General features: G+C 53.3%; 84 protein-coding genes, 1 tRNA gene, 1 pseudogene and 1 CRISPR repeat array. Of the genes and pseudogenes, 45 read left to right on the top strand and 41 right to left on the bottom strand.

What is annotated here, in order from left to right; translation table 11 throughout:
• Positions 1 to 3,706, bottom strand: a 3,706-nt coding sequence (locus AC16KF_RS10165; protein WP_484037200.1) for a beta strand repeat-containing protein, incomplete at its 3' end; no start/stop codon positions are given.
• Positions 3,707 to 4,094: 388 nt separating this feature from the next.
• Here AC16KF_RS10165 and AC16KF_RS10160 point away from each other — a divergent pair.
• Positions 4,095 to 5,324, top strand: coding sequence for an FAD-dependent oxidoreductase (locus AC16KF_RS10160; RefSeq protein ID WP_484037199.1), 1,230 nt, complete (start codon positions 4,095 to 4,097; stop codon positions 5,322 to 5,324).
• A gap of 106 nt (positions 5,325 to 5,430) precedes the next feature.
• On the opposite strand, the gene pabB is transcribed toward AC16KF_RS10160, so the two are convergent.
• On the bottom strand, positions 5,431 to 7,344 hold the full coding sequence (gene pabB / locus AC16KF_RS10155) for an aminodeoxychorismate synthase component I (protein WP_484037198.1): 1,914 nt from the start codon (positions 7,342 to 7,344) through the stop codon (positions 5,431 to 5,433).
• Between the two features lie 51 nt (positions 7,345 to 7,395).
• Between pabB and AC16KF_RS10150 the strand changes: the two genes are divergently transcribed.
• Positions 7,396 to 7,851, top strand: coding sequence for a hypothetical protein (locus AC16KF_RS10150; protein ID WP_484037197.1), 456 nt, complete (start codon positions 7,396 to 7,398; stop codon positions 7,849 to 7,851).
• Positions 7,852 to 7,921: 70 nt separating this feature from the next.
• Positions 7,922 to 8,305 (top strand): VanZ family protein, encoded by a 384-nt coding sequence (locus tag AC16KF_RS10145; RefSeq protein WP_484037196.1) that lies wholly within the window; start codon positions 7,922 to 7,924, stop codon positions 8,303 to 8,305.
• A 123-nt stretch (positions 8,306 to 8,428) separates the two neighbouring features.
• Here AC16KF_RS10145 and AC16KF_RS10140 read toward each other — a convergent pair whose 3' ends face one another.
• Entirely contained in the window at positions 8,429 to 9,199 is a 771-nt protein-coding gene (locus AC16KF_RS10140; protein ID WP_484037195.1) for a segregation and condensation protein A, read from the bottom strand.
• A 56-nt stretch (positions 9,200 to 9,255) separates the two neighbouring features.
• Between AC16KF_RS10140 and moaC the strand changes: the two genes are divergently transcribed.
• From moaC to AC16KF_RS10100, 8 genes are all read left to right on the top strand, one after another.
• Positions 9,256 to 9,732, top strand: a complete 477-nt coding sequence (gene moaC, locus AC16KF_RS10135; protein ID WP_484037194.1) for a cyclic pyranopterin monophosphate synthase MoaC — start codon at positions 9,256 to 9,258, stop codon at positions 9,730 to 9,732.
• A 39-nt stretch (positions 9,733 to 9,771) separates the two neighbouring features.
• Complete coding sequence (locus AC16KF_RS10130) at positions 9,772 to 10,137, top strand: cupin domain-containing protein (RefSeq protein WP_484037193.1); 366 nt, start codon at positions 9,772 to 9,774, stop codon at positions 10,135 to 10,137.
• An 84-nt stretch (positions 10,138 to 10,221) separates the two neighbouring features.
• Positions 10,222 to 10,470 (top strand): MoaD/ThiS family protein, encoded by a 249-nt coding sequence (locus AC16KF_RS10125; protein WP_484037192.1) that lies wholly within the window; start codon positions 10,222 to 10,224, stop codon positions 10,468 to 10,470.
• An 8-nt stretch (positions 10,471 to 10,478) separates the two neighbouring features.
• Positions 10,479 to 10,946, top strand: a complete 468-nt coding sequence (locus tag AC16KF_RS10120) for a molybdenum cofactor biosynthesis protein MoaE (protein ID WP_484037191.1) — start codon at positions 10,479 to 10,481, stop codon at positions 10,944 to 10,946.
• Positions 10,943 to 11,188, top strand: a complete 246-nt coding sequence (locus tag AC16KF_RS10115; protein WP_484037190.1) for a GNAT family N-acetyltransferase — start codon at positions 10,943 to 10,945, stop codon at positions 11,186 to 11,188. The genes AC16KF_RS10120 and AC16KF_RS10115 overlap by 4 nt, the downstream gene beginning before the upstream one ends.
• A gap of 135 nt (positions 11,189 to 11,323) precedes the next feature.
• The gene (gene fabF, locus AC16KF_RS10110; RefSeq protein ID WP_484037189.1) at positions 11,324 to 12,559 is read left to right on the top strand and encodes a beta-ketoacyl-ACP synthase II; all 1,236 of its coding nucleotides are present in this window, start codon (positions 11,324 to 11,326) and stop codon (positions 12,557 to 12,559) included.
• 172 nt (positions 12,560 to 12,731) lie between these two features.
• Positions 12,732 to 13,082: a 50S ribosomal protein L19 gene (rplS, locus tag AC16KF_RS10105; protein ID WP_484037188.1), complete on the top strand. Its 351-nt coding sequence runs from the start codon at positions 12,732 to 12,734 to the stop codon at positions 13,080 to 13,082.
• 55 nt (positions 13,083 to 13,137) lie between these two features.
• Positions 13,138 to 13,848: a gamma-glutamyl-gamma-aminobutyrate hydrolase family protein gene (locus AC16KF_RS10100; protein ID WP_484037187.1), complete on the top strand. Its 711-nt coding sequence runs from the start codon at positions 13,138 to 13,140 to the stop codon at positions 13,846 to 13,848.
• 18 nt (positions 13,849 to 13,866) lie between these two features.
• On the opposite strand, the gene AC16KF_RS10095 is transcribed toward AC16KF_RS10100, so the two are convergent.
• From AC16KF_RS10095 to AC16KF_RS10080, 4 genes are all read right to left on the bottom strand, one after another.
• Positions 13,867 to 14,751 (bottom strand): alpha/beta fold hydrolase, encoded by an 885-nt coding sequence (locus tag AC16KF_RS10095; protein WP_484037186.1) that lies wholly within the window; start codon positions 14,749 to 14,751, stop codon positions 13,867 to 13,869.
• Between the two features lie 38 nt (positions 14,752 to 14,789).
• Positions 14,790 to 15,524: a response regulator transcription factor gene (locus tag AC16KF_RS10090; RefSeq protein ID WP_484037185.1), complete on the bottom strand. Its 735-nt coding sequence runs from the start codon at positions 15,522 to 15,524 to the stop codon at positions 14,790 to 14,792.
• Positions 15,525 to 15,705: 181 nt separating this feature from the next.
• A complete protein-coding gene (locus AC16KF_RS10085; RefSeq protein ID WP_484037184.1) occupies positions 15,706 to 17,289 on the bottom strand; it encodes a GAF domain-containing sensor histidine kinase in 1,584 nt (527 codons plus the stop codon).
• Positions 17,290 to 17,320: 31 nt separating this feature from the next.
• Positions 17,321 to 19,954: a GAF domain-containing protein gene (locus tag AC16KF_RS10080; RefSeq protein ID WP_484037183.1), complete on the bottom strand. Its 2,634-nt coding sequence runs from the start codon at positions 19,952 to 19,954 to the stop codon at positions 17,321 to 17,323.
• A 494-nt stretch (positions 19,955 to 20,448) separates the two neighbouring features.
• Between AC16KF_RS10080 and trmFO the strand changes: the two genes are divergently transcribed.
• Genes trmFO through AC16KF_RS10055 form a run of 5 tightly spaced genes read left to right on the top strand, consistent with a single transcriptional unit; the run spans position 20,449 to position 25,543 of the window.
• The gene (gene trmFO / locus AC16KF_RS10075) at positions 20,449 to 21,795 is read left to right on the top strand and encodes a methylenetetrahydrofolate--tRNA-(uracil(54)-C(5))-methyltransferase (FADH(2)-oxidizing) TrmFO (RefSeq protein ID WP_484037182.1); all 1,347 of its coding nucleotides are present in this window, start codon (positions 20,449 to 20,451) and stop codon (positions 21,793 to 21,795) included.
• Positions 21,792 to 22,700: a M28 family peptidase gene (locus AC16KF_RS10070; protein WP_484037181.1), complete on the top strand. Its 909-nt coding sequence runs from the start codon at positions 21,792 to 21,794 to the stop codon at positions 22,698 to 22,700. Before trmFO ends, AC16KF_RS10070 begins: the two co-directional genes overlap by 4 nt.
• 29 nt (positions 22,701 to 22,729) lie before the next feature.
• Positions 22,730 to 24,019: a sensor histidine kinase gene (locus tag AC16KF_RS10065; protein WP_484037180.1), complete on the top strand. Its 1,290-nt coding sequence runs from the start codon at positions 22,730 to 22,732 to the stop codon at positions 24,017 to 24,019.
• Complete coding sequence (gene hflX / locus AC16KF_RS10060) at positions 23,979 to 25,337, top strand: GTPase HflX (RefSeq protein ID WP_484037179.1); 1,359 nt, start codon at positions 23,979 to 23,981, stop codon at positions 25,335 to 25,337. Before AC16KF_RS10065 ends, hflX begins: the two co-directional genes overlap by 41 nt.
• Entirely contained in the window at positions 25,334 to 25,543 is a 210-nt protein-coding gene (locus AC16KF_RS10055) for a hypothetical protein (protein ID WP_484037178.1), read from the top strand. The genes hflX and AC16KF_RS10055 overlap by 4 nt, the downstream gene beginning before the upstream one ends.
• Positions 25,544 to 25,553: 10 nt before the next feature.
• Here the strand turns inward: AC16KF_RS10055 and murI are convergent, their stop codons facing one another.
• From murI to AC16KF_RS09940, 23 genes are all read right to left on the bottom strand, one after another.
• Positions 25,554 to 26,378 carry a glutamate racemase gene (gene murI, locus AC16KF_RS10050; protein ID WP_484037177.1) on the bottom strand — a complete coding sequence of 275 codons (825 nt, stop codon included), beginning with the start codon at positions 26,376 to 26,378 and terminating at the stop codon, positions 25,554 to 25,556.
• Between the two features lie 329 nt (positions 26,379 to 26,707).
• The gene (locus AC16KF_RS10045) at positions 26,708 to 27,649 is read right to left on the bottom strand and encodes a DMT family transporter (protein ID WP_484037176.1); all 942 of its coding nucleotides are present in this window, start codon (positions 27,647 to 27,649) and stop codon (positions 26,708 to 26,710) included.
• A 57-nt stretch (positions 27,650 to 27,706) separates the two neighbouring features.
• Complete coding sequence (locus AC16KF_RS10040) at positions 27,707 to 29,368, bottom strand: pyridoxal-phosphate dependent enzyme (RefSeq protein ID WP_484037175.1); 1,662 nt, start codon at positions 29,366 to 29,368, stop codon at positions 27,707 to 27,709.
• A 141-nt stretch (positions 29,369 to 29,509) separates the two neighbouring features.
• Positions 29,510 to 33,283, bottom strand: coding sequence for a GAF domain-containing protein (locus AC16KF_RS10035; protein ID WP_484037174.1), 3,774 nt, complete (start codon positions 33,281 to 33,283; stop codon positions 29,510 to 29,512).
• Positions 33,249 to 34,034 (bottom strand): ParA family protein, encoded by a 786-nt coding sequence (locus tag AC16KF_RS10030; protein ID WP_484037173.1) that lies wholly within the window; start codon positions 34,032 to 34,034, stop codon positions 33,249 to 33,251. The genes AC16KF_RS10035 and AC16KF_RS10030 overlap by 35 nt, the downstream gene beginning before the upstream one ends.
• Positions 34,035 to 34,051: 17 nt before the next feature.
• The gene (locus AC16KF_RS10025) at positions 34,052 to 36,274 is read right to left on the bottom strand and encodes a GAF domain-containing protein (protein ID WP_484037172.1); all 2,223 of its coding nucleotides are present in this window, start codon (positions 36,272 to 36,274) and stop codon (positions 34,052 to 34,054) included.
• Positions 36,264 to 38,603 carry a GAF domain-containing protein gene (locus tag AC16KF_RS10020; RefSeq protein WP_484037171.1) on the bottom strand — a complete coding sequence of 780 codons (2,340 nt, stop codon included), beginning with the start codon at positions 38,601 to 38,603 and terminating at the stop codon, positions 36,264 to 36,266. The genes AC16KF_RS10025 and AC16KF_RS10020 overlap by 11 nt, the downstream gene beginning before the upstream one ends.
• Before the next feature lie 30 nt (positions 38,604 to 38,633).
• Positions 38,634 to 41,165, bottom strand: a complete 2,532-nt coding sequence (locus tag AC16KF_RS10015; protein ID WP_484037170.1) for a GAF domain-containing protein — start codon at positions 41,163 to 41,165, stop codon at positions 38,634 to 38,636.
• A complete protein-coding gene (locus tag AC16KF_RS10010) occupies positions 41,162 to 42,880 on the bottom strand; it encodes a GAF domain-containing protein (protein WP_484037169.1) in 1,719 nt (572 codons plus the stop codon). Before AC16KF_RS10010 ends, AC16KF_RS10015 begins: the two co-directional genes overlap by 4 nt.
• Before the next feature lie 15 nt (positions 42,881 to 42,895).
• Positions 42,896 to 44,617: a GAF domain-containing protein gene (locus AC16KF_RS10005; RefSeq protein ID WP_484037168.1), complete on the bottom strand. Its 1,722-nt coding sequence runs from the start codon at positions 44,615 to 44,617 to the stop codon at positions 42,896 to 42,898.
• An 11-nt stretch (positions 44,618 to 44,628) separates the two neighbouring features.
• The gene (locus tag AC16KF_RS10000) at positions 44,629 to 45,999 is read right to left on the bottom strand and encodes a GAF domain-containing protein (protein ID WP_484037167.1); all 1,371 of its coding nucleotides are present in this window, start codon (positions 45,997 to 45,999) and stop codon (positions 44,629 to 44,631) included.
• Positions 46,000 to 46,026: 27 nt separating this feature from the next.
• Positions 46,027 to 48,204: a cache domain-containing protein gene (locus AC16KF_RS09995; RefSeq protein ID WP_484037166.1), complete on the bottom strand. Its 2,178-nt coding sequence runs from the start codon at positions 48,202 to 48,204 to the stop codon at positions 46,027 to 46,029.
• On the bottom strand, positions 48,201 to 50,075 hold the full coding sequence (locus AC16KF_RS09990; protein WP_484037165.1) for a GAF domain-containing protein: 1,875 nt from the start codon (positions 50,073 to 50,075) through the stop codon (positions 48,201 to 48,203). The genes AC16KF_RS09995 and AC16KF_RS09990 overlap by 4 nt, the downstream gene beginning before the upstream one ends.
• Positions 50,076 to 50,078: 3 nt before the next feature.
• Complete coding sequence (locus AC16KF_RS09985; protein ID WP_484037164.1) at positions 50,079 to 52,013, bottom strand: GAF domain-containing protein; 1,935 nt, start codon at positions 52,011 to 52,013, stop codon at positions 50,079 to 50,081.
• Positions 52,010 to 54,142 carry a GAF domain-containing protein gene (locus AC16KF_RS09980; protein WP_484037163.1) on the bottom strand — a complete coding sequence of 711 codons (2,133 nt, stop codon included), beginning with the start codon at positions 54,140 to 54,142 and terminating at the stop codon, positions 52,010 to 52,012. The genes AC16KF_RS09985 and AC16KF_RS09980 overlap by 4 nt, the downstream gene beginning before the upstream one ends.
• 14 nt (positions 54,143 to 54,156) lie before the next feature.
• Positions 54,157 to 54,600 carry a response regulator gene (locus AC16KF_RS09975; RefSeq protein ID WP_484037162.1) on the bottom strand — a complete coding sequence of 148 codons (444 nt, stop codon included), beginning with the start codon at positions 54,598 to 54,600 and terminating at the stop codon, positions 54,157 to 54,159.
• Positions 54,593 to 54,985 carry a response regulator gene (locus tag AC16KF_RS09970; protein ID WP_484037161.1) on the bottom strand — a complete coding sequence of 131 codons (393 nt, stop codon included), beginning with the start codon at positions 54,983 to 54,985 and terminating at the stop codon, positions 54,593 to 54,595. Before AC16KF_RS09970 ends, AC16KF_RS09975 begins: the two co-directional genes overlap by 8 nt.
• 109 nt (positions 54,986 to 55,094) lie before the next feature.
• Positions 55,095 to 55,166, bottom strand: a tRNA-Gly gene (locus AC16KF_RS09965).
• Positions 55,167 to 55,240: 74 nt separating this feature from the next.
• A complete protein-coding gene (locus AC16KF_RS09960; protein WP_484037160.1) occupies positions 55,241 to 56,242 on the bottom strand; it encodes a polyprenyl synthetase family protein in 1,002 nt (333 codons plus the stop codon).
• 3 nt (positions 56,243 to 56,245) lie between these two features.
• Positions 56,246 to 56,854, bottom strand: coding sequence for an HAD family hydrolase (locus AC16KF_RS09955; RefSeq protein ID WP_484037159.1), 609 nt, complete (start codon positions 56,852 to 56,854; stop codon positions 56,246 to 56,248).
• Positions 56,855 to 56,934: 80 nt separating this feature from the next.
• Entirely contained in the window at positions 56,935 to 59,373 is a 2,439-nt protein-coding gene (locus tag AC16KF_RS09950) for a GcvT family protein (protein WP_484037158.1), read from the bottom strand.
• A gap of 126 nt (positions 59,374 to 59,499) precedes the next feature.
• The gene (locus AC16KF_RS09945) at positions 59,500 to 59,886 is read right to left on the bottom strand and encodes a four helix bundle protein (protein ID WP_484037157.1); all 387 of its coding nucleotides are present in this window, start codon (positions 59,884 to 59,886) and stop codon (positions 59,500 to 59,502) included.
• An 84-nt stretch (positions 59,887 to 59,970) separates the two neighbouring features.
• Positions 59,971 to 60,867, bottom strand: a complete 897-nt coding sequence (locus tag AC16KF_RS09940) for a phosphotransferase (protein WP_484037156.1) — start codon at positions 60,865 to 60,867, stop codon at positions 59,971 to 59,973.
• Between the two features lie 347 nt (positions 60,868 to 61,214).
• Between AC16KF_RS09940 and AC16KF_RS09935 the strand changes: the two genes are divergently transcribed.
• The 4 genes from AC16KF_RS09935 to AC16KF_RS09920 all read left to right on the top strand — a co-directional run bounded on the left by AC16KF_RS09935 (position 61,215) and on the right by AC16KF_RS09920 (position 65,550).
• Positions 61,215 to 62,342: an amino acid ABC transporter substrate-binding protein gene (locus AC16KF_RS09935; protein ID WP_484037155.1), complete on the top strand. Its 1,128-nt coding sequence runs from the start codon at positions 61,215 to 61,217 to the stop codon at positions 62,340 to 62,342.
• 67 nt (positions 62,343 to 62,409) lie between these two features.
• A complete protein-coding gene (locus tag AC16KF_RS09930; protein WP_484037154.1) occupies positions 62,410 to 63,591 on the top strand; it encodes an amino acid ABC transporter permease in 1,182 nt (393 codons plus the stop codon).
• 1 nt (position 63,592) lies between these two features.
• The gene (locus tag AC16KF_RS09925; protein WP_484037153.1) at positions 63,593 to 64,792 is read left to right on the top strand and encodes an amino acid ABC transporter permease; all 1,200 of its coding nucleotides are present in this window, start codon (positions 63,593 to 63,595) and stop codon (positions 64,790 to 64,792) included.
• Positions 64,793 to 64,806: 14 nt separating this feature from the next.
• The gene (locus AC16KF_RS09920) at positions 64,807 to 65,550 is read left to right on the top strand and encodes an amino acid ABC transporter ATP-binding protein (protein ID WP_484037152.1); all 744 of its coding nucleotides are present in this window, start codon (positions 64,807 to 64,809) and stop codon (positions 65,548 to 65,550) included.
• 18 nt (positions 65,551 to 65,568) lie between these two features.
• Here the strand turns inward: AC16KF_RS09920 and AC16KF_RS09915 are convergent, their stop codons facing one another.
• From AC16KF_RS09915 to fni, 7 genes are all read right to left on the bottom strand, one after another.
• The gene (locus tag AC16KF_RS09915) at positions 65,569 to 65,958 is read right to left on the bottom strand and encodes a type II toxin-antitoxin system death-on-curing family toxin (protein ID WP_484037151.1); all 390 of its coding nucleotides are present in this window, start codon (positions 65,956 to 65,958) and stop codon (positions 65,569 to 65,571) included.
• On the bottom strand, positions 65,958 to 66,155 hold the full coding sequence (locus AC16KF_RS09910) for a DNA-binding protein (RefSeq protein ID WP_484037150.1): 198 nt from the start codon (positions 66,153 to 66,155) through the stop codon (positions 65,958 to 65,960). The genes AC16KF_RS09915 and AC16KF_RS09910 overlap by 1 nt, the downstream gene beginning before the upstream one ends.
• A 73-nt stretch (positions 66,156 to 66,228) precedes the next feature.
• Positions 66,229 to 66,612: a toxin-antitoxin system TumE family protein gene (locus AC16KF_RS09905; RefSeq protein WP_484037149.1), complete on the bottom strand. Its 384-nt coding sequence runs from the start codon at positions 66,610 to 66,612 to the stop codon at positions 66,229 to 66,231.
• Positions 66,609 to 66,941, bottom strand: coding sequence for a hypothetical protein (locus tag AC16KF_RS09900; RefSeq protein WP_484037148.1), 333 nt, complete (start codon positions 66,939 to 66,941; stop codon positions 66,609 to 66,611). The genes AC16KF_RS09905 and AC16KF_RS09900 overlap by 4 nt, the downstream gene beginning before the upstream one ends.
• Before the next feature lie 110 nt (positions 66,942 to 67,051).
• Positions 67,052 to 67,438, bottom strand: a complete 387-nt coding sequence (locus tag AC16KF_RS09895) for a toxin-antitoxin system TumE family protein (protein ID WP_484037147.1) — start codon at positions 67,436 to 67,438, stop codon at positions 67,052 to 67,054.
• Positions 67,435 to 67,770, bottom strand: coding sequence for a hypothetical protein (locus AC16KF_RS09890; RefSeq protein WP_484037146.1), 336 nt, complete (start codon positions 67,768 to 67,770; stop codon positions 67,435 to 67,437). Before AC16KF_RS09890 ends, AC16KF_RS09895 begins: the two co-directional genes overlap by 4 nt.
• Before the next feature lie 18 nt (positions 67,771 to 67,788).
• A complete protein-coding gene (gene fni, locus AC16KF_RS09885) occupies positions 67,789 to 68,817 on the bottom strand; it encodes a type 2 isopentenyl-diphosphate Delta-isomerase (protein WP_484037145.1) in 1,029 nt (342 codons plus the stop codon).
• A 63-nt stretch (positions 68,818 to 68,880) separates the two neighbouring features.
• On the opposite strand from fni, the gene acpP reads away from it, so the two are divergent.
• On the top strand, positions 68,881 to 69,114 hold the full coding sequence (acpP, locus tag AC16KF_RS09880; RefSeq protein WP_484037144.1) for an acyl carrier protein: 234 nt from the start codon (positions 68,881 to 68,883) through the stop codon (positions 69,112 to 69,114).
• A gap of 143 nt (positions 69,115 to 69,257) precedes the next feature.
• Here acpP and sucD read toward each other — a convergent pair whose 3' ends face one another.
• Complete coding sequence (gene sucD / locus AC16KF_RS09875; RefSeq protein ID WP_484037143.1) at positions 69,258 to 70,121, bottom strand: succinate--CoA ligase subunit alpha; 864 nt, start codon at positions 70,119 to 70,121, stop codon at positions 69,258 to 69,260.
• Complete coding sequence (gene sucC / locus AC16KF_RS09870) at positions 70,118 to 71,248, bottom strand: ADP-forming succinate--CoA ligase subunit beta (RefSeq protein WP_484037142.1); 1,131 nt, start codon at positions 71,246 to 71,248, stop codon at positions 70,118 to 70,120. Before sucC ends, sucD begins: the two co-directional genes overlap by 4 nt.
• Positions 71,249 to 71,444: 196 nt before the next feature.
• Between sucC and AC16KF_RS09865 the strand changes: the two genes are divergently transcribed.
• The 17 genes and pseudogenes from AC16KF_RS09865 (at position 71,445) to AC16KF_RS09785 (ending at position 86,680) form a co-directional block, all read left to right on the top strand.
• Positions 71,445 to 73,265, top strand: a complete 1,821-nt coding sequence (locus tag AC16KF_RS09865; RefSeq protein ID WP_484037141.1) for an ABC transporter ATP-binding protein — start codon at positions 71,445 to 71,447, stop codon at positions 73,263 to 73,265.
• 155 nt (positions 73,266 to 73,420) lie between these two features.
• Positions 73,421 to 73,741 carry a GIY-YIG nuclease family protein gene (locus tag AC16KF_RS09860; RefSeq protein ID WP_484037140.1) on the top strand — a complete coding sequence of 107 codons (321 nt, stop codon included), beginning with the start codon at positions 73,421 to 73,423 and terminating at the stop codon, positions 73,739 to 73,741.
• A 115-nt stretch (positions 73,742 to 73,856) separates the two neighbouring features.
• The gene (locus tag AC16KF_RS09855) at positions 73,857 to 75,653 is read left to right on the top strand and encodes an ABC transporter ATP-binding protein (RefSeq protein WP_484037139.1); all 1,797 of its coding nucleotides are present in this window, start codon (positions 73,857 to 73,859) and stop codon (positions 75,651 to 75,653) included.
• 135 nt (positions 75,654 to 75,788) lie between these two features.
• The gene (locus AC16KF_RS09850) at positions 75,789 to 76,025 is read left to right on the top strand and encodes a DUF2281 domain-containing protein (protein ID WP_484037138.1); all 237 of its coding nucleotides are present in this window, start codon (positions 75,789 to 75,791) and stop codon (positions 76,023 to 76,025) included.
• A complete protein-coding gene (locus AC16KF_RS09845) occupies positions 76,022 to 76,414 on the top strand; it encodes a PIN domain-containing protein (RefSeq protein ID WP_484037137.1) in 393 nt (130 codons plus the stop codon). The genes AC16KF_RS09850 and AC16KF_RS09845 overlap by 4 nt, the downstream gene beginning before the upstream one ends.
• 2 nt (positions 76,415 to 76,416) lie before the next feature.
• A complete protein-coding gene (locus tag AC16KF_RS09840; protein WP_484037136.1) occupies positions 76,417 to 76,647 on the top strand; it encodes a YgiT-type zinc finger protein in 231 nt (76 codons plus the stop codon).
• Positions 76,648 to 76,667: 20 nt separating this feature from the next.
• The gene (locus AC16KF_RS09835) at positions 76,668 to 76,925 is read left to right on the top strand and encodes a hypothetical protein (protein WP_484037135.1); all 258 of its coding nucleotides are present in this window, start codon (positions 76,668 to 76,670) and stop codon (positions 76,923 to 76,925) included.
• A pseudogene (locus AC16KF_RS09830) lies at positions 76,897 to 77,004 on the top strand (hypothetical protein); the annotation flags it as partial. The gene AC16KF_RS09835 and the pseudogene AC16KF_RS09830, both read left to right, overlap by 29 nt.
• 6 nt (positions 77,005 to 77,010) lie before the next feature.
• Positions 77,011 to 77,196: a hypothetical protein gene (locus AC16KF_RS09825; protein WP_484037201.1), complete on the top strand. Its 186-nt coding sequence runs from the start codon at positions 77,011 to 77,013 to the stop codon at positions 77,194 to 77,196.
• 143 nt (positions 77,197 to 77,339) lie between these two features.
• Positions 77,340 to 78,407 (top strand): P-loop NTPase family protein, encoded by a 1,068-nt coding sequence (locus tag AC16KF_RS09820; RefSeq protein ID WP_484037134.1) that lies wholly within the window; start codon positions 77,340 to 77,342, stop codon positions 78,405 to 78,407.
• 73 nt (positions 78,408 to 78,480) lie between these two features.
• Entirely contained in the window at positions 78,481 to 79,482 is a 1,002-nt protein-coding gene (locus AC16KF_RS09815; protein ID WP_484037133.1) for a hypothetical protein, read from the top strand.
• Between the two features lie 6 nt (positions 79,483 to 79,488).
• Complete coding sequence (locus AC16KF_RS09810; protein ID WP_484037132.1) at positions 79,489 to 80,136, top strand: hypothetical protein; 648 nt, start codon at positions 79,489 to 79,491, stop codon at positions 80,134 to 80,136.
• 116 nt (positions 80,137 to 80,252) lie between these two features.
• Positions 80,253 to 81,398 carry an alpha/beta hydrolase family protein gene (locus tag AC16KF_RS09805; protein WP_484037131.1) on the top strand — a complete coding sequence of 382 codons (1,146 nt, stop codon included), beginning with the start codon at positions 80,253 to 80,255 and terminating at the stop codon, positions 81,396 to 81,398.
• Positions 81,399 to 81,607: 209 nt separating this feature from the next.
• Complete coding sequence (locus AC16KF_RS09800; protein WP_484037130.1) at positions 81,608 to 83,041, top strand: trimethylamine methyltransferase family protein; 1,434 nt, start codon at positions 81,608 to 81,610, stop codon at positions 83,039 to 83,041.
• Between the two features lie 252 nt (positions 83,042 to 83,293).
• Positions 83,294 to 83,536, top strand: a complete 243-nt coding sequence (locus AC16KF_RS09795) for a hypothetical protein (RefSeq protein ID WP_484037129.1) — start codon at positions 83,294 to 83,296, stop codon at positions 83,534 to 83,536.
• Between the two features lie 418 nt (positions 83,537 to 83,954).
• Positions 83,955 to 85,133 carry an NAD(P)/FAD-dependent oxidoreductase gene (locus tag AC16KF_RS09790; protein ID WP_484037128.1) on the top strand — a complete coding sequence of 393 codons (1,179 nt, stop codon included), beginning with the start codon at positions 83,955 to 83,957 and terminating at the stop codon, positions 85,131 to 85,133.
• Between the two features lie 512 nt (positions 85,134 to 85,645).
• Complete coding sequence (locus tag AC16KF_RS09785; RefSeq protein WP_484037127.1) at positions 85,646 to 86,680, top strand: RIO1 family regulatory kinase/ATPase domain-containing protein; 1,035 nt, start codon at positions 85,646 to 85,648, stop codon at positions 86,678 to 86,680.
• Positions 86,681 to 86,968: 288 nt separating this feature from the next.
• Here the strand turns inward: AC16KF_RS09785 and AC16KF_RS09780 are convergent, their stop codons facing one another.
• Positions 86,969 to 88,135, bottom strand: coding sequence for a creatininase family protein (locus AC16KF_RS09780; protein ID WP_484037126.1), 1,167 nt, complete (start codon positions 88,133 to 88,135; stop codon positions 86,969 to 86,971).
• A gap of 643 nt (positions 88,136 to 88,778) precedes the next feature.
• On the opposite strand from AC16KF_RS09780, the gene AC16KF_RS09775 reads away from it, so the two are divergent.
• The 6 genes from AC16KF_RS09775 to AC16KF_RS09750 all read left to right on the top strand — a co-directional run bounded on the left by AC16KF_RS09775 (position 88,779) and on the right by AC16KF_RS09750 (position 95,338).
• Positions 88,779 to 90,446, top strand: coding sequence for an ABC transporter substrate-binding protein (locus AC16KF_RS09775; protein WP_484037125.1), 1,668 nt, complete (start codon positions 88,779 to 88,781; stop codon positions 90,444 to 90,446).
• 196 nt (positions 90,447 to 90,642) lie between these two features.
• The gene (locus tag AC16KF_RS09770) at positions 90,643 to 91,620 is read left to right on the top strand and encodes an ABC transporter permease (protein ID WP_484037124.1); all 978 of its coding nucleotides are present in this window, start codon (positions 90,643 to 90,645) and stop codon (positions 91,618 to 91,620) included.
• Position 91,621: 1 nt separating this feature from the next.
• Entirely contained in the window at positions 91,622 to 92,581 is a 960-nt protein-coding gene (locus AC16KF_RS09765) for an ABC transporter permease (protein WP_484037123.1), read from the top strand.
• Positions 92,578 to 93,564, top strand: a complete 987-nt coding sequence (locus tag AC16KF_RS09760; protein WP_484037122.1) for an ABC transporter ATP-binding protein — start codon at positions 92,578 to 92,580, stop codon at positions 93,562 to 93,564. Before AC16KF_RS09765 ends, AC16KF_RS09760 begins: the two co-directional genes overlap by 4 nt.
• Positions 93,561 to 94,568, top strand: a complete 1,008-nt coding sequence (locus AC16KF_RS09755; RefSeq protein ID WP_484037121.1) for an ABC transporter ATP-binding protein — start codon at positions 93,561 to 93,563, stop codon at positions 94,566 to 94,568. The genes AC16KF_RS09760 and AC16KF_RS09755 overlap by 4 nt, the downstream gene beginning before the upstream one ends.
• The gene (locus tag AC16KF_RS09750) at positions 94,565 to 95,338 is read left to right on the top strand and encodes a TrmH family RNA methyltransferase (protein ID WP_484037120.1); all 774 of its coding nucleotides are present in this window, start codon (positions 94,565 to 94,567) and stop codon (positions 95,336 to 95,338) included. Before AC16KF_RS09755 ends, AC16KF_RS09750 begins: the two co-directional genes overlap by 4 nt.
• 87 nt (positions 95,339 to 95,425) lie before the next feature.
• On the opposite strand, the gene AC16KF_RS09745 is transcribed toward AC16KF_RS09750, so the two are convergent.
• Positions 95,426 to 95,650 (bottom strand): hypothetical protein, encoded by a 225-nt coding sequence (locus tag AC16KF_RS09745; RefSeq protein ID WP_484037119.1) that lies wholly within the window; start codon positions 95,648 to 95,650, stop codon positions 95,426 to 95,428.
• A 167-nt stretch (positions 95,651 to 95,817) separates the two neighbouring features.
• Here AC16KF_RS09745 and AC16KF_RS09740 point away from each other — a divergent pair, with 167 nt between their 5' ends.
• Entirely contained in the window at positions 95,818 to 96,813 is a 996-nt protein-coding gene (locus tag AC16KF_RS09740) for an SH3 domain-containing protein (RefSeq protein ID WP_484037118.1), read from the top strand.
• 92 nt (positions 96,814 to 96,905) lie between these two features.
• Positions 96,906 to 97,544: direct repeats of the CRISPR family, unit length 37 nt; unit sequence GTTTCAGTCCCTCAGTGAGGGATTTTTTATTTCTTAC.
• Positions 97,545 to 97,590: the final 46 nt, after the last annotated feature.

Below are 97,590 nucleotides of genomic sequence, written 5' to 3'. Positions count from 1 at the left end.
TGTCGATGTTGTTGTCGGGATCGGGGGCGGCGGTTTCGGTCGCGCTTCCGGTTCCGTTGAGGGTGGTGCCGCTGCTCCAGTAGCCGGTCAAGACGCCGCCGTTGAGTTGGCTGGAGGGGATGACGACCACGTAGTCGCCCGCGCCCAGGTTGTCGAAGCGGTAGTAGCCGCCATTGGCGGTGACCGCCGTCCCGAGGGAGGCGCCGGTCGGATTCCCGCCCGCGTCTGCCGCGTAGAGTTCGACGGTCACGCCGTCGACGCCGACTTCCGTCCCGTTGATCGCGCTGGAGTTGTCGGTGTCGAACCAGACGCGGTTGCCGAGGCTGAAGCGGGGAAGCACTGTTAACGTGTCGGTGGCGGGGTCGTTGTTGGTGATGCCTCCATTGGCAGTCAGCGCGCCGGCGGGGATGGTGTTCACGTAGGTGCCGGGGCGAGTGCTGATCACGTCAACGGTGATTATGCAACTATCACCGGGAGAGCCAAGCGCCGCCAAGCCGCCGCCGCTTAATTGAATGGTTTGCGCGCCGGGAACAGCGGTAAGCGTTCCTCCGCAATTGTTGGTTGCGTTGGCGGGGTTGGCAACTTCCAAGCCATCGGGCAGGGTGCCGGGCAAGTTGTCTGCCAGTCCCATGTTTACGACCGGTACGTTGCTTGTGTTGCGGATGGTAATCGTCAGGGTGGACGGCTGGCTGGTCAACACTTGCGCCGGATTAAAGCTCTTGGTAACGCTTACGCCCGGCAAGTTGGTGAGGGATGCTTGTGTGGGGTCGGCGTTGCTAACTCCGTTGAAGGTGGTGACGGACCCGGCGGGAATTCGATTCGTGAGATTCCCGTTGACGTTCATTACAACGCGCAGAGTGAGCGTGCAGGATGAACTCGGCGGCAAAACTCCTCCGCTGAAGGAGAAGGATGAGTCGCCGGGGTTGCCGGTCAGAACGCCGCCACAAGTTCCGGTGTTGAACGTGACCGGGTTGGCGAGTTGCATACCGGCGCCAAGCAGGGTCATGTCATCGGTGAAGGCGATGCCCGTCAAGGTTGCGGTGGTGTTGGGATTAATCAACTGAACGCTCATGGTGGAGTAGGCGCCGCCGTACACCAACACGGGGTTAAATCCTTTGACGATGCCCATGGTCAGGTTTTGGATGGCAAGGAATGCCGATGCGGCTAGCCTCGGCTGGATCACAGTTCCGGTGCTTTGAACAGTGCCGGAAACATTCGCAACGGGAATGGTGTTGGTCTGTGTGCTTGGCGAGCCAGGACTGCTATCTAACCCAACCACATCCACTGTAATGGTGCATAAGCCCGGCACGCCTCCCACTTGGGCGGGAACTGTGCCACCGGTCATAAGAACCTGATTGGAGCCGGGATTCGCCGTGATCGCTCCGCCGGTGCACGTTGTGCTGGCGTTAGGCACTGCGGCAACGCGGATACCGTCGGTGGGGGTGCCGGGCAAGTTGTCGGTCAACGTGACGTTAATCAGAGGCGAATTGGTTGTGTTTTCCAAGGTGATCGTCATTGTGGACGATCCGCCGGACTGCACAGTTGTCGGGTAGAAGGCCTTGGTAACGTTTAGGCTCGTAACGCGGATGGTTGCAGATGTAGGAGTAAGGTTGGAACGCCCTTCGATTGTGGTGATTGCGTTTGCGGGAATCGTGTTCGTGTAAGTCCCCGGCGCTGTGGAGGTAACCCAAACATCAAAAAAACAACTGAGTCCCGCGGCAAGCACATCAGCCCCTGTATTCGTAAAGGTGATGGTATTGGTTCCATTGACAGCGGTCAGTGTTCCACCCGGGCAGTTTTCGGTCGGCACAGGGGGATTGGCGACAACCAAACCCGGCGGCAGATTGTCGGTGAGGTTGATGCCCGATATGGAAATATCGGCTGGCGCCGCGATGGTAATACGCAGACGGCTTGTCTGTCCGGGCGAGATGGGGTTGGTTTGGAATGCCTTGAGAATCCCTACCGGGAGATTGGCGGAATTAACAACGACCAGGTCTGGATTCGTGCTGAACCCGGCATTGCCTACCCCTTGGTTATTTGCTATCGAGTTGGCGGCAATCGCGTTATCATATGAACCGGCCGTGTTGCTTGTGATCGTGAAGACAATGGTACAACTTCCGTTGGCAGGTATGGTGCCGCCGGTCAGAGTGACCGAATTGACTGTATTGGTCACCGCTCCGCCGCACTGCGGGCTTGCGGGCGCGACTGAGACTGTAAGCCCTGCGGGTAGCCCGTCGGTAAAGGTGACGCCTGTTAGCGGAGTACTGCTTCGGTTGGTTAAAGTGATGGTTACTGTGCTCGTGCCGCCGACAACGATCGTCGCGGGCGAGTAGGCTTTCGCGCCAACCAAGGCGGCATTGATCGTCAAGGAGGCGGTGGCGGGCAGGAGGTTCGTGATAGGCTGGTCGGCAGTTAATGTATTAGGGGGGATTGTGTTGGTACGGGTACCGGATATCGTCAATGCGGCTTGCACAGGGATGGAGATGACACAGGTTCCAACGGGCGTGGGTGGCGTTGCGCTGGCGGGGATGGTTCCGCCTGAGACGTTGATCAATGTGGCGCCGACTACATGATTAATAGTAAAGCCGCAGGTGTTTGCGCTTGGAGCGCCAGCAATTGTGATGCCTGCCCCCATGGTCGTCAGGTTATCGGTGATTGCCACGCCGGTGTAAGGCGCGCCGGTTGGGTTTTGCAGGGTAATCGTGAGGGTGCTGGTATCGCCGGCGTCGATTGTCGCCGGTGAAAAAGCTTTCGTAATCCCCACCGGCTGAACGTTTAAGTTTGCCGAGGCGGGAGTATTGTTAGTAACGCCCTGGTTGGTCTGAAGAGAGCCGGGTCCGCCGGGTCCGGCGGGGATTGTGTTGGTATATTGCCCGGACGCGCCGGTAACGTTGACTGCCACAAGACAATCCTGGGCGGGCGTGACTGTGGCATTGTTAAGGGTGATCGTCGTTCCTCCCGACGGCGCGGATGCTGTGCCGGGTCCGCAGTTGGAAAGGGTTAATCCGTTGGGTGTGGCAACGATCAAGCCGGCGGGCAGGGTGTCGGTGTAGGTCGCGCCGGTCAGATTCGTGTCCGCGTCGTTGTTGTTGAGGCGAATCGTTAATACGCTGTTCTGTCCGACAAAAATAGTATTAGGCGCAAAACCCTTGCTGAGAGAGGGAGGCGATACGGCAATGACTGTGATCGTAGCGCTGGCGGGTGTGGTGTTGGTGATGTTCACGATCGTGCCGCCGTCATTCCCTTGTGAATTTAGGTTCCCAGAGGGGATGGTGTTAATCAAGTTGCCGGGCGTCACAGAGGAAACGTTGACCTCCACATAGCACTGACCCGGCGTAGCCCCCACCTGAGGCGGAACAGTTCCGTTGGCGAGGGAGAGAGTCGTTGTGCCCGGAACGGCAGTCACATCGCCGATCGCGCCGCAGGTATTCACCACGTTGGCTGGGTTGGCGATAAATAAGCCTGGTTGTACCCCGATGAGGTTGTCTGTCCAGCTGGCGTTTGTCAATGGGAAGATGTTCGGGTTGAAGATGGTCACCCGCATGACAGACACGCCGCCCGCGTCGATTTGAAGCGGCGTAAACTGTTTGTTGATCTCTGCAGGCAATGAAGCCGCGTAAACATTCTGGGGACGCAGGAAGGTCGCCGCCAGTAACAAGGCGATCAGGCATCGGCGCAGGATCAAAGTAAATTTGAACGTGGTCATTATTTTTCTCCACTTTTGATTTTCCGGGTGATGGAGAGAATGATTGCGTGTCGGCATTGCTACTCATTTGACCGTGGCTTTGTTTGATTAATATAATGAAATGATGAAAATTGAATGACGATCAATTCAAAGGTCCAAGGTTCCCGCACCCGTATGTAGTTATTAATCTTATCCATGACCATTGTACGGTGTACAAAATGATTTCACAATACCCAGAATATTCACTTTTGTTAGGGGTTTTTCAGAATTGTCTAGATCAATGCCCGCGCCCGCGACCAAGAGGAATTTGTTCATGAGCATGTAATATTTCAGCCTGAGTAATCAAGGAAAGATGCTGGGATTTCTTGCCATCAATGGGTATGAGATTATCAGCAACCGAGAGGAATTTATGGAATCAAAAGTAACCGTCTACGGCGCGTATTGGTGTCCCGACTGCCGCCGCGCGAAGAAATTTCTGGGCGAGAATTTTGTCCCTTACAAGTGGATCGACATCGAGCAGGATAAATCCGCTGAAGAATATGTGTTGAAACGCAACAACGGCAAGCGCATCATCCCCACGATCGTTTTTGAAGATGATACATTCCTCGTCGAGCCCTCCAATGCGGAGTTGGCGAAGAAACTGGGACTCAAAACCGAAGCATCGAAGACATACTACGACCTGATCATCATCGGCGGTGGACCTGCTGGACTCACTGCGGCGATCTACGCCTCCCGCGAAGGCGCGGATGTGCTCCTCGTCGAACGTTCGGGACTCGGCGGGCAGGCTGGCATCACGGTGGGACTCGACAACTTCCCCGGCTTCCCCGAAGGCATCAGCGGACAGGAATTCTCCGACCGTGTGGCGCAACAGGCGCGGCGTTTCGGCGTGGAGATTTTGCAGGCAGTGGATGTCGAGCGCATGGAAAGGGAGGAGGGCTATCACGAAGTCTACATGTCGGATGGCAAGCATTATCACTCGCTGGCAGTGTTGATCGCAACAGGCGCGTCGTATCGCAGGCTCGAAGTCCCCGGCGAGGACGATTACATCGGCGCGGGGATTCATTTCTGCGCGACGTGTGACGGTCCGTTTTACAAAGGCTCGAAGGAAATTGTTGTGGTCGGCGGCGGCAACTCGGCGGTGGAGGAGGGTTTGCATCTCACCAACTTTACCGACAAAGTGACCTTGCTCGTGCGCGGCGATAGACTCACGGCGAGCCAGATCGCGGTGGATAAGGTCAATGAACCGAACTCAGGCGTGGACGTGAAGTACAACGTGATCGTGGATGCCTTTGAAGGCAAAGACTCGAAATTGAAGACGATCAAATATCATTTCAAAGACAGCGATAAAATCGAAGAGGTTCATCCTGCCGCGGCGTTTGTCTTCATCGGTCAAACTCCGAACACAGGATTCTTGAAAGATTACGTCGAGTTGGACAAATGGGGATTTGTGCTGACGGGACACGAACTCACGCATGACGAGCACGCCGAACACGCGCCGCTTCCGTTCGAAACGAATGTGTCGGGAATTTTCGTCGCTGGCGACGCGCGGCATGGAAGCACCAAGCAGGTCGCTTCGGCGGTCGGCGAAGGCGCGGCGGCTTCGATTTCGATAAGAGAGTTTTTGCGGAGGAGTGAATAAATTTTATGGGGCGGATCAATCAGCCACAGAGTACACAGAGACCCTTGAGAAAAAGATCTTAAGACTCATTTCTCCCTGCCAGTGACTGTCACCTGCAAGGTGACAGTCACTTTGTTATTTCGACTCTTTGCCACTTCCTCACCGAATTCACCAAAAATATTTTCTTGCAATTTTCAATTTCATCCACTCGAATAACTCTCTCTCCAACCTGACCCATTTCCAGCAAATGCGCGCGGAATGTGCCTGCAAGCAAGCCGCAGGAGATAGGCGGCGTGTAGATTTTGCCGTCCATTTCGACGACGAGGTTGCCGATGGTGAATTCAGTCAATTCGCCGTGTTCGTTGAAGAGGAGAACATCGTCGCAGTCGAGGAAATCTTTTCGAGCGGAGTCGTACATGTCGCGGTAGGTGGTTTTGTGGAAGAGGAATACATTGTTTGAATTCACGGGTTGCTTAGCGAGCGATGCTTTTAAAACAGAATCTTCTTTTGCTGGCTGAAACGGTTTTGCTTCGTGACTCAGGTCGCCGTTTTTGTTGAGCAATAATCGTACGCGTTGCGGGGATATGAATTGGGATGAAATTTCGTTCAAGTATGATTCGATGATTTCATTTGGAAGTGGTGGTCTCGATACGTCCCGCGGTGCTTCGACTTCGCTATCGCTCCGCTCAGCACGCGCGGGACTACTCGACCACCTAAGTTGGGATGTGACTGGGAAATCAAAATACTCTGCTGAATCCAATAAACGTGCGATGTGTTTATCGTGCAGGAAGAATTCATCTTCGGGAGTCCACAGCAGGGTTTCGAGTAACGAGAATTGCGGAGGCGACTCGGTCAGCACGCGGGCTTTGAGCAATGCCTCGGCGTATTCGTCGCCGCTTTCCGAGTCCCAGACGATGCCGCCGCCGACGCCGTATTCAGCGGTTTGAGTCTCGCGGTCAATTAGCATCGTCCGTATGGCGACATTAAATGTCGCCTTACGCTGAGGCGCGATGTAGCCGATGCTCCCTGTGTAGACTTTGCGTGGCGTGGTTTCGAGTTCAGAGATGATCCGCATTGTGCTGACCTTCGGCGCGCCCGTGATGGACGCGCATGGAAATAACGCGGTGAAAATTTTGGTCAGCGACGCATCTGTCTCTGCTCGCACAGTGGATGTCATTTGCCAGAGCGTGGGATATTTTTCTGTGGCGAACAATTCGGGGACGCGAACACTTCCCGTCTTTGCGATGCGACCGAGATCGTTGCGGATCATGTCTACGATCATCACATTCTCGGCGCGATTCTTCTCCGATTCTTTCAACCATTCAGCCTGCTTCACATCTTCGAGCGTGGTGCGCCCTCGATGAGTTGTCCCTTTCATGGGGCGGCAGGTGACGGTCTCGCCGTCTAGTTGAAAAAATAATTCAGGTGAAGCGGACGCGATAACGAAGCGTCCCGCGTCTATGTACGCGGCGTGGTTGTTTTGATTTTGTGTGAGATGGAGGAAGAAATTCCATGTGTCGGCGTTGAAATCTGTTTTCAATCGCATTGTGTAATTGACTTGATACGTGCGCCCGTCTGCGATCTGATTCTTGATTCTTTCGATGGCGGAGTTGTACGTGTCGTGCGAAACGGTCGGGGACCAGGTCAAGGCTGGTTTGGGCGAGGCAGGCTGAGGTAGCGATATGAGGCGAGGCTGAGGGTAGAGTCCAAACCATAAGTAAGGGAAATCCCGCGCTGAGCGGAGCGACGAATGATCTTGGAGGAGCGAAGTCGAAGCGTGTGGTGCGAGCGTGTCCTTCGACTGCGCTCCGCTCCGCTCAGGACGGAAAGTTTCGGTAGTCAGATGCGCGGCGTCAAATGCGGGCGCGGATTCGTAACTGAGGAATCCTGCCGCATAGAATCCGTCGTTGACTGCGTCTTCGATCTCGCGCAGGGCGGGTAGCACGTCGTGTAATTGATCGGCGGAAATTATGCGCTGAGGATTCGTGAAGTGAAGCCACGAGTCGCCGTCGCGTAAAACGATCTCATCCGTTTGTATCATCGCGTGAATTGTACTCGTTGCGGATGATAGAATTGATGAAAAGGAGATGACATGAAATTCAAACAAATTTTTCTTGCGTTGACCGTGCTGGCTTTGGCTTCGTTGGCATGCAGCTTGTTGAGCGGGGGCGGCGGTGGCGGCGACGCGCCCGTTCCGCCCAGTGGAGGCGATTCGCCCGCGACAGCCGCGCCGCAAGATAACTCGGGTGGGAACGCGGATACATCCGCTTCGGGATTTCCGATCACGGCGGATGCGTACAATGTTGTTGATTTGGGCGACGGTAGTCTGTTGTATTACACCAAATTGCCGCAAGCAGAGGTGTTGAAGTTTTATCGCGATGAATATGTTTCGCGCGGCTACGTCGAACGCGCATTGCTCACGACGATTTCAGACGGCGTGTTCAGCATTGTCTACGACGGTGACCCAAGCGGCAAGGCGGTTGTGATTCAAAGTGTTGACCTGGGCGATGGAAGTTGTACCGTCGCGATCAGTTTGACGGATGTTTGATCGAGCGTGAATCGTCCCGCAGGTTTTATTGACTACCATCGTCATTCAGTTAACCTGCGGGACGTTTTTTATGAGAACCCAACTTTTCAAATGGCTTCCCGCCTTGCTGACGATGGCGGTCATCTTTTGGTTTTCCTCCCAGCCTTCGAACGAATTACCGAATTTCGGTTTAGTTGATCGGATCATCAAAAAATCGGGGCACGTCTTCGAATATGCCGTGCTGGCGTTTTGGGTTTGGTACGCGCTGGACTTTCGGAAAGACCTTCGCTGGCTTGTGTGGCTGATCGCAATCCTCTACGCCGCGACGGATGAATATCATCAATCGTTCGTGCGCGGACGATTCCCGTCTGTGTGGGATGTGATGGTTTTCGATCATGCGGGAGCGTTGATCAGTTTGTGGGTTGGGCAACGTTACAGATACATCTTGGATAAAACGTCCCGAAGGATGCCTTGAAAAACTTTGTTGAGTATCCAAGACCTTTGGGACGGCTTTTGTTGACCAATCTCCAGTCTCTAATCTCCAGTCTCTGGTTCCCCAATTCTCCAATTCTCCAATTCTCCAATTCTCTCTTTCCCTTTACTCAAATTCCAATTCCAACTCCTCATCATCTTTCCAATCGTCGGTGCGGTTGATCTCGATGTCGCTGAACAAACCTTCCTGATGCGCGTCGATGCGATAGCGTTTGATGAGTTCGAGCATCGCCAAAAACGTGACGACGATCTCCAGCCGCGACGCGCCGTCAGTGACCATTGCTCTGAACGTCGAGCGTTGCACATCTTTCATGATCTTTGCGATCATGTCTATCTTTTCGCGGATGGTCACACGCGGCGGCGCGATGACCGTTCCGAGCGGTTCTTTCGCCCTGCCTTTTGCAAACGCCGATTCTGCCGCCATCACTAATTTTTCAAGCGTGAGGTTCGACAGGTCGAGTTTCGGTTCCACTTTTGGAGGCGGAGCAATTCGCAAGTACGTCCGCAAGTTTTCGTCTTGGCGCCCATGCAACCAACCGCCGATCTCTTTGAAGCGTTTGTATAACTTCAACTGGTCAACGAGCGACTGCCCCGCATCTTCCTCGCCTGCTTCGCGCGCAGGCGGTCTTGGTAACAACGCTTCCGATTTTATTTGCAACAACTTCGCCGCGATCACCAAGAACGCGGAGATCTCGTCCGCGTTCAACTCTTCCATGCCGTTGATGTACGCGAGATATTGGTCCGTCACCAGCGCCAGCGAAACGGCGGTGATGTCCAACTCGGCGCGCTCGATCAAGTCGAGCAACAGGTCGAGGGGACCCTCGTACACGGGCGTTTGGACGGTGTAATTCAATTGTCGTCCGAGCAGGTTCTCCATAGGTTGAAATTATATCGTAGTAACGACTTAAGTCGTTACTACGATATAATCCTTTTATGTCAAAACTATCCCATCTCGACGAACACGGCAACGCGAAGATGGTGGATGTGAGTCACAAGCCCGACACCGAACGGATCGCCATCGCGCGCGGCGAAGTTCGCATGAAAATAGAGACGTTGGATTTGATCCGCGCGGGGCAGATGAAAAAAGGGGATGTGCTGACCGTCGCGCAGATTGCAGGCATCACCGCTTCAAAACGGACCTCCGACTTGATTCCGCTTTGTCATCCTCTCCCACTCTCGAAAGTGGATGTAGAGCTGACGCTCGACGAGTCGCTCCCAGGCGTGATCGTCACCGCCACTGTGAAAACAATCGGCAAAACAGGCGTGGAGATGGAAGCGTTAACCGCCGTCTCAGTCGCCGCGCTGACGGTTTACGACATGGCAAAAGCGGCAGAGAAGACGATGACGATTCAGAATATCCGCTTGATTGAGAAGCATGGCGGGCAGAGTGGCGATGTAGTGAATCAGTAATCAGTAATCAGTGAACAGTTAGCAGTGAGCAGGTAGAAAATGAAACTAGATGCGATAAACCTTCAAAATAAATTATCCAAGTTCTCCGAGCATTGGTCGCCGAAGATCGTCGCGCAGATGAACGATTATCAATTCAAAGTGGTGAAAGTGTTGGGAGAGTTTGACTGGCACGATCACCCCGAAACAGACGAAACCTTTCTGGTGTTGAAAGGCACGCTCGATATCCACTTCCGCGCGGGGCATGTCGCTTTGAACGAAGGTGAAATGTATGTCGTCCCCAAAGGCGTGGAGCATAAACCAGTTGCCAATGAAGAATGTCATATTTTGTTAATTGAACCTGCGGGTACAGTTAACACAGGCGACGTTGTCAGTGAGAAAACAGCCCCGAACGATGTTTGGATCTAAACCCGTAACGCGACCCTTCGATAGACTCAGGACAAGCATTCATGTCGCAATTTGCGCGGAACAATGTCTAATATGAGTTTATAAATGAACCACGTAAAATTACTTTTCTTCGCCACCATCCGCGAACGGATGGGAGTTCGATCGGTCGACTTGGATGTGCCGACTGACCTGACAATTCAAGGATTGAAAGACAGGCTTTCGTTGGAATATCCGAAGGTGAAAGATTCCATGAAAAGCGTGTTGGTCACTATCAATCGTGAGTACGCGTTCGATGAGGCGGTCATACCAGCGAACGCAGAAATTGGTCTTTTCCCTCCCGTCTCAGGAGGATGACCTTCAACATGCAACCTTCCAACCTTCCAACCGTTTTCTCCATCACCGAAGACGAGATTGACTTGAATGATCTCCTCGCGCAAATCACGCTCACGTCTACGGGCGCGGCGGCGATATTCACGGGCATGGTGCGCGGCGAAACGAAGCGCGGCGACGAACACCAAACAGAATATCTTGAGTACGAAGCGTACATCCCGATGGCGGAAGAGAAGATGAAACAAGTTGCGGACGAGATCCGCGCGAGGTGGGATGCGATTGAGGGAATCGCCATCGTTCAGCGCATTGGCAAACTCTACCCGAAGACCCCGACTGTGTTAATCGCTTGCACTGCCGCGCATCGCGATACGGGAGTGTTCGAAGCCGCTCGGTATGGGATTGACCGACTCAAAGAGATCGTGCCAATTTGGAAAAAGGAAGTGAGTCCCAGTGGCGAGTTTTGGGTGGAAGGGGAGTACATCCCGAAGGCGGGGGAATGAATTACCCTCGCCATCACCCTCACCCTTTCCCAAAGGGAGAGGGGATACGCGACGCGTTCCTTGCGATCAAAGATGAACAGATCGTCGGCTTTGCGAATTACGGAAAAGAACACAGCGGCGATAGCAAATTTCTCGGCGAATTGTTTGCCATTTACGTGTTGAAACAATTTCAAGGACAAGGCGTCGGCAGGGAGTTGGTCAGGCGTGGGGAATTTCGGCTGGAGGGAGGGGTGAAAGGCTGAGGGGAGGAAAAGATTTACGCGGCAGAGTCAGGCGTCGGCTGGGAATGAGGCGCGTCAAAGGGCTGGGTTTAATGCGTGACGAGTTCGCTTGTCCAGTGTTCTTGTGTGTATCACATTATTATCGTAGAGGACTGAATGGAAAAAGTTGTTATTACAGGAATGGGGACGGTCAATCCGTTGGGGTTGAGTGTGGGCGAAACGTGGCGGAATTTAATCAACGGCGTTTCGGGGGTGGCTCCGATCACGCTGTTTGATTCGACCGCGCATAACGTTCACTTTGCCGCAGAGGTCAAGAATTTCAAGCCGGAAAATTATATGGATGCCAAAGAAGCCCGTCGGCGGGATCGGTTCGAACAACTTGCCGCCGCCGCGGTGAAAGAGGCGTTACAGGATTCTGGGTTGACGATCAACGAGGAAAATGCGGGTCGCATCGGGGTTGTTTTGTCTTCGGCGATCGGGGGCATTTTGTCGCTTGAAGAGGCGGTCGTCATCAATATGAAAGAAGGACCCCGCCGAATCAGCCCCTTTCTGATCCCAATGTTGATGGCGAATGGCGCGGCGGGTCATGCCGCGATCGATTATCACATCAAGGGTCCTTCGATGTCGGTGGCTTCGGCTTGCGCTTCGGGTTCCGATGGTATCGGAATGGCGTTTCTGATGTTGCGGGCGGGCATGGTCGATGCCGTGCTGGCAGGCGCTTCGGAGGCGACGATTTGTTCAGTAGGCGTCGGCGCGTTCGACCGGGTTGGTGCAATGTCGCGCCGGGGCGGGGATTATTCGATGACGCCACAGCCGTTCGATAAAAACCGCGATGGGTTGGTGATGGGCGAGGGCGCGGCGGCGCTCGTGCTGGAAACTGAATCGCATGCGAAAGCGCGCGGCGCAACGATCTATGCGGAACTTGCGGGATATGGGGCAACGGCGGACGCCTATCACATTACCGCGCCGCATGAACAAGGGGTGGGCGGAGCCGCCGCGGTGCGTATGGCTCTCCATTCGGCGGGGGCGAATGTGGAGGAGGTAGGTTACATCAACGCGCATGGGACTGGGACTCCGCTCAACGATAAATCTGAAACGAGGGTGGTCAAATCTGCGTTTGGCGATCTAGCTTATAAAATTCCTATTTCGTCTACTAAATCGATGACCGGGCACATGCTTGGCTCGACCGGCGCGGTGGAGGCGATCTTCTGCGTGCAAGCCATCCGCGAGGGTATTCTGCCGCCGACCATCCATTACGAAACGCCCGATCCCGATTGTGATTTGGATTATATTCCCAATCAGGCGCGGGAGAAGAAGATTTCGTTCGCCATCAGCAATGCATTTGGGTTTGGGGGGCATAACGCGGTGCTGGCAATTCGGAAGTATTCTTAGCAGAAAGCCATTAACCGCGAAGACCGCTAAGAGCGCAAAGATTTAAAGGTTTTCTTAGCGTTCTTTGCGTCCTTAGCGGTTCAAAAAGGTTCAATAAAACTGGCTTGTCCATCCCGAAAAGCCATGCTATAATCCGCCGTCGCTCAAAAAACCATTGTAAGGAATAAAGAGAATGTCGCAGATACTCAAGGCTCTCGAAGCCAAAAAAAATGAAAAAGTGCCCGCCATGCAACCCGGCGACACAGTAAACGTTCACGTGAAGATCAAGGAAGGTGAGCGCGAACGCATTCAGGAATTCAAAGGGACGGTCATCCGCTTCCGCAAGGGCGGCACGGAAGAATCCATCACCGTGCGCCGTGTGGCATCGAACGGTGTTGGCGTCGAACGCACATTCCTGCTCCGCTCGCCCCGCGTAGATAAAGTGGTGGTCGAACGCCATAATAAAGTCCGCCGCGCTCAGTTGTACTTCATGCGAGGGCGCACCGGCAAATCTGCCCGCCTCAAGCAGAAGTTCGATAACTAGCGAAAGCAGACCTCGCAGGTTTTCAAAACCTGCGAGGTCTTTTACAATAGGGGGCATGAAACCGCTCATCGGAATTACCACCCATCTCTCAAATAACGAATACGGGCAAACGCGCATCGTGCTACAACAAGCGTATGCGGATGCCATCCACCAGGCGGGAGGCGTCCCAGTTTTGATTCCATCGCTTATTGCAGACGATGGCTGGGACGCGCTTTACGCCAAACTGGATGGGATTCTCCTCTCCGGTGGAGGCGACATCGCCCTCGACCATTTCGCGGGAGAAGCGCATCCGCGCATCTCCGATGTGGAGCCTGAACGCGACACCATCGAGTTGACTCTCGCCCGAACCGCCGCAGAGGACGGCAAACCGTTCCTCGGCATCTGCCGCGGGTGCCAGGTGGTGAATGTGGCGCTCGGCGGGACGTTGTACACGCACCTGCCAGATCAATTCCCCAACGCGCTCGATCATTCGTATCCCGGCAATATGCGGCATGAGTTGGTCCATCAAGTGAAGATCGAAGAGGGGACTCGCTTTGCCGATGTGCTTGGCAACCCCATCGTGCGCGTCAACAGCCATCACCATCAAGGACTCAAAGATATCGCTCCCGCGCTCCGCGTGGCAGGGTATGCGCCCGATGGACTCGTTGAAGCGGTGGAATTACCCGACCATCCCTTTGGTCTCGCCGTGCAATGGCATCCCGAATGGTTGACAGACCAAGAGCCGACGAGGGATTTGTTTAGGAAGTTCGTCGAAGCGGCGCGATGAATTTTCCGCAGGAGGTAATCAATATCCCTGCCTAAAAAAGTCTTCAAGTATCTTGTTTACGAATTCGGGCTGCTCGTACATTGGCATATGACCAGCATTCTCAATAAGCCAAAATTGATTGGGGGCAAGCCACTTCGCAATCACTTGAGCCCAGCGGGTCGCTAGAGTGCGGTTCTGCGCTCCCCAGCCCAGCAATACAGGCGAAAAGGGGATAGGTTTTTGCTGAGGCTGGCTGAAGATGTTAAAGCTATCCAATCCCATCATCAGCCAGTACAGTGACGCCCTTAACGAAGCGTCAAGGCGTTGTTGTTCGGCGAATTGGCGCAGTAAAGGATGGAGATTCGGTTCGTTGTCCGCGTAAATCAAACGTGAGTGCAGGCGTTGTAAGCCGGGGTGACTCATGAAATTCACGATGGAGCGGTGAATTGCTTTTCCTAAAACAGCGCCGGGGCGTAACGTCGCCCAGAATTGCAGGTATGGGTTGAGCATTGGCGCGCCGCCACAGACATTGAACAGCGCAAGCGCGGTCGCTTTTTCAGGCTTTTGTAAGGCGAACTTAAGCGCAATTGACGAACCAATGCAATTTCCCACCAGGATAGGCTTGGGGCAATCTAAGATATCAAGCAGTTCCGACAGACCTTCCACATATGCATCCAGGGTAAGCGGTTCAGAAGGCCGGTGTGATCGTCCAAACCCGGGCAAGTCGGGAGCGATCACACGGAAGCTGGGAGAAAAATATTCAAGTTGATGCGCCCAATTCCAAAGGTTTCCACCGCCGTTGTGCATGAAAACGATTGGCATACCCGACCCGCGATCAAATACATTCCAAATCTTGCCATGTACGACAAGTGGAACTTGATATTTTTCCAGCGGTTCATTTGATGGAGGTGATGGAACAGCCACGCCGTTCGTATGCATCCGGCTAGATCGTTATATCCCTCTTACTTATCGCCCTCGTACAAATATCCCGTCCCTCGAACGCTCACGATGCGGTCGGAAAGTGATGGGAACGGCTCGATCTTGTGGCGCAGGCGGCTGACGAGCGGGCGAAGAATTTCAGGCGCCTCGCGTTGGGAAGTGTCGTATCCTTGCACGAGCAGGACCAACTCGCGGTGCGAATAGACGCGCCCCGGGTTTTCGATCAACACTCGTAACAAGCGCCCTTCGGCGGGGGTCAGGTGAATCACATGATCCTTTTTGCGGATTAGGCGGCGCGATAGATCGATATACGTCCCGTCTTTTAAATTGAACTCGGCATTGCCCTCGTCCACATCGGTGGAGGCGTTTCCGCCTCGCGCCTTCAAACGCGCGTCGCGGCGGGCGAGCCCTTTCTTCACGCTGGCGATCACTTGCGTGGGGGAGGCGGGCTTCAGTAGATAATCGTGGATGCGCAAACGCAAAGCCTGGATCGCCGACTCGGTCGTGGCGAATGCCGTGAGAAGCACGATCTCTGTCTCAGGGGAAATCTGATTCACCACCTGCACAACTTCCAGCCCGTCCATGCCGGGCATGCGCAGATCGACGATCATCAACTCGACCGGGTGTGTGCGGACAAATTCGATTGCCGCCTGCCCATTCGGCACAGAGTTGACAGCCAGCCCTTCGAGGCGCAGAATATCGGTCATGGATTGCCGGGCAACCGGCTCGTCGTCGACCACTAAGATGTTCGATTTCATGGTTTGCTCCCTTGAAGTGAGGAATTCTTATGCTTCCTTAAATGCGATTGGTATTGGTCGCTGATGTTACGCAGTTGAAGCCAGCCTGATCTTCGTAACGCGCCATTTAGGTTGCTGTTGCTCAAGAACAACCTGAATGGCGAGATAACTCTTGCATGGCTGCTTTACCGCGCAACGTCGGTTAGTTATTTCCCGATGGCAGGAACAGCCGAAAGCAGGCGCCAGGCTCCTTGCGATCAACGAGATCGAGCGTGCCGCCGTGAGCGGTGACGATATTGTAACTCACAGTGAGCCCCAGTCCGGTGCCTCCGTCCTTGGTGCTGAAGAACGGCTCGAAGATGTTATTGCGTTGGGTCTCCGGGATGCCGGGACCGTTATCGGCAAATAACAACTCGACGCCGCGGTTCTTGGGGCGCGCGCTGATTTTCAACTCGCCTCCCATTGGCATGGCGTCTAAAGCGTTGAGGACGAGGTTGAAAAATATCTGTTGGATCTGACCGCTCACCACGTAGATCATCGGCAGTGATTCGGGCAAGTCTGTGATCACCTGGATGTTGCGCTGGCTGAATTGTTGCGAGGTGAGGTTGATCACGTGTTTTAATTCTTCGAGTATGTCCACTTCCTCAACGCGCGACGCTCCGGGGCGATAAAAGTCCAACATGCGTTGCATCGTTTTCATGAGGCGGTCGAGTTCGGCGCGAGCAAGGTCGAAATACTCCTTCCGCTTTTCAGCCGCTAGATCTTCGCGCCCGGCGAGGTGCAAACAATTTTGCACCGACTGCAGTGGGTTGTTGACTTCGTGCGCGATGGACGCGGTGAGCCTTCCCGCCGCCGCCATTTTTTCGGCGCGCAGGAGCGCCTGTTGTGATTCTTCCACACGGCGAACATATTCGCGCAGGTCTGCATACAAGCGGGCGTTTTCCATGGCGACGATCGCCTGCCGCGCCAGGACGAAGAACAATTCGAGATCGGCGCCGCGAAATGGACTCACCGACGCGTCGCGCCCGGCGACCAGCACGGTGTGAATGTTCGAGCGGGCGATTGGGATGAGGATGGCGGAACCAAGCCCAATGTCGGAAAGAAGCGTTTGCGTTTCCTGTTCCCCGGGTCCTGTGGCGTGGACGATGAAGGGGTTACCGTCATCGTTTACTTGGACAATCAGATTTGTGGCGGTGGCATTGTCCTCCACAGGAATGGGGTCGCCGATCTGCGCGACGGTGGCAACTTGCCCTTCTTTTACCTGAAAGATCGCGGCGCGCGCGCAATGCAAGTGTTCCCGAATTGCGGCGAGGATCAGGTCGAGCAATTTATTCAAGTCGGTTTCGGCAAACAGGGATTCGGTAACGTTGAATAGCGGACGCAGCGCCTGGACGCGGGCTGTATCGCGCTTTCGTTGGTTATCGATGAGCGCCTGACGAACCGACTCTAGCAGTTCGCCGCTGTTTTCAAATGGCTTGAGAAGTAGTCCATCCACGCCCTGCCGCAAGGCGCGAATGGCGGTCTCGACTGTCCCAAACCCCGTCATAACAAGGACGGCGATCTCAGGTTGCGCGATCTTCGCGCGAGAGATTACGTCGAATCCATCCACCTCCGGCATGCGGATGTCCACGAGGAGCAGGTCGTAGCGATTTTGTTGGAGGTATTCGATGGCGATCGATGGATCGGTCAGCGCGGTGACTTTGTAACTCGAACGATCGAGGATGCGTTTGCAAAGCGATGCGATGCCGGGTTCATCGTCGACGACAAGGATCGAAATAGGCTTCATGTTGGAGTATCCGTTTTCATCTCAAGCGGTTTCAATTTCCCACCGGTAGCCAGACCGTGAATTTCGCTCCCTTGCCGGGTTCGCTTTCCACATCGATATATCCGCCATGGTCGGTGACGATCCCATAGGTGACGGACAATCCCAACCCTGTGCCGCCTCGGTCGCCGCGGGTGGTGAAGAATGGCTCGAAGATGCGGGTCAGTTCATCGGGCGAAATGCCCACGCCGGTATCGGTCACAAATAAGGTGACGCCTTTGTGATGATGTCGCTTGGATATCTTTGTTTCGATCTCCAGTTTGCCGCCGTCGGGCATGGCTTGCAGAGCGTTGTGGACGAGGTTGAGCGCCACTTGCTTGATCTGGTTGGCGTCTACCATGATCCACGGCAGACTGGGGTCAAGTTGAAGCGAAAGTCGAACCCCGCTGGTGTGGAGGAGATGCCGACTCAACGCAACCACATCCTCGACGATCTCGTTGAGCGATGTCTTGGCGCGCGCGCTTTCGCTTTGGCGCGAAAAATCCAACAGGCGGCGCACCACATCGCGCGCGCGATGCGCTTCTCGCACTACGAGATCGAGGTCTTTGCGCGCCTGGCTGTCTGAAGGCGTCTCCTCAAGAGCAAGTTCGGCAAAGCCGGTCACTGAGGTGAGCGGGTTATTAAGTTCGTGCGCGATGCCTGCCGCCATTTCGCCGACCGCCGCAAGTTTAGCGGCTTGCACGAGGCGGCTTTCCGTTTTGCGTTGCGCCTCCATGCGTTCGCGCAGTTCGCCCTGCGTCGAGCGCAGTTCGCCGATCGTCGCTTGGAAGCGCTGGTATTGATCTGCGCTGGTGATGACGCTGGCAAGGATGCCCGCGAGCGATTCAAGCGCCATAAAATCATTATGCGTGAACGCGTTGCTCGAACTGCTTTCCACATCGATGATGCCCAATACTCTTTCGCCGTCTCGGATTGCCACGCACATTTCAGATCCCGCTTCCCAGCCATGGAGCGAGCGGTACCGGCTGTCCTGCGCCACATCGTTGGAGACTAAACTCTCTCCGGTTTCGAAGACGTGCCCGGTGATGCCTCCGCTAATGGGGTATTCGAAGGATTTCATCGCGCGTCGCACCACATTTTGGCTGGTTCCGCCAAACCCGCCGATGGTCAACGCTCCCTGCGCGTCGGCGATGAAGACCGCCGCAAGTTCGTAGGCGAAGTATCGGGCGAGCAATTCCGCCGAGATCTCCGCCACTTGCCGGGCGTCTGTCAAGCCGATCACCTGTTGCACCACCTCGTGGATCAACCCAAGATTTCGGGCGCGTCCCTCCGCTTCTTCGCGCAGCCGCGAGTAGTCAACGAGGCTGGCGAGATGACTGGCAATGACCGCCATGAGGCTCTCGTCGTAAAAATCGAACGCTTCGTTTTTCGCCGCTTCCACGCACAACATGCCGATCGTTTGCCCGCGAAACCGCAGAGGAAAGTACAAGCCGGACGCCGCTCCTTTGTGCACCGGCGTCACCTCTTTGAGTTGAGGATCGCCCAGCCTTGCCTTTTGTTGTTGACCCAGCAGTGTGGCGTACTTTTCCTCTTGCGCATTGCGGATGGATGAGTTCATGTTGCCGTCTTGCGATCGATATTCATGGATCAACCGATTATCGGAGGAAAGCAGGAAGAGCGCGATCAGTTCCGTTCCGAATCCTCTGGCAAGCAGGGCAAACATGCGGCGCGCGATCTGGTCGAGGTTGCGCCCCGATGATACGGTGAGGGCGAAATCGTTCAGCATGGCGAGACGGCGCAAGTGGCTCGCCATTTCCGCAAAAGTAATGATGGTCTCGATCACAGGCGCAGACTGGGTGACGAGATCGATCAGCCGGTTCCACTCGTCGTGTTTGAAGATGCTTGTCCGCCAGACTGCGAGACTGCCGATCACCCGTTGGCCGATCACGATGGGAATACATGCCCAAAGCTTTGTATTACTCTTTAGCCCCTTGTGTGGGATTTCAGCCCAGAGCGCGTCGTCGCGATTAACCACCATTGGGGTGAGGTTGCGATTCATGCGGCGAAGGAGCGGATTGGCGTCGATTAAAAGATCTGTGTCGGCGAGGTGGGGCGCGTTCCATTGCGCGCGGATTTCGAGCGAGTCGCCGCGACGGACAGCGAGCCAGGCTCCCTGAACAGCAACGAGGCGTATAAACGAGGTGAGCGCCCGGTCCAGGGCGCGAGGCATATCAAACGGGTTTTCAGAATCCAAGTCGGGAACCAGAAGCGACGCGGCTACGGATGCGGTGGCAGAGGTGTCGGCAGTTGATTTGTTTCCGTTCATGCCAAACGCGATCAGCCGCCATAGTCGTTGTGAGGCGCTAGAGAGTTGGTTTGCGCCCACAAGAATCACGCGGGTTGCCTCAACCAGCGGGAAGGCGTTTAACCGTCCTGTTTCGAGCCCGCTGGATTCGGGAAGCGAGACTGAACGGCTTTGCCTGCCGCTCACCGCGCCGCATAGCCACGAGTCCACCTCTGCTTTGGAGAGAAATTCGAGCAACGACGCTTGATTCTTTTTCGGAAGATGGTGGCTTTCAAGGATGTGCCACGACCCCGCCTCGCGCTCGACCAACGCGCTCCAGGCTGTTTCCTCGGCGAGTTGGCCGGCTTCTTTGAGTTGAAATTCGATATTGCTTTGGGAAGGCATCTTGAATGAATTATACAGCAGGATAGCGGATGGAATCTCATCGGGTCTCTGGGAATGACTGCGCTGGCGAACTGTTTGGAGGCTGATAAACGCAGGTGATCGCGGGAATTTCAAAAAGCAAGCGAAAAAAGTTTTGGTTCTACCGCTTTTAACGGGAAACCATTTTTCAAACACAAAGGACACGACGGTCACAAAGGAAAAACACAAGGAATCTAGTACTCTGTCAAGCGTATTTTGATGGGTGAAGGATGCCATTTCGTGAGCAAATTTCAAAACTCGACCCGTCAATTCATGGTTGACACGCTACTAGGCTCTTTTCCCCCCCTTTTGTGTACTTTGTGTCCTTCGTGGTGAGGCTCTTTCCCGTTGATTACGGGACCCCCAAAGTTTTTTGTCGGTGTTTTCAGCGTCAATCTGCGTCGAACGATCAGGCAGGTATCGAGCAACTCCCTTAGAGGCAATCTCAACGCGCGTGGGATGGTAGAATCGTTGTCATGACAGATCTAATTGTAGTAGGCGGCGGGCTGGCAGGGAGCGAAGCCGCCTGGCGCGCCGCGCAACGCGGCTTGAACGTAAGGCTGTATGAGATGCGTCCAACTTTGCAAACAGGCGCCCATCAAACACAAGATTTGGCGGAACTGGTGTGTTCGAACTCGCTGGGTTCCAACTTGCCCGACCGCGCTTCAGGATTGCTGAAAAACGAAACACGCCTATTGGGGTCGATGTTGCTGGAGTGTGCGGAGCAAGCGTCACTGCCGGCGGGCGGCGCCCTGGCGGTAGACCGCGAACTGTTCGCGCAGCTGGTCACCGAACGGATGGAGGCTCATCCCAACATCCAGATCGAGCGCGAGGAAATGCGCGAGATCCCGCCCACGCCTACGATCCTCGCCAGCGGACCGTTGACCTCGCCGTCGTTGTCCGCCTCCATCGCAAAACTGAGCGGCGAGGAGCATCTTTTCTTCTTTGATGCAATTGCGCCGGTGATCCACGCCGACTCGATCAACATGCAGGTCGCTTTTCGCGCCTCGCGCTACGACGCCGGCAATCCGGACGAGGGCGATTACATCAACTGCCCATTCACCAAAGACGAATATTACGCGTTTGTCGAAGCGCTCCTTCATGCCGAACGGATCGAACTCCGCGCATTTGAAGACGCCATCAAAACCGGCGTCAAAGCGGGTCACTTCTTCGAGGGTTGCCTTCCGGTCGAGATCATCGCCGAACGCGGACTTGATTCGCTTGCATTTGGCCCGATGCGCCCGGTGGGGTTGCGCGACCCTCGCACAGGGAAGCGCCCGTATGCGGTTGTGCAATTGCGGCAGGACAACCTTGCGGGAAGTTTGTACAACCTCGTAGGCTTTCAAACCAACCTGAAATTCCCGGAGCAGAAGCGCGTTCTTCGCATGATCCCCGGGCTTGAACGCGCCGAATTCATGCGGTACGGGCAGATGCACCGCAACACATTCATCGCTTCGCCAAAATTACTACGCCCCACGTTGCAACACATCCACCGCGACGATCTTTTCTTTGCCGGGCAGATCACAGGCGTGGAAGGCTACATGGGCAATATCGCCACCGGCCTGCTGGCGGGCGAAAACGCGGCTCGCCAATTGTGCGGCGAACGTCTTCTTCAACTTCCACAAACGACCATGCTCGGCGCGCTCTGTCATTACATCACTCATGCTGATCTCAAAGATTTCCAGCCGATGAAGGCAAATTTCGGCATTCTCGCCCCAATGGATTTCCCTCCAAAAACCGGCAAGCGCGAGCGCGGCGGATTGTACGCCGAACGCGCCCTGGCAGAGTTGCAATCACTGGCACACGGAGAAGCGCAAGCGTGAATCAACGCTCGGTGCGCGTTTACTTGATAGCCATAGGATTGCTCCTCGCCGCGACGCTTGCCTGGTACGCCTACTCGTATCTTACCCAGCCTGAGCCTGCTCCAACCGACTTCGATAGCCTGCGCGCTTACGAGGATGTCAAAACGCAAGTTGCATTTGGTCCGCGCGCGCCCGGGTCGGAGGGACATGCCAAAATCCGCGCATGGATTCGCGCGGAGTTGGAATCCGCCGGGTGGGAAGTGGAAGTTCAAGTTTCGGAACGCTTGGGGAACCCAATCTACAATCTGGTGGCGACGCGCGGCGACTCGAACCCGCCGATCATTTTGGGAGCGCATTACGACACGCGCCTCTATGCCGATAGCGACCCGGATGTTGCCAATCATACAATCCCGGCGCTCGGCGCAAACGACGGAGCCTCAGGCGTGGCTGTGTTGCTGGAACTTGCGCGCTCGCTCCCCAATGATGTGACGAATGTTGCGTTGGTGTTCTTTGACGCGGAAGATAACGGGCGCATCGAAGGCTGGGATTGGATTCTCGGCTCGCGTGAATTTGTCGAGAAGATCGCGTATCAGCCTGAGGCAGTGGTGATCGTGGATATGATCGGCGACACCGACTTAAACCTATTCAAGGAACGGAATTCAGACCCCGCGCTGACGGATGAGATTTGGGCAATCGCAGATGGCTTGGGGTACGGCGGTCAATTCATACCCGAATACAAACATTCGATGCTGGACGATCACACCCCCTTCCTTGAGGCTGGCATCCCTGCGGTGGATATCATCGACTTCGATTATCCTTACTGGCACACAGTGGAAGATACGCCAGATAAAGTGTCGGCAGAAAGTCTTGCGGCGGTCGGTCAAACCTTGTGGGTTTGGGTGGTGGGTCAAAACCCGCAAAACTGATACAATGCCAGCGATAAGGTGAATTGAGGATGCCGAAGAAAAAATCGCCCGGTATGCCCGTTCAGAAAATATTGAGAAAAATCCGCCCGGAGTGGATCAAGCACGTAGGGCGCGACCTTGCGCGCGGCATGGATGTGCGCGCCGGGTTCGAACAACAACTGGACCGTTTTTTCGACCTGCTCGAACAATCGGTGACGACAGGCGACCCAGCCTGGATGGATTCGATCCTGCTCGATTGGGCAAAATCTTCCACCGAAACGAATCTCGAAGAAGGACTGTATCACGTATCGTTCATCATCAACCGAATGATCGCGCTGACCATTCAGGTGGCGAACGAAACCCTGACCAAACAACAATCGATCGATCTGCTCGCTGCGATCATCCCCGTGTATACCTATGGCTTGGGCGTGGTGGCGCGTTACGAAATGGAAACGCGCGTGGCGCACATTTCCGATGAAATGCAACGAGTGCAAAAGCAACTCGAACGCATCGACCGCAGTAAATCCGCGTTTATCTCGGTGGCGGCGCATGAATTGAAAACTCCGCTGACGCTGATCGAAGGCTACGCTTCGATGATGGACGACCTGGCGCGTGACGCCAGAGACAGCGGCATGGGGAAGTTGCTTGCCGGCGTAAATATCGGCATCGGGCGTCTACGCGCCATTATCGACGATATGATCGATGTTTCGATGATCGACAACAACCTCCTGCGGCTCAATTTCCAACCAGCCCAGGTTGGGCAGATCGTAGATGTATTGCGGAAGGAGGCTGAGCCGGTCATGCAGTCGCGCCGACTTCAGATCGACGCAACCGAATTCGAAGGAAGCCGCCAGTGGATTTATGTCGATACCCAACGCATCACACAGGCGCTCCGCAACGTGATCAACAACGCGGTGAAATACACGCCGGATAACGGTAAAATAACCATAAGCGGACGCATGTTGCCCGGGTTCATTGAAATCGTTGTCGAGGATACAGGCATCGGCATTTCACAGGAGCACCAATCCATTATCTTCGAGAAGTTTGGGCAGGTCGGAAGCGTCGGGTTGCACTCCAGCGGCAAAACCAAGTTCAAAGGCGGAGGACCCGGCTTGGGGCTTTCCATCACCCGCGGAATCCTGGAAGCGCACGGCGGAGCCATCTGGGTCGAATCGCCTGGGTATGATGAAAAGGCGTATCCGGGTTCCACATTCCATATCCTGATCCCTGCGCGCACAGAATCTGCCGACCCCGAAATGAGCCGCCTGTTCGATACACTTGAAAAGAAGTTTAAACCGAATGTCGAAACGAATACCTCAACCCACAACACCGCCTCGTGAAAAAGCCTTTCTCGTGGGGGTCGATATTTACCAGCAAAAACATCACTTGCCCCTCGAAGATTCGTTGAGCGAATTAGAGTTATTGGCTGATACCGCCGGGCTCGATGTGGCTGGCTCATTGACTCAAAAACTCGATAAGCCGCACGTCAAAACATATATCGGACCAGGCAAAGTGGATGAATTGAAAATGCTTGTCGAGGAGACGGGCTCGCAGGTCATCCTCTTCGACGACGAACTATCCCCGCGCCACCAACGCGAATTGCAAGAGGCAATCGGAAGAAATGTCCGCGTATTGGATCGCACGGCATTGATCCTCGATATTTTTGCCCTGCACGCCCACACCAAAGAAGGCATGTTACAGGTGAAACTGGCGCAATACGAATATTACCTGCCGCGCCTCACCGGGCAGTGGACGCACCTCGAACGACAGGCAGGCGGAGGCGGCGGGCGCGCCGGTTCCACCGGGGGCGTCGGCTTGCGCGGACCCGGTGAAACGCAACTCGAAGTAGATAAACGCGCCATCCGCCGCGAGATCGCGCACCTCAAAAAAGAGCTCGAAAAAGTCAGCGCGCACCGTCAACGTTACCGCGCCCAACGAAAACGATCGCGCATCCCCACGGTAGCCCTCGTGGGTTACACCAACGCCGGCAAATCCACCTTGTTGAACAAGATCGCCAAAGCGGATGTGTACGTGGCGGACCAATTATTCGCCACCCTCGACCCCACCACCCGCCGCGTGGAATTACCCGGCGGCTATCAGTCATTGATGACAGACACGGTCGGTTTCATTCAAAAGCTCCCCACAGCGCTGGTCGAGGCGTTCCATGCAACCCTGGAAGAAATTTCGGAAGCCGATTTGTTGTTGCACGTGGTGGATATTTCGCACCAGAATGCGCTCAATCAATTTAACTCTGTTCAACAAACTCTCGAGGAACTCGGAGCGCGGCATATCCCCGTGATCACCGCCTTGAACAAAGTGGATAAACTTCGCAATCCGGAGTCGGCGCGCGAGGTGACGAGTCGCTTCCCCAAAGCCGTGGCAATTTCAGGTCTGACCGGAAGCGGCGTGAAGGATCTGTTGAGCCTCATCCAGGAAGAACTGTACGAAACATACGCGCCCATCCGCGTGCGCTTGCCGTATCAACAGGGCGGCTTGATCTCGCTATTCCACGAAGCGGGTCAGGTGGAACTGGTTGAACATGGTCGCGGCGGCGTGTTGATGCAGGGGCGTATTCCCGGGCGGCTGGTGGCGCAATTCAGCGGCTGGGAAGCAGGCGAAAATCATCATGAAAACGAAATGGAAGAAGAGGATGTATGAACTGGCTTTCGAAACTGGTCGATAGCGCTTCGAATTATTTTGCCCATCGCAAAGGTCTATTGCCGATGGTTGGAATCCTGCTCGTGATCGTCAACTTCATCCTCCCGTTTATCTTCGGGTTGAACCTGATCACCGGCAGTAACTTGTTTTTGCATCTTGGCGTGATCGTCGCAATTTTTGGTTTTTTGCTTGCGTGGGCGTTGTGAAGCCGCGCGCCTATCGGATGCGTTCTTCATCGACCCATTCGGCGTGATGGACAACCGCCTCCGCGCCCAACAATACAGGCAACAAGGACTGTAGCGTTTTGACATTGCCAGACGTGAACAACTCGACGCTTCCGCCTGCGGAGGCTGGATTCACAAGCCCGCCCGCCTCGAGCAGACGTTTCGTCTGTTTCGCCACAGCGGGCGCCGGGTCGATCACCCGGACCTTTTCCCCCACAATTTGCTCGATCAGCGGAATGACAAAGGGGTAATGCGTGCAACCCAGCACCACCGTGTCGATGTTTTTCTCAAGCATCGGAAGCAGGGCGTCCTCCAGGATCTGTCGCGTTTCTTTTCCGTCGAGATTCCCCTGCTCGATCTGTTGAACCAGCCCCGGGCACGTGTGCTGAAACAAATCCACGCCATTGCCGAACCTCTCCACCACCGATGTATACAACGCGCCCTGAAACGTTGCCGGTGTGGCAAGCACCCCAACTCTGCCGGTCTGCGTGCGCTCTGCGGCAGGTTTGACCGCGGGTTCCATGCCTACGAATTGAATCTCGGGAAATTTTACGCGCAAGTCCTTCAGCGCCGCGGCAGACGCGGTATTGCATGCTACAACAATGATTTTTGCCTGTTGTTGGATCAGAAAATTTGTAATCGCTTCTGAAAATCGTCCGATTTGTTCCATCGGGCGCGGACCGTAGGGGATATGAATCTGGTCGCCAAAATATACGACTGGCTCGCCGGGCATAAATCCGCGAATGGCTCGCAGGATCGACAGCCCTCCAATGCCGGAATCAAATATCCCGATCGGTAAGTTGGGTTTGAAATTCATATGTCAAAGTCTGATTACCTTGCACAATGGTTTTGGGGACGCAGACCGCGCAGCGCGCTGATTTTCGCTGATGTACTGGTGTTACGCGCCGTCCCGAGTAAGGTGATCAATGTCAAAGTATAAACGGTAACCTTGCGCCATCCGGTCGTCGGAACAGGGCAAACGCATTAGAAATTCACGATGCTTAAAACTTGGCGTTTTGTTCGCGATTCCGCTAATCTCAGTCAAACTGCGTGAATTTTTCCGAGAATGATTAGCGCGAATTCGCGAGGAATAGCGGGCAAAAAAACCCACAGGCCGATTACCCTAATCGTCGGACACAACTGAGGTCAGTGTTTGTAGTAATCCGATGGAAAATCGGGAGGCTGTAACCACCCTAACAGCCCGTGTGGATGGGGCGGACGCGGACTCGGCTTCTCGAACCACACCAACAGGAGGCTGACGCCCAACCCGCATACGCCCAGCCATTGCGTGTTGGTGAGGCTTTCGCCCAACAACAAGTGGCTGAACGAAACTGCTACGATCAATTCGGCTAACCCAAGCAAAGCTGTTTGCATTCCGCCAATGTGCTTCACTCCCAGAAAAAGGAACAGGCGGGACGCAAAGGTCACCCCGGTCAATAGCAGTACGGGAATCCAAGGCGCGGTATCTTGCGGCAGGGTGTGGTCGAAAATGACGTAGGCGGGAACTACCACAGCGCTCATTGCGATGAGCGTATACACGGTCACTGTCGGCGCGGGAACATCGTAGAGCACCCGTTGGTTGATGGGGAGATGGAGGGCATACATCGCCGCCGCGACCAGCATGAATATAACGCCGATAATGTCGATACGACCGGCAATTCCCTGGGTGAGGAAATAGGTGGAGATGCCGGCTACTCCAATGCGCATGAATGTCAGTTTGGACGGGGCTTGACGATCCAACTGAAGCCAGAACGCCACAAAAAAGGGATATAACGAATATAGCATTTGGGCAACGCTGGCTGGCAGTCTGCTCAACCCAATGTAATAAAAAATCGAACCAATCCCATTGATTACCCCGGCGAGCGTTGTGATATACAACGCGGCAGGATAGATGTAAAGAAATTTTCGCCTGATGATGGCAAGGATGATAATTAATAACAACGCCGCCAAACTGGTGCGCAACGCCACCACGCCGAGCGGCGAAAATTTATCTGCCCCCATGGCGGCTTTGCCGAACACCGGCGCGAGCCCCAAAAAAAATGCGGAAAACAGCGCCGAGTTAATGCCTGTAATTCGTCCTTTGTGCATGAGGTTCTCGCCCGTGCTGAATGCCTTCCATCCCGCACCGCAGAGTGGAAAGGCGTTCTAGCCGATCAATGCCCGAACTTCCTGCAGGAATTCGTCGTTCAAGAAATCGCCCTTTTGCATGAGGGATTGAATTTGCCCTTGCAGTCTGCTTTTTTCGTTAACGGTCAACTCCTTGGCTGTGGCAACAATAACAGGGATATTCGCGGTTTTTGGATTGCCGCGTAACACATCCAATACCGCGAATCCGTCCATTTCTGGCATCATCAAGTCCAGAATAACAATGTCCGGATGTTCTTTGTTGATTAGATTGATGGCATCGCGCCCATCCACTGCCTCAAAGATTTCAAAATCGCCTTGCGATTGTAAGATGCGGCGTATTAAACGGCGCGCCTCGCCGCTATCGTCTACCACTGCCACACGCGGGAAGCGGCTGGGCGTCACATTATTCAAAGCGGCGAGCAAGCCTTCCTGCGGAGTTTCCGCCTGCGCGAATTGCTCAGACAGGTTGACGTCGCGCGTCCAGTTATCGCCAAATAGAAATTGCTCCGCCGGGAGCGTATGCCCGGTGCAATTGACAACGACAGAATCGGATGGCTTAATCACGCCAGACCGCACAAGTTTGAACAACCCGGCAAATGCCACTCCTGCGGCGGGTTCGGCAGAAATGCCTTCGAGCTTTGCAAGCACATGCATGGCGCGGAACGCATCTTCGTCAGAAACGCTTTCGAAGATGCCGCGGGTTTCGATAACGCGCTCGCGCAACATGGTGTAGGTTCTGCCGGGGTCTCCCGTGGCAAGGGTTTCAATGCGCGTACTGGGCGAGAGCACCGGCTCAGCCTTTGCGAGTCCTTTTCGCCAGCCATCTACCATGGGCGCGCAACCATCGGCTTGGATGGGTACGATGGCTGGAATCCGATCGATCAGCCCAAGTTTTTTGAGTTCGAGAAAACCTTTATAGACTCCCAGCGGACCCATGCCGCCGCTCACTGCCTGAATGTACCAATCGGGCGTTTTCCATTTTGCGTCTTTTGATCCGCCGTTCAGTTGCGTGAATTGTTCAGCGATCTCGAACGCGATGGTTTTCATGGCTTCGACGGCAGTGATCGTGCGGGCGCCCATATCCTGATATAGCCCGCGTTGCAGGGCAAATTCTGCCGCAATTTTTTTCGCCTGGTCATAGGAGCCGGTGATTTTTACCACCTGGCTTCCATATAAGGCGATCTCTCGCATCTTGACTCCGGGAACGAGGCTGGTGACAAACGCCCATAGCTTGATCCCAGCCCGCGCGGCATACGCGGAGTATGCGATAGCCACATTGCCCGTGGATGCGGCGACCATTTCTGTGATGCCGGCTTCCTTCAGTGTGGCGATGGTGACCGCCGCTTGCCTATCCTTGAAAGAGGAGGTTGGTCCTTGCCGTTCATCTTTGATATACAGGTTGGGTAGACCAAGCATATTGCCCAGGTTTGCGGCTTGGATGAGAGGCGTGCCGCCCTCGCCGAGGCGCAGGGTTGGATTGGGATGATGGATGGGTAGAAGTTCGCGGTAGCGCCACAAGTCGAAGGCGCGATTCGCCAATTCGGAAGGGAAGGTTTTATTGACCTCGTTCAGGTTGTATTCCGCTTCGCGCCACTGGCTGTTGCAGTTTGGGCATTGCATGGAGTTAGGTGTAAAGGGCGCGGCGTGACCGCAATCCAGGCACCGGATGACAAATGACATGGAAATTGATTATCCTATTGACGGTTGATGTAGGTGTGACTCAGGGATATTCTTCCGCGCCAGAGGCGTTTTGCGGAAGGCTTGAACGCCATCGAGCATTTTCCCTTAATAGTGGCAGGCTATTGTACTCGGAAATCTCGCTTATGAAACCGCTCGACTCAACGCCTGTTCGATGGTGGTGATCAATTCGCCTTCTTTGAAGGAAGCCTTGGTGAGCAGGCGCTTTCCGAAATCCTTTAATTGGTTGAGTTGTTCGTTGGTCAAGCCGCCCCCGCTAACCACGAGCACGGGGATATTACGGAGCGATGGATTTTCTGTCAGCTTCTCTAGAATTGTGAACCCGTCGATTTCCGGCATAAAGATATCGAGGATGATGGCTTCTGGGGCTTTTGTCACGATCGCTTCCCAACCTTTCCGCCCGCCTTCAGCCAGGGTCACCTTGTAATGACCCTGCTCGGTAAGGATTTTTTCCATCAGGCGCAAGTCGTTCGGGTCATCGTCGATCACGAGGATTTCCTTGATCGTGCCATCCTTGTCCAAACGGGTGAGCGCGTGAACAAGGTCTTCCTCAAGGATCGGCTTGATCAGGTAATCGGCGGCGCCGAGGCTGAATCCCTTGTTTGCCTGTTCGAGGATCGAGCAGACGATGATGGGAAAATCGCGGGTGGCAGGATCAGACTTCAAGTCGGTCAGAATCGCCCAGCCGTCCATTTCGGGCATCATGATATCGAGCGTCACGGCAAATGGTTTGATGTCGAGTATGCGTTGTTTGGCGAGCGCGGGGTCGGTCAATGCGACCACGTGATAACCCTGCGGAGTTAGATAGCGTTCGTATAAGCCGATCACCTGCGGGTCATCATCGATGGCAAGGATGATTTTCCGGTCGAACGGTATTGTGTTGAGCGGCTGGTGGAATAACGGAACGGTGAACCAAAATGCCGAGCCTGCGTTCGCGTCGCTTTGAACGCCGATGCGCCCGCCGTGCAGTTGCACAAGATTGGCGCAAATCGACAGCCCCAGCCCGGAGCCGCCTGTTTTCCGCGTTGCCGATCCGTCTACTTGTGAAAACGCTTTGAAGAGTTTCTCCTGATCCTCGATTGAAATACCGGGGCCGGTGTCGATGACTTTGATGAGCGCTTCCATATTTCCAGCCGGGCTTCGTTGAGTAACGGCTTCCACAGTGATCGAGCCTTCGTCGGTAAATTTGGAGGCATTCGACAGCAAGTTGATGAGCACCTGGCGGATGCGCATCGCGTCGCCGCGCACGGTGGGCATGCCAGACGCAACTTTCTGCACAAGTTGAATCGGTTTTTCTTTGACGAGACCCTTTGCCGTGGAAAGCACGCTTGTGACCATGTCTGCCAGGTTCACTTCTTCGAAGTTCAATTCCATCTTGCCTGCTTCGATGCGGGCAAGGTCGAGCACGTCGTTGATCAGACCTAGCAGGTGTTGTCCCGAGTTGTAGATGGCAGAGAGGTCTTGTTGTTGCATATCTGTGATGGGACCGTCGATCCCTTTTAGGATCACGCGCGAGAATCCGATGATGGAGTTTAGCGGCGTGCGCAACTCGTGGCTCATATTGGCGAGGAATTGACTCTTCAATTTGTCCACTTCGCGCAGGTCTTTAATGAGTTGCTGAGAGAGTTCGTAAGAGCGGGCATTATCGATCGCCACGGCAACTTGATCGCCTAACGATTGAAGCACGGAGATATCGTCTTCGGTAAACGCGTGGGTCTGCTTCGATTGAATATCGATGACGCCAACTGTGCGCTGACCGATCCGAAGTGGGATCGCCAGTTCGGAGCGGGTCTCCGGCAAGTGAGGGCTGGCTTGAAAGAGCGACTCTGCCGCCACATCTTCCACCAATTTGTATTTGCCGGTCTCTGCCACGGCGCCGATAATGGATTGGGGTCCAATCACAATAGAATGATGAGCCGCCAATAATTTCTCGCCCGCGCTCCCTGTGGCGCCTTTCAGGGTGGCGTTGAACCCGGTTTCTTCCACGCTGTAAATGCCGGTGAAATAAAAATCGAAACCTTCGCTAATACGTTCCACAGACTTCCTAAAGATCGTGTCCAGGTCAAGCGTGGATGTGACAATTCTTCCGATCTCGGAAGACATTGCAAGATAGGTGGTCCTGCGTTGCAGGGCTTCCTCGGATTTTTTGCGCTCGGTAATATCGCGCGCCACCCAGAACACTTCATTCTCGTTCAGTTTGGAAATGTTCGCGAGGAACCAATAGTTTTGACCCTCGGCGGGCAATTGATATTCGATCTGAACGACGCTATTTGTGTCCAGCGCCTGGTGGATCGCCTGCCTGAAGGGTTTGTGAGTTTCCTCGGGAAGGATTTCGTCCATGCGCTGGCCCAGTAACTGTTCGGGGGGGCGAAACAGGCGCGAAGGGTTGGTAGGCGCGATACGAGTATAGCGGGTATCCCTGTCGATCACGAGCACCACATCCTGCATGGCTGAGAAAAGAACGCGCAACTCTTCCGCGTTTCTTTGTGTGTTTCCGAAAAGTGTCGAGTTTTGTACGGTGGTCTGGACTTGGGTAAGGATGGCTTCGATCAGGTTGTAATCGTGATCGGAAATACGGTGTTGAGGATCGGAGAAATCGATGCCTAATGTGCCGATCAAGTCTTTTCCGACGATTACGGGCCAGACGAACAGGCTTTGCGTGCCGCGCTCAGCCATCACATCGCGGATGTGAGCCGTAAGAGGGTTGTTCAACGTATCGTTGATGAACAATGGTTTTCGGGTTGAAATCACCTGTTCCGCGGTTGGGTTTCCCTGAATGGGTAATCGTATCCCGATCCCGCCTTTGCCATCCTCTGCTGGCGCGTCTGCCATGACGACAAGTTGGTTCGCCTCCTTGTCGATCAGCGCAATGCCTACATGCAGGGCGGAAGTGATATCCGCGATCTCGTTTGCGATGGTTTGAAGGTTTTTGTTCAAATCCAGCGATTCTGATAGCTCGGTAACCAGCCGGTTGAGGCGGGCGGTATCTTCCACGCGACGGCGGGTCTCCTCGAAGAGTTTTGCGTTTTGAATAGCGATCGCTGTCTGGCTGGCAAACGACGTTAATAAGCGGAGGTCGTGTTCGTTGTATTTGTTGGGGGTGTGATAATCCTGAATGGCGATGGCGCCTAACACATGGTCGCCGGTGAGGAGCGGCACGCCCAGATACGACATGGCTGGCTCTCCCATCAGCGTCTCCCCATGTTCTTGTAACCAGGCGTCGGTTCCGTTGCCGACTAAAATGCTTTCCTTTGTGCGAATCATGTGTCCCGTGAAGCCGCGACTTAATGGTATGCGCGTGATCGAACGATCCACCACCGATTCGCTCACGTTGTGAGGAAAGACGATCTCGTTAGTTTCTTGCTCGTAAAAAGCAATGTAGAAGTTCCTTGTGTCGAACAGGCGCGAAATGCCGCCGTAGGTGACTTCTGTGATCTGTTCGATGCTCAACGCGCCGGTGAGAGCCTTCCCTACTTCGTTGAGAACCGTTAATTCCTCGGCGCGCGTCTGTGTTTCCTGAAATAGTTGCGCGTTTTGCAATGCCAACGAAAGCTGGTCCGCCACCTGGCGGACGAGGAGCTCCTCTTCCGGATCCCAGGCCGGTTTTTCGGCTTCGTTATATACCTGCAGGGTCGCCCATGTGCTGTGACCCGTGTCGAACGCGAGGGAAATATCTTGCTCGCTGGTTTGCGCGCGGATTGGCGCGGCTGTTGACCGTACAGGCGCGGCTAAGGCCGGGGTGGGCGACTCAGGCGTAAGGGAGGGAGGCGGCGGCGAGTCCTTCTTTGAGGCAGAGGACCTGCGCGATACTTCCTGCGAATTAGAAGTCGTCTTCTCCGGTTCCAGCCCGGTGAATAGCTTCTTAAGCCGTTTGTCGACTGGCTTCTTCTTTGACATACTCGATTAACTCCTGTGCAAGGATCCGATATTGTTGCGAGCCTCGACTGGTGGGGCGGTATTGGGTGATGGGCATCCCTGCTATGGGGCTTTCCCTGAGTTTGGTGTCGATCTCGATCACGCTGGTGAAGACGCCCTGCCCGAAGGTGGTTTGCAGTTGCTCGAAGATGTTGCGATGCGTGCGGTTGCGGCGGTCTAGCAGGGTGACGAGGATGCGGTATGCAAGATTTGGGTTGGTCTCCTGCCTGATGCGGCGGATGGAACCCATCATGTTGCGGAGGGCGTACGCGGAAAAATATTCAGCCTGGGTGGGTATGATAAGCAGGTTGGAGGCGGAAAGGGCGTTGAGGGTGATCGCCCCTAGGGCGGGTGGGCAATCGAGCAGGATGTAATCGTATGAAGGTTCAACGAGTTGAACGGCAGAGCGCAGGGTGGTGAGGTAATTGCTCCTCATGGGCAGGTATTGCTCCGCGCTTTCGATGCGCGAATTGGATGACACCAGGTCTAGATGAGGGATGTCTGTTTTTCTGATGGCGACGCTCAACGGCGCATTTTCGATCAACACGTTTGCCGATGTGGTCTCCGCTTCGCCAGTCTCCAGCCCAAGCGCCAGGCTTAGGTTTGCCTGCGGGTCCAAGTCGATCAATAGAACCCGGTGATTTAATTCAGCGAGCGCCGCGCCGAGAGAGAGCGTGGTTGTGGTTTTGGCGACGCCGCCTTTTTCATTTGAAATTGCCATGATATGTGCCATGTGATTACCTCGGGGTCTTATTGTTCATTTTCATTCGACGATTCGGAGATCACCTGTACGCGGTTTGCTCCAAGGATACTGCGCAGTTCGTCCGCCGCCATTTGGATCATGGTTTGCGGGTCGTTCACACTGCGAATTTTGCCGGTGATTTCAGAGACTAACCGTTCCCGCTCTGCGCGTCGGGTTGTTTCCTCGAACAGGCGGGCATTTTCGAGCGCCACTGCCAAACGGTCGGTGACCGCCTGGATGAGGTTGATCTCGTCTTGAGACCAGGCGCGATCTTTGGCGGGAGATTTGATGCTCATTGCGCCGATGACTTGCCCGCGTAAGTTGATCGGCGCGAGGACGGACGATTCTTCCTCCGGGCTATTTGCCTGCCGGACGTGGAGCCTGCCGGCCCCTTCTGGCGTTTGGAGTTCGGGGAAGTCCAGCGGGGTCTTGAGGGGCGCGCCGCCGGTGGGTGATTGTCGGTACCCAACATCTCCGGCGCGCGTGCGCAAATTCTTCCACTCCTTTTGGAGGTATTGGTTATAAAGGCTTTGGACTTCAGACAGGGCTTGTTCTGTTTTTGCAAACAGCCTGGCATTTTCAATGGCAACCGAGACCTGGCTGGCGAGAATGCCGAGGATATTGAGGTCGTCCTCTGTGAATTCACCCCGCCGCTGGCTTTGCACATCCAACACGCCGATCACCTGTTCGCGGATCTTCATTGGCAGAGCCATCTCGGAACGGGTGGATGGGAGGTCGGGGTTGTTGAAGAAAACCGATTCATCTCCCACGTCGAGGGCGATGCGGGGTTTCCCTTCCAGGGCAACGGTTCCTACAATGCCCTGCCCAATCGCCAATGCGTGTCCGCGCAGTAGCATGCGCTGACCGCCTTCGCTGTTTGTGGCTTGGAGGATGGCTGATCGCTTTGTATCGTCGAGCAGGAAGATGCCGACGTGATAAAAGTTGAATTTTTCGCTGACCAGGCGGGTGATCAGGGGGAGGAGAATGTCGGGATTTTTCTCGACGTTGATGATGCGGGATACTTCGCTGATCGCAAGCAGGTCTTTTGCCCGTTGTTCACTTTCAAGGCGCGATGCTTCAAGCGCGGTGGTGCGGTCTGTCACGCGTTGCTCGAGGTTTGCGATCGAGTCGCGCAGTTGGGCGGTCATGTCGTTGAAGGATGCGGCAAGATGGTCGAGTTCTATGGCGCCGGTGCTTTTGGCTTGCGCATGGAGATTGCCGCCTGCGATTTCGGTAGCCACATGAGATAGATCGACGAGCGGGGCAGAGGCGCGTCGCGCGCTGTAATACCCGAACAAGCCAGCCAGGACGGCGATGACCAGAAATAAGGCTAGAGTGCGTATTCCGAGGGCAAAAACATTCTGATATGCCTCGCGCCAGGGTAGCTCGATCACAACAGCCCATTGAAGCGGCTGGAGTGGGACAAATGTGCCAACAACAGTTTGACCACTCAGCCCAACGTATTGTTGAACGCCAACGGTTTGGCTTGAAGTTGCTGAGGGGTCTTTTACGAACTCGCCCAAGTTCCCAACATTGCTGACGTTGAGACCTTGCAAGACCGTGCTGGTGTCTCTGTAGGCGATCAAATCTCCGTGGCTATCCACAACATAGGCGTAGCCTGTGTCGCCTACTCGTAATGAGCCGACAAGATCCCAGATGAATTTCAAGTTGACCTCGGCGACCAGAAATCCCGCATTGCTTCCGGATGTGGTTCTAATCGGCATTGCCAGCGCGATCAGCGGCTCAATGGTATCTTCGTCCACATAGACTTCGCTTAAGTATCGGTCTGAGCCTTGAGAGAGAGTTGCCAACCCTTGTGTGATTTGTTCTTCAAACGCAGGGGAGAGTGTGATGGACACGCGCGATGTGGATTCGAGTTGCTGTCCTTGCTGGTCGATCAGGGCAAGTTGCCTGAAGGCCGGCTCCAGGTTGAGGAGTCTGTCCAGGAAGGAGGCTTGTTCTGATGGAGATGCCTCCAGGGGTTCTGAAAGGCTGATGGCGGCTGTCATCGCGCTGAACTTTTTCTCGATAAAATCGCTCACGCTCGAACCCGCATTCTCTGCGAGGAGCAACTGCCTTTCCTCCAATTCTCTTTGCTGGGTCTGTACGGTGAGCGCGAGTTGTGTGGCGGTGGATAGGAATAGGACCAGGGCGCTTAAGCCCAAGAAGCTAAGCGCCAGGATCGTGGTCAAACTGCGCGCGGACCGTGGTGTTGCGGCTCTATTGTTCATGGCTTCTCCGGTCCTCCGCGTTGGGCGAACGAGCGCCGCCGTGGTCGCCGCGTTCAGAAGTTGTTCCCGCGGCTGACGGTTGGATCTGCACAAGCACATCCGATCCGCCGAGCGCCTGGCTGAGTTCCTCTGCGGCGGTGCGCAAGATTGATTCAAAGCGTGTGGACGCGCCGATCTTGGTTGAAATGTCTGAAGTCATGCGTTCGTATTCTGCGCGTCGTTGCGCCGCTTCAAGCAAGGTTGTGGATTCAAGCGCCAGGGAGAGGCGGTCGCCTACCGCGCGAGCGATATCGATCTCATCCTGGTCTGGGGTGTGGTTTTCAGGTAAGCGGATGTTCAAAACCCCAACCACATTGTTGGATAGTTGAATAGGAACGGCGAGTTGGAAATTGTTGCCTTCCAGCACCACCGGCTTTCGATCTGCTTTGATTTTTTCCAGAACCTCGGGAGCCACTTGCGCATCCTTGCGGGAAATGCCGGGCGATGACGCGCGGTAGGACAACAATTGGCTTTGTGATTTGATCGCTTGCCAGGATTCTTTCATGACAAGCCCGGAGGTCTGTTGCGCGTGTTCGATCAGCCGTTGAGCGGTTTCGAAATTCCGCGAGTTTTGGATCGCAATGGCTACCTGGTCGGCAAGTGTGGCAAGGGTGGAGATATCGTCATCGTTGAACGCGTTAGGTTCGGTACTTTGCACATCCAGCGCGCCGATTGTGACCTCCGAGACCCGAAGCGGAACAGCCATTTCTGAGCGCGTCTGGGGCAGGTCGGGGTTGTTGAAGAAAACCGAATCAGATCCAACGTCTAGGGCGATGCGTGGCAGGCTTGTGGCGGCAACGTATCCAACGATTCCCGATCCCACTTGTAAGCGGTGGGCGCGGCTCAGCATCTTTTTCCCGCCTTCGCTGTTTGTCGCTTCCAGGACGACGTTTTCATTGCGGTCGTCGAGCAGGAAGATGCCGACGTGATAAAACTTGAATTTTTCACTCACCAGATTTGTGATCAACGGCAGAAGGGTATCGAGTTTGTGCTCGCTTGTGATTACTTTTGAAATTTCGCCAATCGATTGCAAATCCTGCGCCCTTTGAGTGCTTGTCTGGTTTGCGGCTTCCAATTCGCGCGAACGGGAAATAATGGCGGCTTTCTCCGCTTCCAACTCGTCCGCCATTTGATTGAACGCGCTTGCAACTTTGCCGACCTCATCGGATGATTCCACGGGCACGCGAGCAGTTAGGTCTCCCACGGCGATCTTCTGGGAAGTTTCCGCCAGTTGGAAGAGCGGTTTACTAATGGAGTTCATGATATTTTGCCCGAGTAGGAACGCGCTCGCAACGCTGACAAGCGCCACGAGGGCAATGACATAAAATTGGAGGACGAGCGAGTTGATACGGGCCGCGACTCCCTTTTGTAAACCTTCTGAACTGGCATTGTAGAAGGATAGGCTTGCGCTTCGAGCCGTATCGAATATTTCGTTGGACTCCCTAACGGCATTGTCTGAGAGTTGGGGGTTGGAACTAAGCCTGTTGAGGGTGTCGATCACGGCGGCATTGGCTGTGCGATACTCGACGAACGCGGAGCCGAGGGAGGTGATTGCTGGCGTTGTCGTATTCTGAACGGCAACGGTTATATTCCTGTCCATGCTTGAGAGCCTGGTCGCCAGTGTTTCGGCAAGGATTCGCAGGCGAATCTCATCGTCGCTCGTGAGCGTTCCTTCGCCGCTATACGAGTTGATGATTGCGCGCGACTCGGTCAGCAAAGCCTGATTTTGCGGCAGATTCAACAGCACCGCGTCCATGGTGTAGTAGGTATCCAGGTCTGGGTCGAGGATGAGGTATGAATAATCGCCTACGCGCGATACCAGCAGGCTGATCTCATCGAGGATTTTGCTGTGCGCATTAAGGGCTTCCTCTGGGGCGCTGTCCCGAATGGAACCTTTCAATGCCGTCCAAAGTGATGCGATCGATTCCTCTTCAGCGCGGAATTCGGCAGAGAGAATTTCCTGGCTTTGGACGAATTTATAGTTTTCGAATTCGGCGTCAACCAACCCCTGCGCCGCCCGGACTTCGGAGAAATCTGCATCGCCGTTCAGGTAACTCAAACTGACAGCCTGATGATGCTGTATGGCATCTGTGAGATTCCACAGCGAGCGGAGGTAGAGCGTTCCGAATAATTCGTGGGTCCCGTAGCGATCGATACGTTCCGTTTGGTTCCGGATCAGGGGAATGAACGCAATGATCGGAAGCAGAAAGATCACGGTGATCACGTTGAATTTACGCGGATACGTGAGGCTCAAAAACCAGCGGGTGATTGCGGCGGCGATTCTTTTCATTCTGTCATGAATCCATGGTCGGCTTCGGAATTAATCCGATTTACCATCCTCGTCGATCTGGATGGACACTTCCGCTCCCGGAATGGCTTGGCGCAATTCCACGGCGGCTGTTCTAAATAATTCTTCCACGTTGTTTTGCGCGCTGATCTTGGCGGCAATTTCGCCGATGGCGCGTTCTTTGGCGGCGCGTTTCTGGCTGTCCTCAAAAAAGCGCGCGTTTTCCAATGCCAGCGCGGTGCGTTCAATGATCGCGGAGACGATGTCCAATTCGTCCTTGTCCCAGCGCTGGTTGCTTGGGGCGCGCACCTCTACGGTGCCGATCGGTTCGCCGCGCATGGTGATCGGCAAGGAGATCAAACCGGTCCGTTTCTTGGGTTGCGCCTCAGATTCGCTCGACTCGCGCGCGGACTCTTCCTTCCCTTTGTGGTCGTATAAAAGTGTTGCGCGCGCGCCCGAATGGCGGATGCCAACAATCTTTCGGCGCTGGGTGAATTCCTGCCATTGCGAGCCGGCGAGTTGACGCGAGAGCGCCTCAGATTCGGCGAGCGCTTTCCGCGTTTCCTCATGCTGGCGCGCGTTCTGAATCGCGACACTGACCTGGTCCGCAAGGATCGACAAGGCGTCCACATCTTCGTCGCTGAACGCGTTTTTATCCTTGCTTTGCACATCCAACGCGCCGATAACTTCGCTACCCGCCAGCAGGGGGAGGGCGATTTCACTGTGGGTGTCCGGTAGAAATGGGTTATTAAAATACACAGCGTCTTGCCCTGTATCGAGAGCAACACGAGGCTTTCCTGTGCTGGCGACATTGCCAACAATACCGGTCTCGCCCACCTTGAGTCTGTGCTGGTTGGCGAGCATTTTTTTGCCGCCTGCGCTATTGGAGGCGCTAAGAATGGCGTAGTTTTTCTGAGAGTCAAGCAGGAAGATACCGACATGATAAAACCCAAATTGGCGGCTGATTGTTTCTGCGATTTTTGGCAGCATTCCTTCCAATTCTTGCGTGGAGCCGATGGTGCGCGCGACGCGGGCAATCGATTCGAATTGCCTCGCGCGGACCTCATTCCGTTTATTCGCATCGGTCAATTCCGACGTGCGGTCTGCCACGCGGTGTTCGAGATCTGCGAGCGTTTCGCGGAGGCGGCTCGTCATTGAGTTAAAGGCTTTACTTAATGTCCCGATCTCATCATTTGCGGATGCGTCGGCTTGGGCGTTCAAATCGCCGTCGATGATTTGGTTTGCCGTGTTGGTGAGCGTGTGGATTGGCGCGGTAATGACCCTGCCGATCGCCAGGCTGATCACCAAGGCTGTGGCAATAATAATGACGAGCGTAATGTAGGTTTCCAGCGCGGCGGCGCGAGTTTGGCGGGCTGTTTCGTTCCTCGCTGTAACGATTGCCCCTTCGAATTCTTCCGCAGGGACGATGATCCCGATACTGTACCCGTTAATCTCAATGGGCGCATATGCCAGATACATATCGATATCGTTGACGGGGATTTTCGATAACCCGCTCCCGCCCGATACCATGCGGTTTGTAAACTCCCTGATTTCTAACGGTCCTCGACCCAGGACCGAAAATTTGAAATATTCCTCTGGCGCGATTTCATCGGGCTTGATCCCGAATAGATCATAGCCGCTCTGTGGCATGGAGATAATACGGCCCGCGTCGTCCAACATGAAAGCAAACCCGGTTTGCCCAATGCGCGCGGCTCCAATTTGCTCCGTGATCGTGGCAAGTTTCACGTCTGCGGCGACAACCCCGCTGAAGGTTTCGTCGAAATACACAGGCGCGGAAACCGTAACTACCAGCCCGCCTCCTGTCGCGTCTACATACGGGATGGACCATCGCGCCTTTCGTTCCGGGTTGAAAAGCGGCGATGAGATTTCATAATAAGGACGCCTGGTCGCGTCAAAATCCGGAGGTAGAAGAGTTGCCAGTTCGATATTGGGGTAGTAGCGCGTAATGCCGCGTTCGTCAATTCCGTAAATCGCGAGCATGGACGGGTTGGCTTTGATCACCTCAGGAGCGTAAAAATCAAGATAGGCGGAAACATTGAGGCTGACGAAAATGTCTTCGGATAATTGGTATTTTGCCGGTATGTATACGGAAGAAGGGTCGCCGGCAGGGTTGCCGTAGTGACCCTCCGGGAGTTGGAAAAGACTGCCGCTCGCATCCCAGTATTGCCCAAGCCCAAGGTCGCCTTTTTGTCTTTCAAGATTGCTCCAGTACTCTGCAAGTTTGGAAGTCTCGTTGGCAAGATCTTCAAACGAGTGGTTGATGTTGTTCGTTTGAAAGGCGAGTTCGTTCACTAATTGCTCCTCGGCTAGCAGGCTGACGCTGGTCTCAAGCCTGGACGACAAGGTGTTGCTTATCCTCGTTCTGTTCGTAACAGCCGTATACGCTCCAAGCCCCAGCGCTAAAAAGCATGTGATCAAGATGCCCAGCGTGATCTTGCCTCTGACGCTTAAGTACCTGAACCTTCGAGTTATGCCAACCAGAAAAAGCGTGACGATGGCGATCGCCGTAAAAGCAATGATGCGGACGGTTAATTCCGGATTCATGACGTGTTCCTGTCGCTGAACTTGATCAAAATTTCCGAGCCGCTGAGCACGCGTTCCAATTCCACCGCGGTTGCTTGCAGGATGTTTTCGACATTGAGCGAGCCGCTGATGCTGGAGGTGGCTTCGGCGATCATGCGTTCTTTTGCCGCCCTTCGACGCGCATCCTGGAAGAGGCGCGCGTTTTCCATGGCAAATGCGGCGCGCTCGGCTACGGCTTCCATCAAGCTGAGTTCATCGTCTTTCCAAGTTCGGCTGGGATCGCCGGCCTCAACATGGAGCACGCCGATGATTTCGCCGCGTAGTTTGACGGGGACTGTGGCTGTGGCATGTGTCGATTCAGCCCCGTTGGCAACTCGTGAAATCAAGGCGCCGGAATCGACCGCCGAAGCGATATCGGAATTTTCCAGGGGCGATTCGAGCAACTCGATGCGCCCCGCGTTGTAGCGGAAACCCGCTTGTTCGGCTTTTTGCGCGGCGCGAGACCATTCGGTGCGGATAAAATTGTTGAATACTTCCTGCACCTGCGTGGCGGAGGCGCGCGCTTCGGTCAGCAAGCGGGCGTTTTCGATCGCAATCGCGAGTTGGTTGGCGAGAGTGCCCAATGCCCGGAAATCTTCTTCGCTGAAGGCGCCGGCTTCGATGCTTTGCACGTCTAACACGCCAATGGTCAGCTTGGAAACGACCATCGGAAGAGCAATTTCAGAGCGAGTGTCTGGGAGGTCGGGATTGTTGAAGAAAACGGCATCCGCTCCCACGTCCAGCGCGATGCGGGGTTTTCCAGTTTGGGCGGCGAAACCAACCACGCCGGTTCCGAGCATCAGGCGGTGTCTTCGGGCAAGCATCTTCTGTCCGCCGGCGCTGTTCGCGGCTTGTAAAATGGCAAATTCGCGGTCCCGATCCACCAAAAATATGCCCACATGATAAAAGCCGAACCGTTCGCTGATAAGTTGCGATGCGGTGGAGAAGATTTTATTCGGGTCCTGCACTTGAGAAATGGCTTGTGATAACTCCGCGATGGTCTCGAGTTGAGAGGCTCGGCGAGAGGTTAACCTGTTGGCTTGATTCAGTTCCATGGTTCGGTCGTTCACGCGTTGTTCCAGGTCGTTGGTAAGTTTTTCAAGTTCGCGGTTGGTGTCGCCGACCTGTTTTAAGCGTTCCCGTTCAATACTGGCGCGAAACGCCGAAATTCCAAACAGTACTGCCGCCATCGAAAATGTGACCCCGGCTGATCTGACGATGCTCAGCTTGGGGTCGGCTAAATATTGTGGGTCGGCATAGCCAGGTAAAGACAGGGTGGCGGCAAGAGCGCAGACAGCCAGAATGATAAATTCCCATTGCGAGAGGAGCGCGCTGGCGAGGATCAAAGCAAACGGCAAAATAATATTGATCGCGGAATCGATACTGCTCGCCGTCTTGAAGTAGATCGTAAGGTAGGCGACTGCCGTGAAAGCAAATGTGAAGAAGTAGATTCCGACGCGGTGATATGGCGTGCGGCTAAGCAGGTGGGCGGCAAGAGCAATAGCGAGAAAGCCTAAAAAGGTTTGCGGTGTTGTTGGGCTGGATAAAAGTCCGAGGGTCAGTCCAAATAGCAGGATCAATGTGAGGGAGGCGAGCAATTGCGCGCGTCGTTGTTCCCCGATCTCGCTGATCGACGGATGTGGTTTGGTGAGGAATGCCCAAGCCCGGGCGAATATCTTGTTCGGTGTCGTTTCCATACCTGCGCTCATTTTCTACTTCGGCTTCGAGCCGTTCTCCGGAATCGTTTCATCGCTGGCTGCGTTGACTCCCGGGTGAGAGGATGGATTCACCAGTTGGAAGGTCACAGTGGTTGTTCGTAGTGATTTCCCAAGTTCTTCCACCGTATCCCGGACGATCGAATCCAATTGATACGAAGCGCTTAATTTGGACGACAGCTCGCCCAGGAACGCTTCACGCTGGGCGCGGCTTTGCGCTTCTTCAAGCAACCGGGAACTTTCCAAGGCAAGCGCAACCCGTTCCGCCGTCGCTTCTGCCATGGCATTCTCGTCATCGGTAATCTGGCGCGTCTGGTCGGCCGGGTTGATCCTTAACCTGCCAATGACCTGGCCGCGCAAACGGACCGGAACCGTGACGCCATTCTCCGCTTGCGCGGGCTTTGTATTTTCTTGAAGCGCTTCCAACTTAATGCCATCGTAGCGATAGCCTTTTGTCTCCGCCGACCCGGCGATTTCCTTCCAGCCTTTGCCGATCAACTGCCGTGAAGCGATCTCCGCTTGTTGTAGCGCGCCACGCGCGCGTTCTGACGAGCGCGCATTCTGAATGGCAATGGCGATTTGATCCGCCAAAATCTGCAACGTGGCAACATCTTCCTGGGTGAACGCGGCTTCCTGGGCAGATTGGATATCGAGAGCGCCAATCACAAGTTCGCGTGTCTTCAACGGTAATGCGAGCAACGATCTGGCTTCCGGATGTTCAAACCCATGGGGATTTTTTTCGGCAGGATGCCCGACTCGCGGCTCGCCTCGATCGGTGACAAACCCGATGAGCGATTCAGACCCGACCTTCACCCTGGTTCCTTCCAGTTGGCTTTGTCTCCCCTCGTCACTGCTGGACGCGCTCAGCGCCGCCGATTGTCCCGAGTCTTCGAGCAGGTACACGCCAACATGTTCAAACTTGAACCTGTCGCTCACCGCTTCCACAACAACCGGGAGCAGGCGTTCGATTTCTTGAACGACCGTAATGGTTTTTGCAATGGCGGCGATCCCGCCGATGCGTTCCGCGCGCCGCTTGAGTTGTTCGTTTGCCACGAGCAATTCTGCCTGGTTTTCCTCCAGGCGCGCGCGCGCCAGCCTGAGATCGCGGTTCACAGATTCAAGGTTTCTTGCGCTGGCTTGCGCGCGGGTAATGGCGCCTTCAAGGCTTGAAAGAATAAACGCCATCAAGCCGGCGAAAATGACGATGATCACCCCAACGGTTATCAGCTTTGTATAGGGGCTTGTAAAGTATTCGGCCGGTTGGAAGAATTGATTTACTTCCGCATAGGCAAGACCAAACCCGGCAACAATAGTGAGGGCAGAGAACGCCAATGCGCCCCGCCAACCTATGATCAAGCCCGCCGCAAGAAGGACGATAAAGTTTCCTAGAAATGAGTCGTCGCGGATTCCAACCCCGAAAGCCGCAGAGCCATTTGCCGTAGCCCAGAGCAGGGAGATCAGCAGTACGCCCGCCGTTCTTGTATAGCCGTAGCGCGACAGGATCCAAATTCCAAGGATCAATAAACTTATGCCGATCAATGCCCAGTCGAAGGAGTTGATCTCAAAACGCGGAGAGATGACTTTTAACGAAATTTCGATGATGGCGATCGCGCTCATGAAAACAAGCGCGATGATATGAATATAAAACGCCTGGCGCGATCGGTCATCGTCGCCGGGATATTGGATGGGGGTTAAGTAATTGATAACAGTTTGCCGCATACCTGCGCCCTTTACCCGTCAGCCGCTTCCGGGTTGCTTTCCAGTTCAATGGTGACCTCGGCGTTGCCGATCCTTCTGCCAAGTTCCTCCACGGCAGTCTGGAGGATTGTGTTGCGGTCGCTGACGGCTCCGATCCTGGTGGCGATCTCGCCGATTGCCCGCTCGCGCGATGCGCGGCGTTGCGCGCCGTTCACAAGGCGCGCGTTTTCAAGGGCGAAGGCGGCGCGGTCAGCCGCGGCTTCGAGCAGTGACAACTCGTCTTCCGTCCATTCCCGTTTGCCTTTTTTCGGTCGCACTTCCAGTAATCCAATCGTCAGCCCGCGAAGTTTGATGGGAACGGTCACGTTAGCAGATTTCTTGTCCAACGAGAGACCGCCGGTTTGAATGATCGGCTTTTCGCGAGCAAACCTCATCTGTCCGTTCAGCGGCGTAACCTGCCTTCCGTCGAATAGGAAGCCGGTTTGCTCGATTGCCTGGTTGAAGTTTTTCCATTCCAGATGAACATATTGCTCGATCATTGCCTGCGATTCGGCGAGTGAGGTCTTCGCTTCGTTGTATAGTTTGGTGTTATTGATTCCGGCGGCGATCTGGTTCGCAAGCGCGGTGAGGAGTTCGACTTCCTCCTCGCCAAAGGCATATTTATGAAGACTCTGAATATGTAGAACGCCAATGATTTTTTCCCGGACTTGCAACGGGATGGCGATCTCCGAGCCGGTGGCCGGGCGGCCGATCTCTTCGAGGCGCGCGTTATCCGTTGTAACGTCCGAGATGACGCGCGTTTCGCCCAGCAGAGCGGTGGTTCCAACGAGGCTATTCGTGTCCACAAGAATTCGTTCGTTTGGTTGGGGACTGTCTGTCATTGCCAGGGTGAGGGTATCCGAATTGAGTTCGCTGTCGAGCAGGTAGATCGCGGAGCGATAGTTGGCAAACTGCTCGCCGATCAACCCGATGACTTCATTGAGCAGGGAGTCGACATCCTGCGCTAATGTGATCCGCCGAGTTGCATTGGCGACAAATTGGAATTTTGCCGATTGTTTTTCAAGCGCCAACGCGCGCTCATGCGCTTGTTGCTCGAGGGCGGAGTGCGAACGTTCGAGTTCCATGTTTTTTTGGCTTACCTCTTGATTAAGAGCGATCAAGCGATCGTGGCGGAGGCCGACAATCGCGGCAAAGACGCCTAAAATCACCGGCGCGCTATCGATGATCCATAAGAGCGGCTCTGTGGAATGCAGGGACCGAATGGAATCGAACGAAAAGGGCAGATCGAGGTTGGCAAGGCGAATACCCGTGGCAATGACCGGGAGCAGGAAGCCAAGCCCAGCGCCTACGATGACGTATCGCAGTGTGTTTGATCGAGAACGGTGTTTGGAAGGGTTGTCCATAAATAATTGTTCGGTGGGAGACGGGCGCTAGGCTGTTCCGTCATCCCCGGTCGTGCTTGCGAGTTGAATGATCACGTCGGTGTCGGTTAAGACGTTGCCGATCTCGCGCGCGGTGGTCCGTAAGATCGACTCGTAGTCGCTCGATGAGCCGATCAGGCTTGCGATCTGGGATATCGCCTGCTCGCGATTTGCCCTGATCTGAGCCTCCTCGTATAAACGGGCGCTTTCGAGGGAAGATGCCAGGCGGTCAATGGCTTGCTCGAGCGTTGTGACAATCGTTTCGCCACTTCCTTCCCTGAGCTTTGCCTGAACTATGCCGATGGTTTGTCCGCGGAATTTGATCGGTATCGCGATCTCCTGGTTCGTAGAGGCGCCGGGAGCGGAAACGGTAATCCCTTGTTCGATCGCTTTGCGCCCGACCCCGGAAATTTCTTCAAACGGCTCGATGCGGATGTTATCGAACCGGTACCCGCGATTTTGAAGTTGGCGGGCGGCGATGAACTTCCTCCATCCCTCGCGGGTATTTCTGCCGTAGGCTTGTTCCAAGTCTGATAGATACCGACTGGATTCCTGCGACAGCCTGGAGCGCTCGATGGCAGACGAGAGTTGATCGGCAATGATCTGCATAATAGACAGGTCTGCCTGGCGGAACGCGTCTTCTTTTTCACTATGGATATCGAGAACGCCGATGGTTTTGTTTTCAGATTTCAGCGCCAGAATAATTTCGGAGCGAGATTCGGGCAGGAAGGTATCTGAGAACTGGGTGGCGCTAAAACGCACGTCTGGGGCAATCCGCGCTTCGCCGGTCTTTGCCACAAAGCCCACCACGGTTTCATAGTTGACGGGCAGCCTAAACTTTTGTTGAATGCGACTTTTACCGGCTTTGGTCGGCGATGACGCAAGAATGGCATGCGCGCCGTCTTTTTCCAATAAATAGATCCCTACAAACGAACACTCAAGCCGGCTCATGAGCAGATGCCCAGCCCGTTCGAGGGTTTTATTTAAGTCGCGCTCTGCGGCGGAAAATTGAGAAATCTCGGTGGCGGCGCGTAACCGCGTGGCTTGTTGTTCCAGTTCGAGGGTCCGTTCGGCGATCCGTTGCTCAAGGTTGGAAATAGATCCGCGTAATTGCGTCGTCATCCGATTGAATGCGCGGATGAGCACTCCAATCTCGTCGCCTTCCGACTCCACGTTCACAAATGAAGCGGAATGTCCTTCGGTGATTTCCGCGGCGACGCGCGTCAACGCCTGAATGGGGGAGAGCGTTCGGCGGGTCGAGGCGACCAAAATAAACGCGCCGATGAGAAGAACGCCCAGAGTGACCAACCCGGCTATGGCGATGCGGCTATTCTGCTGATTGGTTAGGTGCGTATGGTTGTATACGATATCGAGCGCGCCCAGCAAGTTGCCTGAGAAATCATACAAAGGCGATGACAAAACCGCGTATGAATTTCCATCCACCGTGGGGTGAATGATCGTGGTTTCGCCTTCTTGTACGCGCAGGTAGTTTTCAGAGGTTGAGGTAATTTCGTTTCCCTGCGTGGAGGCAAAAACCACAAAACTCGAGTCTTCCACTAACGGCGCATTGACTGTGCTCGAAGCCAGCCCTTGGACCAATAAAATTCTCCAGTCACCGCCATACTTTTCTTTCATCTGCGATAGCAAAGACGCGTCCAGCCCGACTGCAATTTCAATACAGCCTATGTAATTACCTCGATGAAACACCGGCGCGACCCCCACGATACCGAGAGTATTTCCGCTGATCGCCAAACCTGATACAGGCTGGTGGTCTGAATTGACCGCCATCACAGCCGGGCTGGCGATGAATGGAGACACGTTCGCATCACTGCTTGCGGAATACAACAGCGCGCCGTCTGGTAGATGAAATTGGTATGTAACGATGTGAGACCGAGCGGCTAGTTCTGTATACGCCGCGTCGGAAATACTTGCCAGCATTTGCGCGTCGCGCTTTGCCATGGCTTCCCGCACGTCGACGGAGTTCGCAGACTGCAAAGCCAGGGAGAGAGCTAATCGTTCCTGATTGGCAAGATCGGCTTTGAACGAGTCGCTAAACGACTCCATACTTGCCTCTTCAGATGCGTGCGACGCGTTATGGAGACTCGTGTAAAAATACCCGAATAGACCGGCGAGCAAGATCACCAGCAGGATTAACGTCGGGGCGAGTAGTTTGCGCGCGAGGATCATGACACGTTCTTTCGCGCGGGACGCCTGGTCGCCGCTGGACGCTGTTGCGCATCCTGTTCAGGTTGTTGCACCAGCACAACGGCGGCTTCTTCTACTCCGGGGATTTGTCCGAGTTCGCGGGTGGCGGTTTGAAGAAGAGAATCGACGTCGAGCGCCTGGCTAAACCGGAAGGCAAGACCGCCAACAAGTTGCTCCTGTTTCGCTCGCGCAGTGGCATCTTCCAGCAGGCGAATGTTTTCGATCGCCAGCCCGGCTTGCGTGGCGACCTCGTCGATCATTTCACGATCCTGTTGATTCAATGGCGCGGTGTCTTTTTTGGCAAGCGTGATCCTGCCGATCTTTTGTCCCCGCAAAGTGACCGGAATTTGAACGCCTTCTCTTGCGTCTGCATCGGCGGGTTTTTCAGCGCGCATGCCAAGCGGAGTATAGGTGACGACCTTAGGCTTTCCCTTTAATTTTTGATCCCATGCGTCGTGTGTTCGTGACGCTGTGATCGCCTCCAATTGCGTCAACGACGCCTGTGATTCTTCCAACAGGCGCGCATTGTCTATGGCGACTGCCAGTTGATCGGCAAGTGTCTCGAAGACATCCATGTCCTGCGTTGAAAATGCGGACGGCTTGTCGGACTGAATATCTAAAACACCCAACAGGCGACCTCGGATGAGGAGAGGCGCTGCGATCTCTGAGCGCGTTAAAGGCAGATCGGGATTATTGAAAACAGTTGCCTCCTCGCCGATATCGGCGAGGATCTTTGGTTTTTTTGTTTGAGTCACGTAATTTACAACGCTTTGCATGCTGGCTTTGACAGTGTGTTCCTGCTTCATCATGCGCTTCCCGCCTTCGGAAGAGGCGGAGCGAAGTGTGAGTTCATCCCCAGAGTTGTTAACTAAGTAAATACCCGTATGATAGTAACCGAATTGATCGGAGACCAGTTGAACAAAGGTGTTCAACAAGCGCGGCAGGTCCTGCAATTCTGCGGCTTGTCGCGCGATATAGGAGGCGGCGCGTAGTTGGTCGGTCCTGCGGGCGATCGCCTCGGTCCGCTCCGCTACCAGGCGTTCAAGATCGGTGATCGACCTGTTTAAGTTCTCGGTCATCGTGTTGAAATTCGTTGCAAGTTCAGCCAACTCGCGGGTGTGAGGAATGTTGTAAATTTTGTTGGAGAAATCGCCCTTGCTGACGCGGTTGGCGGCGTCCTTTAACTCGATGATCGGTTTGGCGAGGTAGTTTGCGATCAGGAATCCTGTAAAAATAATAGCGATGTAGGCGATGATGTTGATGACTATTAATTTATTGCGAAATATCACTTCGTTCTGAACGATCGTCGTTGCGGATATATCCACGCCGAGCACGCCGACCACTCTTTTGTCGGAGGCGTAGATTGGCGTATAGGCGGATAAGAATGACCCGAATTCGTCCGTGTAAATTTCCTGCTCAACGACAGTGCCGGACATGCTGTCAAAACTAGCCATGAGAGTTTCGCTCGGTTCCAGGTAAATATCGCCATATGCCGAAATATCCGGTTCGCCGGGCGCGCCCGCGTCGACAACAAAAGAGATGGTGTCTCCGGATTTCCTCATGGTATAAACGAACTCCAGATCGGGATCTGATTGCTTGATCCTCAAGTTTGCCGCATGAATTTGTTGAAAGAACTCATCGCCCTGGCTGGCAACCTGTTCAAAAATATCCCCGTTCTGTTGAAAACCGGCCAGTGTGGCAATGTCTTCGAGACGTTTGCGCAGGTTTTCCCGTTGCTCCGTCTTGTAATTGACGTAGAGGAAATACGTGACCACTGCGGTTGAGAGCGCCGCCAGGAGGGTGAGCGCAAGGGCAAGCCGTGAAAAAAGCGTGGGGTAGCGTCGTGTATCCATGGGCTATTCTGCCTCATCCAGCGTCAATTCGATCGTGGCTCGGGATGCGTCGTATCGTCTGCCCAGTTCTTTTACAACGGTCTGCATAACGCCTTCCACCGTTGTGGATGCCCAAATCTTCGAGTTAATCTCGGATAACATGCGTTCGCGCAAGGCGATCTGTCGCGATTCGCTTACCAACCGCGCGTTTTCAAGCGCCACTGCCGCCTGTGTTGCCACAGCGCTGACCAAAGACTCCTCTTCCGACGTCCATTCCTCCGGACTTTCGAGCCGGATCTGCCCCAGGATTTGGTCGCGCAGGCTGATGGGGATTTCCAGCTGTCGGGCTTTTTCATCCGATTCGTCGCCGACGCCGTATTCCAACTCCTCTGGCTGGCTGGCGATTCCGCTCCAACCGGTGAACAGGTATTGTTTCTGGATCGCGCGGAGTTCCCGAATATTTTGTTGCGCGTCCTGAAACAAGCGGGCGTTCTCGAGGGCAATGGCAACTTGATTTGCCATGTTTTGCAAGGTGCTGACCACCTCTGGACTAAAATCGGTTTCGCGGACGGAATGCAGGTTGAGAGCGCCAATGACCCGGTCGCTGGCAAGGAGAGGAAGCGCAAGTTCAGAACGGGTATATGGCAGTACAGGCAGGTTGGCGCGGTACTTTTCGCCTGTGGTGTGCGGGTATGACTTGGGGGCGCGGTCGCGAATGGCGAGCCCAACGAGGTTGCTTCCTGAAACGTCCGTCTTATGCCGGCTTTTCAAGAGTAACTTCCCCGCCTCTCCGCTGGCTTCTTTGAGCTCAGCCCACTTCTCACTGGAATCAAGCAGATATACGCCTACAAAATAATATCCGAATTTTTCGGTAAACAAGTTGACAATGCTTGAGAGCATTACTGCGGGATCCAAACTCGAGGCGGCGACCCGCCCGATCTCATTGGTGGCTGATAGTTGCTTGGTCCGTTCAGTCACCTGTTGTTCGAGGTAGCTTTGCAGAGATTCGAGCCGCGCCACCATGCGATTAAAATGGATGATCACGATTCCCAGTTCGTCGGTGGCGCTGATCGGCGCTCTTGCCGATAGATCTCCTTGTTCGATGCGGTCGAATGTCTTGAGAAGATCGGTTACCGGGTCTGAGATCGACCGTGAGGCAAGATAAGCGATTGCGATTCCCAAGGCGAGCACCAGAATACTCAAAGCAACGATGTGTATCTGAAGATCCTGAAAAATTGTCATCGGGACATCGTCTGTGAACAAGACCCGCGACACTTGTTGGTAGCCGATGGGGGCGAGAATGAGAATGCTGATGATGATGATTGCGAACATCAGGACAAGGAATTTGGACAGCGCCAATACGCCCGCCCGGCCTTTCATCTGACTTTCGAAATCTTCGGGGGTTAGTAACAGCCGAAATGGCAGGGTGAAGCGTCCCAGGAGAAAAGTGGCAAGTATGGCGTATCCCAACACGGCCGCGGTTCCGCCCATCAGGGTGTAGAGCGCGTTGCCTGGCGTGGGCGTGTTGGTTGGCGTTGAGTTTTCTGTGATTGCGATTAAAGCGGTTGTCGGGATTACATTAAGAACAAAAGCGATCGCAATGGATGCGAATCCGTAACGAACCGTTAGGCTGGTCAACTCGCGCCAGGCGGTTAGCTCGTCCTTAGGCGGCGCAATGGGGGAGGCTTTGCCGGATATTTCATCCAGTCTTTTTCTGGCGGTGGTGGTCAGCCTCATGCCCACGAGTAGCAAGGTCAAAAAAGTGACCACGATCAGCGCGGGAGCGAGAATGGGCAGAAAGCCGAGTTGTATTCCAGCGCTGGCGGTGTTGACCCGGACCGAAACGATTCCGGGTATCGCGCCCAAAAAGGCGATCACTTGCGCGAGTGCGATGATGAGCGCCAGATGCCAGCCGCCCAGCCGGGCAAAGAGGCGTTCGAAAGAAAGATAAGCGCTCATGCGGGCTGGCTTTCCTGGTCCTTCTTGTCATCGGCGCTGACCGCGAGTTTGATGCGCGCGCGGGTGGCGCCAACAGCGCGGGTAAGTTCGCTGGCGGTTGTCGCGAGGATGGCTTGCATATCTGTGGTGCGCCGAATTTTGTCGGAAATTTCAAAGATGATTCTCTCGCGCTCTGCCTGCGAACGGATTTGCTCGAGAAGGCGCGCGTTGGCAATGATCGCCGCAAGGCTTCCGCCTAGGGTTCCCAGCAGTTCCTCATCGTTCTCTGTGTACGCGCCGATTTGCTCGCTTTCCACATTCAATACGCCCAATAATTCGCCTCGGTAGAGCAGAGGGATCGCCAGTTCAGATTGCGTGTTCGGACTGCCTTCGATGTAGCGCGAGTCCTGTCTTACATTCGAAACGCGCAGGGGCTTGCGATGCAAGGCTGACCAACCGGTGACGCCGCTTCCGAGCGCGATGGATTGTTTGAAGATCTCATCCGCATACCCCACCGCGGCCTTTACCTCCAGCGTATTCTTTTCTTTGTTGAGCAAAAGAATGGTCACGCGATCGCCGCCCAATGTCACTTGCAGTCCGTTGACTGCGGAGGAAAGCGCTTCGTCCAGCGTGGTTCCCGATGCCGCTGTGGTGGTGATGTGGTGGAGCAGGCGGTGTTGCGCGAGGTGTTCCTGGGTTTCCGAGAACAACTCGGTGTTGATCACTGCGATGGCTAATTGATCGGCTAGGATTTGCAGGATGCGAAGATTATCGCTGGAAAAAGCATATGCGCGTTCGCTTTGCACATCGAGCACGCCGAGGATGCGATCCGCCACTTTCAAAGGGATCGCCGCTTCCGCGCGGGTATCCGGCAAGACCGGATTCGGATAATAGGTGGCGTCTCGCGTGGTGTCGTTCACAACGAGAACTTCGCCTTTGCCTGCCACAAAACCGACGATGGACTTTGAGCCAACGCCAAGTTTGTGGTTTACCCGTTTCAGTTGCGCGCCCGCGTCGCCGGTGGAGCCGCGCACCACCACAAATTCACCGGGCATATCCTTGAGGAAAACAGAAGCGTGATAAAAATTGAAGCGTAACCGAATTAAATCCACCGCTTTTTGTAATAACTCGTCCAGGTCCAGCGAACTGCTGATATCGCGCGCGATTTCAGCGGCAGTTTCGAATTGCAAAACGACTTGCTGGCTTTCGTCCAACAGACGAGCATTGTAGACGGCGCCAGAGACCTGGCTGGCAACCGCGACGGCAAATCGCAAGTCGTCATCGTCAAAACCGTATTCGTTTTCCAAATCCTGCACGATAAGCGCGCCGATGGCTTCTCCGCGCGCTAACAGAGGCACGCCCATCCATGAGCGCGGAAGTTTGCCGGTTATTTTCGCTCCCATGGCGACGATCCGTTTTTCGGTATCCGAAACGATCAACAGAGGTTCGCGCGTGCGGAGGAGAATGGAGGTCAGCCCCTCGCCGAGCGGGAACGTGTCGAGGGATGAGAATTGTCCCTCTTCATAGAGATACGGAATGTTGATCGAATTGGTCGATTTGTCGTAGAGCGCGATCACAAATCCATGATCGCCAATCACGCTGATGAATTGATCGTGAATGGATGAATACAGGGTTTTCAAGTCGCTGACTGTTGCCGCGTTGGAGGCAAGAATGCTCAAAGCGCGGCTTTCCAGGGAGCGCCGTTCGCGCTCCACGGGCTGGGACGGGGCTGTGGAGTTTGCGACGACCTTGGTCGTCAACTGGATCGTCCGCTGAAACGAGTCGATCAATTCATCGCTAATAGTCTGGCCCGCTCGCGCGCCGATCATCACCAAACCGCGCATATCCGCGCCTTGCATCACGGGAATGAACGCCGCAGACTCGCACTCGAACTGACGAATATAGTGGAGCATATTGAACTGAGTCAACGATTCAGGCAACGACCTCCCGCTTGCCGCATCCACCCTTACAAACCCGCGCGTAATGTGACCTTCAATATCCCGGACAGACAATTCATGCCCGCGAGGAATCGTCGCCTGTGGTTCTCGCGCGCGCGGGTCTGAAAATTGCGCAAGTTGCAGGTGATCTCCATTGGCTATAAAGTAAGCCGTGAAAAAGAACGCGTTTCCTTCGGGGAAATTTTGATTCATTGAAATCTAATTTTTTAGCTGAACTCCCAGACCGATTCGCCGTTTAGAATTCGACGGATCTGATCGGGAAATTTATCGGGATCGAGCGGCTTACCGAGGAAGCCATCGAAACCGGAATCCTTTGCCTTGTTCATTTGGTCCGTGCTTGCCTCGGCAGTGACGGCAATGATCGGGATCGAGCGTAGCTTCTCAGACGCGCGGATCTTTTTCAAAGCGCCGTACCCATCCTCGTAGGGGAGGCGGATATCCATGAGAATCAGATCGAGCCGGGATAACGTGTCGGCATATTCGACCACCTCGTAGCCGGACGTTTTCCATTCGCAATGGATTCCCAAATACCCCAACATTCGGGCAATCAACACAAAGTTAGCGACGTTATCCTCAACGACCAGAACGGTCGCGTCCTTTGGAATCGTCGGCTTTCGGATGGGTTGGGTATCTAAAACATTTTCAGACATGTGCTCTCCTCGCGAGGAACTTTTCTACTTCTCGAACCAGTTGATCGATATCGATCGGTTTTTGGATATACCCATCACAGCCAGCCTCGATGGTTTTTTCGCGGTCGCCCCGCATCACATTGGCTGTGATGGCGAGGATCGGAACCTTGCCGAACCCATCCATGGCTTTGATCTGCGCCGTCAGGGTGTAGCCGTCCATATCGGGCATGTTGATATCCATTAAGATGAGATCGGGGCGGCGCGTCTTCAGGATTTCAAAGGTCTCTTGGGCGCTACTGGCTTCGACCAGCGCGTATTTTTCCGCCAACAAGACACGCCTCACCAGCATTCGGTTTTCGGGATTGTCTTCCACATACAGGATCAAATTCTTGGCGCTCTCGCTCATCAATAGTGTGTCTCCAGACTGAATTTTACATACTACCTTTGGGGGATGACATGACAGCAACCTTGCAAATTCCCCAACAAAAATGTCGAGGCGGAGCCTCGACATGCAGAGCGGGTGATGGGACTCGAACCCACGATATCTTGCTTGGGAAGCAAGCGTTCTACCACTGAACTACACCCGCTAGATGTTCAAAATTATAGCCATGCGAATCTGTTGTGTCAATGCGGATATAAAACCCGCTTCGCCTCGACGGGGCTACTGTTTGCGCCCTAGCAAGCGACTCGTCAACTCGAACAACGCTCCGCCCGCCTCGCCCTGCGGGTCTGCCTCGCGCAGATTCATCAACGCGAGATCGGTCATCTGCTTCGCCGCCTCTTGCGCCGCGAGCAAGCCGCCTTCACTCGCAAGCAAACGCGAAACCTCGCCAACCTCATCGGGCTTAATCGGTCCCTGCGCCCAACTTTCCGCGAACTTTCCTTTTTTCTCAAGCCCCGCCAAAATGGGAAGAGAATTTTTCCCTTCCACCAGATCGCTCGCAACCGATTTGCCCGTCACTTTCTCGTCGCCCCAGATTCCTAAAATATCATCCTGCACTTGAAACGCGAGACCAAGATAATGCCCATACGAGCGATAGACTTCCTGCTTCTCCTCGTCCGCGCCGCCAAGCAACGCGCCGATGTGACAACACGCCGCGATCAGCGCGGATGTTTTGCCTGAGATCATGTGCCAATAATCTTCCACGCCGAGATCGTTTCGTTCTTCATAAGACATATCAAGATACTGTCCGCGTGTGAGATCGAGACAAGTGTTATGCAGAATCCCCGCCGCTTTCATCACAACCTCGGCTGGATAGCTATCTTTCAAATCAACAATTGCCTGACTCGACATCACGAACAACGCATCGCCAACATTGATCGCCATCGGCGCGCCCCATTTGACCCACGCCGTATCCCTGCCTCGTCGCTTCGATGAATTATCTTGGATGTCATCATGCACGAGTGAAAAGTTGTGCACCAATTCAATCGCCGCCGCCGCAGGTAGCGCAAATTGCCAATTTGCACCACAAGCAGATGAAGTCAACAACACCAACAGCGGACGAATCCGTTTGCCAGTCGCTTCGGGACCCGCGCCTTCACCCGTCCAGCCCATGTGATAGGTGAGCATCTCGTGGAAAGGCTTTGTGCGCGGCGAATCCAATCGCGAGACTTGTTTTTGCAGCTCGGCTTCGATGGCTGAGATGAGTTCTTTTGTGTCCATGCGTTAGAGAATTCCCATATGAGTTAATTCATCTTCCAATTGTTCGGGCGATGTGAAATGGATTGTAACAAATCCCATCCGTTTTGCCTGTTCGATGTTCACCAGCGAATCATCAATGAATACACATTCGCTCGCGAGTCTGCCGATCTTTTCAAGCATGAGGTTGTAGATCTCAGGCTCAGGCTTCACAAAACCGACGTTTGCCGAAATGACCATGTCATCGAGCATGTTGAAGAAATCATACTTTTCTCGTGCAAACGGAAATGTCTCCGCCGACCAATTGCTCAACCCATACAGTGGATAGCCCGCCTGTTTGAGTCGCTTCAAAATTTCGACTGTACCTGCGAATGTATCGCCTATCGAATCTTTCCAATGATCGTGATATGCCTGAAACAAATGCGCGTATTGCGGGAACTTCTGCGAATGGTCAGCCACGCCTTCTTTGAATGTGCGACCTTTATCTTGTTGCGCGTTCCATCCCGCAAAATCCACTTCACTGAAAAATTTCCTCATCGCCTCTTCATTCTCAAAATGACGACGATACACATACCACGGATTCCATTCGAGCAAAACATTCCCGAAATCGAAGATGATGGCTTTGATGTTGTTCATATGCAAGACCGTCCCGCAGGTTTGATTTCAGGACTCTGCTGAATCCCAGGAAACCTGCGGGACGTTTTCCCTATGTCACGTTACGCTTTCACTCGCTCACCCTTCGGATCAAACAACGGCTCTTTCTGTACTTCCGCCTGAATTTCAACGCCGAAGCACTCTACCGTTACCCGCGTTCCAACTTTCGCCAACTCAATCGGCAAATACGTGTACGCAATGGACTTGTTGATCGAATATCCGAATCCACCCGAGGTGACCCAGCCGACAACTTTTCCATTGTGGCGAATTGGTTCACTTCCAAAGACGATTGTGTTTGGATCATCCAGCACAATACAACACAACTTTTGTTTAACGCCTTCCGCCTTCTGTTTGACCAGCGATTGCTTACCAAAGAAATCAACGGACTTGTTCAACGCCACCGCGAATCCCAGCCCTGCTTCGTACGGGGTGTAATCTGGCGTGATGTCCGCGCTCCAGTAGCGATAACCCTTTTCCAGCCGCATGGACTCAATCGCCTTGTATCCCGCCGCGACCATGCCGTGCGGTTTGCCTGCGCTCCACAACGTGTCCCACAATTGTTCGCCATATTCAGAGGGCGCGTAAAACTCCCAGCCGAGTTCGCCGACATACGTCACGCGCAATGCCAGGGTGGGAATATTCCCAATCGTGATCTGTTTCGCTGTCATATAAGGGAACGCTTCATTAGATACGTTGTCGCGCGTGACAGATTGCAGAATGTCACGAGCGCGTGGACCCCACAAACCAAAACATGTTCTCGCCGAAGTAATGTCGTTTACAAACACAGTTCCATCGAGCGGCATGTATCTTCGCAGGTGAGTCATATCGTGCGTGCCGAAGGCTGTGCCAGTCACGATTTGAAACCGATCTGTGGCGAGGCGCGTCACAGTGAAGTCACATTCGATTCCGCCGCGCGCGTTGAGCATTTGCGTGTACGTCACTGTGCCGATGGGTTTATCAATATCGTTGGCGCATAATTTTTGCAGGAATTCACACGCGCCTGGTCCCTGGATTTCGATTTTCGAGAACGACGTTTCATCGAACAAGCCAGCGGCTTCACGCGTGGCGCGAGTCTCTGCGGCGATGGCAGGTGACCAGTTGTCGCGCGACCAGCCCGAAAGGTCGGGAAGAGAAGCGGCGCGTGAGTCCGCTTCATTTGGCGCGAACCAGTTCGGGCGCTCCCATCCGCCTTTTTCACCAAAGACCGCGCCCAAATCCTGCAAGTGATGATAGGCGGGCGAAACACGCAAAGGTCGCGCCGACTCGCGTTCTTCGTATGGCATGTGAATGTCGTAATATTTTCCGTACGTTTCAATTGTGCGCGCCAACGTGAACGATTGACTCGCATATTGATTTCCAAAACGCCGCACATCGAGTTTCCACATGTCCCATTCGGGGTGCCCGTCAATGATCCACTCCGCCATCGCTTTGCCGATGCCGCCCGCGCCCGCGATGCCATGCGCGCAAAACGCGCACGCCACCCAAAAGCCGCGCACAGATGTTGGTCCCAACAAATATTCTGAATCGGGCGTGAAGCCTTCGGGTCCATTTAATAACTGCACGATCTCAACACTTTCCATTGATGGCACGCGCTTGATAATATTTTCCATCAACGGCGTGAAGCGATCCCAATCGGGTTCGAGCAATTTGAAATTCCAATCTTGCGGCACGCCATCGAGTCCCCATGGCGCGGGCTGTCGTTCGTACCCGCCCGCGACCATGCCGCTGTCACTGCCGCGAAAATAAACAAGATGATCTGGATCGCGCATCGTCGGCATCGTCTGTGGTTGATTCTTGACAGGCTTGGTGATGAGATACAAATGCGCCATCGGGATGATGGGCAACGTGATGCCGACCATGGACGCGATATCGTTGCCCCACAATCCCGCCGCGTTGATGACGACATCGCTTCTTACTTCGCCTCGATCTGTCATCACACCCCGAACCTGATTCCCGCTGACGGTGATTCCAGTCACGCGCGTGTTGAACATAAACGTCGCCCCGCGACTCTTCGCGCCAGCCGCGAGCGCGTTGGTGAGTCCCGTTGGGTCAATCTGCCCATCGGTGGGGAGGTGGACTCCGCCGCGCACATCATCCAACGACATCAACGGAAATAAATCCCCACATTCTTTCGGTGAAATAATTTCAAGTGGCATCCCAAATGCTTTGGAATATCCGACAACGCGCTTCAATTCCTCCAGCCGCGCATCCGATGAAGCGATTCGCAAACTGCCCACTTCGTTCCAGCCTGGGTCAACGCCTGTGAGGTCTTTGAGCTTGCGATACAAGTCCGTGCTGTAACGCATCATCTTGGTGAGGCTCGATGATGTGCGGAGTTGCCCCACTAAACCTGCCGAGTGAAACGTCGAACCGCTCGTCAATTCATGCCGTTCGATGACGACGATATCTTTCCATCCCATCTGTGTCAGATGATAAGCAATGCTTGCCCCGCCGACTCCTCCGCCGATGATGATCGCTTGTGCGTGTGTGGGTAGATTCATGAGTGTGTTGATCCTTGATTGGTGTTTGAGGGTAAATTCGTGAGGCGTGGGTTCGTGGAGCGTGAGGCGATGTTGCGTGAGGCGTGGATTCGTGAGGCGTGGGGTGTGTGAACGTGAGGCGAGGGGTTACTCTTTGCCGCGCGGGGTCCATTTGCCTGGGTCGGACATCATGATGGAGAGTTGACTGCAAATGTGGTCGTAATGGTCGGAGAGTTCTTTGTGAAGTGCGGGTGTGATGTATTCGAAGTGTAATGCAAAATCAATCCAGACGGCGGTTTCGGTGGCTTCTGAATCAGAATCGGTCAATTTGCTGACGAAGTTCTTCGGGTATTTTCTCCTCCGCCATGCTTCGGCGATGTTCGCGCAGACCGAACGCGAGGAACGCCTGATTTGATCAGTAAGGCTGTATTTTTCTTCGGAAGGAAACTTCTTGGTGATTTCATGGATCTGTGTCGCGGATTTGAAGGCGAGTTGATACACGCGCAAGTCACGGTGAGATGTAGCGGTTGTCATTTTGTTCTCCTTTTGTGAATTGATGAGCTGTCGGAGCATTGAATTGGAGTCGCCTCACGCCCAATTCGCTCCACGCCTCACGTTTTACACTTCCCTCAGCCACCTTTGAAACTCACTTCCACTCGTGCTGGATTCAAACCTCTCAAAATACTTCTGCCCGTAGCCTTCGTAATCAAAATCAAGTTGCGAGACGCCGCGTTGTACCTGCGCCCACATTGCCTCTCTTAGATCGGACATGATCTTCATTAACTTGAGATGCGCGTGTTGTGAGTCTGTTGGGTTGTTGAAGTAGGCGCGGAGCAAGATGGCATCTTGTTCTACGTTGAATTCGTGTTGAACGGCGAAGTTGCCCAGGTCAAAGAAGATGTCGCCCATGCCCGCGTATTCCCAATCCAAAACGCGGATGCGATTTCCATCATCAATAAAGTTTCCATTGAGTAAGTCATTGTGGCAGGGACGGAGTGCCAGCGGCTCGCGGGCGTAGAGCGCTGTTTCGATCTCACTTGATTTTTCGAGATACCAATCCATCTTATCGGGTAGTTTTACATTGAAACTGCGAGCAGTTTTGGCGTATTCCTCCGCGACGCGGAAGGGAGAGAAAAAGCCGGGAAAGTTTTCAATCGCGTGATAGGCTTTCATAGATTCAAGCACGCGTTTGATGTTTTCCTCCGTGCCGATCTCCTCAGCCGACATCCCTTTGCCTGAAATGAAACGAGCGAGGATGAATCCCTCAGGGGCAATAAAGGCAACAGGGTTTGGAGCAACTCCAATTTGCGCGGCGAGGCGGGAGCATTCATATTCCACCGCGCGGTCGATGCCGAGAAATTTTGTCTCGTTGCCGCCCATCCGCAAGACGAAGGAGTCTCCGTCTGCTGTGATCTTGTAATTCTTGTTGGTGATGCCGCCCGTCAACTCAACGACTTCGATTGACTTGGCGGAGGCGATTTGCGGAATGCGCTGGAGGATTGTGCTGAGTTCCATGGTTGACCTCGATGGCAGGACGTGCGCGAATTATACTTTTGATTTGCGGAATAGAAACGACCTTGCGAGATATAAATGTTTCCGCGAAACGAATAGTCAAATCGCCTTGCTTTTTTTCAAAAAATGAATTACAAACCTTTCAACACGAAAGGAGGTGCGCCGCCCCCGTCCTGTTGTAAAGAACTGCGCCGTATAAAACGAGATCGTTCAATAGACCTCTTGCGAAAATCACTTTCGCCACAGAGCACACAGAGAAAGAGAGCATTTCTCAAAGGTCTCTGTGGACTCTGTGGCTAAGCTAGAGACACTTATGCAAGAGGTCAAATAAAACTCTACTTGGAGGAGAGATGCGTAAAACCTATACCACCCTATCGTTGTTTGTCCTGTTCGCGCTTGTGTTAGCCGCATGTGGCACCGCGGCTCCTGCGCCCGCTCCCAGCGGCGAAACCGTCACCGTGAAAGAAACTGTAGTCGTTGAAGTGACCTCATCCGCGCCGGTTGTTGTCGCTCCCACCGGCTATGGCGTAACGCTGAAAACCGTGATGGAACGCGGCAAGTTGGTCTGCGGCGTGAACTCGCAAGTGCCGGGCTTCGGCTACGTGGATGCGAGCGGAAATTTTGCGGGGATCGATGTTGATTATTGCCGCGCCCTCGCCGCCGCCATTTTTGGCGATGCTACCAAAGTCGAATTCCGCCCTGTGACCGCCGCCGAGCGCTTCACCGCTTTGCAATCCGGCGAAATCGATATCCTCAGCCGCAACACCACGTGGTCGCTTGTGCGTGATACCGAGTTGGGCGGCAACTTCGTCCACACCACCTTCTATGATGGTCAAGGTATGATGGTTCCGAAAGATAGCGGAATCAAGACCCTTCAAGATTTGGCGGGCGGCACGATCTGCGTTCAGACCGGCACAACCACCGAACTTAACCTCGCCGATGTGATGGCGTCGTTGGGCGTCGAGTACACCCCGGCTGTTTTCGAAGATGCCGATGCGACATTCGCGGCATACTCCGAAGGGCGCTGTGACGCCGTCACCACCGATAAATCCGGCTTGGTCTCGCGCCGCTCTGTGTTGGCAGATCCGTCTGCTCACGAGATCCTCGACGTGACCATGTCGAAAGAACCGCTCGGTCCGATGGTTCGCCACGGCGACGATCAATGGTTCGACATCGCGCAATGGACGGTCTTCACGTTGTTCTCCGGCGAAGAATTTGGAATCACCTCTGCTAACGTGGATGACATTCGCGCCAATGCCACCGCGCCTGAAGTCCGCCGTATGCTTGGCGTGGAAGGCGACCTGGGTTTGAAACTCGGGCTCACCAACGATTGGGCTTATAACATTATCAAGCTCGTCGGAAATTACGAGGAGATTTACAATCGCAACCTCGGTCCCGATACCCCGACTTACATTCCGCGCGGCTACAACAGCCTGTACACCGATGGCGGCTTGCTCTATTCGCCGCCGTTCCGTTAGACCATAAAGAACGCAAAGAGGGCGGGGAGATATTCCCCGCCCTCTGTTTTCATTTGGATGACTCTCCATGCAGCGCGAACATAACCAAGCCGCAACAATTCCATTTTGGCGCGATGAGCGCATTCTCAAAATTTTAGGGCAGATCGTTTTTGCTTTGTCTGTTTTCTATGTGGGCATGCTCATCTACCAGAACATGAAAGTCGGGCTTGCCAAACAAGGCATCTCGTTCAGCTATTCATTTCTGACCAACATCTCCGGCTTCGACCTTGCGGAAACCTCTTTCCCCTACGACCGCAACTCCGCGTATTGGCAGGCGTTTCTCGCGGGATTGCTGAACACGCTCAAGGTCGGCGTCGTCGGCATCGTCTTTGCGACCATTCTCGGCGTGATTCTCGGCGTCGCGCGCCTTTCCACGAATTTCATCATCAACCGCCTCGCAACATTTTATCTTGAACTCATTCGCAATCTTTCGTTGTTGGTATTCTTGATCTTTTGGTACCTCGGCGTTTTTCTCAAACTTCCGCGCGTGAAGGATGCCATCTTATGGCCCGGCGATATCATCCTGACGAATCGCGGCGTGGGCATCCCTTGGGGGATTCCAACCGCTTCTTTCCCGACGTTCCGCCTGATTCTCCTCTTCGGCTTGATTCTCGCCGTCATCGTTTTCTTCGCTCTTCGAGCCTATAGCCAACGCACAGGCCGCGCCCCGTTGACTCTACTCTGGTCGCTCCTCACATTTGTATTGGTTGCGGTAGCGGGCTGGTTCATCCTCCCTGTCAGACCGCTCACATTGGATCTCGCTTTCGTGAAAGGATTGAATCTCGCAGGCGGGAAAATTCTCACTCCCGAATTCATGGCGCTCACGTCGGGACTCGTGCTGTATACCGCCGCATTCATCGGCGAAGTCGTGCGCGCGGGGATTCAATCCGTTTCAAAGGGACAAGTGGAAGCCTCACGCGCGTTGGGCTTGAACGGCTTTCAAACCTTGCGCCTGATCGTTTTCCCGCAAGCCCTGCGCGTCATCATCCCGCCGCTGACGAGTCAATATCTAAACTTGGTGAAAAATTCATCGCTGGCGATTGCAGTCGGCTATCCCGACGTTTTCTATGTATCGAACACCATTCAAAATCAAACAGGTCGCGCGGTGGAGATGATCTCGTTAGTGATGTTGACCTATCTCAGCATCAGCCTTCTGACTTCGGCGTTGATGAACTGGTACAACCAGCGGATCAAATTGGTGGAGCGCTAAGATGGCAAACGTCGAATCTGTCCTCCCGCCGATGACCGAACGCTCCAACCTCCTGCGTTGGGCGCGCAAGAATCTATTCGGTTCGTGGTACGACGCAGTGTTGACCATCCTCGGCGCGTGGATCGTCTATTGGGCGGTGAGCGGTCTGCTGACGTGGGTATTCACCACAGCCGAATGGAAAGTGATCATCGTCAACATGCGCTTGTTGATGATCGGGCAATATCCACTCGAGCAGGCTTGGAGGTTGTGGATCTGGCTTGCCCTTCTGGTTTTTCTTTCGGGAAATTCATTGGCGATCTGGGCGAGAGGTTCGCGTTATGCGCTTGTGCTTTTAGTTTTACCTGTCGTGCTGGCGTTTGCTTTTCCGTTCGGTGACGAGCCGCGTAAGTGGCTGGTCATCTTAACCGTCACGGGACTGGCAGGCTGGGGAATCGGGCGAACCAGCCCGGACGTCCTGAAAAGAAGCGTGATCGCGGGGTGGGTCATCTCACTGCCCATCATCATCCTGCTCACGCGCGGACTCTCCAAATCCGAAACGGGATTCATGCCCATAGTGACGACCAACCTTTGGGGCGGGTTGTTGCTCACCTTCCTGCTGACGGTGGTCGGAATTATGTTCTCTTTCCCGATCGGTGTACTGCTGGCATTGGGGCGTCGCTCGGAATTACCGATCATTCGATGGTTTAGCGTGGGTTACATTGAGTTGGTGCGCGGCGTGCCGTTGATTTCGATCCTGTTCATGGCGCAATTGATGTTGCCGCTCTTCTTGCCAGACGGCTGGACGGTTGATCGCGTTGTCCGCGCGATGGTGGGGATTACGTTGTTCAGCGCGGCGTATCTGGCGGAAAATGTGCGCGGCGGCTTGCAAGCCATCCCGAAGGGACAGTTCGAAGCGGCGGAGGCGTTGGGCTTGAGCGGCGCGCAGACGATGGTCTTTATCATTTTGCCGCAAGCGTTGCGCTTGATCATTCCGATTCTCGTGGGACAGTTCATCGCGTTGTTCAAAGATACATCGCTGGTCGCCATCGTCGGCTTGCTCGATCTGCTGGGAATGGCGAAGACTGTGCTAGCCCAACCGGAGTTCCTCGGCTTGCAGCGCGAGGTGTATGTATTTATTTCGTTGATCTTTTGGGTGTTGAGTTACGGGATGTCGTACTTGAGTCAGCAATTGGAAGTGCGGCTCGGAGTTGGAATTCGATAACGAGGATAAGCGCTATGGCAGACGAACCGATCATCAAAGTTCAAGAAGTTCATAAATGGTATGGGAATTTCCATGCGTTGAAAGGGATCAACATGGAAGTGGCGAAAGGGGAAGTGATCGTTATCTTCGGGCCGTCGGGTTCGGGAAAGTCTACGTTCATCCGCACGCTCAATCGTCTTGAGGAACATCAACGCGGGAAGATCATGGTGGACGGCATCGAGATGAGCCACGATGTGCGCAACATCGAGCAGATTCGCAGTGAAACAGGCATGGTCTTTCAGCAGTTCAACCTGTTCCCGCATTTGACCGTGATGCAGAATATCGTCCTTGCGCCGATCCAAGTCCGCAAGTGGACGAAGCAGAAGGCGGAGGAGATCGCCATGCAATTGCTGGAGCGCGTTGGCATCCCCGAACAGGCGAAGAAATTCCCCGGTCAACTTTCGGGCGGACAGCAGCAACGCGTGGCAATCGCGCGCTCGCTGGCGATGCAGCCGAAGATCATGCTGTTCGACGAGCCGACCTCCGCGCTCGACCCTGAAATGATCAAAGAAGTGCTGGATGTGATGACCGAACTCGCAAAATCAGGCATGACCATCCTCGCTGTGACGCACGAAATGGGTTTCGCCCGCGCCGTCGCGGACCGCATGATCTTTTTCGACAAAGGTGAAATTGTGGAGCAGGGGACGCCTGAGCAGATCTTCAATTCCCCGAAGGAAGATCGGACGAAGTTGTTTTTGTCACAAATCTTGAGGCATTGATTTATTACGTGTGCTGGTTCACGAAAATTCTCTGATGTGGTTGGAGAGCCATTTCGTAAACTGGTCGCGTTCAAGCTTGCCAGCGGCAACCGATAAGATAACTTCCGTTTGTTCGTCAATACTTGCATCTATCATGTAACCGTTGATCGCTAGAAACATTGCCATAGCCGCATGACCTGTGCGTTTGTTTCCGTCTGCAAAGGGATGGTTTTGAATCAAAGAAAATCCCAACGCCGCGGCTTTTTCTGCGAGGTTGGGATAGAGTTCATTTCCACCGAAGGTCATATAAGGTTGGGCGAGCGCGGATTCGAGCGCGCCAAAGTCTCGGATTGCAACCAAGCCCCCAGTTTGCTTCATAATGCGTTGATATATTTCGAGAACTTCGGTGATGGTGAGAGATCGAATCATTATGCCAGTCGCTTGTACAGTTCGTTGTATGTCTCCAAAACGTATTCAAGCGCTTTTTGAAAATCTTCTTGCGGACGCGCGACCAATTCCTCAACACTCACTCGAAGTAATTGTTCGACGGGAACGTTGAACTGAGTTGCAAGATTTTGTAATTTTTCGAATCGGTCTTCTGAAAGCGTAACTGTAACTGTGACCATGGCATACCTCTCTCGCAATTATACAACCTTACGCGTTGATCAATTTTCCATTCCAACAAACGCCGTCGCGGAGCTATTTGTTGATAATTAACGCAACCTCATCCAATACTTCGAAAATATTGACAGGTTTGCCTGATGTGATATTCGTTTCGCTGACATGGATGTGATGCGGAAAGTTTTCAAGATGGGGGTAGTGCGGAGCGTTGTCCCAGCGGCAAATGAGATTGCCGTTTGTATCAGCCCAATGATAACTATAGGTTACAAGGCGAATCTCACCTTCTGTGTTCTGCTCAATGAATTCTGAAAATTCCATTTTGCTGTTATCCGAAAAGAAAATGCGAACGCGTAGATGACCGTTATTTGATCTATCTACGCGTTTAAGAAACTTAAAATCAACAACAACTGAATCGGTCAAGAGACGATCCTTGACCGATTCGAAGTATTCGGCGATATTCATTTCTGGCTTTCGTTGGAAAGGAATTCCAGACGTTGTCGTAGATTATCCGCCATTTGAGCCAGTGACGCCCATTCGACATAATCCATGCGGTCGTCGGTTTTGCCCGCCTGCCATCTCTTGAAAAAATCCGCTGTGGACATGTTGTGTTGACGCTCAAAGTCGCCCAGGTCTTTTTCGGTAGCCGCGAGATCAGACTGCAACTGGCTGAGTTCTAAATCTAGAACCTTGTTCAAGTTACGCGCAGTTGTTTCGCTTACCTGCCCGCTTTCGTAGAGTTTGAACAAATTACCAACTTGTTTTTTTGTATTGGCTGACGTGTGAATAGTCATAGCGCGCCTCTGTTTCAATTATACAACCACAAGCCTGTCTTTTCGCAATTCATCCAATGTTCCCGCGCCTGAGGTGAACATCGCCACCTCGATCTGTCGCTTCGTTAACTTCATCGTTTCAGTTTGTGGATGGCTGATGCGATCTCATCAAGCACGTCGAAGATATTGACAAGTTTGCCTGAAGTCACATCCGTTTCGCTGATGTGGATGTGATGCGGAAAGTTTTGGAGATCAGGGAAGTGTTTCGCATTATCCCAGCGACGAATGAGATGTTTATCTTTATCCATCCAATGATACCGGTAGCTGGTTAATTCCAAATCGTCCAGCCATTGTACGAATTCAGAGAAATCGAGGATATCGCCGTTGGTCAAATTTGCTCGAACACGGATAAACCCCTCCTCAAGGCTGGCAAACTCCCTGATGACATCAAACCTGATAACAATAGAGTCGGTCGAAAGGCGTTCTTTGACCGACTCCACGTATTCGATCGGGTTCATTCCGACGATTCGCTAAGAAGTTCGAGTCGCTTGCGGATGCTGTTTGCCATTTGAGCAAGCGACGCCCATTCGACCGATTCGGCGCTATCATCTGTTTGTCCTGCCTGGTAACGCTCGAAGAATTCGGGAGTGGACATTTTGAATTGTTTCTCGTAGTCGGCTAATACTTTTTCAATCTCGTCTAATTGAGATTGCGATTGGCTGACCTCGTACTCGACTGCTTTGTTGAGCGTTTGCGCGGTCAAATTGCTGACTTGTTTTTTTTCGTAGAGTTCAGCTAGCCAGCGGACACCTCTGGCGTATTTTGTGTTGGGCGTAGTTTGAATAGTCATGCAACACCTCTGTTTCAATTATACAACCACAAGCCTGTCTTTTGTTAGCTCTTTCAATGTTCCGGCACCCGAAGCAAACATCGTCACCTCGATCTGCCGCTTCGTTAGTTTCATCATGTCAACTGCTTGCTCGGTCGAAATTGCCGCGGCTTTGAGGAATTGACCTGCCATGCCGCCGAGCGTTGCGCCGAGGGCGATGCACTTGGCGATGTCGAGTCCATCTTTGATGCCGCCGCTGGCGAAGATGGTCATGTCGGGGGTTGCTTTCTTCACATTCAAAATTGAATCTGCCGTTGGGATTCCCCAGCCAACAAACGTCGCGGCGAGTTGACGGGTGAATTCGTCGGGGGCGCGGTGCATTTCCACTTGTGACCAACTTGTGCCGCCCGCGCCTGCGACGTCAATGGCGGAAACGCCGCAATCGGATAATAACTTTGCTGTTCGTTCGGAGATTCCCCAGCCGACTTCTTTTGCAATGACGGGGACCTCGATTTGTTTGCAGACTTCCTCGATTCGTTTTGCAAGCCCATCAAAATTTGTGTCGCCCGCATCTTGCACGGCTTCTTGTAACGGATTCAAATGGAGGATCAACGCGTCGGCTTGGATCATGTCTACGGCGCGGCGGCAGTGGTCAATGGTGTAGCCGTAATTGAGTTGTACTGCGCCAAGATTTGCGAACAATAAAATATCAGGCGCGACGCGGCGGACTTGAAACGTCCGCGCTTGTTCGGGGTGTTCGATCGCCGCGCGTTGACTGCCGACTCCCATAGCGATGTTCATCTCTTGCGCGGCTTCGGCGAGACGCAGGTTGATGGTCTCGGCTTCGGCTGTGCCGCCCGTCATCGAAGAGATGAGGATGGGAGCCGCTAGAAGTTTGCGAAACAGGCTGACCGTCGTATCGAGGCGGTTTAAGTCCAGTTCGGGCAATGCTTCGTGGATGAATCGGTAATTCTCCAGTCCTGTTGTCAGCGCAGAGCGGACATCCTGCTCTAAGTTGATCTTAATATGGTCTGCTTTTCGCTGGTCTATCGGCGCAACTTTTGACATGGGGCAGTGTTCCTGTGGTTGTATTATCTAGTACAATAGAAGAAATTCTCTGAGGAGGTTGTCATGTCTGACACATTTAACGACGTAAAGGCGATTATCAAGGATTTACTGGGCGCCGACGAGGCGAAGATCACACCCGAGGCTCGCTTCCGCGAGGACCTTGAGGCTGATTCGCTCGACTTGGTGGAGTTGATCATGGCGTTTGAAGACAAGTTCGGCGCCGAGATTTCCGACGAAGCCGCCCAAAAGATCGCTACCGTCGGTGACGCCGTTTCGTACATCGACTCGCATAAGTAAATCCTTTTGGCGATTATAACCGTAGAGCCGTCCGATAAGGACGGCTCTACGTGTTTAATTTAAACCTTTGCCACGGATTTCACCGATTCTCACGGATTGGTTTTAAAAATTTGAGAAAATCTGTGTAATCGGTGGCTGGGGTCTTACTTCAATAGCGACGGAATCTCCTCGGGATGTTTCGCTACTTTGACTCCCGCGGCTTCGAGCGCTTTGACTTTGCCTTCCGCAGTCCCCGCGCCGCCTTCGATGATCGCGCCCGCGTGACCCATCCGCTTACCGGGAGGGGCGGTCTGGCCTGCGATGAATGAAACGACAGGCTTGGTCATCTTCGATGCGATAAATTCTGCGGCTTTGTCCTCATCCGAGCCGCCGATCTCGCCGATGAGCACAACTTTTTCGGTGTGCGGATCGTGTTCGAACATTTCCAGCACGTCAATGAAATTCGTTCCATTGACCGGGTCGCCGCCGATGCCCACGCACGTGGATGCGCCCATGCCGACGAGTTTCAACGCGTACAACACTTCATACGTGAGCGTGCCTGAGCGCGAAACGACTCCCACGTTGCCGGGGATGGCGATGTTGCCGGGGATGATGCCAACTTTTGATTCGCCGGGGGTCAGCATGCCTGGGCAGTTCGGACCAACCAAGCGAACGTTTTTCTGGTCGAGATAATTTCGCACGCGCATCATGTCTTGCACAGCGACGCCTTCGGTGATGCACACGACGAGGGGAATGCCCGCGTCTGCCGCTTCAAACATCGCGTCGGGCGCGAAGCGGGCAGGGACGAAGATCACCGCGCAGTTCGCGTCGGTCGCTTCTTTTGCGAGTTTGACCGAATCGAATACGGGGACTTTTCCATCCAGCACCCATTCGCCGCCTTTGCCGGGCGTCACACCCGCGACGAGATTTGTTCCGTATGCCAGCATTTGTGTGGAATGAAAGAGTCCTTCGTTGCCGGTGATACCCTGCACGAGAAGTCTTGTGTTTTTGTTGATCAGGATGCTCATCTCGCCGCCTCCACTGCCTTCTTCGCCGCGTCGGCAAGAGTCTCTGCCGTGATCATTTTTGCAGATTTCAAAATTTCGCGTCCTTCTTCCGCGTTCGTGCCGACGAGCCGCACGACCATCGGAACTTTCGGTTTGACTTCATCCATGGCGACCAAAATTCCACGCGCCACTTCGTCGCAACGGGTGATGCCGCCAAAAATGTTGAAGAGAACCGCTTTCACGTTGGGGTCGGACAAAATGATTTTCATCGCCGCGGAAACTTTATCCGAGCCTGCGCCACCGCCGATGTCCAGGAAGTTGGCGGGCGAGCCGCCGAAGAGTTTGACGATGTCCATACTAGTCATTGCCAAGCCCGCGCCGTTGACCATGCACCCGATGTTGCCATCGAGTTTGATGTAAGAGAGTCCGTACTTCCGCGCCTCGGTCTCGGCGGGCTCTTCTTCGTCAATGTCGCGCATCTCGTTCAAGTCTGTGTGACGGAACAACGCGTTGTCGTCAATCATCATTTTGCCGTCGAGCGCGACCAATCGTTTGTCTTTCGTGATGACCAGCGGATTGATCTCTGCCAGCGTCGCGTCGGTTTCGAGATAGGCTTGCCACAGTCCCGCCGCGATCTTGCTGAAGTCGCGCCAATGTTCGCGCGGCAGGTCAATCGAAGCGGCGACATCGCGCGACTGGTAATCGCGCAACCCCAACAGCGGATCGATATGCACCTTGATAATTTTCTCAGGTGTCGTCGCGGCTACTTCCTCGATGTCAATGCCGCCTTCGCCCGAGGCGATCATCACAGGTTTTTTCGCGGCGCGATCGTTCGTGATAGCAAAATAAATTTCATGTTCGATGGCGGCGGCTTCGTCCACCAGCACTTTTCGAACGGGCAAGCCCTTGATCTCCATCGCGAGGATCTGTTGTGCGAGTCCCTCGGCTTCTGCCGCGCTTTTGGCAACTTTGATGCCGCCCGCTTTGCCGCGTCCGCCCACCAGCACCTGCGATTTAACAACAACGCGGCCCCCCAGCTCTTCGGCGATGTGTTTCGCCTCCACTGCGGTAGCCGCCACCCGTCCCTTGGGGATCGGGATTCCATACTTTGCAAAGATCGTTTTGGATTGATACTCGTGAAGTTTCATGTGTCCCTTCAAGTTCTTCAAGATAAAAGCACGGGCATTATACCACCGTGATGTTTGCGACGCAGTTGCACTGCGTCGCGTTCATGCGACTGACTCGCCGTGATGTTCGTGACGCAGTTGTACTGCGTCACCTCTGGTGGCAGTGCAACTGCCACCAGAACAGAAAAATAATTTATGGTATCCTTTCAAGCCCGCTATGAAAAATTTACTCAGAACTCGAATTTTCCTCAAGCCATACACATGGCAGATCCTTGCGACTCTCTTGATGCTGTTCATCATGACCGCGCTCAACCTCCTCGTCCCGCGCATCATTCAGACAGCGGTGGATGACGGACTCACTCGCCGCGATATGCGACAGATCACACAGTCCGCGCTTCTCCTTCTCGGACTTGGGCTTGGTTCGGCTTTCCTCAGCCTGGTCAACCGTTACACGACTGAATGGATCGCGGCTCACGTTGGCTATGACCTGCGTAACCGCACGTTCGATCACATCCAGCATATGACGTTTACGTACCACGATCATACGCAATCGGGACAACTCATCTCGCGTTGTATCGAAGACGTCCGCTCGATAGAAAAATTTTCAGGCACGGCGGTTTCCGACCTTGTGAAGTTTGTCATGCTCGCCGTTGGAGTGATCTATTCGATGGTCGCGGAGAATCCATTCCTGGCGGGGATCGCGCTCGTGCCGATGATTCCGCTTGTGTTGATGACCTCCAGTTTTGGCACGAAGATCGGAAAATTATTCTTCATCGTGGATCAAGCAATGGGCGAGGTCTCGAATCGCTTGCAGGAAAATGTCGTCGGCGTGCAAGTCGTCCGCGCGTTTGCGCGTGAGAAATACGAGATCAAACGGTTCACCGATGCGAACAATGTCGTTTTCAAATCATGGGTGCATGTCATTGACGAGTGGTCGAAGATCATGCCGACCACCAACTGGCTCACGACGGTCAGCGTCATCTTGATCCTGTGGTTCGGCGGGCAGATGGTCATGGACGGAACGTTGACCATCGGCGCGATCGTCGCGTTCAACGCGTACATCTTGATGATGGCGGAACCAGCCCAACAGTTGACGGGACTCGTCAACGCGGGCGGGGAGGCGGCGGCTGGCGCGCAACGTGTCTTCGAAGTGTTGGACGTGGAGCCAGCGATCCAGTCCGCGCCGAATGCGGTGAAGATGGAATCCCTGCGCGGCGAGGTCGAGTTCCGCGATGTGCGGCTGAATTACAAAGGCGAAAAAACCGTCTCGTTGAATGGTGTCAGCGTAAACGTCAAACCGAATCAGATCATCGCATTGATCGGACCGACGGGTTCGGGCAAAACCTCATTCATCAATCTCATTCCGCGCTTCTACGATGTGACCGATGGCAGTGTGTTCGTGGATGGCGTGGATGTCCGCGAAATGGATTTGGTGACTCTGAGAAAGCAAATTGGCATCGTTTTGCAAACTTCGCTGTTATTTTCCGACTCGATTAAAGCAAACATTGCCTATGGCCGCCCCGAAGCGACGATGGACGAAGTCATCGCCGCCGCGAAAGCCGCGCAAGCGCATGAGTTTATCGAAGGGTTTACCAACGGCTACGACACTATCGTCGGCGAGCGCGGCGTGACGCTTTCAGGCGGACAACGTCAACGCGTGGCGATTGCGCGCGCGCTGTTGATGAATCCGCGCATTTTGATTCTCGATGACTCAACTTCATCGGTGGATACTCAAACTGAAAAACTAATCCAAGCCGCGCTGGATACGCTGATGGAAGGACGCACAACGTTCGTGATCGCGCACCGTTTATCTACAGTGAGACGCGCCGATTTGATCCTCGTGCTGGATAAAGGTCAAATCGCCGAACGAGGCACGCATGAAGAACTTCTCAAACGCGGAGGACTGTACAAAGAAATCCATGACCTGCAATTGGTAGATCACGCTGGTTTTGCGGAGGAGATGGAGGAAAACTTCCTCGCTGAGCGGAGCGAGCCGATAGGCGAGCGCAGTCGAAGCGAGAGCAGTCAGGAAGCATAAAATTCCTTTTGAAACATGTCCTTCGACTTCGTTCCTCGCTGAGCGGAGGAAGGGTGCTTGTCCGTTCCCTAGTCGAAGCGTGCGTGCCCCAATGTCCTTCAACTGCACTCGTCGCAACAACTGCTCCTCGTTCCGCTCAGGACGGAGAAAACAATATGCCTTATCTTGTTTATATCCTTGAATGCGCTGATGGCTCCTTTTACACAGGAAGCACTGACAACATCAATAAACGACTCTGGCAACATCAAGAAGGCGTTGAGTCATCCGCGTACACTTTTTCTCGTAGACCTGTGAAGTTGGTTTGGGCTTCGGACGAAACAAAATATTATTACGATGCCCTCCGATGGGAGCGACAGATCAAAGGTTGGAGCCGCGCCAAGAAGCAAGCATTAATTCGCGGTGACTTTGATGGAATTCACGAGATCGTAAAGACTGAAAGAAAGCAGAGAGAAAATAAAAAGAAACCTCCTCGCTGAGCGGAGCGTAGCGAAGTCGAAGCGTGAGCATGAAGCCAACTTTTTTTCATGAACACTTGTCCTTCGACTGCGTTCGTCGCTATCGCTCCTCACTCCGCTCAGGACGGAAATAGATATGACCACCAAAATTATCCCTCCCCAATTTATCACCCAATCGGAAGAGACGCTCGATAAGGGCTACGACCCCAAGGTTGCGCGTGGATTGCTGCGCTTTGTGAAACCGTATGCGCCGCGCATGTTCTTTGCGTTGACCCTGATGATCATTGTCACTGCCGCGGCTGTGTCGGGACCGTACTTCGTCAAACTTGCGATTGACGAAGGCGTCGGCGCGAAAGATGCCCACGCGTTGAGAAATATCGTGCTGGCGTATTTGATTGTGTCGGTCGTTCAACTCGTGACTAACTTCTACCGTGTGCGGATCATGTCTCGCGTGGGGCAACACGTGTTGTACGATGTCCGCACGGCGATGTTCGAGCATTTGCAGAATCTGTCGTTGAGTTTTTATAACCGCTACAGTGTGGGGCGTGTCATCACGCGCGTTATCAATGATGTTGGCACATTGCGCGAGTTCATCACGTGGGCGGTGCTGGCAATTGTGCGGAATCTGCTTGGCATCATCGGTACGTTGGTTGCGATGCTCGCGCTGGATGTGAAGTTGTCATTGCTCACGTTTACCGTTTTGCCGTTCATGGTGCTGGCGACGATCATCTTCCGCAAAGCCGCGCGGCAGAGTTATCGCAAAATTCGCGCCGCCGTTTCGTGGACGAATTCGGTGCTGGCGGAGAATGTCAACGGGGTGCGGGTGGTGCAGGCGTTCTCGCGGCAGGAGAAAAATTATTCCACCTTCAACGGGTATGTGAATCGTTATTATCTCGAAACGAGTCTCGATGCGGCGAAGGTCGCGTCGCTATTCACGCCAGTGGTGGATGTGCTCGGCGCGATCGCAACTGCCATCGTTGTGTATGTCGGCGGGAAATATGTGTTGAATACCGAGATCACTGCAGGCGTGTTGATCGCGTTCATTTTGTACATTGACCGCTTCTTCGAGCCGATCCGCGATATGAGTCGGCGCTTCGACACGCTTCAATCCACGATGGCGGGCGGCGAGCGGATTCTCGAACTGCTCAGCCAGCCCGTCGAGGTGCGGGATGCGGAAAATGCCAAAGGGTTAGAGGCAATCGTCGGCGGCGTCCGATTCGAAGATGTCCAGTTCCATTATTCCGATGATCCGACTCTCGTCCTCAATCAAATTAATTTAAATGTGGATGCGGGGCAGACAGTGGCGTTGGTCGGGGAGACGGGCGCGGGCAAGACGACCATCGTGAAGTTGCTGGCACGCTTCCATGATCCGACGTCGGGCTGTGTGCGCGTGGACGGCGTCGACCTGCGGACGGTGACTCAGGCGTCGCTGAGGCGGCAGATGGGGATGGTTCTGCAAGACCCGTTTCTGTTCACTGGCACGGTGAAGGAAAATATTTTGTTCGGTCGTTTGGATGCAAATGATGAGGAAGTGATCCGCGCGGCGCAGGCGGTGGGCGCGCATGAGTTCATCATGGGCTTGAAAAATGGATACGAGACTTCGGTGGAGGAAGGCGGCGCGACGTTGAGCGTGGGGCAGAGACAATTGATCTCGTTCGCGCGCGCGTTGCTCGCCGACCCGCGCATTTTGATTTTAGATGAAGCGACCTCGTCGGTGGATACGCAGACCGAGCAGATCATCCAACACGCGCTGGCGACTCTGTTGAAGGGACGCACATCCTTCGTGATCGCGCACCGCCTTTCAACCATCACATCCGCAGATAAAATCGTGGTCATTCACGATGGGAAGATTGTTGAGCAAGGTTCGCATACCGAGTTGCTGGCGAATCAGGGGATGTATTACGAGTTGTATCGGACGGGGTTTCAGGAGTAGGTAAATAAACCTGACAGGTTTCCTGTGCGACATGATTGACCCAGCCGTTCGCGTGGACGCGGATTCACGATTGGGGCGGTTATGTGAAAACCTGTCAGGTTTGGATGAAGTGCTATAATTTGAGATGAGGTAACTATGGCTATTCCTAGAATCCTTGAAGATATTCAAAACCTTCCTCCCGAAGCGCAAAAACAAGTTTCTGATTTTGTGGCTTTTCTAAAAGCGCGCTACAGTGAAGTTTCGCGCAAAAAGTCCAAACGCGGAAAACTCGAAGATGAGCCTTTTATTGGGATGTGGAAAGATCGCGAAGATATGCGTGATAGCGTGAGATGGGTGCGGGAATCTCGCGAACGTGAGTGGGGAAGTAAATGAGCATCGTGCTCGTAGACACTGACATACTGATTGACGCTGCCGCTCAAAATGCTGATGCGATTGACTGTTTGAAGCATTTTGAGGGAAAGTCAACGCTCGTGGTAAGCGCAGTGACAGAGTTGGAACTTCTGGTTGGTTGTCGAAACAAAATCGAATTACAAAACACAGACCGATTGCTTGAGCGATTTCAGGTTGTCCCACTGAACGAACAAATTTCAAATGGAGCGGTTGGTTTAATTCGTAAATACCGCCTGAGTCATGGGTTGCTTCTTGCAGACGCTTTAATCGCGGCAACCGCGCTCGTTGTGGACTGTGAATTCGTTTCCAAGAATCAGAGGGATTATCGGTTTGTGTATGATCTGAAACTTTTACCCTATCCATTGAGGTAGCCATGTTCAAGTGCCATGTATGCGGTTCGACAGAATACCGCGAAGAAGTAGTGAACGAGGTATTTCAAATTGACGGCAAACCTGTGCTCGTAGAAAAAATCCCTGCGCAGGTATGTACTCGTTGTGGTGAGGAAATTTTCAGCCGCGAAACGACCGAGAAAGTACGCCTGCTGGTTCATGGGAAGGCGAAACCGATCAAGTCTGTGCAGGTAGATGTGTTTGCGTACGCCTGAGGTAAGTGATGGAGTTGAAAATGGAAACTATTCAAGTTAACGTGACATTTGACCAGATCAAGCAAGCCTTGCGCAAACTGCCTGCGCAGGAAAAGGTTGAACTTTGGCGGTTGTTGGACACGGAGATTGATCGCGTTGTGCTCGAAAAGAAATTTGTCGCGACTGTGAGCGCGATTCGGAAGAAATATTCCCGCTATAGCGAAGAAGAAGTGATGTCGGATGCCGTGAAAGCCACACGCGAATCTCGCAATGCGCGCCATGGCAAGAGTCGTTCTTGATACGAATGTGTTAGTCAGCGGGGTAATTGCTTCGGGTCATTCTGCCCGAATTCTTTATTCAGCGCGGCAAAACAGGATAACGCTCGTGACATCGCCACATTTGCTGGCGGAATTCAATGATGTGATCGCGCATCGCCTTTCGACGATTACATCCGCAGATAAAATCGTGGTCATTCACGATGGGAAGATCATCGAGCAAGGCTCACATGCTGAGTTGCTGGCGAATCAGGGGATGTATTATGAGTTGTATCGGACGGGGTTTCAGGAATGATATCCTTAACAGCTTTTCTTAGATTTGATTTAATTTCAAGATTAAGTAACTTTAATCCATTAATCTACCATTGCTATTAAATAGAAAATTATATATACTCGGTAAAATCGTTTTCGCCTAATCGCAGAAAGGGAGTCGGAGTTATGAAAGTAACCATGTTGGGTTTGAGCGGTTCAGGAAAAACCAGCTACATGGCTGGATTATATGAGGTTCTTGGGGCTAACTCTCTTGAAGGTTTCAAGATACGCCCAACATCCTTAGGCCCAGATGGCGATTGGATAGCCGAAAGCGGAAAATTTGAGAAAATATCATTTGGAGCTCGCAATTTTGATTATCCCCCAGGTACTAAAAAAACTACTGTTTGGTCATTTGACTTACTCTACGAGTCGTCCTTTGTAACATCTATTAGCTGGATAGATTATAGAGGTGGTGTATTAAAGGTTCAGCCTGATGATGCCCCTGAGGATCCAGAAATTTTGGAGAGTTTACGGGAAATAGCCACTCATATTTCTATTAGCAATGCAGTAATAATTTTTGTTGATTCTGTATCCTTGACAAGTTACAAGAATCTAAAGGAAGCAAGTTTTAAGAGCGGGGTAAATCGTCTAGTAAATGTTCTCAGCAGATTTGACCAACAGTTTCCGTTTCGACCATTGACTTATGTTATCGCCTTATCTAAGGCTGATGCTGTGGACAAGAAGTGGCAAGAAGATAATTTTGGGAAACTTGTATCCTTAGCGCAGGATACTTTTAAAGAATTGATTGATCTTCATAAACGTAATGTTTCACATTGGACGGGTGCAATAATTCCTGTGTCAGCTGTTGGTCTAGGAAATGCTGAAAATCACATACGCCTTCCTAAACATCTACAAGATTCACTTGAAATGAGCAGTAAGTTGATATCGTTCCCAGAGCCCTTAAACGTTGCCCATGCTTTAGCGTTTTGTATTTGCCAAACTTTGCGCAGGTCAAGAGATGTTGCACAGCAAACTTTATCTGATCAACGAGACCAGATAGAGAAATTATTAAAAGCTTCAAACTGGGCAAAAAACTTATGGTCTGCGCTAACGGGTAAGCAAACATCGCAAGAAATTGCATCCGAAATCTACAAGCAGCAACAATCTACATTTGCGAGTCTACAGCAGTTCGAGAGATTTATTGAACCACTTTGTCGAATGGCTGAATCGGAAATTCGAATCATTCGCGTGTAGGAAATAGGGTTCTCGAATTATGCACTATTATCGCTTTTTATACTCTCGATCATATTCAGAAGATTATCGGTGGATGATGGTTCCGCCTGTCGCGCCTGAAGATGAATTGAAGAGCCTGCTGAGAATATACGATTCCTATGATGATGTAAAAGAAATTAACAGCATAAATAGTTCATTTCCATCTATATATTTGCTTCAAGAGTTGAAGATGCTTTATTTATTTAAATGCAGCCCGTTAGATGTGGTTGATAGATTGGAAAGGCAAATTTATGGCATGGAAGGCGTTGCTATTGAGAGAGGTTTTTGGAGAGATTTTTGGTGTATCCTTCCAAAGGTGTTACTAAATCTTGATCAGTTGTTCTTAAAACAGCGAGATCTAAGCCCAAAACGTAATGATAAATTGAGAAGAGTCTCTTCTGATAAAGAGAAACTCGATTCGAAGATATTGTCTTCGACGAGTTATTTTGAAATATCGAAAAAAGAAGAATTAGCTGTCAGAGATAACAACCCCATTATTCTCCCTTTTAATAAAACTGGGTTTGAAAGTCTTGTAAAGATTACCTCATCTCCTCATCTTCCACTTGTAAATTTTGCATTTGGTGCAACAAATCAAATTCAACAGGTAGCAGATTTTAAGATACTTGCGTTCATAACTCATTCAGATGCAATACTTGAAAAACGAGAGTTTGCCGAGGCTGGCACTAAGGTTAGTCAAATTGAAACATCTAAAGCGAATCAAACTTTTAATAGTAAACAAGTTGAGCATTATGTGGAATATGAAACCTGCGAAACTCAACTGTTTTCCGCAATGTCTGGAGGCTCTAGATTATTTAATAAGCCAAATGTAAATTGGGTGTTTGTCGCTGTTTCTACATCTAAGAAGGGTGGAGTAATTGCTCAATCTGAGGTGGTGGAAAAAACATCTTATTCTGATGAGGCCCCGAATATATTACAAGTTGCCAAAAATGTTGAAATTTTACGAAAGATGCTTGATGAGATGGAAACTCTTGGCTGGAAGGTTTATTCACGCGGGGAACCATGGTGGCGGGTAACGCTGAGGAAATATAGATCATAATCGCCCATGGAAAAAAAGGATTTATTAAGCACCCTTTTTCGTGTAATTATTCGTGAAGGTGGCGAAGATGTTGTGTTTGGCGGGCTCAATAAATTCTTGGTTTTGTTGTTTGCATCGAGCTTCCAGCTTGCCTTTGGGTCTTTCGCACTTGCCTTGCCAATTGCGGCACTTACCACTTTTGGACTTAAGGCAGGATACATAACTGCGCTGGAAATGAGTAGAGTAAAAGCTCTCGGTACCGCCTACAGAGTGTCTGTATCTCCGAAGTCCAAAATTCTCGTTGCGCAAAACATCCAGCCTGCAAGCTTGGCAGATTTCCCCGTTCCCTTACCGATTGAAGCTAGTTTTTATCCAAATGATTTGATTAGAAAAACCTTGGAATCGAATCCACAGGCGAGTATTTTGGACAAACTGGCGGTTCGGCAACTTGATGTTAGACCTATTTATAAGTCGGTTAGCGAGTTGCTTTATAACGAATCGGGCTCAAGATGTGTTGAGTGCGGTAAAGCAATTTATTTACTAGAAGGCTATCAAGTGGGGCATATATCGTCGTGCTCAAGAAACCCCAATCGTTATTTTGATTGGTGTGATGATTGCTTTACTGATTTGACAATATCGAAACATAAAGTTACCTGCATTAGATACTCTTCGTGAAGAAATTATATACACGTTGTGTTGGATAATCAAGAGATCCCTTTCATTGCCAATTCTAAAACAGGAGTTGAGGCTGAATTACGTCACCAAATTTCAAGAAGAGAAAATTAGCAAACATGAATCGCCGTAGTTATCTCTTCTGCTTTCTCCTCCTCACCGCCTGCCAACCCTCGCAACCTCCTCCAACCCGAACCCTGCCTCCGCCTCATGTTGTGATTGAGGCCATCACGCCTGTTCCTCTTCCAACGGATACGCCGCTCCCTTCGCCGACTCCTACAATTGAAGAAATAATTTATCCCTACACCATCGAGGGACTGCGCCAGCATGAGTATCAAAGCGGGGAGGTTCGCATCCTCGAAACGTTGACCGAAACGGACAAGTACACCGCGTACCTGATTGATTATCCCAGCGACGGGTTGACGATCACGGGTGTGATGCAGATTCCGAAGGGTGAGGGTCCGTTCCCTGTCATTGTGATGAATCACGGATTCTACGCGCGGAGCATTTACACGTCGGGCGATGGCACAGATCGCTCGTCCGTGTTTCTGGCGGAGCGGGGATACATCACCCTCGCGTCCGATTATCGCAGTTGGGGCGGGTCGGATGTGGGGGAGAGTCTCTTCTATTCAGGCTTGGCGATTGATGTGATCAATTTGCTCAATGCGATCCCGTCCATTCCGCAGGCGGATGCGACGCGGGTTGGGATGTGGGGTCACAGCATGGGAGGGGGAGTGACGATGAAGGTGTTGACGATCCTCGGTGGTCGAGTAGCCCCGAGCGATAGCGAGGGGCGTATCGAGACCACTGTGAAAGCCGCTGTCCTCTATTCCTCCGTCAGCGCGGATCATGCGGATGTGATTGCGCGTTGGGGCAATGGTTGTCTCGGCGACATCGCCGCGGGCGAGCAACTTCTCGGATGCAATTCGGCGGATGTTGTCCCGCTTGAGTTGCCGAACAGCCTGCTCAACGCGTTTCACAACGCGCCGAGCGACTCGGAGTTGATGAAGAGTGTCTCGCCGATCTTTCATCTTGATTCTATTGACGCGCCGATACAAATCCATTATGGGTCGAACGATGGACTCGTGTACAGTGGCACGCCGCCTGAATGGTCAATCAAGTTGGATCAAGCGTTGCGCGATGCGGGGAAAGATGTTGAACTGTTTCGCTATGAGGGTGAGGGTCATTCGTTTGTGGGTCAACCGTGGTTTGATTTTATGATCCGCGTGGTGGATTTTTTTGATGAATATGTGAAGAGTGGGTAGAAAAAAGCAATTCGCGCTGAGCGGAGCGTCCTTCGTCTTCGTTCATCGCAAATTACGCTCTTCACGCCGCTCAGGACGAGTACAAACAAGCAAAGAGCGTAGACGAAGCGCGCGTTGCATGGAAACTCAACACAACTTGAAACATGCGCTTCGTCTACGGGACAGAAGAACACTGTCCCTCCGCTCAGCGCGAAAAAATTGGAGAATATATGAACAACGTCCGACCGCAGATGAGGTTGTTGAGTGAGTCGCAGAGGGAGGAGATTCATCAGTACACGTTGCAACTGCTCGCGACGACGGGCGTGCGTGTGGACTCGCCGTCGGCGGTGGAGATGTTGGGGAAAAGGGTAGGCAGGTCGAACGTCGAGGGAAGAACCGTGCGGATACCGAGCGAGGTGGTCGAATGGGCGATAAAAGCCGCGCCGCGCAGAATCCAAATCTATGACCGACGAGGGAATCCGCAATTCCAAATTGGGAATGAAGAAGACCGCGCGCGATTCGGAATCGGAGTCACCGCGTTGTTTTATCAGGAGCCAGAGACCGATACGCCTGTGGAGTTTCAGCGTAAACACATGCAAGACATGGTGCGCGTCGGAAATAAATTGCCGCTGTACGACATGGTCTCGACGATCGGCATTTGCCGCGACGTGCCAGATTATCTGACCGATCTGCTTGGCTCGCTTGAACATTTTGCGAACGGCACGAAGCCGATGGTGTTGTTGTGTTCGGACGAAAAAAAATTCGACGATGTGTTGAACATGATCCAGCATTTGCACACGCGCGACCTGGGCGACAAGCCTTTTATCATTCCGTATTTCAATCCCGTCTCGCCGCTGGTGATGAACGAAGGCACGGTGGACAAAATGAAAATCGCCATCGAGCGCGGACTGCCCGTCATCATATCCAATTACAGTTTGTCGGGCGCGACCACGCCGATCACGCCCGCAGGGACGATCGCCGTGTTGATGGCGGAGTTGCTCGCGGGCTTGGTCATCGGGCAATTGTATAAAGAAGGCGCGCCGATGTTCCTCGGCATGTTGCCCGTGTATCTCGACATGAAAACACTGCAAAATTTTTACGATCCGCAAAGCGTGTTAGACAGCCTCGCCTGCGCCGAGATGATGGCGCATTACGGCATCCCGCATTGCGGCACGTCGGGGAGCGGCACAGGCTGGGGCATGGACTTGCTCGCCGCGGAAACATTTTGGATGAACACGCTGATGATGACTCTGACGAAGGGCGGCATCGCTCCGTTCATCGGCGATACGTTGGGATCGAAAGCCGTCTCGCCGTTGACGTTTATCTACTGTCACGAGATCATTGATCAGGCTCTACGCTTCTCTTCGGGATTTCAACTTGACTCTGCTTCGGTGGGCTTGGACGAAATCCACGCGGTGGGACCAGGCAAGGGATTCGTCTCCGCGCCGTCTACGTTGAAAAATTACAAAACGGGATACTACGTCAGCCGCATCTTCCCGCGCTGGAGCATGGAGAAGTGGCTGGAGGCGGGTCAACCGCATGTGCAGAAACGGTTGAAGGAATATTCGATTGAGTTCTTGAAGGATTTACCTGTCCCTGAGGATCATGAGGAGGTGATGAGGAGAGGGGAGAAGTGGGTGGAGGGGTGGGAGAGGAAGAGGTGAGGAGTTATCAGTGAACAGTTATCAGCCACGATTGGATTTCGGCGGGTCGCGCAGCATCCTGCCTCAGTTCGTGGAAGTCCGCTCAAGCGGACTCGCGAGCGTCGCCGCGAGATCAGCCCGAAGGGCTTCCATGTGCTGAGCAAGCGGCTTTAGCCCTGCGAATCCCATCCTTGAAATGGACCCGACCTATGAAAAAACCAGTAACCGCCGCGCGTGATAAAATTGAACCACTGAGTTGAAAGGAAGCACAAAATGGCTCTGGAAACTTTGGAAAAATTACTGAAACAAGCAGATCGCCTATCTCCCAATGAACAATTGCTTCTTGCCACGCGGTTGATCGAGCGGGCAAGACAATCCGTCAAACCTATGAAAGCAAGTGACTTGCTCAAGTCTGGCTTAGTGGGTGTTTGGTCGAAGCGGCAGGATATTGGCGATAGCGTTGCGTTCGCTCGCAAGTTACGGTCACAGGCACAGACGCGGAGTCGCGCCTCGTGATTTTGCAAGACCAAGATAGCAGAGGTCGTTTATGAATTGTTATTACCATCATGGTGTTCCAGCTATTGGATTGTGCAAGAACTGTCACAAAGGCTTATGTCGGGAATGTGCTGTAGATGTGGGAAACGGATTAGCGTGTAAAGATAGCTGCGAAACAGCAGTTAATGAAATAAACGACATATTTCAGCGTACGAAAGGTCAGTACTACCGTTTGGGTTCTAATTATGTGCGCGGAGTTTGGCTTGCGTCAATATTTGGAGTCACCTTTTGTTTGGTTGGGCTTCTTTTGTTGTATTTTTATCCGCACAACTGGCCCGCGGCATTGCCAACGATCGTAATCAGTTTCTTTGCCTTCTATGGTGCAATAACTAATTATCGGGAAAGCAAAAAACACAAGAACTCTTTGTAGTTGTCACACATGCTGAATTCATACGATGCCCTAATCATCGGCGGCGGGGTGACGGGATGCGCGACCGCGTACTATTTGTTGAGGGACGATCCGCGCATCAACGTCGCCATCCTTGAAATGGACCCGACCTACGAGAGAGCGTCCACGCCGCTATCGGACGGGAATACGCGCATCCAATTCAACATCAAAGAGAATATTCAAATGTCACAGTACGGGCTTGAGGTTCTCAAGACCTTTGCCGACGAGATGTCCGTTGGCGGCGAAAAGCCCGACCCTGCATTTCGTCAGCAGGGGAATCTGTTCGTGCTGGATGAAGCCAGCCGCGATGAATCTCATGAAGGGATGCTTCTGCAAAAGAGTCTCGGCTGTGAAGTCCATTGGCTGACGCCAGATGAAGTTCAACAACATTTCCCGCTTTACAACTTGAAGGATTGCGTCGCTGGCGCGTTCGGTCCGCACGATGGGACGATGTTACCTATGGCGGTGTTGGATGGTTACAAAAAGAAAGTGATTTCGCTCGGTGCGAAATACATCCAAGCCGAGGTGATTGAAGTTTTGAAAGAGGGGAATCAAGTCTCTGGCGTCAAGCTTGTATCTGGCGAAGTGTTGAATAGCAACATCGTGATGAACGCGGCAGGGGCATGGGCGCCGAAGATTGCCAAATCCCTTGGCGTGGAACTGCCGATCGCGCCGACGAAGCGACAGGTCACGATTGTTGAAACGAATTATCACGGCGAGGGAGTTTTACCCGTCTTGTTTTTGCCCTCAGGCTTGTACGTCATTCACGAAGGTGAAGGATTGTTCATGGTCGGCAAGTCGTTCCCCGACGATTACATCGGCTACGATGACTTCCGCTGGGAGAAAAACATCTTCGAGAAACGGATCTGGTCCGAACTTGTGGACAACATCCCTTCGTTTGACCGACTCAAAATCCTGCGCGGCTGGGCGGGGCTGTACGAGGTCAACACACTAGATGGCAACGCGATCCTCGGCGAATGGACTCAGTTGAAAGGTTTCTACCTCGCCAACGGATTTTCAGGGCACGGGTTCCAGCAGTGTCACGCCGTGGGGAGGTACATCGCTGAATTGATGCTGGGCAAAACGCCGACTCTCGACCTGTCCATTTTTTCGCCGCAGAGGATTTTGGAGAATAAGCCTGTATTTGAGAGTAAGAGGAAGATAATATAAGTGAAAACGGTGGTTGAGTAGTCCCGCGATGCTCGTCGCGGGACGTATCGAAACCACAGGTTCGCGTACGAACTTTTGTAACAAGATTTGCTTTACGATGTGGTGGTTTCGATACGAGCCTCACTCCGTTCGGCTCTTCTCGACCACCGATTTTTCCTTGACGCAAAATTTCCCCAGTGATAAACTCCGAACATCTTAACCAACCCTGAAAGGAGGCATGTTGCCATGAAAGCCAGCGTATTATCCACAACCCAAGTTTTGAACGCGCCTCCTGTCGGCAAATCGTAGTAACGACTTCAGTCGTTTTATGTTGCATGTAACCGCAGGCGCATTCACCTGCGGTTTTTGTTTTAACCCATTATAGACATGTCATTCTGAGCCGCGCTCTTGCTCTTTGCGGCGAAGAATCTCCGTGATAATCATTGAGACCCTTCGCTAGCGCTCAGGGTGACATACCAAGAGGGCGACCGCAGGAAAACGTATCCACCTTTTCAATTTCATCTGTAAACAAAATGGACACAAAACACTACATACAAATTTTCGACGAGTTGGACGATGACGACCGACTCGACAATGAAACAAAAAACGGACGCAAACAAAAATATCCGCTTCGCAACCCGAAGAAAGAATCGGAGTCGGATCATGCATTCAAGTCACAGCAAGACGACTCGGCTGGCACATACAAGTTCACCTACAAAGCCGCGCGATTTGAAGAGTGGTGGCTTCTCGATTCCATCGGTCCGTTTTACGAACACAAACTCATCAGCGATGTCCTGCGTCGGCTCAAGGGCGGCAAAGAGGCGTCCGTATATCTGTGTCAAGCATCCACTGAGTCCGAACCGTCTCTCCTCGCGGCGAAGGTGTATCGTCCGCGCTCGTTGCGCAACCTCAAGAACGATCAAATCTATCGCACGGGTCGCACCGACCTCGGCAAAGACGGCAAGCGATTGGTCAAAGAGGCAGACATCAACGCCATCATCAAACGCACGGCATACGGCGAAGAAGTGCGTCACACATCGTGGATCGCGTACGAGTTCAGCACGCTCGAGATGCTTCACGCCGCGGGCGCAGATGTGCCGAAGCCTGTGAGCATGGAGAAGAATGCGATCCTGATGGAATACATTGGGGATGTTGGCAATGCCGCGCCGACTCTCAACACGGTGACTCTCGAGCGTGATGAAGCGCGCGAATTGTTTGACCGCGTCATTCGCAATTTGGACCTGCTTCTAACCCTCGAGCGGATCCACGGCGACTTGTCCGCCTACAACATCCTCTACTGGGACGGCGACATCACGCTGATAGATTTCCCGCAAGTGACGTTCGCCGAAGCGAATCCCTCCGCATGGACGATCTTCTTGCGCGACGTGACTCGCGTGTGTCAATATTTCAAAACGCAAGGCGTGGAATGTGACACCAGAAAACTCGCCGCCGATTTATGGACCTCGCACGGGCATCAAGTTGTAAAAGAAGTCCATCCGTTATATCTCGACGCCGAGAAAAAAGAAGATCGTCGTTTGTGGGAAAAACAAAAGTCCACCATAAAATAAAACTGTGCCGCGATCCCTCAAAAGTTCGCGGCACAAAATTCTCCAATTCTCCGCCTCTCAACGACCCCAATCTCCAGTCTCCAATCTCTAAGGGTCGGTAAATTAATAACTTCCCGTATGTTTGTTCGCTTGCAGTTGCACTGCGAGCGGGATGTAGTGCAACTGCACCCGCAACAGGGAATTTATATTTTTACGAACCCTAATCTCTGCTCTCGACTGCCCGAGTCTCGACCATCAAATTACCAATTACCACTTACCACTTACCAATTACCAATTACCAATTACCAATTACTTCCCCTTTCCCCAAAGCCCATACCCCTCATTCCGCCTCGTCTCGCGCCTCTCATGCTGTTCATGGATCTGCTCCACGTGATCCGCTTTCTCTTCAATGGCGGCTTCGAACCATAACTTACCTTTCTCCGCAGTGGCATGACTCCCCGCGCCGTACGCGCCTGTCCTCGTGTCATCATCCCACGGTGGATTCGCAACCAGCGCGCCGCCTTCGATCCAATCCATGTAGTAATCAGGTGTGGCGACGAAATCGGTTTCATCTACAACTCGATCCATGTTGCAAAGGTCTGGGCGCAAATGAAGCATGTACGAAGTTTCAAGTTCGCCCGCGTGACCCATCCCGCCGATCTTCGATGTGCGATATTTCGGAATCACTTCTGATCCAATTCTGCCTGATGTATGAAGGAAGGAAGTTGCGCAAAAGATTCTGCGATGACGTTCACCCGCATACTTCACAACGTTGACTAAAAACGATGTATTGCCTCCATGTCCGCTCATTAGATAGAAGCGATCAAATCCGCGCGAGGCGAGTAAGTCAATCACTGCGACCCAAAAATCTTCAAACGCGCGACCGCCTGCGTTCATTGTCGCCGCAAAAGATGAACGGTGTGTGCTGACTCCGTACGGCATCACTGGCATTGCCCAACAGCGCGTAGGCAATTTAGACGCAGTGCCTTTTGCGATTGAATCAATGATGATGGTGTCAACCGAGAGGGGAAGATGGAATCCATGTTGCTCGGTGTGACCAATGGGGATCAATATCACTTTTCCGCGCTCTGAATCGGGCGGTAAGAACGTTGACGCCGTGAAAAGAGTAGGGGAGGGGAGGCGAAGAACCGAGGATGAATTTTGCAAAATAAATGTTGATTGCGGATCAATGCCCGATGGCGCGAGACAATACACGCGCGAAAATCCGTCGTCGCGCAGACTGTCCAACAAGTTGAAAACGTATTGCGCGAAAATCTTATCGGGCAATTCGAGTCCACTTCCGCGCCAGCCGAATGGGAACGGCGGCAGAAGGCCCGCACGTGTTGGACTCCCTAGCTGGCTTGCGACCAGGTTCCAGTCGAAGCCTGAACCGAGCGGCAGAACGAGCGGAGTGTCGCGCGGCAACTCGGCTACTTTATCCCAAGCCATTTCATCGTATCGAAAGAAAGAAGTCATTTATGTGTCTCCTTATAATTTGCGCGTAGCCAAATACATCACTTTATTTTTCTACCCTTTTATCCCTTCAAACAAGTGATCGTTCGAAACAAATTATAGGGTAGGGGGCGTTCTCTAACGTCCCTGTTGGCGTAAACGCCGACTGCACAAACGACCACATAACTCCAAAACAATCAGCATCGTGCAACTCAAGGTCGAGACTCTTCAGAGCGCGAGTAGCCATTAGAGGAACACGTCACGTATTTGGACGCTGATAATCGCAGAAAACGCCGATTTTTTCTTGAGTCAGCGTTCATCAGGGTTTTTCTGCGTCCCCATACTTTTATCCGAGAGAGTCTTCTATGATGGATGCTCCTAGACAAAACAGCATCAAATTTCTGTGCTCGTTTGATGCAAGCAAGTGAAACGATATGAACAAACGAAAAACCTCACCAAGATTCTTTGAACGCCTGCGCAATGAACTCACGCTGTCATTTGTCCAGTTGATTATCTTTCCTCAAATCGGAATATACAGTAGAATAATTCTCAATGTACTCGACCGAAAACTCAGTACGCGCGTTTCACCAAGTATAACAATGGTTTACCCCGCATCGCGGCTCTACAGGCTTGCGATGCGGTTCTCATTAAACTAGAGGAGTGAATGATGAAAACCAGACATACCTTTTTTGTTGCCATAACCCTGTTGGCGTTGATCTTATCCGCATGTGGAGGGGGAGCGCCTGCGACGCAAGCGGCGACAGATGCGCCTACAACCAATGACGCGCCGTCGGTGTTGAAGATCGGGTGGCTCGGCGAACCTGACACGCTTAACCCAGCCTATGCGTTTCTCACCGAGGCATACGCTATTTTCGATCTGGTCTATTCGCCATTGGTGACTGAAGATTCTTCGGGGGAATACGTTGGCGCGCTAGCGAAAGAATGGAGCGCGTCGGAAGACGGCTTGACGTGGACGTTCACACTGAAAGACGGATTGAAATGGCATAACGGCGAGGCGCTCACTGCCGACCAGATAGCATGGGCGATCAACGCAATCATGGCGGACCCCGACGGCTGGGCGGCGCTTTCAGGCTACGTGGGCGGATTCAGCGAAGTCACCGCGCCTGATGACAAGACAGTTCAGATCGTCACAGAATATCCAATCGCGAACATGGAGTACAGACTGTCTTTCTTGTATGCCGTGTATCCGCCTGATTTTGAATCGTTCACGACGCCGGAAGATTTGCAAAACTTCACCAACGATAAGCCGATTGGCACAGGTCGATTCAAACTCACCACATTCGATAAAGACACCGGGGTGGTAATCCTTGACGCAAACCCAGATTTTGTGGACGGCGCGCCGTTCATTGATCAGGTGATCTATCAAAAGTTCGATTCGGCCGACGCGATGATTCAAGCGCTCAAGGTTGGCGATATTGACCTGCTCTCCGACGTGCCCGCCAGCGCGTTCGAAACCGTCAAAGGATTCGATGGCGTCACCGCGGTCGCATTCGATGGACGCAGTTTCGATGAATTGATCATCAATGACGTTTCCGAAGATAACGATCCCGCGCCGACAGGCAACCCAGCGTTGAAAGACCCCGCTGTGCGCCTTGCGCTGGAAACCGCGATGAACCGGCAGGATATCATTGATATTGTTTTGCAGGGTCAAGGCACGCCAGGCGACACGATCGTTCCGCCCACGTTAGGCGGCGGCTTCTGGCACAACCCGAATATCAAAACACCGGAATTCAGCATCGAGAAAGCCAACCAAATCCTTGAGGATGCCGGGTATGTCAAAGGCGCTGACGGCGTCCGTGAAAAAGACGGCGTGCGGCTTGAGTTCCGCTTGCAATTCGATGTGGACTCTTCAAACTATCCGCGCATTGCCGACCTGCTGGCTGATTGGTATAGCCAGATCGGAATTAAGGCAACTCCCGAAGGCGTCAACTCGGACACGCTGATCGCCGCGACCACCGGGGTTGGCGACTACGATCTTGTGATCTGGGGTTGGGGCGCGGACCCCGATCCCGATTTCATCTTGAGCATCATGTTAACCGACCAGTTCGTCATTGGCGGCTGGAGCGACGCCGGGTATCACAACCCCGAGTACGACCAGCTCTATCTCGATCAACAAACCGCGGTCAACAAAGAAGAGCGGCAGGAGATCATCTACAAGATGCAAGACATGGTCTACAACGACCGCCCGTACATCGTCCTCTATTACAGCAACTATCTTCAAGCCTATCGCTCCGACCGATTCACCAACTTTATCGAATCGCCTCTGGGACTCGACGACGATGCCTCGCTTGCCCAGGCAAAACCTGTTCAGTAACATCAAAACGTCCCGAAGGTTTCCTTGAAAAACTTTGTTGTGCCACACCAACCTTCGGGACGTTGTATAAAAGAGAGCGCATTTTACACGCATGAGAAAGAGCCTCAGCCGCAGAGAACATCGAGTTCAGGGAGATTTCTAAAAGTTTTTTCTCAGAGTTCTCTGCGCGCTCTGCGGCAAAGAAAGAGTTAACAAGATGGCGCGCCGCGATTATTTACTCGGCAAGTTTGGCATTGCCCTGCTGACATTGCTATTCGTTCTTCTCCTCGATTTCATCCTGTTTCGCGTTCTGCCGGGCGACCCCATCCGCGCAGTGATCGGGCGGAACGTTCGCATTTCGGCCGAAGTTCAGCAATCGCTGCGCGAACAATTCGGCTTGGATAAGCCGGTCTTCCCCGACCAATTCGTAGATACGCTCGGTCAATGGGCGCAGGGCAACTTGGGAGTCTCATGGTCGCAGAGAAAGCCGGTCAGCGAGATTTTGATTTCCAAACTTTGGAATACCCTGTTGCTGATCGGTTTGGGACAATTGCTTTCGATCATCCTGGGCGCAGTGTTGGGACTGCTTGCGGGATGGAAACGCAAGACGCCATTCGATGTCGGCGCGCTCACGTTCTCGTTGATCGCGTGGGCGACGCCGACATTTTGGCTGGGAATTATTCTGCTGGTGGCGGGCAGCACATGGCTCGGCCTTCCCACAGGCGGCATCGTCAGCCCCGAAAATGTCGGCAAGCCTCTGCACACCGTCATTCCCGACCTAGCCCGTCACCTGATATTGCCCACGCTGACATTTACAATTCTTTACTTGGGGGAATACATGCTCATCATGCGTTCGTCCATTTTGGAAGTGCTAAGCGAAGATTACATCCTCACCGCGCGCGCGAAAGGGATGAGTCACTTTCAAGTCCTCACCAAGCATGGATTGAAGAACGCGATGCTTCCCATGGTGACGATCATTGCGTTGAACCTTGGCTTCACTGTTTCCGGCGCAATTTACATCGAAACAGTTTTTTCCTACGACGGCTTAGGCAACCTTGTGCAAACCGCGCTCGTCAAACAGGATTACCCGCTTTTGCAAGGAGCGTTTCTCTTGCTTGCGGTCAGCGTGATCGTCGCCAACATGCTTGCCGATATTTTGTACACTTACTTAGACCCGCGCGTGAAAGCGAATTGACATGGGCGAAAATTGGAATCTCCTCTTGCGCAACCTCGCGGAATTTTGGAAAACGTTCCGCCGAAACAAACTGGGATTGGTCGGCGCTTTTTTGGTGGCGACCGCGGCGTTCATAGCCATCTTCGCTCCTGCGTTGACCTCGTACGACTCTAGCGAGATCATCCGCGATGCGAATAACCGCGCGCTGACGTTTGCTCCTCCTTCCGTTCATGGCGTTCTCGGCACAGACGACGCGGGGCATGATGTTTGGTCGCAGCTTGTGTTCGGCTCGCGCATTTCGCTGGTCGTAGGATTCATGGCTGGCTTCATTGCAATGTTCGTGGGCAGCGCGTTGGGAATTGCGGCGGGATACTTCGGCGGCGCCATAGACAGCCTCATCATGCGAATCACCGACGTGCTTCTGGTGATACCCGACCTGCCTCTCATGCTTGTGCTGGTGGCAACCATCCGCCAAATGGAGCTGAAAATTTCCCCGTTGGCAGTGTTGATCGTCGTGATCGGTCTGCTCTATTGGACAAGCACCGCGCGCTTGATCCGTTCGCAAACGCTGACTATCAAAGAGCGGCAATTCGTAGCGCGGGCAAGAGCGATCGGCGCGGGACATTGGCACATCATCCGCAAACATATTTTGCCGCAGTTGATGCCGTTGATCGTGGCGAACACCGTGTTGATCCTGTCCACCGCGATCTTGATCGAATCAGGCTTGGCGTTTCTCGGGTTGGGCGACCCAACTCAACCGTCGTGGGGAACGATGTTGAACTTTGCGTTCGACCGAAGCGCGATATCCAATGGCGCGTGGTGGTTTTATCTCCCGCCCGGCATCGCCATCTTGTGGGTGAGTTTGGGGTGCATCCTGCTCGGAAATGTCCTCGAGGAAATGTTGAACCCGCGTTTGGCGGCGCATCATCTTGAAGGCGAGGCAGGCATGATTGCAATCGCGGATGTGGAGTCTAAAGGATGAACAACGGGAAACCACTGCTCAGCGTGCGCGGACTGACGACGGAGTTCGTCACACCGGAAGGCAAGATCGCGCGCGCGTTGGAAGACGTTTCATTTGATGTGATGCCCGGGCAAACGATCGGGCTGGTCGGCGAATCGGGTTCGGGGAAGACGACCACGCTCATGTCGCTGATGCGGCTGTTACCCGCTGGCGGAAAGATCACCGCAGGCAAGGTGATGTTCAACGACACGAATTTGCTGTCGTTATCCGAACGCGAGATGCGCGACTATCGCTGGAAGAGCATGGCGATCGTGTTTCAGGGAGCGATGAACGCGCTCAACCCGGTGATGAAGGTGGGCGACCAGATCCATGAAGCGATCATGTTGCATAACTTGATGGATGAAGACGCGGCGGAAAAACGAGTGAGAGATTTGTTGGAGATGGTCGGCATTGCGCCGACTCGCCGCGATCAATATCCGCATCAATACTCGGGCGGGATGCGGCAACGCGCGATGATCGCCATGGCATTGGCGTGCGCGCCCGACCTGCTATTTGCCGACGAGCCGACCACCGCATTGGATGTGATGATCCAGGCGCAGGTGCTGCAACTCTTGAAAGAAATTCAAAAGTCGCTTGGGCTTGCGATCGTGTTGGTGACGCACGATCTGGGAGTCGTTGCGGAAGTGTGCGACTCGGTCGTGGTGATGTATGGCGGCAAAGTTGCCGAATACGGAACGGCGGATCATATCTACAACGAGGCGCAGCATCCCTATACACAAAAACTCCTCGAGGCGTTCCCCGATGTGACCAAGCCGGGCGATACGTTGGCGTCCATCCCCGGTACGCCGCCGCGCTTGACGAATCTCCCGCCGGGTTGCCGCTTCGAGCCGCGCTGTCATTTGAAGATCGAGAAATGTTCGCAGATCAATCCTCCATTGCTCGAAGTTTCTCCCAAGCATTACGTCTCGTGCATTTTGCGCGATGGCGCGGAGGCTGACCTATGACGACGCAGACTCCCATGCTCGAAGTGCGCGGACTGTTCAAATATTTCCCGGTGCATCAGGAAATCCTTGACTCACTGAGACGCCGTCCACATTTAAACGTCAAGGCGGTGGACGATGTTTCATTTTCGCTCGCGCGCGGTGAAGTGCTGGCTGTGGTGGGAGAATCGGGATGCGGCAAGACAACCATTGCGCGGACGTTGATCGGATTGGAAACGCTCACCAAAGGCGAGATCGTATTCGACGGCAAGTCTGTCAACACGCATTCGCAACAACCGCATATCGGCTTGAAGCAACTGCGCAAACGCGCCCAGATGATCTTCCAAGACCCATATGAATCATTGAACCCGCGCGCGACGATCTTTGAAATTGTCGCCGAGCCTTTGGTCGTTCATGGACTCATCAAAGACCGGCAGGAACGGGTCGCGGCGGTCAAATCAGCGTTGGAGGATGCGGGGTTGCGTCCCGCCGAAGATTATTTCACGCGTTATCCGCACGAACTTTCGGGCGGACAACGCCAGCGCGTGGTGATCGCCAGCGCGATGGTGTTGCAACCGGAGTTGTTGATCGCGGACGAACCCGTCTCGATGCTCGACGTTTCCATCCGCGCCGAGATATTGAATCTACTGCGCGACCTGCGCCAGAAGCGCGGCATCAGCATTGTATTCATCACGCACGACCTCAGCACGGTCGCTTATTTCGCAGATCGAATCGCAGTGATGTATCTAGGTCGCATGGTAGAAATTGGACCCGCGCGCGAGGTCTTGCAGAATCCACAGCACCCATACACCAAGGCGTTGATCTCTGTCGCGCCTGTTCCAAATCCGCGTTTGCGGCGGGAGCGGGTGATCCTTCAAGGTGAAACGCCGAACCCGATCAACTTGCCGACGGGTTGCCGCTTTCATCCGCGCTGTCCCGTTGCGATTGATATTTGTAAAGAGAAAGACCCGCAGTTGATCGAACTAAGCGAAACGCATCGAGCCGCGTGCTTGTTGCTTGAACAATGACGGACATTACCAGTCTCCAAAATTCTCGGATCAAACACATCGTCAAACTGCGCGAGGATAAAAAGACTCGCAACGAAGACGGCTTGATGCTGGTGGAGGGATTCGACGAGATTCAACTCGCCCTCGCGGCTGGACACACCCCGCAGACGGTTCTCTCCGCCCCTGAACTTGTCTCGCGCTCGTTGACCTTCTCCGCCCGTGAGCATTTGACCCTCTCCCGCGCGGTCTTCGAGAAGATTTCGTATCGTGAAAACCCTGATGGCTGGATGGGAATCTTTCCGATCCCTCAAACATCGCTTGACGATTTGAAGTTAAGCAAAACGCCGCTCATCATCGTGGCTGAGTCCATCGAGAAGCCGGGCAACCTCGGCGCGATCTTGAGGACAGCCGACGCGGCAGGCGTGGATGCGCTTCTCGTCTGTGACGCGCGCGTGGATGTGTGGAATCCCAACGTGGTGCGGGCGAGTCGAGGCGCGGTGTTCAGCGTGCCAGTTGTCGCTTGCGAGAATGCTGAGGCGTTGAAGTGGCTGAAAGGCGGAAAGATGCGTATCGTCGCGGCGACTCCGTCTGCCGATGAAATTTATTCCAATGTAGATTTGAGTCAGCCCGTCGCCATCGCGGTGGGGACAGAGGATGAGGGGCTATCCGATTTTTGGATGACGAACGCGGACGTGAAAGTGAAAATCCCGATGATGGGAAAAGTGAATTCGTTGAACGTGTCGGTTTCGACGGCGTTGATTTTATATGAGGCGGTGAGACAACGCGGATGAGTTGGGCAATGACATCGTTTTGAATTAGGGGCAATCCAATGAAAAATGGCAAACCTTTTGGGCTTGCCATTTTTTGTTACGCGTGTGTTATTTCTTCAGCGCGTTGATCTCTGCCAGAACTTTCTTTACCATGTCTTCGGTGATGCCCGCCTCTTTGGCTTGCGGCATGGCGATCAGGGTTTTGAGGGTCATGCCCTTTGCCAGCCCGATCATGGGATTTTTGGAAACGCCCGGAGCGTACTTCTCCAGGACTTTCACCGCCCCCGTGTCTTTCAAGATGTCACCGACTTTGGTATCCAATGTGTAAGCCATTTGAATCTCCTCATTTTGGGTTTCGCGTGCATGCTTATTATACTGCGTTCGTGTCTGGCATTTCATACAAACTCAAGCGCCGTTCTATTTGTTTGGCAAATCATGGCGCCGTTGACGGGGAACAATTCAGCGGGGGAATGAGTTAAACTAAAGACGATGAGAATCCCATGAAGAACACATCGAAAAAAATATTGTTATTCTGCATCATACTTTTAACTGTCGCCGCGTGCGCGTCCCAGTCGCCTGTGCCGACGAACACACCCCTGCCGCCGTTTGATACGCCGACACCTTTTGTTGCGCCGACGTTCACGCCGATCATCTCCGCCGAAACAGCGACGTCACAGCCAACTCAAGCGACGCAATTCGTGCCGACGAGCACGAATTTGCCCTCAGTTGCGATGTCCACATCCTTGCCGCCCGTGACGGGAATCTTCAACCCGTACGCCGTCATCCTTGTCGGCAAGAACGATGTGCTGAACATCCGCTCTGCCGCAGGGATCGGACAGCCCATTGTCGGCTCGCTCGCGCCCAACACCGTCGGTGTGAACCGCACGGGACCCGCAACCAGCGCGGGAGGCGACCGCTGGGTGGAGATCCAGAATCCATCGGGCGGAGTCGGCTGGGTGAACGCGAAATTCCTCACCGAGCAAGTGACTTCGTCCGCGTTCTGTTCCGACTCGCGCGTGTCTGACCTGTTGAACAATTTGCGAACGGCTGTGTTGAACTCGAACGGCGAGTTGCTGGGTTCGCTCGTCAGCCCCGAGCATGGACTTGACCTGCGCTTGTGGCGTTGGGGAACGGTGGCGAATTATTCTCCCGCAGAAGCCGCGTGGGTTTTCCAATCGGATTACGTGGTGAAGTGGGGACCCGCGCCCGGAAGCGGCATGGATACGAACGGGACCTTCTCCGAACACATCCTGCCGAAGTTGCAAGAAGTGTTCAGCGCGAATTACACGCTGCACTGCAACGACACGCTCGACCTCGCGACCTTCTCGCTGGAGCCGTGGCCCTCCGAATATGCCAACGTCAATTTCTACACGGTACGCAAGCCCGGCTCCGATCAATACGGAGGCATGGACTGGCGCGCCTGGACCGTGGGAGTCGAATACGTGCAAGGCAAGCCGATGTTGTTCGCGTTGATCAATTATCAGTGGGAGCCGTAATCAGCAAAACGTCCCGAGGGTTTGAAACCTTCGGGACGTTTTTATTGCGCAGCAGGTGACAGTCACCTTCAAGGTGACTGTCACCTTTTTTTGTTTCAGTCCCTCATTGAGGGATTTTTTATTTCTTACAGCTGTATCCTTGCCGGGATTGCCACGCTTTTTGGCGTTTCAGTCCCTCAGTGAGGGATTTTTTATTTCTTACCGTTCACCATCGAGTTGAAGCCTGAATACTATGGCGAGTTTCAGTCCCTCAGTGAGGGATTTTTTATTTCTTACTATACACTGACACTGGCTGACGTTGCGGAGCGCAACGTTTCAGTCCCTCAGTGAGGGACTTTTTATTTCTTACTTTTGATCGTTTTGATAGTGATATCGGTTTGTTTGTGCGGGTTTCAGTCCCTCAGTGAGGGATTTTTTATTTCTTACACGCGAGGAGTTTCAATCCAGCGCGATCGCCGGTTTCATTTGTTTCAGTCCCTCAGTGAGGGATTTTTTATTTCTTACTTGTGCGCCCTTTTAGTTACTGTTATGGCGTGCAGACTGCGTTTCAGTCCCTCAGTGAGGGATTTTTTATTTCTTACGTACTGCAGTATATCTCTCCCATTGTCATCTCATATAAGTTTCAGTCCCTCAGTGAGGGATTTTTTATTTCTTACTAGGCGCACCCAATGGGTGTTATCTACTCGGTGGACGCGTTTCAGTCCCTCAGTGAGGGATTTTTTATTTCTTACGTCGGAAATCCGACTATCATCATTTATGAAGACGAACCTGGTTTCA

Source organism: Candidatus Defluviilinea gracilis (assembly GCF_057138825.1).
This window is presented reverse-complemented; position numbering and strand designations above follow the sequence as displayed.

What these genes read in the sequence shown, in the direction of transcription:
- AC16KF_RS10160 (WP_484037199.1), top strand. Translation starts at nt 4,095, where the DNA reads ATGGAATCAAAAGTAACCGTCTACGGCGCGTATTGGTGTCCCGACTGC.
- pabB (WP_484037198.1), bottom strand. Translation starts at nt 7,344, where the DNA reads ATGATACAAACGGATGAGATCGTTTTACGCGACGGCGACTCGTGGCTT.
- AC16KF_RS10150 (WP_484037197.1), top strand. Translation starts at nt 7,396, where the DNA reads ATGAAATTCAAACAAATTTTTCTTGCGTTGACCGTGCTGGCTTTGGCT.
- AC16KF_RS10145 (WP_484037196.1), top strand. Translation starts at nt 7,922, where the DNA reads ATGAGAACCCAACTTTTCAAATGGCTTCCCGCCTTGCTGACGATGGCG.
- AC16KF_RS10140 (WP_484037195.1), bottom strand. Translation starts at nt 9,199, where the DNA reads ATGGAGAACCTGCTCGGACGACAATTGAATTACACCGTCCAAACGCCC.
- moaC (WP_484037194.1), top strand. Translation starts at nt 9,256, where the DNA reads ATGTCAAAACTATCCCATCTCGACGAACACGGCAACGCGAAGATGGTG.
- AC16KF_RS10130 (WP_484037193.1), top strand. Translation starts at nt 9,772, where the DNA reads ATGAAACTAGATGCGATAAACCTTCAAAATAAATTATCCAAGTTCTCC.
- AC16KF_RS10125 (WP_484037192.1), top strand. Translation starts at nt 10,222, where the DNA reads ATGAACCACGTAAAATTACTTTTCTTCGCCACCATCCGCGAACGGATG.
- AC16KF_RS10120 (WP_484037191.1), top strand. Translation starts at nt 10,479, where the DNA reads ATGCAACCTTCCAACCTTCCAACCGTTTTCTCCATCACCGAAGACGAG.
- AC16KF_RS10115 (WP_484037190.1), top strand. Translation starts at nt 10,943, where the DNA reads ATGAATTACCCTCGCCATCACCCTCACCCTTTCCCAAAGGGAGAGGGG.
- fabF (WP_484037189.1), top strand. Translation starts at nt 11,324, where the DNA reads ATGGAAAAAGTTGTTATTACAGGAATGGGGACGGTCAATCCGTTGGGG.
- rplS (WP_484037188.1), top strand. Translation starts at nt 12,732, where the DNA reads ATGTCGCAGATACTCAAGGCTCTCGAAGCCAAAAAAAATGAAAAAGTG.
- AC16KF_RS10100 (WP_484037187.1), top strand. Translation starts at nt 13,138, where the DNA reads ATGAAACCGCTCATCGGAATTACCACCCATCTCTCAAATAACGAATAC.
- AC16KF_RS10090 (WP_484037185.1), bottom strand. Translation starts at nt 15,524, where the DNA reads ATGAAATCGAACATCTTAGTGGTCGACGACGAGCCGGTTGCCCGGCAA.
- AC16KF_RS10085 (WP_484037184.1), bottom strand. Translation starts at nt 17,289, where the DNA reads ATGAAGCCTATTTCGATCCTTGTCGTCGACGATGAACCCGGCATCGCA.
- AC16KF_RS10080 (WP_484037183.1), bottom strand. Translation starts at nt 19,954, where the DNA reads ATGCCTTCCCAAAGCAATATCGAATTTCAACTCAAAGAAGCCGGCCAA.
- trmFO (WP_484037182.1), top strand. Translation starts at nt 20,449, where the DNA reads ATGACAGATCTAATTGTAGTAGGCGGCGGGCTGGCAGGGAGCGAAGCC.
- AC16KF_RS10065 (WP_484037180.1), top strand. Translation starts at nt 22,730, where the DNA reads ATGCCGAAGAAAAAATCGCCCGGTATGCCCGTTCAGAAAATATTGAGA.
- hflX (WP_484037179.1), top strand. Translation starts at nt 23,979, where the DNA reads ATGTCGAAACGAATACCTCAACCCACAACACCGCCTCGTGAAAAAGCC.
- AC16KF_RS10055 (WP_484037178.1), top strand. Translation starts at nt 25,334, where the DNA reads ATGAACTGGCTTTCGAAACTGGTCGATAGCGCTTCGAATTATTTTGCC.
- murI (WP_484037177.1), bottom strand. Translation starts at nt 26,378, where the DNA reads ATGAATTTCAAACCCAACTTACCGATCGGGATATTTGATTCCGGCATT.
- AC16KF_RS10045 (WP_484037176.1), bottom strand. Translation starts at nt 27,649, where the DNA reads ATGCACAAAGGACGAATTACAGGCATTAACTCGGCGCTGTTTTCCGCA.
- AC16KF_RS10040 (WP_484037175.1), bottom strand. Translation starts at nt 29,368, where the DNA reads ATGTCATTTGTCATCCGGTGCCTGGATTGCGGTCACGCCGCGCCCTTT.
- AC16KF_RS10035 (WP_484037174.1), bottom strand. Translation starts at nt 33,283, where the DNA reads ATGTCAAAGAAGAAGCCAGTCGACAAACGGCTTAAGAAGCTATTCACC.
- AC16KF_RS10030 (WP_484037173.1), bottom strand. Translation starts at nt 34,034, where the DNA reads ATGGCACATATCATGGCAATTTCAAATGAAAAAGGCGGCGTCGCCAAA.
- AC16KF_RS10025 (WP_484037172.1), bottom strand. Translation starts at nt 36,274, where the DNA reads ATGAACAATAGAGCCGCAACACCACGGTCCGCGCGCAGTTTGACCACG.
- AC16KF_RS10020 (WP_484037171.1), bottom strand. Translation starts at nt 38,603, where the DNA reads ATGAAAAGAATCGCCGCCGCAATCACCCGCTGGTTTTTGAGCCTCACG.
- AC16KF_RS10015 (WP_484037170.1), bottom strand. Translation starts at nt 41,165, where the DNA reads ATGAATCCGGAATTAACCGTCCGCATCATTGCTTTTACGGCGATCGCC.
- AC16KF_RS10010 (WP_484037169.1), bottom strand. Translation starts at nt 42,880, where the DNA reads ATGGAAACGACACCGAACAAGATATTCGCCCGGGCTTGGGCATTCCTC.
- AC16KF_RS10005 (WP_484037168.1), bottom strand. Translation starts at nt 44,617, where the DNA reads ATGCGGCAAACTGTTATCAATTACTTAACCCCCATCCAATATCCCGGC.
- AC16KF_RS10000 (WP_484037167.1), bottom strand. Translation starts at nt 45,999, where the DNA reads ATGGACAACCCTTCCAAACACCGTTCTCGATCAAACACACTGCGATAC.
- AC16KF_RS09995 (WP_484037166.1), bottom strand. Translation starts at nt 48,204, where the DNA reads ATGATCCTCGCGCGCAAACTACTCGCCCCGACGTTAATCCTGCTGGTG.
- AC16KF_RS09990 (WP_484037165.1), bottom strand. Translation starts at nt 50,075, where the DNA reads ATGGATACACGACGCTACCCCACGCTTTTTTCACGGCTTGCCCTTGCG.
- AC16KF_RS09985 (WP_484037164.1), bottom strand. Translation starts at nt 52,013, where the DNA reads ATGAGCGCTTATCTTTCTTTCGAACGCCTCTTTGCCCGGCTGGGCGGC.
- AC16KF_RS09980 (WP_484037163.1), bottom strand. Translation starts at nt 54,142, where the DNA reads ATGAATCAAAATTTCCCCGAAGGAAACGCGTTCTTTTTCACGGCTTAC.
- AC16KF_RS09975 (WP_484037162.1), bottom strand. Translation starts at nt 54,600, where the DNA reads ATGTCTGAAAATGTTTTAGATACCCAACCCATCCGAAAGCCGACGATT.
- AC16KF_RS09970 (WP_484037161.1), bottom strand. Translation starts at nt 54,985, where the DNA reads ATGAGCGAGAGCGCCAAGAATTTGATCCTGTATGTGGAAGACAATCCC.
- AC16KF_RS09960 (WP_484037160.1), bottom strand. Translation starts at nt 56,242, where the DNA reads ATGGACACAAAAGAACTCATCTCAGCCATCGAAGCCGAGCTGCAAAAA.
- AC16KF_RS09955 (WP_484037159.1), bottom strand. Translation starts at nt 56,854, where the DNA reads ATGAACAACATCAAAGCCATCATCTTCGATTTCGGGAATGTTTTGCTC.
- AC16KF_RS09950 (WP_484037158.1), bottom strand. Translation starts at nt 59,373, where the DNA reads ATGAATCTACCCACACACGCACAAGCGATCATCATCGGCGGAGGAGTC.
- AC16KF_RS09945 (WP_484037157.1), bottom strand. Translation starts at nt 59,886, where the DNA reads ATGACAACCGCTACATCTCACCGTGACTTGCGCGTGTATCAACTCGCC.
- AC16KF_RS09940 (WP_484037156.1), bottom strand. Translation starts at nt 60,867, where the DNA reads ATGGAACTCAGCACAATCCTCCAGCGCATTCCGCAAATCGCCTCCGCC.
- AC16KF_RS09935 (WP_484037155.1), top strand. Translation starts at nt 61,215, where the DNA reads ATGCGTAAAACCTATACCACCCTATCGTTGTTTGTCCTGTTCGCGCTT.
- AC16KF_RS09930 (WP_484037154.1), top strand. Translation starts at nt 62,410, where the DNA reads ATGCAGCGCGAACATAACCAAGCCGCAACAATTCCATTTTGGCGCGAT.
- AC16KF_RS09925 (WP_484037153.1), top strand. Translation starts at nt 63,593, where the DNA reads ATGGCAAACGTCGAATCTGTCCTCCCGCCGATGACCGAACGCTCCAAC.
- AC16KF_RS09920 (WP_484037152.1), top strand. Translation starts at nt 64,807, where the DNA reads ATGGCAGACGAACCGATCATCAAAGTTCAAGAAGTTCATAAATGGTAT.
- AC16KF_RS09915 (WP_484037151.1), bottom strand. Translation starts at nt 65,958, where the DNA reads ATGATTCGATCTCTCACCATCACCGAAGTTCTCGAAATATATCAACGC.
- AC16KF_RS09910 (WP_484037150.1), bottom strand. Translation starts at nt 66,155, where the DNA reads ATGGTCACAGTTACAGTTACGCTTTCAGAAGACCGATTCGAAAAATTA.
- AC16KF_RS09905 (WP_484037149.1), bottom strand. Translation starts at nt 66,612, where the DNA reads ATGAATATCGCCGAATACTTCGAATCGGTCAAGGATCGTCTCTTGACC.
- AC16KF_RS09900 (WP_484037148.1), bottom strand. Translation starts at nt 66,941, where the DNA reads ATGACTATTCACACGTCAGCCAATACAAAAAAACAAGTTGGTAATTTG.
- AC16KF_RS09895 (WP_484037147.1), bottom strand. Translation starts at nt 67,438, where the DNA reads ATGAACCCGATCGAATACGTGGAGTCGGTCAAAGAACGCCTTTCGACC.
- AC16KF_RS09890 (WP_484037146.1), bottom strand. Translation starts at nt 67,770, where the DNA reads ATGACTATTCAAACTACGCCCAACACAAAATACGCCAGAGGTGTCCGC.
- fni (WP_484037145.1), bottom strand. Translation starts at nt 68,817, where the DNA reads ATGTCAAAAGTTGCGCCGATAGACCAGCGAAAAGCAGACCATATTAAG.
- acpP (WP_484037144.1), top strand. Translation starts at nt 68,881, where the DNA reads ATGTCTGACACATTTAACGACGTAAAGGCGATTATCAAGGATTTACTG.
- sucD (WP_484037143.1), bottom strand. Translation starts at nt 70,121, where the DNA reads ATGAGCATCCTGATCAACAAAAACACAAGACTTCTCGTGCAGGGTATC.
- sucC (WP_484037142.1), bottom strand. Translation starts at nt 71,248, where the DNA reads ATGAAACTTCACGAGTATCAATCCAAAACGATCTTTGCAAAGTATGGA.
- AC16KF_RS09865 (WP_484037141.1), top strand. Translation starts at nt 71,445, where the DNA reads ATGAAAAATTTACTCAGAACTCGAATTTTCCTCAAGCCATACACATGG.
- AC16KF_RS09860 (WP_484037140.1), top strand. Translation starts at nt 73,421, where the DNA reads ATGCCTTATCTTGTTTATATCCTTGAATGCGCTGATGGCTCCTTTTAC.
- AC16KF_RS09855 (WP_484037139.1), top strand. Translation starts at nt 73,857, where the DNA reads ATGACCACCAAAATTATCCCTCCCCAATTTATCACCCAATCGGAAGAG.
- AC16KF_RS09850 (WP_484037138.1), top strand. Translation starts at nt 75,789, where the DNA reads ATGGCTATTCCTAGAATCCTTGAAGATATTCAAAACCTTCCTCCCGAA.
- AC16KF_RS09845 (WP_484037137.1), top strand. Translation starts at nt 76,022, where the DNA reads ATGAGCATCGTGCTCGTAGACACTGACATACTGATTGACGCTGCCGCT.
- AC16KF_RS09840 (WP_484037136.1), top strand. Translation starts at nt 76,417, where the DNA reads ATGTTCAAGTGCCATGTATGCGGTTCGACAGAATACCGCGAAGAAGTA.
- AC16KF_RS09835 (WP_484037135.1), top strand. Translation starts at nt 76,668, where the DNA reads ATGGAAACTATTCAAGTTAACGTGACATTTGACCAGATCAAGCAAGCC.
- AC16KF_RS09820 (WP_484037134.1), top strand. Translation starts at nt 77,340, where the DNA reads ATGAAAGTAACCATGTTGGGTTTGAGCGGTTCAGGAAAAACCAGCTAC.
- AC16KF_RS09815 (WP_484037133.1), top strand. Translation starts at nt 78,481, where the DNA reads ATGATGGTTCCGCCTGTCGCGCCTGAAGATGAATTGAAGAGCCTGCTG.
- AC16KF_RS09810 (WP_484037132.1), top strand. Translation starts at nt 79,489, where the DNA reads ATGGAAAAAAAGGATTTATTAAGCACCCTTTTTCGTGTAATTATTCGT.
- AC16KF_RS09805 (WP_484037131.1), top strand. Translation starts at nt 80,253, where the DNA reads ATGAATCGCCGTAGTTATCTCTTCTGCTTTCTCCTCCTCACCGCCTGC.
- AC16KF_RS09800 (WP_484037130.1), top strand. Translation starts at nt 81,608, where the DNA reads ATGAACAACGTCCGACCGCAGATGAGGTTGTTGAGTGAGTCGCAGAGG.
- AC16KF_RS09795 (WP_484037129.1), top strand. Translation starts at nt 83,294, where the DNA reads ATGGCTCTGGAAACTTTGGAAAAATTACTGAAACAAGCAGATCGCCTA.
- AC16KF_RS09790 (WP_484037128.1), top strand. Translation starts at nt 83,955, where the DNA reads ATGCTGAATTCATACGATGCCCTAATCATCGGCGGCGGGGTGACGGGA.
- AC16KF_RS09785 (WP_484037127.1), top strand. Translation starts at nt 85,646, where the DNA reads ATGGACACAAAACACTACATACAAATTTTCGACGAGTTGGACGATGAC.
- AC16KF_RS09780 (WP_484037126.1), bottom strand. Translation starts at nt 88,135, where the DNA reads ATGACTTCTTTCTTTCGATACGATGAAATGGCTTGGGATAAAGTAGCC.
- AC16KF_RS09775 (WP_484037125.1), top strand. Translation starts at nt 88,779, where the DNA reads ATGAAAACCAGACATACCTTTTTTGTTGCCATAACCCTGTTGGCGTTG.
- AC16KF_RS09770 (WP_484037124.1), top strand. Translation starts at nt 90,643, where the DNA reads ATGGCGCGCCGCGATTATTTACTCGGCAAGTTTGGCATTGCCCTGCTG.
- AC16KF_RS09765 (WP_484037123.1), top strand. Translation starts at nt 91,622, where the DNA reads ATGGGCGAAAATTGGAATCTCCTCTTGCGCAACCTCGCGGAATTTTGG.
- AC16KF_RS09760 (WP_484037122.1), top strand. Translation starts at nt 92,578, where the DNA reads ATGAACAACGGGAAACCACTGCTCAGCGTGCGCGGACTGACGACGGAG.
- AC16KF_RS09755 (WP_484037121.1), top strand. Translation starts at nt 93,561, where the DNA reads ATGACGACGCAGACTCCCATGCTCGAAGTGCGCGGACTGTTCAAATAT.
- AC16KF_RS09750 (WP_484037120.1), top strand. Translation starts at nt 94,565, where the DNA reads ATGACGGACATTACCAGTCTCCAAAATTCTCGGATCAAACACATCGTC.
- AC16KF_RS09745 (WP_484037119.1), bottom strand. Translation starts at nt 95,650, where the DNA reads ATGGCTTACACATTGGATACCAAAGTCGGTGACATCTTGAAAGACACG.
- AC16KF_RS09740 (WP_484037118.1), top strand. Translation starts at nt 95,818, where the DNA reads ATGAAGAACACATCGAAAAAAATATTGTTATTCTGCATCATACTTTTA.